This is a genomic window from Oceanidesulfovibrio marinus, assembly GCF_013085545.1.
Lineage (GTDB): Bacteria > Desulfobacterota > Desulfovibrionia > Desulfovibrionales > Desulfovibrionaceae > Oceanidesulfovibrio > Oceanidesulfovibrio marinus.
Genome location: NZ_CP039543.1, coordinates 57672 through 173014, shown reverse-complemented (window position 1 = coordinate 173014; position 115343 = coordinate 57672). Strand labels below are relative to the sequence as shown.

Here is a 115343-nt window from a genome sequence, read left to right as displayed (position 1 = left end):
GGTATCGCCGCGGAAGGCGGTCTGCTGCGCCACCGGCTTGATGTAGCTGGCAAGGAACTTGGAGCCGCCGACGACGATGGACTCTACCGCGCCCGAGGCCACGAGCACCACAGCCGCCGCCAGAAGGCCCGGCGCCAGGCTGTAGACCTTGGCGCGAATATTCTTCGGCAGCGCACCGGCCAGCAGGGCCGCAACCACGGCGCCCAGGGTGCCGTACAGGCCCCAGAACCCGGCAGCGGCAAATGCCGCCACGCCCCAGAGCAGCGCGCCGCGGCGGCCGCGTTTTCCAGCGACGAACACCAGGAAAAGCAGCATGAACACAGTAAGTTGCAGGAAGGTGAGCATGTAGCCGTGCCACAGCGCGGCCCAGGAGCCGAACCCGCCCAGCAGCGCCGGCCAGATCAGGAAGAAGCGCCGCGGCTCGTCGGGCTCGTCCGGTGCCGCTGTTTCTTCTTCAGCGCCCTCGTCTTTGGTTGCATCCGCTACGGCCTTACCGTTCTTTTTGGAGAACGCGGACCTGAAGCGGTTGACCCAGCTGTCGCATAATGATCCATCCAGCCAGATCGCCAGCCCGAAGGTGAGCAGCAACGGAAAGAGCAGGGTCACGATGTCGGTGTCGTAGTAGCCCAGACGGCTGCGGTAGTAGTAGCCGGGCGCAAGGGTGGCGATGACGCCGGCCACCAGGCCGGCCTCCAGACCGCCCAGGGCCCAGGCCCACAGGACCGTGGCCGCGCCCACCAGACCGCCGAAGATCGCCGGCAGGAAGAAGCCGAGGTTGCCCACGGAAATACCCGTCATATGGCTGAGCGCGCGCAGAAGCTCCGACGGCGGCGCATCCGCGGCGCTGCCAAAGCCCATGGCCCCTGCCAGCCAGTGGTAGGCGTCGTGCGTGCCCATGATGAACTCGCCCGCAACCCTGTAGGCGGGCTGGTTCCATTCGGGCAGCTCCTGCATGCGTACGGCCATGCCCGCCAGCATGACAATGACGCAGGTGACGATGAGGGCCTTCCAGTCCCGACGGATGCTGTGCTCTCGCGAAAAAATCATGTCGCCGTATGAATCCACGGTTCGATCCTATGTAGTGTTCGCCTTGCGTGTGTTGGGTTGGTAACTTCGCAGGAATAGGTGACTCTCCCCGAAATGACAAGGCTTTGCACCCAACTTGCCTCTTTGTAATAATGCCTAAAGCATCCGTTGCGCCTTCCCATTTTCTTCCGGCTGGGATATCAACTGGACTATTCTCGTCTGCGTCTCCGGCCCTGCGCACGTCTCTTCCGCCATCCTCAACGACTCGGAATCGCACATGCATACTGTCGAGATCCGTCTCCTCGCCCTTGCGTACGCCCTGCTATCTTTCGGCGGCCTTTTGCTGCACCTGCGCATCCACCCTGTGGACGCCGCGCTGCTCAACTGGGTTCCGGCCGTGGTCGGCGCGCTCAACTGCGTGGTGGTGCCATTTCTGTTCCTGCGGCGCGCCCTGGTCGCCTGGGGCTTTTTGCTGGCCGTGTTCACGGTCATCGCCGGTGCCGTGGGCATGGCGTACTTTTCGCTACACACGGGGACAGGCCCTGTCACCCTGTCCGCCATCTTTTTCACCTCCACCTTCCCGGACATCCTGGTGCTGCTGACCAAGCTGCCCCTGGCCCTGGCCATCGTGTATCTGGCGCGCCCCAAAGGCCCGGTGGAATCGCAACGGGGGTGCGCGTCATGAGCATGAAGACCACCATGGCGCCGGCTGTCCGCGCTCCCCTGGCCGTTCTCGTCGTCCTGGTCATTTATATCGCGCCACTGGCCTTTGGCGCCAGCGAACTCATGGAGCATCTGCCCAAGCTCCTGGAGGGCGGCTCGGCAAGGGAGTGGTCCCACTCCATCGGCCTGAGCCTAGCCCTGGCCGCCCTGGCCTATCTGCTAATCCAGGCCGTGCTGGCCCTGCGGCTGTCCGTGCTGGACAGGATCCTCTCGCACAACCTGGTGATGATCCACCACCGCCGGGTGGCCGTACTGGCCGTAATCCTGGCCACGCTCCACCCCCTGTGCATGTTCCTGTTCGAGCGCGTGACCAAGACGGGCATACACCTGGCCGACGAGTGGCCGCTGCTGGTGGGCGCCATGGCGCTGACCACCCTGTGGTTCACCGCCGCCGTGGCATTGTATAGAAAATTTCTGGAGCTGCCCTTCCATACCTGGTGGCTGGGCCACCGTCTGGGCGTGAGCACGCTCATCGTGCTGGTGGGCGTGCACAAAATCTTCGTCACCGGCGAGTACACCGAGGCCGGCGACCTAGCCGGCACCATCGCCATCGTCCTGTTCTTCCTGGGCGTGCTGGCCTACAATGAGATCGTCAAGCCGGCCCGGCTCTCCCGCCGGACGTACACCGTGTCCGAGGTCACATCACCGGGCGCGGAGACCCACGAGATCGTGCTGGACCCGCCGTCCGGAACCAGCCTGGACCACGCGCCCGGCCAGTTCGCCTTCCTGACCTTCCGCTCGGCCAGGCTCCCGCGGGAGGAGCACCCCTTCACCATCGCCTCGTCGCCGCAGGATGACGGACGGCTGCGCTTCACCATCCGCTGCAGCGGCGACTTCACGTCCGGGCTGGGCCAACTCCTGCCGGGCGACAGCTGCCTGGTGGACGGACCCTATGGCCTGTTCACCTCAAAGGCCCACGACCCGGACGGCGCGCGGCCCCTGGTGCTCATCGCCGGCGGCGTGGGCATAACGCCCATGCTCTCCATGCTGCGCGCCATGCACGCAGACGCGGACAAGGCCCAGGACGGCCGCCGCGTGCTCTGCATCTGGTCCAACAGAACCGCGGGCGACGTGGTCCACTGCGAGGAGTTCGCGGCATTCGTGCGCGACATGCCCCACCTGCGGCTGGTCCATGTTCTGACGCGGGCGCAGAAGCCCGACGGCGAGGATTTGCCGGGCGAGGTCCGCTACGGTAGGATTGATACCGAGCTCGTGAGCGAGCTTGCCGGCCCCATGCTGAAAAAGGGGGATGCGTCCGCGCCTCCGCTGGCGTATATCTGCGGACCAGCGCCCATGATGGCGGCCATGCGGCAGGCTTTGAAGGATGCGGGCATGGCCGGACGCAACATCCACACCGAGGAGTTCAGCATCTGACCGGCCTCCCCCGGCAAACCCAACCATACCGCGCCCTGCCCGGGGCGGGGACGACAAGGGATATACCATGACCCACCTGGAATGTCTGGAGAAGCTGGAGCAGTACATCGACTCGGGCGACCTCGCCTTTGACTTCGAAAACGGCGAGGAGGACCGGCGCTACGAAATTCTCGACGTGCTCGAAAAGATCATGGACATCGCCGAGAAGGCCGACCCGCTGGCCACCAAGCTGATCTTCAAGAACAGCGCCCTGGGCGCGCTCATGGGCATGAAGGACGACGAAGACGACGAGGAAGACGACGAGTCCCCTAGCTCCCGGCCGTTGTCGTAAAGGACCAGAACCAGCGGTCACCGGCGGCGGTCTCGTACTGGCGGGACGCCCCGGCTGCCAGGACCCCCGGCACTCTGGGATCGTCCGGCTCGGGCGGCGCTTCCGAGGCCAGCACCACGACCATGCCGCCCGGCTCCAGGGCCGCGCACTGTCCGGGCTCGTCCCCGCTCACCAAGTGCAACAGCTCCGGCCACGGCAGAAAGGCCCGCGCCATGACCAGGTTTGCGCGCTGTTCGGCAATGAGCTCTTCGGCCGGGCCGTGCACCACGCGCATGTTCGGCAACCCGAGATCGGCAATGGCGTAGCGCAGGAAGATCACACGCTTCTCGCGCACCTCGGCCATCACATGCTCGCCGCTGTCATGGAAAAAACGCAACGGAATGCCGGGCAGACCGGCCCCGGCGCCGAGATCGTAGGTCAGCGCGGCCTCCGGATGATGCGCGCGCAGGAACGCAGCCAGGTGCAGGCTGTCCGCCACCAGCTCCTCCATCAACCGACGCGGCTGCTTCACGCCCACCAGGTTCATGGACGCGCCCCAGCCCAGCAGCAGCTCGGCGTAGCGCGCCAGACCAGGGACCGCGGACTCCAGCTCGTGTTCGGCGATACCGGCCGCCTGCGCCGCCGGAGCCAGCCACGTTGCAACCTGCTCCGCACGGACTTTCTGCTTGGCCATAAGCATCCTCTATTATCTGTTATGGGCCGGACGGCGCAGCCGCTCCAAGCCCTTGCGCCAGGCGCATCCGTCAAGGCGGTTGCCAACCCCGGCCGCATGTTTTAGTACCCATTCCCCGCCGCCGGAGTGGTATTCCCTCCGACGCGGTGCAATCCATTCCTCGAAAAGGAGTTCTCGATGAACCCCACGACCACGACCGCCCTGCTCTTTCCCGGCCAGGGCTCCCAGGAACCCGGCATGGGCCGCAGCCTGGCCGAGGCGTCCAGCGATGTGATGGACCTCTGGAAAAAAGCGGAGTCCGCCGCCGGCGCTGCCTTGCGCGAAATATACTGGGATGGCGACGCCGAGGCCATGGCCGAGACACGCTACTTGCAGCCGGCCCTGACCGTTGTCAACATCAGCGTGTTCATGGCGCTGGAGCCTGCGCTGGAGAAAAACGGCGTGAAGGCGATGATGACCGGCCACAGCCTGGGCGAGTTCAGCGCACTGGCCGCGGCCAGGGTGCTTTCCCTGGAGGACGTCGTCAACACCGTGGCCCTGCGCGGCCGGCTGATGGCAGAGGCCGATCCCGAGGGACGCGGCGCCATGGCCGCCGTGCTCAAGCTGGACCAGGGCGCGGTGGAAGAGCTGGTGCGCGAGGTGGGCGACTCCACCGGCAAGCTGCTGGTGCTGGCCAACCGCAACTCCCCCTCCCAGTACGTGGTGAGCGGCGAGGCCGAGGCCGTGGACGCCATGGCCCAGCCCGTGAAGGAGCGCAAGGGCCGGCTGGTGAAGCTGCCCGTATCCGGCGCTTTCCACAGCCCGCTGATGCAGGAGGCCGCCAACGAGCTGGCCGGCTTCATGAAAAAGCTGTCCTGGGGCGCGCCGCGCTATCCCGTGTACTTCAACGTCACGGCTGGTCCGGAGTCCGACCCGGCCGCGGTCATGGACATCATGTGCCGGCAGATGATCTCGCCGGTGCGCTACATCGAGATCGTGGACGGCCTGTGGCAGGCCGGCGCCAGACAGTTCCTGGAGCTGGGCCCCAAGACCGTCCTGGCCAAGCTCACGGCCGCGTGCCTGGGCAAGGACAAGGAGTTTGAAACGCAGAGCGTGATCGAGCCGGACGCCGTGCGGGACGTATTCCCCGCCTGATTCCTGCTGCTCTGCACACTGGCTGCGGCCTTGCCGATTCCCTCCACCTGCGTCGCGCTTTTCGTCCCTGCCGGACGCAAAGCCACGCATGCCGCCTGGAACATTACGTTTTCCAGCGGATGTGTATTGCAAGCCTTACCAAGGCATGGTAGAGAGGATCGGAGAATCTAGAAATTTTTTAGAGAGATTCGAATTTCTCACTTCGAGCAACCGACATATGCGCGCACTCACCCTGTTCACCCAGCTCCTCTCGGACCACGTCCGCCAGGCCGGCCTGCAATGGCCGGACAAGGCCAGTCTCGAACCGCCTAAGGACAAGAAGTTCGGCGACCTGGCCTCCAACCTCGCCATGGTCCTGGCCGGCCAGGCCAAGGCCAAGCCTCGCGACATCGCCCAGCGTATGGCCGACGACCTGGCCACCCACCCGGAAATCGACAGCGTGGAGATTGCCGGGCCCGGCTTCGTCAACGTCACCTTCTCCCCTGCCTTCTGGCAGCAGTCCGTGCCGGAGATACTGCGCGCCGGCGACGAGTACGGCCACGTGGATGTGGGCGCGGGCAAAAAGGTCCAGGTGGAGTACGTCTCCGCCAACCCCACCGGCCCCCTGCACATCGGCCACGGCCGCGGCGCCGCCCTGGGCGACAGCATTGCGCGCATCCTGCGCTTCACCGGCCACGACGTGGAGACCGAGTACTACCTCAACGACGCCGGCCGGCAGATGAACCTTCTGGGCATGTCCGTGTGGGTGCGGCTGAAGCAAAGCCTGGGCATGGATGTGGTCCTGCCTGAGGACTGCTACAAGGGCGACTACATCGAAGACATCGCCGCCGACGTGCTCAAGGACCATCCCGAGCTGGCAGACGCGGCCAAAAGCGACGACGCAGACGTCATAGCCAGCGCCCTGGACATCTGCCGCGTGGCCGCCATGACTGAAATCCTGAACGGCATCAAGAAGGATCTCGCGGACTTCGGCGTGGAGCACCAAGTGTGGTTCTCGGAGCTAAGCCTAGTGGAAACCGGCGTCGTGGAAAAGACCCTGGCCGCGCTCAAGGAGCAGGGCCGGGCCTACGAGGAAGACGGCGCGTTCTGGTTCAAGTCCACGCTGTTCGGCGACGACAAGGATCGCGTGCTGCGCAAGTCCGACGGCAGCCTGACCTACTTCGCCTCGGACATCGCCTACCACGCCAACAAGTACGCCCGCGGCTTCGATCTCGTGGTGGACGTCTGGGGCGCGGACCATCACGGCTACATCCCGCGCATGAAGGCCGCCGTCGAGGCCCTGGGCAAGAGCCGCGACGCCCTGGAGGTCGTGCTGGTGCAGCTCGTGAACCTCCTTCGCGGGGGCGAGCAGATCGCCATGTCCACCCGCGCCGGCGAGTTCGAGACTTTGGCCGACGTAGTGCACGAGGTGGGCTCGGACGCCGCGCGTTTCATCTTTCTCTCGCGCAAGAGCGACTCCAAGCTGGACTTCGACCTCGAGCTGGTCAAGGCAAAGACCATGGACAACCCGGTCTTCTACGTGCAGTACGCGCATGCGCGCATCCACTCGCTGATGCGCAAGGCCGTGGAGGAAGGACGGACCATTCCCGACGCGTCCGACGCGACGCCGGAGACCCTGGCCGCCCTGAACACGCCCGAGGACATCGCCCTGCTGCGCCTTCTCGATCAGTTCCCGGATGCAGTCTCCGCGGCTGCCAGGACGTTGAGCCCGCACCACGTGAGCGGCTACCTCCTGGAGCTCGCCGGATCGCTGCACCGCTATTATACCGCGCATCCCGTTCTCGCCGCCGGCGATGAACGCACCGTTGTCGCCCGGTTGCTCCTGCTCGCCACTGTCGCCCAGGTCGTTCGCACCGGCCTGGGGCTGCTCGGCGTCTCGGCTCCGGACCGGATGTAGGCACAGACGCAAGGAAGGAGACTGGCAATGCAATTCGAGCTCAACAAAAAACAGAAGTCCGAAGGTTCCGGCGGCAAGCGCTACAAGCTGGAGCTGAGCACTATCGGCTGGGTGGCCAGCATCGCGGTGCTGCTCATCGGTGTCACCTGGGTCTTCATCTTCGGCGTGCTCGTGGGACGCGGCTACCGTCCCGAGCAGACAGTGCCGGAGCTCGCGCGCATAATGCCGTCCGAAAACCGCACCAACGCCACCTCCGCGAACAACGAGGTGCTCAAGGCCGAGGAGCTGCAGTTCTACGACTCGCTCAAGGAAGGCGCTCCCAAGCAGGCGGCCAATGATCTGAAGCCGGCCGCGGAAGCCAAGGAGCAGACCGCCGCCCAGGCCAAGCCGCAGCAGCAGGCCCAGGCTGCTCCCAAGCAGGCGCAGGCCACCAAGGCCGCCACGACCACTCCGGCGCAGACGGCGGCCAAGCAACAGACCGCGGCCGCAGCGCCCAAGAAAAATGATCTGCTGACCCCTCCGGAGCCCGCGCCCACCAACGAACCGGCGCACGCCGCAGCCCAGGCCAAGAAACCCCAGGCTACGGCGGCAAAGGCGAACACCATGGAAGGGGCCGGCCAGGAAGGCGACCAGCAGGTTTACGACTACGTCTACCAGATCGCCGCGTTCGCAGACTCCAAGGCCGCGGAGTCCTTCCGCACCAAGGTTGCCGGCCTGGGGTTCAAGTCGTACGTGATGCCGAGCAAGGGCGAGAACAAGACCTGGCACCGCGTGCTGGTGCAGTTCCGGGGCCGCCCGGAAGATACACGCGAGCTCAAGGCCAAGCTGGCCGGGATCGGCGTGGATCGCACCATCCTGCGCCAGAAGAAACCCATCTAGCAGATCACTGCAACGCTATACGACGCGGGCTTCGGCCCGCGTTTTTTTTGATTCATACCAGGAAAGTGCGCATGCTTTCTTGATGCCCATACGTGTTCCGCTCGCGCTGTCCAAGGTCCATCCCTCCTATTCTCCTGCTCCAGTAAAGGTGCGGCGCTCATGTCGTCCCAGGCAACTGTACGATTGCATGAGCTGCAACGCTCTCAACATGAGACACAAAATTGCTTAATCTCATGTATTGTTCCCGGCCTGTTTTATCCATTGCATAAGGATACGATTAGCGGCTATGTAAACAGCCGCCTATCATATTGCTTTGAATATTAATCTCGTGCAGGGGGGACACGTAGATGACTCTCAAATCCAAATTTCTTATTCCTGCAGTTCTTCTCATCTGCATCGGCATGTCGATAACCGCCTGGGTATCATACCAGCGCAGTACGCACTCGCTGAAGATTGTGGCTGCAGAAAAGTCCGTCATAGCCGTTCATAGTCTCAACACCTCCATCGGTCTGTGGACAACCGGAATCAAGAACGAGCTCGTAACCCTTTCAAAAACTGAAGATGTGATCAATGCCATCACTCTCGGCCCATATGACCCCAGAGTGTACGATGCCGCACTGGACTTGTTGTCCGACAGCGTGGCTCGTCACTCCACATTCGATAGCATTCTCGTTGTAGATGCCAACGGTTCGGTGTTGACGAGCACCAACAAGAAAATGGTCGGCGTCGATCTTGCGAAGCGGGGCTATTTCAAGTCGGTCATGTCCGGAAAAACCGCTGTCTCCCCTCCTGTTTTTTCAAAAGAACTCAACGAGCACGTCTTTGTTGTGGCCACTCCTATCCACAGGAACGGAGACGTCATCGGCATGCTCTCCGCCGGAGTGCGGATCAAAACCTTTTCTGAAAAATTTGTCGCACCTATAGCAACATCGACCAGCTACCCGTTCATTCTCGCGCCCGATGGCGTTGTCATCGCCCACCCGGACGATAACGTGGTGGGCAAGCTGAACGTCTACACCGAGACGAGCTACGGCCCGGAAATAGCCAAGAGCCAAAACGGAACCCTCGATGACGTCTCCTTGGGGGCTCAAAAGCTCATTACGTTCGAGAAGGAGCCGACCACGGGCTGGGTCACGGGCATGGCGGTTATCAAGGAGGCCGCCTTTGCCGATGCGCGGGAGACGGGCCTGCTCATCCTGGGCATGTCCGCAGCCATGGCGCTCCTCCTGGCTGTCGGCATCTGGGTCATCCTGTCCCTCAACGTGCTCCGGCCGATAGGCGCCCTGGTCCATTCGGCGACGCGCATATCGGAAGGTAATCTGACGACCTCGGTAAAGAGCAGCCGCAAGGATGAGATCGGCATCCTGCAACGGGCCATGGGAGCGATGCTGGACAATCTCAAAGGCAAGATCGACGAAGCGGAAGCCAAGGAACAGATCGCAGCGGAGCAAACCACCAAGGCGAACGCAGCCATGGCCGACGCCGAGGAGGCAAGGCGTAGCGCCGAGAACGCCCGTATGGAAGGCATGCTGTACGCCGCCGCGCAGCTGAAGAGTGTTGTCGCAGCCATAACGGACGCCGTTGACGCCATATCCCGGCAAATAGAGCAATCGACACAGGGCGCCACGAGTCAGTCCGAACGGATGGGCGAGACGGCGACAGCCATGGAAGAGATGACCGCAACGGTTCTCGAGGTTGCCCGAAGCGCGGCAACGGCGGCCGACACCTCGGACAGCGCCCGCAAGAATGCCCAGGAGGGCTCGGACATCGTGGCCACGGTCATCGCGTCCATAGGCGAAACCCAGTCCATGGCCCTCAACCTCAAGCACGACATGACGCAGCTCGGCGAGCAGGTCCAGGGCATCGGCCAGATCATGGACGTCATCTCAGACATCGCCGACCAGACAAATCTCCTGGCCCTCAACGCAGCCATCGAAGCCGCGCGGGCCGGTGAAGCCGGGCGCGGATTCGCCGTGGTTGCCGACGAAGTCCGGAAGCTGGCCGAAAAGACCATGTCCGCCACCAAAGAGGTCGGCGACGCCATTACCGGCATCCAGCAGGGAACGATCAAGAACGTGAATAACGTGGATCAATCCGTGCGCCACATCGATGAAGCCACCGAGATGGCCGGCCGCTCCGGCCAGTCCCTCGCGACCATCGTGGAGTTGGTGAACCAGGCGTCGGATCAGGTGCGCTCCATCGCGACAGCTTCCGAGCAGCAATCCAGCGCCACCGATGAGATCAACCATAATGTCATGGACGTATCACGCATCGCGGAAGAGGTTGCCACGGCCCTGTCCCAGACCGAGGAGTCCCTGTCCGGGCTGGAGGAGCAAACACGGGTGCTGAACCAGCTCATTGAGAAGATGCAGAACCAGAGCTAGCGTCTCCACGATCGGCAGTATGCCATGCCCCGGAAGCACGGTCCTGATGCGCCCGGGGCAGGCGAATATTCTGGGCGGCCGAGGAGGACGTTCGCCAGCCCGAAACGGATTGTTCGAGAGGGGTGCCGAACGTATGGCATGCCTACTGAAAAAGCACCGAATACCAACCTCTTGCATTGTAGAGGTGGCGGGGTTTCAGCCAGCGGTATTTCATGCTAAAAAAAGTATTGAACCCTGTGCTTTTCTCGTTTACGAGCGGTTCGTTCCCTGCTACTTTCCCGCTCCTTGATAAACCTACAATCCACGGGAGGAGCGACACGCATGCATCCATCCTTCGTACCGACTCGCGCCTTCTTCACCAAAGGCATCGGCGTCCATAAGAACAAGCTGCAATCGTTCGAGCTGGCCCTGCGCGAAGCAGGCATCGAGAAGCAGAACCTGGTGTATGTCTCGTCCATATACCCCCCCAACTGCAAGCTCGTGGACCTGAACGAGGGCGTGCAGCAGCTCAAGGCCGGACAGATCACCTTCTGCGTCATGGCGCGCAATGCCACCAACGAAAAGGGCCGCCTTGTCGGTTCCTGCGTGGGTATGGCCTTTCCGGCCAACCACGAGCATTACGGATATATCTCTGAGCACACAGCCTTCGGCCAGGAGGAAAAAGAAATCGGCGACTTTGCCGAGGACCTGGCCTCCACCATGCTCGCCACCACCCAGGGCATCGAGTTCGATCCCGAAACCGCGTACGACGAGCGCCGGGAGATCTACCTCATGAGCGGCAAGATCATCGACTCCCGCTCCCTGCCCTGCGTGACCAAGGGTGTGGGCAACATGTGGACCACGACCATCTCCGCCGTGGTCTTCTTGCCGTAAGCCCGTCACACAACTGGGTCCGTCTTGACTTTGTGGCCCGGGGAAGGCATGAGCAACCAATGCTCCAGAAGCGAGCGGTCGCGTAGCGCGCCGCCTGTCTGATGCGGAAATTGGAGAAATTACTCATTCCTTTTCCGGGCCTTTTGCGTTACAAGCGAACGCTCGTACACTTTCTCCAACCGGTTCCCCCCATGCCAACAAGCTCGCCATCCGCCATTCCATCCTTTTTCGCAGCCCTCGGGCGCCCGGCCATACGCGCCCTGGGCGAGATGGGCGCCGTGGTGCTCTTCTTCCTCCATGGCGTCACCAGCGGCTGGACCGCACGAGGCCAGCTTGGCAAGATCATCCGCCAGGTATTCTTCATCGGCGTCAAGTCCGTCTTCGTCATCTCGCTCATCGGCCTGTTCACCGGCATGGTGCTGGGCATCCAGGGCTACTACACCCTGGTCAAGTTCGGCTCGGAAGGGCTTCTGGGCGCTGCCGTGGCGCTCTCGCTGATCCGCGAGCTGGGCCCGGTGCTCACGGCCATCATGCTTACAGGACGCGCCGGCTCCTCCATGACGGCGGAGATCGGCGTAATGCGCATCTCCGACCAGATCGACGCCCTGGAGGTCATGGACATTCCGGCCATGGGCTACCTGGTCAACCCGAGGATCATCGCCTGCCTCATCAGCTTTCCCCTGCTCACGGCCATGTTCGACGTCATCGGCATCATCGGCGGCTACCTCACGGGCGTGGTGCTCCTGGATATCAACCGAGGCGCATACTTCCAGCGCATCAACTCCGCGGTGGAGATGTACGACGTCATGGGCGGGTTCTACAAATCCATCGCCTTTGCGGTCATCGTGTCCACCATCTGCTGCTTCATGGGCTACTTCACGCACCTCAGGCGCGACGGCTCCGGCCCGGAAGGCGTGAGCAACGCCACGACATCCGGCGTGGTCGTCTCCTGCGTGTTCATCCTCGTCTCCGACTACGTGCTCACTTCTTTCCTCCTGTAATTGCTAAGGATTTTTCGCTGTGGACATCGACTCCTGGGATATAACGCTCAACGACCTGACTCTCGGATACGGCGAGACCGTGGTGCTGGAGAGCGTGTCCGACGTGCTGCCGGCCGGCAAGACCTCGGTCATCCTGGGCGGCTCCGGCTGTGGCAAGTCCACCCTGCTCAAGCATATTCTGGGGCTGATGAAGCCCATGAAGGGACGCATCCTCATCGGCGGGAACGACCTGTTCTCCCTGCCGCATTCGGACTTCCGCTCCATCCGGCGCAGGATGGGCGTGCTCTTCCAGGACGGGGCCCTGCTCGGCTCCCTGACCCTGGCGGAGAACGTGGCCCTGCCGCTCAAGGAGCACACCAGGATGAAGGACAAGGAAATTGCGGAGAAGGTCCACAGCAAGCTGGAACTGGTGGGACTGGACGAGTTCGGCGGCTACTACCCCAGCGAGCTTTCCGGCGGCATGAAGAAGCGCGGCGGATTGGCGCGCTCCATTGTCAACGATCCGCCCCTATTGCTGTGCGACGAACCCACGTCCGGCCTTGATCCGGTAAACGCCGCCACCATGGACCGCATGCTCAAGCGCATGCAGCAGCGCCTCGGCTCCACCATGGTAGTTGTCAGCCACGATCTGGCCAGTCTGCACGAGATCGCCGACCACGTGCTGGTGCTCAATGAAGGCCGCGTGGCCTACGCCGGAGACCTCGCCGGTATGGAGTCGTCCAACGATCCATACCTGCGCCGCTTCCTGGCTCGGGAGCCGGAGCCCGAAAACACCCTTGACTGACCGCTTTCGCATTGTTGCCATGTGCGGTGAATACTAATATACCATAGACATATTATTGGATTGGATCTCGGTATCCTCCCGGAACTCGCAATGAAGAAATACACCAAGGAATCCTGGGTCGGCGTTTTCGTGCTTATCGGCCTGCTCTGCGTGGGCTACCTCACCATCAAGCTCGGCAAGATGGAGGTAATCGGAGGCAACGATTATGTCGTCAAGGCCAAGTTCACCTCGGTGGCCGGGCTCAAGGCCGGCGCCCAGGTGGAGGTGGCGGGCGTGCCCGTGGGCAAGGTCTCGGAAATCGAGCTCGACCCCAAGACATTCGCCGCCTTGGTCTCCATGCGCATCGGCAAGGACGTGGAGCTTTCGGAGGACACCATCGCTTCGATCAAGACGAGCGGCCTGATCGGCGACAAGTACGTCAAGCTGACGCCCGGCGGGGCCCAGGAGATGCTGGGCAACAACGGCATGATCGTCGATACGGAATCGGCCGTGGACATTGAAGAGCTCATCAGCAAATACGTCTTCGGGAATGTTTCCTGAAGCAGGGAGTACTATCCGTCATGAGAATGCTTTGCACCGCCGTCGTTCTTTTTCTCTGCCTGTGCCTGACGCCGTGCGCCTTTGCTGCCCAGACAGACGATGCGGAATCGGCCTTACGCAACTCCATCGATCAGATTCTCTCCATCCTCGGCGACTCCTCCTACAAGGGCGGAGCCAATCGCCAGGAGCGCGACTCCAAGCTGCGCACCCACATCAACGAAATTTTCGATTTCAAGGCGCTCACGGCCCGGGCCCTGGGCGTTCACTGGAAGCAGTTTTCCCCGCAGCAGCAGAATGAGGCGTCCCAAGCCATGTCCGAGCTGCTGGAAGCCACCTACCGCGATTCCCTGGACAAGTACGACAACCAGCGCGTGGAGTACACCGACGCCACGCAGCTGCGCGATAACCAGGTGGAGATCCGCACCCTGGTGGTCAGCAATGCCCAGAAGCTCCCCATCAACTACCGCATGGAGTTGACGAACGGCGCGTGGCGCATCTACGACGTGGTCATCGAGGGCGTGAGCCTGGTGCAGAACTATCGCAGCCAGTTCCAGGACTTCATGCTCAACAAGACTCCGGAAGAGCTCATCACGCTGCTCAAGGACAAAGCCGCCAAGCAACGCTCCAACTCATGAGCCGACAAACCGGAGCCTCCATGAACCGCCCCCTCCTGTTTCTTCTGCTGTGTGCGATCCTCTGCATCGGTTCGGCCTGCTCGCCTCGCCAGCCGGTCAGCCCGGAAACGGCCATGCTCGTTCCGGCCCACACCGATACCGAAGATCCCGCCGCCGAGGATCTCTCCGCCGCCACCTTTGTGACCGGCTCCGCTGCTTCCGATGAACACGACGGCTCTGCTGGCCGCCCCATGACCATGGGCAGCTCCGCTCAGGCCGTGGACATCGCCTCCCGCGTGCTGATCTCCTCCGGCCTTGCCGCGGACGAGTACGACGTCGCCACGGTCCCGGACCCGCTGGAAGGCTGGAACCGCTTCTGGTTCAGCTTCAACGACGGCCTCTACACGGCCGTGCTCCAGCCCCTGGGCCACGGCTACAACTACGTCGTGCCCGAGGTGGTGCGCGTGGGCGTGCGCAACTTCTACGAAAACCTCAAGGCGCCCAAGTACATCATCAACTCCCTGCTCCAGGGCAAGTTCAAGGGCGCGGGCGTGCACATGGCGCGCTTCATCGGCAACACCGCCTTCGGCTTCCTTGGATTCGCCGGCACCTTCAACGACAAGAAGGGCATCGTGGAGACGGACAGGGAAGACTTCGGCCAGACCCTGGCCGTCTGGGGCTTCGGCGACGGCTTCTACCTCGTGCTCCCCATCCTGGGACCAACCACCCTGCGCGACGGCGTCGGCATTGGGGTGGACAACTTCCTCGACCCCATCACCTACATCTCGCCGTGGCCGTTCTGGGAAAGCGAGCCCTGGCAGTGGTGGGTGGAGTACGGCACCTGGGCCTATCTGAAGTTCAACGAGGTCTCCTTCAGTCTGGACTACTACGACGACTTCAAGGCCACGGCCATCTCGCCTTACTCGGCCATGCGCAACGCCTACATCCAGATGCGCCGCGACAAGATCAGCCGGTAGCATCTACGCGATACACACGCTGTCAAAGCGCGGAGGGTTCACGCCTTCCGCGCTTTTTTTGTCCGCAGCGCACATGACTGATTTTTTCCGCCTGGCCTTAAGTTCCGCAGCCTGCATGCCGATCTGTATGATACGCGTTTTACCCGTACTCATGGAGACCAGGCTTGGACCACATCTTCCAGACCGTTCTCGGCCTCTCCCCGGCGCCGCGTCCGCGCGCCATGGGGCCTGAACCCATAGACGCCGTGCAGGGCGCGAGCCGCTCGCGCGGCTCCGGGCCAGACGCGGCCTCCAGCTCGGGACATACAGAAGATACAGCCTCGGCGAACACCGCCACCCACGCCCCTACAGCAGCCCAGCGCACCCACCGCAGCAGCGTTGCCGCCGTGGGCATTGAAGCCTCCATGGGCAAACGCGACTTGAACGAGCTTTCCACAGAGGAACTGGCCAAGGTATCCGAGCTGCAGCAACGCGACACCGAAGTGCGCAACCACGAGCAGGCGCACGTCGCGGCCGGTGGCGGGCACGTTGTGGGCGGCGCGCGGTACGACACCACCGAAGGGCCGGACGGCGAGCAGTACGCCACCTCCGGCGAGGTCTCCATCGACACCTCGCCCGTGCCGGGCAATCCCGAGGCCACCATGGAAAAGGCGCGCACCGTACGCCGCGCCGCCCTGGCTCCGGCGCAGCCCTCGGGCCAGGACCGCGCCGTGGCGGCCAAAGCCTCGGCCATGGAGGCCCAGGCCCGCATGGAAGCCGTCCAGGAGCGCAAGACGCAGCCCTCCACCTATGGCTTCGCCGGGGAGACTGCGGGCAACCCGTTCGTATCCATCCGGATTTGATCCTTGCCCTTGTGCGAGCTCGCCGCTTACAGTAGGATTGGTTGATTCATCAGCCGACTCCACAGCGGAGCCCCCTTCGTGAGCGATACCCAAAAAGCCACAGCTGCCGTCAACGGCTCTACACTCACCCTGTCCGGCAGGCTCGACGCCACCGGCGTGGCCGCCGTGTGGGACAAGGCCCTGGGCGCAGTGAAAACCTCCACCCCCTCCATGCTGGACCTTTCCGGCGTGGAGTATCTGGACGGCGCCGGCGCAGCATTGGTCATTGAACTCCAGATTCAGAGCATCAGGCAGGGCCGGCCCCTGGAGCGTAGCGGTCTGAAGCAGGACCTGGTCTCGCAGCTCGAATCGTTCCAGCCGGAAAAGCTCGCGGAGGAAGGCCCCAAACAGCCGGAGAAACGGCCGCTGCCCGAGGATGTGGGCCGGGCGGCCTACGCCTTCTGGAAGGACTTCCGCGAGCTCATCACCTTTGTGGGGGCCGCGGCGCAGGCCTTTGTGGCCGCGGTGCTCCAGCCGCACCGCATCCGCTGGAAGGACACCATCCACATCATGGAGACAGCCGGGGCCAACGCCCTGCCCATCGTTGCGCTCATCGGCGCACTCATGGGCCTGATCATGGCGTTCCAGTCTGCCATCCCGCTCAAGCGCTTTGGCGCGGACATCTACATCGCCGACATGCTGGGCATCGCCATGGTGCGCGAGCTCGGCGCCCTGGTCACTGCCATCCTGCTGGCCGGACGCTCCGGCTCGGCCTTTGCCGCCGAGATAGGCACCATGAAGGTCAACGAGGAGATCAACGCGCTGACCACCATGGGCCTGAATCCTTTGAGCTTTCTGGCCATCCCGCGGGTGCTGGCGGCCATGGCCGTCACGCCGCTGCTCACCATGTTCTTCAACCTCTTCGCCCTGGCCGGCGGCTCTGTTGTGGTCATGAGCTTCGGCTACTCCTTCACTACATACTCCCAGCGCGTGTTCAGCTCCGTCACCCTCAGTGATTTGGTCGGCGGGCTGTTCAAGGCCCTGATCTTCAGCATTCTGGTGGCGGGCATCGGCTGCCACCGCGGCCTGTCCACAGGCTCGGGCGCTCGCGCCGTGGGCGACTCCACCACCTCCTCCGTTGTTTCCGGCCTCGTGCTCATCGCCGTGGCCGACGGCATCTTGGCGGTCACCTTCTACGTGCTGGGCATCTGATGGCAGACGATACGATCATCCGCGTGGAGCACTTCACGGCCGCATACGGCAAGACCGTTATCATCGATGACATCGATTTCGAGGTGAATCGCGGGGAAGTCTTCGTTATTCTGGGCGGCTCCGGCTGCGGCAAGTCCACCCTGCTCAAGCACATGATCGGCCTGTACAAGCCGGCCACGGGACGCATCTTTATCCAGGACCAGGACATTGCCACGGCCACCGGCAGCGAGCGGCAACAGCTGCTCTCGCGCATCGGAGTCATGTACCAGTCCGGCGCGCTCTTCGGCTCCATGACGCTTCTGGAGAACGTGCGCCTGCCCCTGGAGGAGTTCACCAGCCTGCCGGGCGAGGCCATGGACCTGATCTGCCGCATGAAGCTCTCGCTGGTGGGGCTGGCCGGGTTCGAGGACCACATGCCGGCCGAGCTCTCCGGCGGCATGCAGAAGCGCGCGGCCATTGCCCGGGCCATGGCCCTGGACCCGCCCATCCTATTTCTGGACGAACCCTCGGCCGGCCTGGACCCCGTGACCTCGGCCGAGATCGACAAGCTCATCCTCGACCTGCGGTCCTCCCTGGGCATGACCTTTGTCATCGTCACCCACGAGCTCGCCTCCATCTACACCATCGCGGACAGGGTCATCATGCTGGACAAAACCACGAAAAAGATACTAGCCGAAGGAGATCCCCGTATGCTGCGTGATACGTCCGACAACGAACGCGTACGTCAGTTCTTCCTCAGGCAAGCCGAGACGGCACGTTGATATGAGCGATACCACGAATCACTTCAAGCTCGGCCTGTTCATCATAATAGGCTCGCTGCTCTTCATCGCAACGGCCACCATCCTGGGCGCCGGAGCCTTCTGGCGCGAGGACACCCTACCTGCCGAGACGTACTTCAACGAGTCCGTGCAGGGGCTGGACGTGGGCGCGCCGGTCAAGTTCCGCGGCGTCCAGATCGGCCGAGTCAAGAGCATCGGCTTCATCAATCAGCGCTACAAAGACCCTACAGGCACCACAGGCCGCTACGTGCTCGTGACCATGGAGCTTTCCGAAAGGACCATGGAGGACTTCCTCAACGAGCGGGACGTCGACACCACCATTCCCAAGCTCGTGGACCAAGGCCTGCGCGTGCGTATGACCACACAGGGCCTTACCGGCGTAGGCTACCTGGAGGTCAACTTCTTCGACCCCAAGAACAACCCGGAGCTGCCGCTGAGCTGGGTGCCTGAAACGATCTATTTCCCCTCGGCTCCTTCAACTCTGAGCCGGATCGAGAGCGCGTTCGACTCCATCGCTCAGCTCTTCAAGAAGCTTGAGGGCACGAACTTCCAGTCCCTGGTCAACACCATCAACAGCTTCATGAAGAACCTGGACAAGGCGCTGCAGGAAGCGAACGTGAAGACCCTGGGCGAGCTTGTGGGGCAGAACCTCTCGGAGCTGCGCGCTATCCTGACGCGCGTGCACGATCTTCTGAACGCACCGCAGGCCGAAACGCTGATCCCGGACGCCTCGGCCAGCGCAGCCGCCGCACGCCGCATTCTGGAGGAAAACGAGCCCGGCCTGCGCAAGGTCGTGGCCAACGCCCGGGACGCCGCGGCCAAGTTCGACCGCGCCGCCACCAGCCTGGACAAGTTCCTGTCCAACCCGAACCTGCAGAAAGGTGCGGACAAGCTGCCGGATACACTCAAGAACGTGGAAGAGACTTCCCGCGAGATCCACAGGGCCGCCGTGCAGCTCAAGCGGCTGCTGCGCTCCCTGGACGACCTGGTGGCCGACGAGCGGGGCGATGTCTCCGAAATCGTGCAGGACCTCAAGAGCGTGCTCCGCAACCTGGACGAGCTCACCGGCGATGTGAAGCAGAACCCCTCGCGGCTCATCTTCGGCACCCCGCCGCCGGCCGTGCCCCAGGAGGATAAATAATGACCAGCGCCGCCACCCGTCCGGGACTGCGCCTGCTCCTCGCACTGCTGGCCGTGTCGCTTCTGGCCGCCGGATGCATGCAGGGGCTCTCGCAGCCCAGCCCCAAGAAACGCTACTACACGCTGAACCCGCAACGCGATGCTGCGCCGCTTCTGGCACAGCCCGCCGCCGGGCGGCTCAAGGTCCGACGGCTTGCGGTCGCCGCCAGCTTCGACACGCAGGAGCTCGTGTACAAGCTCAAGGGCGGCGGATTCGTCACGGACTACTACCACCTCTTCCTGGCGGCCCCCGGGGACCAGGCGGCCCAGGCCCTGACGCGCTGGATTCGGGACGCCGGCATCTTCGAGACGGTGCTCTCCCCGACCAGCAGCACGAACAGCCCGTATATCCTGGAGACGAGCATCGACGAGCTCTATGCGGACTACGACGCCAGCCCGTCCAAGGCTGTGGTGCGGCTCCACGCAATCCTCCTTCATGATACCGGCTTGAAGTACGACGTGGTCATGGACCGTACCTACGACAGCGCCACGGAGCTTCGCGGCTCGGATGCGGCCGACGCCGTGGCCGGCATGGAAGCCGGGCTTGCCTCCATGTTCGGAGCGTTGGAGCAGGATCTCGCCACAGCCCTTGCCACGCAGGAGCAGAACTAGCGCGCTTTACCTTTCGGAATAACAGATAGGAAACGGCCGCGGACCATTGCAGTCTGCGGCCGTTTTTTGTTTTAGCAATGCGCCCTCAGGCGCTTCGTCTGAAGATATCGGCGGGACGGGCAGGAGGTGTTGTCCTACTCGGCCATGCACACCCTGTCGCGGCCTTCCAGCTTGGCGCGGTACAACGCCTTGTCCGAGCTGGAGAGGAGATCGGCGGGCGAGGACATCTCCGAGGGCCTGCCCGTGGCCGCGCCCAGACTCACGCTGACGATGCCCGTGGCCGAATCCTGGTGCTCGATGCCCAGCTCGCGCACCCGCTCCCGGATGTTCTCGGCAATGCGCATGGCTCCTGCCGCGTCGGTTTCCGGCAGCACCAGCACGAACTCTTCGCCGCCATAGCGCGCCACCAGGTCGCGGGGGCGCTTGACCTCCCGCTTGAGGCATTGCGCCACCCGGGTCAGGCAGGAGTCGCCCTTGAGGTGGCCGTAGCGGTCGTTGTACGCCTTGAAGATGTCGATATCGAGCATGAGCACGGACATGACGGCGCCGTCGCGTTTTGCGCTGCGCCACTCCTTGTCGTAGACGTCGTCGAACCGCCGGCGGTTGGCCACGCCGGTCAGGCCGTCCAGGTTGGAAAGCTCCTGGAACGTGCGCGTGAGGTTTTCCAGTTCCTGCTCGCGCGCCTTGCGTATGTCCATCTCCTGCTTGAGCCGGAGCACGGAGCCCACCCGCGCGATGAGCTCGATCTGCCGCACGGGCTTGTTGATGTAGTCGGTCGCGCCCACCTCGAAGGCCTTCTCCAGATTGGCCTCGTCCTCGCTGGCCGTAACCATGATCACCGGGATGTCCTTGAGAAGGGGATCGTCCTTGATGCGCCGCGTGGCCTCGATGCCGTCGACGCCCGGCATGGTGATGTCCATGAGGATGCAATCGAAGTCCGGGTCACTTTGCGTCGAACCACCCAGGTCGAGCGCCTGGAACGCCTCTTTGGCCACACGCGCCATCACCAGATTGGTGTACCCGGCCTGACGCAAAATGGTTTCCAGCAACATCCGCGCCGTATCGGAATCGTCCACAATAAGAATTCGCTTGGATTCTCTGGTTTGAAAGTTTGTCATGAGTTCGTATGCTGCATGCTGCTCCGGTAACACGTTATGCGAATATCCGATCAGACGGGAAGCGCCGTGCGCTTTTCCGCCCGGAATTTGATGCGGGTTGCTTTACCGCCGATTCAACCTTAACAATTTTTCAGGCGTGTGTGTCAAGAAAATGGATGGTTGTGATTGCGTTTTCCCACTTGGCCCAGCCCGCCCCATGCGCTAGGGTGTCCCCTTCCGCCTATTTCTATTGGAGCTCTCATGGCCAAAGCAAGAAACTACCTCATGTGGAACATGACGCGGAAATGCAACTTCCGTTGTCATTACTGCTACTACCCGCACAATCCCGGCCCTGTGACCGAAAACCTGCCCCTGGACAAGCTCACCGCCTTCCTGGACGGCACCGGTCGCGAGTGGGTTGTGGGCATGACCGGAGGCGAGCCCTTCCTGTATCCCGATTTCGTAGGGCTGTGCCGCACCCTGACCGAGAACCACAAGATCTCTGTGGACACCAACCTGAGCCTCTCCCGCGAGGTGGAACGCTTTGCCCGCGAGCTAGACCCCCAGCGCGTGCACGACCTCTACGTCTCCCTGCATGTGGAGGAACGCGAGCGCCGCGGCGGCATGGACGCCTTTGTGCGCAACGTGAACGAGCTCACGGACCGGGGCTTCTACGTGGTCGTCAACTACGTGCTCCACCCGGACCTGATGGACCGCTACGCCGAGGACCGCGACCGTCTGGCCGAGCAGGGCGTTGTCATCACGCCCCGGCCCTTCAAGGGCGAGCACGAGGGCCGCGAGTACCCGGCCGCCTACTCTCCGGAGGCCAAGGCTTACTTCAGCGACCACCCGGACGCTGGCAAGAAGACCGTGTTCGACTTCTGCGGCGTGCTCTGCAACGGCGGCCGCAGCTTTGTCCGCATGGAACCGGACGGCACGGTATACCGCTGCGCTGGCGAAAAGACCGTGATGGGCAACCTGCTGACCGGCATCGAGCTCTACGACGAGCCCATGCCCTGCAGGGCGCGGCGCTGCCCCTGCCTGGGCCCGAACCACGTGGTGCTCTCGGCCGGGGAGAGCTGTCAGTTCGAAGGCATCAAGAAGGCCAACGTGGGCGATGTGGAGACGGCGCGAAACCTGTACGAGCAGGCTCTTGCGGCCGACCCGGCCATGTCCACGGCGCGCATCAACCAGGCCATGATCCTGTGGGAGACTGGCGCCGAGAACGCAGCTGCCGAGGCCGAGGATGCCTTCCGCCAGGCCTTTGCCGACGATCCCCTGGACCCGTACGCCGCCGGCAACCTGGCCGCGGCCCTGGCCCTGCGCGGCGAGAAGGAGCCGGCCCGCGCCGTGGTCGCGGAGTTCATGGCATCGGACGCGCACAAGCTGGACAAACGCTTTCTGGAAACGCTGCAGAAGTCGCTGGAAAACGGCGCGGGCTCGATCGCAGCCGGCTGGCCACGCTCCACCACGGCCATCCTGCCCAGAGTGCAGCGCACCGTGACGCCTGTGCTCAAGAAGTCGTCGTGATTGTGGTGGAGGGAAGCCCGCCTGCCGGGTTCCACCGACCCCCATGAGAATGCAAAAGAGCCCCGTCTTCGCGGGGCTTTTTCATGAGGAACACCCGGTGCTCACCGGCTTCAACAGATCGTACGCAGCTAAATCAAAGCCTCAACGCCTTTCCTATCCACGACATCCAGGAGACGGGAAGCCATTCCCCCAGGCTTTTTTGTGCCTTGTTCCCATTTCTGCACTGTCGTTGTGCTGGTATTCAACACAACAGCAAACACAGCCTGGCTCATCTTAGATTTATTCCGAATGCGCTTGATGTCCTCAGCGCTGAACGTTGGTACTTTTGGAAGGCATAGAGCATCTATCTGGCGCATGGTAATATCATCCATGGCGCCGACATTATGAAGGCTACGGGCCATATCGTGCGCATTATCAAGTATCTTGCTCATCTAAGACGACCTCCTTAAAGCCCTCACTTTGAAGAAGCTGTATGACTTGTTCATCTGTGGTTGTAAAAAACGATTGCGCAGCAATCTGCAAGGCTACTGCTTCCTTGCTGCTAATATTTCTTTTTTCATTTTTTGCAAATCCATGCAGAAAAATTATCCGATTTGTATTTTTTCCACAATAGCCTATAAGAGTTCTATATCCCCCACGCTTTCCCTGTCCCGCACGTGCAATTCTTTTCTTGAACAGACCGCCGCCGAGATCAGCCTCGACCTGGCCGGTGACAACCTCCTTGGCAGCCTGGGTTAAAATCTCGTCGGTCATCTTTTCTTTGCGCGCCCACCGAGCGAACCATTTATTCATGAATACGCGCATGGACTGTCTATAGTACTCAGTACCATAGACGTCAACCCGCATCCCCTTCAACCAGCTACCAGAGCGAAGACAGCGCCCTACAAATCGTTCCGCCGCGCCTTCTCCACCAGCAGACGCCGGATCACGGTCCGGGCTGCCTCCTCTATTGGGTACTTTTGCGCGGTTGCGCGGCCCTGGGCGGCCATGGCGGCGCGCTCCTCGGGGTGGTTCAGCCACCACGCAGCCTTGTCCACCAGCTGGTTGGCGAAGAAGGCGGCGTAGTCCCGGCCCTCCACGAACGGGTGAGGGTCGGCGGCCGTTTCCGAGAGGGTGAAGCGGCCGTTGGTCAGGTACTCGAAGAGCCGCGGGGACTCGAAGGTCGCGCCGTGGTCGAAGTGGATGTTCAAGGCAATTCGTGCGCTGGCCAGGGCCTTGCCCTTCTTGGCCTTCCACACGCCCTGGCTCTCCGGATACACGGACCAGCGCTTGGCAATGGCCTCCAGCAGCGCGTCCCGTCGGCCATCCACGCCCTCCAGCGCGCCGATGAACACGAAGTCGTACTCCGGCTCGGCCTGCGCGTCCGGCTCGCACTCCGGGTAGCGCATCTCGTCAAAGCTGCCGTACGGCAGCCAGACAATGTGCTGATAGCGTTTCGCCAAAAACCGCGCCGTGTTGCGGTGCCACTCGAAGATCACGTCGTACTCGGGCGCGAACTCCTGGAAAATCTCGTAGCGCTCCTGGCCAAAGGTGTACGCCCCGGCCTCTGGCGTGGGGAACTGCTCGGTCTGCACGGCGGCGAAGATGTAGCGGTCGTGGTTCTTCAGTCTGCCGCGGTACTTGTGCGGGCCGATGACCAGAAAGGCGTCGAGGTCGCCGTGATCCGCGTAGTCGATGTTCGTGAGCGCGCGGGCCTCGAACCCCTCGGCCTGGATGGCGCGGGTCATGGCATCCCGGTACGGGACGAAGTACTTGCGCTCCGCCACGACGCCCACGGAGAGCGCGGCCTGGGGGACCAGCATCATGCCAGCTCCGCCGCCCGGGCCAGCCCGGCCACGTCGCCGCTCATCAGCAGGTGGACATTGGCGCGGACCGTGTCCAAAGGCCAGTCCCACCAGCGGATGGAGAGCAGCGTCTCGATGTCCGCGTCGGAGAAGCGCTTCTTGACCACGCGGGCCGGGTTGCCGGCGACAACGGCGTATGGCGGCACATCCTTGCTGACCACCGCGCCTGCGCCGACCACGGCGCCGTCGCCGATGGTGACGCCGCCCAGCAGCAGGGAGTCCTGCCCGATCCAGACGTCGTTGCCGATGACCAGGTCGCCCTTGTGCACGGGGTGGCCGGTCAGCTCCTGCGCCTCGGGCCAGTCGTGGAAAAGCAGATTGAAGGGGTAGGTGGAGACGTGCTCCAGGTTGTGGCCCACGATCACGGCGCGGACGTTCTCGGCAATGGAGCAGAACCGGCCTACGATGACGCGCGCACCCGAGCCGCTGATCTCGATCTCGCCGTAGCTGTGCTCGCCGGCGGTCAGGCGGGTGTCGTGCTCGGCTATGTCGCTCAGGTACGGAACCTTGACCATGAGCCGGCCCCCCTTTCGCGGAATCAGCCGTCTTTGCGGACGATGTGGAAAATCTGCTTGCGGATGGAGTACGCCATATTCTCATCGTCGGGCAGCGGGTTGACCTTCCAGCCAGGGCCCAGACGATCGTGCGCCCACTCCAGAAAGTAGAAATGGTCGCCGCGGCAGTACTCCCCGCCGTATGTTTCCCGGAGCTCTTCCCAGATCTGCTCCAGCGGCGGCGCACCCTTGAGCCCGGCCAGATGCCGCTCCGGCACGAAGACCGGCCGCACGGAGATGATCAGCTCCTTGCCAACAGCGCGCACCGCAGCGTCGAATTGGTCCACGGCGCGCCCCTCGCGCACGGAGTTGTTGCCGATGATGTCGATGAAAAAGACCATCTCGTGCTGTGCGCCGTTTCGGGTAAAGAAGCTGCCCTCGCGAAACTCTGCGCCCGGGCAGTTGTGCTTCTCGCCCAGTATCCGCGCTATTTCCAACGATTCCGGTATGATGTCCTCTCCGACTACGTGCTTTGCACCGCGTTTGAGAGCAAGGTATGTGTAGTAGCCGACGTTGCAGCCCAGATCGAGGATTTCCTTGCCGCTCACGTCCACCAGCAGGAAGTCCTTGGTGTTGGGGTCGCCCGTGCCTTCAATGGAGCCGGTGGTGAGCACCTGCTCCACCTCCTCCACCGGACGCCAGAGGTCGGGGTGGGAGATGCTGGAAATAAGTGCTTCGAGTCGTTGTTGCTGGTCTGCCGCGTTCATGGTCGCCATCGGTGTTCAGGTTGAGGGGATTATCGGCCAATCTCGATGGCTATGAGAAAGGGCCAGTTAAGTCAAGCAGACCTCTGATTGAAGGAATTGTCTCCAGACGGTAGACATCCGGCCGGCATTCCTTATAGAGTCCCCCCGTTCCACCGGAACGAGCCCCCCCGAGAGCGGCGGCTCCGGAACGGACACCCAAATACAACTGCGCGATACCCAATGCCCCCGTCCACCTACAACATCCTCATGTACTCCCATGACACCTACGGTCTGGGACACATCCGGCGCACCATGGCCATCGCGTCCCACCTGCTGGGGCCGGGGGTCAACATCCTCATCCTCACGGGCTCGCCTATCGTGGGCCGCTTCACCTTTCCGGAGGGCGTGGACTTTGTCCGCATCCCGGGCATGATCAAGAAGTCGAACTCCGTCTACGTGCCCCACTCCATCAAGGTGAACGCCAAGCACGCCCTGCACATCCGGCGCAACATCATCACGGCCACGGCGCGAGCTTTCGATCCCAAGCTGTTCATCGTGGACAAGGTGCCGCTGGGCCTCAAGGGCGAGGTGGAGCCCACCCTGCGCTGGTTCAAGAAGACCCGGCCCAACACCAAGGTGATCCTCGGCCTGCGCGACATCCTGGACGACGCCGAGTCCACCATCCAGGAGTGGGTGCAGCGGGAGTACTACCGCGCTCTGGAAGAACTCTACTCCGAAATATGGGTCTACGGCACGCAGCAGGTCTACGACCCCATCACCGAGTACGAGATTCCCGAGGCTATCAGCCGCAAGATGATCTTTACCGGATACATCCCCCGCGCCGTTCCGCCCAAGCACTTTGGCAAGCGGCTGGAGCGGAACGACGACCGCTGCAAGGTGGTGGTCACCACGGGCGGCGGCGGCGACGGCTACCCGGTGCTGGACGCCTACCTGCGCATGCTGGAGAACCACCCGGACGCCCCGCTTCGCTCCACCATGATCTCCGGGCCGTTCCTGCCACCGGACATGCGCGACGAGATCGCCGTGCGAGCCCGCGCCCTGGGCGTGCTCTTCACCGGCTTCTCCCGCAAGATAGAGAAGGAGATGGCCAAGGCGGACGTCATCGTCTCCATGGGCGGCTACAACACGGTCTGCGAGACGCTCTCCCTGCGCAAGCCATCGCTGATCATCCCCAGGGAATCTCCACGCATGGAGCAGCGCATCCGCGCCCAGGTGCTCTCCGACCGCGGGCTGACGCGCTACCTGCCCTGGAGCGAGCTGGACCCCGAATCCCTGTACGCGTCGGTCATGGACACCATTGAGGCGCAGGAGCCCATGCGCCGCGCCATCCAGGACTTCCCCATGACCGGGCTCGAGGTCATGCGCTCCCGGCTCTCCACCTTCCGCAGGGAAGAGGCATGAGCACGCGCTCCGGGAAGCAGGAAAAACAGGGACGGCAGCTGGGCCTCGTGCTCAAAGGCTACCCCAGAATCTCCGAGACGTTCATCGCCAACGAGATCCGCCTTCTCGAAGAGCTCGGTTTCGACATCCACATCATCTCCATGCGCAAGCCGCGGGAGAGCTTCACCCACGATTGCGTCAAGCGCATCCGCGCCAAGGTGAGCTATTTGCCGGAGCATCTGTACCGCAATCTGCCCAGATTTCTGTACCATAATATTCTGCAGTACCTGCGTGACCCCAAGCGCTACCGCGCCGGCCTGAAGCTGATGCGCGAGCGCCTGCGCGACACCAGCAGCCCCAAGGCCACGGTCAGGCATCTGCTCCAGGCCGGCTACCTGGTGCACAAGTTCCTGCCGCGCACGGACATCGGCCACCTGCACGCGCACTTCGCCCACTCGCCCACGTCCGTTGCGCAGTTCGCCTCGCTCTTGTCCGGGCTGAACTTCAGCTTCACGGCCCACGCCAAGGACATCTACACGCAGCTCCCGGAGCGCGTGGCCCAGAAGATGGCCCGCGCCGCCTTCGTGGTCACCTGCACGCAGTACAACCGCCGCTGCCTGGAAACCATCGCCGCCGACCACGGCTTTGCGGACAAGACTGTGGCCTGCGTCTACCACGGCATCGACCTCACGCTCTTCTCGGCCAACGGTCGCCAGCCCGGAACCGAGCCGCCCTACTCCCTGCTCACGGTGGCGCGGTTCGTACCCAAGAAGGGCCTGACCACTATTATCGACGCCCTGGAAGCCTTGGCCGCCGACGGCGTGGCCTTCACCTGGACCCTGGTCGGCGACGGCGAGATGAAGGGCGCGCTGCAAAAGCGCCTGGAGGCTTCGCCCATCAAGGACCGCGTGGTCCTGGCCGGAACCCTGGCCCACCACGATGTGCTGGAGCTGTACGAAAAGGCGGACTGCTTTGTGCTGGGCTGCCGCATCGCCACCAACGGCGACCGCGACGGCATCCCCAACGTGGTTGCCGAGGCCATGGCCATGGGCGTTCCTGTGGCCGCCACCACGGTCTCCGGCATCCCGGAGCTTGTGGAGCACGAGTCCACCGGCCTGCTCTGCAATCCCGAGGACCCCGGCGCCCTGGCCGCCAACCTGCGCCGGCTGCTCACGGACGCGGAGCTGCGCGCGCGGATCATCCCCGCGGCCCGCGCCAAGGTCGAGGAAGTCTTCGACAATACCAAGGAAATCCGAGAGCTTGCGCGCATCTACCGCACCTATGCCCACGTGGGGGAAGGGCTGGACTTCAATATTCCCCTGAGCCCGCATCCCGAGGACCCGTGCGAGCTGGACGAAAGCACCGGCGCGGCGTCCGAGGCCACGGGCGACGGTGCGCACGAGCGGCCGTCCGCGTAGGAGGGCCGTGCCATGCGCCTCGCCTTCTACACTCCCTTTGTCCCGCTGAACCACCCCAAGCCGTCCGGGGACACGGCCATTGCCCGGTCCATCGTGGACTTTTTGCGCCGCCGTGGTCATACGGTGAGCGAGACCTCGCATTTTTCCTCCACCTGGCTGTGGCTGCGGCCGTGGAAGCTGCCCGGATTGCTCAAGGCCCGGCGCGAGTTCCGGCAGGCGTTGCAGGAAAACAATCCGGACGCCGTGCTCGTCTACCACAGCTACTACCGCGCGCCCGATCTTCTGAGCCCGCTTGCTGCGGCGCAGGGGCTGCCGGTCTTCCACTTCGGCTCGGCCTACGCCTCCCGCCGGCGCAAGAGCCTGCGCACACGGCCCGGCTATGAGCTGAACCTCAAGAGCCTGCGGCTGGCCGCCCACTGCTTCACCCTCAAGCGGCCGGAGTACGAGAACCTGCTGCGCATCATGGAGCCGGAGCGCGTCACCTACATCCGCCCGGGCATCGAGACCCAGCGCTTCACTCCGGACGACGACGCCAGGCTGCTCCTGCGCGTGCGTTGGAACGTGCCGGCGGAGACGCCCCTCATCCTCACCGTGGCCATGCTGCGGCCCGGCACCAAGAGCGAAGGCGTGGTGCAGGCGCTGCGCGCCCTGGCCCGGCTGCACACGGACGGCGTGGACTTCCGCTACGTGGTCGTGGGCGACGGCCCGGAGCAAAGCGCCCTGCGCCACATGGCGGACGAGCTCATCCCCGGCAAGGCGCGCTTCATCGGCCGCATCGCCTCGGTGGAGCTGCCCGCGGTCTACTCCGCCTCCGACTGCTACGCCTTTCCCGGCATCAACGAGGGCCTGGGCATGGCCTACCTGGAGGCGCAGTGCGCCGGCCTGCCCGCCGTGGGCTGGGACCGCTGGGGCGCGGCCGAGTGCATCGTCCACGGCGAGACCGGCTTCGTCACCCCGGCGTGGGACACAAACGCCTTTGCCGACGCCATCCAGACCCTGGCCACCGATCCGGCCACACGTTTGAAGATGGGACGCGCTGCGCGAAAGCACGTGCTGGCCGGGCACGACCGCGACCGCAACTACGTGCGCATGGAGCGCGTCATGGAATCGCACCTGGGAGGCGGCCGCACCGAGGGCCACGCCGCAGTCACCCAATCCGCCGCCCCGGAGATCACCCAATGAGCGCCGCCCGCACCCTGTTCGGCCTCATGCGCCACGCCCAGACCGAGTGGAACCGCGACAAGATCATTCAGGGCCAGAGCGAGTCCATCCTTACGCCGGAGGGCCGGGAGGCCGCCAAGGGATGGGGCCGCGCACTGGCCGGCCGCGGCTACCAGCGCATCATCGCCAGCGACCTGCTCCGCACGCGGAACACCGCCGCCCTGGTCAACGAGACGTTGCAGCTGCCTGTAGAGTACGATTCCCGCCTGCGCGAGCAGGACTGGGGGCGCTGGGTGGGCAGCACCGTGCGCGAACTGCGCGAGAAAGACCCGGCCGCGGTGGCGTATCAGGAAGCCATGGGCTGGGAGTTCCGGCCGCCCGGCGGCGAGAACCGGTTGGAGCTGCTGGAGCGCTCCATGAATGCCCTGCTGGACGCGGCGGAACGATACCTCGGCGAACGCATCCTGGTGGTCTGCCACGGCGGCGTGCTCAAGGCCGTCACCCACCACCTGCTGGCCATGGAGTTTCTGCCCGAGGAGGGCAACCCGCTGATGCCGTACCACCTGCACCGCGTGGCTGCGGCGGGCGGAGTGCTCACCCTGGAAAAGCTCAACGAGCCGCTTACATGAGGATCTGCTCACATGAGAGTCCTTCACTATAGTCAGCACGTGCTCGGCGTGGGCCACTTCTTCCGCAGCTTGGCCCTGGCCCAGGCGCTGGAAGGCCACGAGGTGGTCATGGTCTCGGGCGGCTCGCCCGTGGACGTGGCCCTGCCCGGCCATGTGACGCACAGGCTGCTGCCGCCCTTGATGATGGATGCGGACTTCCAGGGTTTCATACCGGAAGAAAACGACCCCGAGGCCGAGAAGGCCCGGCTGGCGCGCATCGAGGACCAACGCCGCGCCGCGCTGCTCGATATTCTGGAGGAGACCCGGCCGGACGTCTTTGTGGTGGAGCTCTTCCCATTCGGCCGCAAGCGCTTTGCCTTTGAGCTGGTCCCGGCCCTGGAGCGGTTCCGGGCCATGGGTCGTGGCCCAGCCGTGTGCAGCGTGCGCGACATCCTGGTGGAGAAATCGAACCAGGCCAAGTTCGAGAAACGGGTGCTGGGCTGGATGAACGGCCTTTTCGACGGCCTGATGATCCACAGCGACCCGGAGCTGGTGCGCTTCGAGGAGACCTTCCCGCGGCTGGCGGAGATCGACGCCGAGGTGGGCTACACCGGCTATGTGGTGTCGGAGCCCGTGCCCGGCGCGGGCGCGGCCCTGCGCGCAGAGCTTTCCATTGCGCCGAAGGAGCCCTTTGTGGTGGCCAGCGCCGGCGGCGGCGCCGTGGGTGGCGATCTCGTGGCCTCTGCCGTGGCCGCCTCGGTCCGCCTCAGCGCCACGCTGCCCCACCGGCTGGACGCCTTTACCGGCCCGTTTGCCGAGGACACCGCCCTGGAGGCGCTCTGCTCCCTGAGCATTCCGGCCGGGGAAAGCGAGCCGGCCGGGCACATCCATTGCGCGCGCTTCACCGACCGCTTCCCGGCGTATCTGGACGCGGCCGATCTCTCCGTATCCATGGCCGGGTACAACACCACCATGGCGCTGCTGGCCGCGCGCACCTTCGGCCTGGTGCTGCCCTTTGACCAGAACCGCGAGCAGCGCATGCGCGCCGAGCGGCTGCAGGAACGCGGCGCACTGGCTGTTCTGGAAACAGCGGACCTGGAGCCGGACCGCCTGGCCGGGCTGATGGACGAGGCTCTGCGCCGCAGCCACGAGCGCGGCCCTGTGGATCACGGCATTCGGCTGGACGGCGCGGCCCAAAGCGCGCATTTTCTGGAGAGGCTGACCAACTCCTTCAAGGGGCGATCATGATCGTCAAATACGAGGTCTCCGCGCTGTGGCGCACGCCGCGTGACAGGACACGACTCGTTGAACGCATCGAGGACGCGGTGCGCCGCGGCCTGGCCATGCGGTCCGAAGAGTCAGACACCGCGGTTTTTTTCCGCGCCGACGACGTGGCCGTGCCGGGCGAGCGTTGCGCGCGGATGTTCGCCGTATTCCACAAGCACGCAGCCCCCCTGGACGCGGCTGTGACGCCGGCGTGGGCCACGGCCTTGCGCGCCGCAGGCCTGCTGGACATGGCGGGCGGCCCGGCGCGGGTGGACTTCCACACCCACGGCTGGCGGCATGTAAACCACGAGCCGCTGGAAATGCCTGGTCCAGACGGCAAGCGCCGCAAGAAGTGTGAATTCGGACCGGCGCGCGACCCGGAGCGGAAACGGCGCGACCTGGAACGCGGCATGGACCGGCTCCAGACTTTGTTCGCGGACTCGTTCATCCCGGTGTTCACGCCGCCGTGGAACCGCTGTGACGCCGAGGCGCTGGGCGACATCAAGGAGCTGGGCTACGCGGCCATCTCCCGCGATGATGGCGCTTCTCCAGCGGCTCCGGCCGGGCTCGATGATTTTCCCGTGCTGGTGGATCTGCACACCCGCCGCGAGGAGAACCCGGACGCCGGAATGGAAGCGCTGCTGGAGGAGCTGGCCCAGGGGCTGTCCCGGCCGGTGTGCGGTATCATGCTCCACCACCAGCGTATGAACGGAGTTGCGGCGGATTTCGTGGACGCCCTGCTCCATGTTCTCGCCGATTGCGAGGGGGTGCAAATAAGGGGATTGCGGGCTATTCTCAGCCGTTGATTTCCCTGCAGAGGCTTGATTTGGGTGTATAAGTCTGCGATAAACTAGAAGGCGTTTCCTCATATGTTCGAGCATGGTCCGCCGAGACCGTGCGCGAGATCACGCAAGCTGATCCGGTTCTCCGGAGTCGTCATAGCCGAAGGCCGAACCCGCATGCGGCAATGCTGGAGAAAGCATGAGTCCGACTGAACCCCACGCCGGCCATCCGGCCCCAAAAGGCGACGATTCCATCTCGCGCCAGATCGTTCTGCCGTGGGCCAAGTCGTTCGAGATCAGCTACAAGAACCTCAAGGTCCGCTTCTTCCGCTCCATGATCACGGTGCTCAGCCTGGTGCTGGCCGTGGCCTTTCTCAACTTTATCCTCACCACCACCGACCTTGCCCAGGGCTTTCTGAACACCGGCGGCGAGGAAGCGGTCAAGCAGCTCTCCGAAGCCGGTTTCGACGTGCACGAGACCGCCATGACCGTGGGCACCGGCGCCAAGGAGCGCTGGATCGTGATCCTCTCGCTGCTGGTCTGCACCGTGGGCATCGTCAATGCGCAGCTCATGTCCGTGACGGAACGCTTCCGCGAGATCGGCATCATGAAATGCCTGGGCGCGCTGGACTCTATCGTGCTGCGGCTCTTTCTTCTGGAGGCGGGAATGCAGGGGCTCGCCGGCTCCTTTGCCGGCGCGCTGCTCGGCTTTTTCTTTTCAGCGCTCAACGGGCTCGTACGCTTCGGCTGGGGCTCCGTGTCCGGGCTGAACCCGGCGGACGTGCTCGCATCCATGGGCATGTCCATCGGCGCGGGCCTGCTGCTCAGCCTGATCGGCGTCTTTTACCCGGCGGTGGTGGCGGCGCGCATGCAACCCGTGGTCGCCATGAGCGCGGAACATTAGGACGATACGGATACGATATGACTCGAAAAACGGGACACACCATAGTCCGCGTCCTGGGCGTGACCAAGAGCTTCCGCATGGGCAAGGTCGAGGTTCGCGCGCTCAAGGGCGTCGACCTCGAAATATTCGCCGGCGAGTACATCTCCATCATGGGCCCTTCCGGCTCGGGCAAGTCCACCCTCTTCAACATGATCGGCGGGCTGGACAAACCCTCGGACGGCAAGGTCTTCATCGACGAGGTGGATATCTCCCAGCTGGACGCCTACGAGCTGGCCTGGCTGCGCAACCGCAAGATCGGCTACATCTTCCAGACCTTCAATCTCATCCCGGTGATGACCGCGCTGGAAAACGTGACCCTGCCCATGACCTTTGCCGGCATGAACTCCGAGGTGGCGGCGGACAAGGGCATCGAGCTGCTCAAGCTCGTGGGCCTGGGCGAACGGTTCCAGCACAAACCGCTGGAGCTCTCCGGCGGCCAGCAGCAACGCGTGGCCGTCGCGCGATCCCTGGCCAACGATCCGGCCATCATCCTGGCCGACGAACCCACCGGCAACCTCGACCTCAAGACCGGCGAGGAGATCATCGACCTGCTCAAGACCCTGAGCCATGACCGCGGCGTCACCGTCATCTCGGCCACGCACGACTACAAGATGCTCAACGTCTCGGACCGCGTGGTCTGGATACGCGACGGCCGGGTGGACAAGGTGGAGCACCGCGCCGAGCTGGACATCACCGTGGGCGGCATCGGCATGGAAAGCCAGGAGGCTCGGCCCGTGGGGGACCAGACCGCCGGGTCGCAATCCACCGGGCCCAACACCACCGGGGAGGAAGGGGCCGGCGCATGATCGCAACGCGCTGTAGCCGCCTTGGCGCGGCAGTCTTCCTTGTGCTCGCCTGTCTACTCCAGGCCGCTCCGGCAGCGGCCCTGGACACGCGTCAGGTCATCGAGGAGCTTTCCTCCTACGGCGACCGCAGCGTGGGCAGCGTGGGCAGCGAAAAGGCCGCGGAGTACGTGGCCGACGCCTTTGAGCGGCTGGTGCCGGAGGCGACCTTCAAGGGCCTGGGCGAGGAAGGCGAAGGCCGCCTAGTGGACAGCCAGCCCTTCCGCATGCCTGTGCGCAAGCACGGCAGCAGCGAGATCGTGCTCCAGGGCTCGGGCAAGCGCGCAGACCTGCATCCGCTGGTGATGAACGCCATCGCCCCGGGCACCCTGCCAGCCGGAGAGCCGCCGCGCCACATCGTGTATGTGGGGCCCGGCGAGCTTGAGGACTTTGACGGCGCTGCGATCAAGGACGCCGTGGTGCTGATGGATCTGGACTCCGGCAAGAACTGGATGAACGCGGCGCTCCTGGGTGCGCGGGCGCTCATCTACCTGGACGATCCGAACATCACGGAGTCTGCCCCACGCTGGTTTTTCGAGGACAAGCTCGAGCTCACGCCCATTGATTTTCCGCGTTTCTGGATGCCCAAGCAGGACGCCATGGCGCTCTTCGGCCCCCTGGAGAAGAAAGGCGACCTGGGCATAACGGCCACGCTGACCAACGACATAGCCTGGACCGACGCCACGGCAGAGAACGTCTACTGCTTCATCCCGGGCAGCGACAAGAAGCTTGCCGAGCAGCTCGTCATCTTCGAGGCGTTCTACGACTCCACAGCCTATGTGCCCAGCGCATCGCCCGGCGCGGACGAGGCTGTCTCCATCGCCAGACTGCTGGACCTGGCCGAGCACTTCGGCAAGAACCCGCCCAAGCGCAACGTGCTGCTCCTGGCCACGGCCGGCCACAGCCAGGCCCAGGCCGGCATGCGCGAGTTCATCATGGCCCTGGAGCTACGCGGCCGCTACGCCCGCACCTACCAGCAGGACCTGCGCGAACGGGCCTCCAAAGCCTCGGCCGCGGTGAAGGCGCTGAAGCGGGGCGACCCCCTGGCCGCCGACGACGACGAGGCCGAACAGGCCGCGCGGGAGGCCATCAACCAGATCATCAAGACCCGCGTGGACAGAATTTCCACCCGACTCATGCAGCTCCGGCTGCAGGAGAAGGAATCGCTTGACCCCAAGCTGGTGGACTCGCTGGCCAAGCAACGTTCCAACCTGCGACAGCTTGGCTGGCTGGGCACATACAAGAACATCGACCCCGAAAGCCGTGAGCGGCTCCTGGAGATTCTGCCCGAGGCCCTGGCCGAGCAGCAGGCCGTCAGCCGCGACGCCAACCGCCAGATCCGCATGCAGCGCGCCTCCAGCAAGGTGCGCAGCCGGTTCGGCGGCATGGAGGTGGTGGCTTCCGTCTCCCTGCATCTTTCCAGCCACGGCGACGGCGTGGGTTCCTTTGACCAGGGCTGGCTCTACGACCTGCGCTCGGACGTGAACAACTCGCGGTCGTACTCCGACATCGACGACTACCTCATGGCGGCCAACGAGGAGTTGCTGGAAGACGGCGGCCCGGACCTGTACCGCGACACCCTGCGCCCCAGCCGGCTTCGCACCTGGCAGAGCTACCTGCCCGACCAGCCCGACCTGGCAGGCGAGGTGGCCACCATGGCCGGCATGCTGGGCCTGACCGTGGCCACGCTGCACGACGCCCGGCCCGACTGGGGCACGCCGTACGACACCATCGACCACGTGGACTTCGACTACCTGGGCAAGCAGGGTGTCGTGATCCGCCACATGGCCACGGCCCTGGCCGACGGCGACGTGCCCACCGGAGCGCCCCTGCCGCGCAAGGGCATCGCCATGCTCACGGGCCGCGCCAACCTGCTGCGCCAGGGCGAGCTCTTTCCGGACCTGCCGGCACGGGGCACCGTGGTGCTCTGCTACCAGGGCAGCTCCCGCTACTACGCCATGGTGGACACCATGGGCTACTTCGTCATCCCCGGCCTGGCGGACCGCAAGCACACCAACCACAAGGCCATCCTGGAGCCGTACCGATTCAACGACGACGGCCGGGTGCAGTGGGCCGTGGACAAGGCCCAGACCGGCCTGGACGCCTACCGCGTGAAGATGGTGCGCTCCTTCATGGAAACGGACCTGGTGCTCTTCACCTGCGCGCAGACCAACCTTTTCAACACGCTGGAGCCGCGCACCTTCAAGTTCATGACGCGCATCGACCTGTACGACGCGCGCACCGAGGCCGAGCCGCTGCGCTACTGGTACAGCCGGCTGGATACGTGGTCGTCCACCATCAACGCCATCTTCGTGGACCCGGGCGTGCCGTTCAAGGCCACTCTTTCCGACACGGTGCTCGGCCGCAAGATGATCCTGCTGAACTCCACGCCGGAAGATCCCAACGGCAAGGGCTTCCTCCCCGGCGAATGGCCCATCATTCCCTACACCGCCTACCAGGCGGCCAAGGACATGTGGAACCTGGTGACGCCGCGGCTGGAGAACCTGGAGGACAAGGGCATCGTGAACAACAGGCTGCGCGCGCTGATGGACGAGGGCCGCGCGGACCTGGAAAGGGCGGACAAGGCGCTCGCGGACAAGAAGTGGGACGTGTTCATGGAGAAGGCGCGCTCCTCCTGGGCCATGGCCACGCGCGTGTACAACGACGTGGACAAGACGCAGAAGGACGTGCTCGTGGGCGTGCTGTTCTACGTGGCGCTGTTCGCGCCGTTTGCCTACTGCATGGAGCGCCTGCTCTTCGGCTACGCCAACATCCACAAACGCATCGTGGCTTTCCTGGGCATCCTGGTGGCCATCATCGGCATCATCTACGCCATCCACCCGGCGTTCCAGCTCACCTACAGCCCCCTCGTGGTGATCATCGCCTTCTTCATCGTAGGGCTCTCGTTCCTTGTGTCGTGCATCATATTCTTCCGCTTCGAGCGGGAGATGACCGAGCTGCAGCGACGATCACGCCATCTGAAGACCTCGGAGATATCCAAGTTCGGGGCGTTCATGGCCGCCTTCGTCCTGGGCGTGTCCAACCTCAGGCGACGGCCCATCCGCACCGCGCTGACCACGGCCACGCTCATCATCCTCACCTTCACCATCATGAACTTCACGGCCGTGAAGTCCGTGCGGCAGCATTCGCGCACCATGTTCAGCAACACGGCGGCGTACGAAGGGTTGCTGATGAAGCGCGTGGGCTGGAAGGACCTGGCCCAGGAATCGCTCAACGCTGCGCGGGACATGTTCCACACCAAGGGGCTTGTGGCGCCGCGGGTGTGGTATGTGACGCCGCAGGACATCTCCCGGCCGCACCAGGTACCGGTGCACAAGGACAACAAGAGCTTCTCGGCGCGCGGGCTGGTGGGGCTGTCCGCGGTGGAGCCGCAGGTGAGCGGTCTGGACGCGACCCTGACGCGCGGCCGCTGGCTGAAGGAGGACGAGCGCAACGCCGTGGTCATTCCGGAGCGCATGGCGCAGATTCTGGGCGTGGACCTTGCCACGCCGGAAGGCCGTCGCGTGCAGATCTGGGGCATGGACTACGAGGTTGTCGGCTGCTTCGACTCCGCCGAGTACGAGAAGCACGTGGACCTGGACGGCGAACCCATCACCCCGGTGGTCTATCCCTCGGAGACGTTCCAGGACGTGGCCCAGGTGGAGGCGGACTCCTTCGAGTCCGGCGAGGACCTCGTCAGCTTCCAGGGCCGCTACGAGCATATTCCGGCCGAGCAGGTGGTCATCATGTACCACACCGCCCTGCTGGCCATCACCAAGGGCGGCGGCGGACTGGGCGGCGGCGGGCGTCTCAAGGCCATTGCTCTCAAGCCTTACAACGACAACAACCTGACCTCGCTGGGCCAGTGGCTCTCGGACCGCTTCGGCCTGATGCTCTTTGTGGGCGACAAAAACGGCACGGCCCTCTACTTTGCCGCGGACCAGATCTCCTACTCCGGCGTGCCCAACATCATCATCCCGCTGATCATCTCGGTGCTCATCGTGCTCAACACCATGATCGGCTCGGTGTACGAGCGCAAAGGCGAAATCGCGGTCTACACCTCGGTGGGGCTGGCGCCGTCGCACGTCTCGTTCCTGTTCGTGGCGGAGTCATTGGCCTTTGCCGTGATCAGCGTGGTGCTGGGCTATCTGGTGGCGCAGACCGCGGCCGAGTTCCTGGCCGGCACGCCCATCTGGGCGGGCATGACCGCCAACTACTCCTCCATGGCCGGCGTGGCCGCCATGATTCTGGTGATGGCTGTGGTGCTCATCTCGGTCATCTACCCCTCCAAGGTGGCGGCGAACATCGCCATTCCGGACGTGAACCGTTCCTGGACCATGCCCGATCCCAAGGGCAACGAGCTGACCGTGACCCTGCCTTTCCTGGTGAAGACCAGCGAGCTGGGCACGGCCGGCGGCTTCCTTTTGAACTACTACGAGGCGCACAAGGACATTTCGCACGGACTGTTCTCCTCGGCGGACATGAATTATCAGTTCACCTCCTCCGAGGACCTGCCCGCGTTTGCACGGGCCATGGCCAAGGACGATGACGTCTGCTTCACCCTGACCATGCGCACGTGGCTGGCGCCCTTCGACTTCGGCGTGCGCCAGCGTGTGACCCTGGTCTTCTGCCCGGCCGACGAGTACCCGGGCTTCCGGCAGATCAAGGTGCGCCTCTTCCGCGAGGCGGGCGAGCATTCCGTGTGGCGGAACCTCAGCAAGTCCTTCCTCAACGCCTTGCGCAAACAGCTTCTGGTCTGGCGCTCTCTGGAGGAAACGGCGCGCATGAGCTACGAGGAAGAGCTGCGGCACAAGCTGGAAGAAACACACGGCTGGCAACCCGAGCGCGGCTTCAGCGGTGAGGACTCATGACCCGGCCCATTCGACTGCGATCCTACCTGCTCGGCGCGGGCTTCGGCCTGGCCATTACGGCGGTCACCCCGTACTCCAACGCGTACCTGGGGGGCACGCCCCTGGGCGGCGGCCACTTCCCGCTCGCGCCGTTCTTCATCATCTCCTGGATGTTCCTGTTCTGCGCGGTGATTGCCCGGCTGTTCAAGGGCTACAAGCTGCTGACCGGCATGGAGATGCTCGTCACCTGGATACTCATGGTGGTGGTCTCCGGCATTTCCTACACCGGCTTGGCGCGCACGTTCTTCTTCAACATCACGGCGCCGTACTACTTTGCCAACGCGGCCAACCGCTGGCAGGAGGTGCTGCAGCCGCTGCTGCCTCATGGCTGGTACCCCTCGGACCCGGCCGCCATCGAGACTTTGTACAACGGCCTGCAGAACGGCAGGGACATGGGCGTCTTCGAGGTGCTTTCCCAGGTGCCGTGGGCCGTGTGGCTGCCGCCGCTCTTTACCTGGGGAGTGTTCATCCTCATCTGCTACGGCGTAATGCTCTGCCTGGTGAACCTTTTCGGCAACCAGTGGGTGGTCAACGAGCGGGTGAACTTCCCGCTGCTGCGACTGCCGCAGATGATGGCCGAGAGCTTTGACGAGGGAGCGTTCGGCAAGTTCCTGGGCAACAAGTACCTGCTGCTCGGGTTCATCCTGGTGGTGTTCCTGCACACGGTGAACGGGCTGAACTTCTACTACCCCACCATACCGCCGCTACCCACGCTGTTCATCGCCGGCTCCTACTTCCCCAAGTTCGGGCTCTTCTCCGGCTTCCATAAGCTGAAGATCTACATCTACCCGGCGTTCATCGGCTTCGCCTTCCTGACCACGCGACAGATATCCTTCAGCTTCTGGTTCTTCTTCCTGCTGGGTGGGCTGTCCTACGGCCTGTTCTCGGCCATGGGCATCCAGGTGCCGGCCGCAGCGCTGGGCACCACCTTCGGCCCCAGCCTGGCGCGGCCGGAAGAAGCGCAGGTCATCGGCGCCACGGTGGTCTTTTTCTTCTTCCTGGTCTGGCTGGGCAGGCAGCACTTCTACCACGTGATGCTGCGCGGCCTGGGCCTGCGGCGCAAGGCGGAGCGCGCCGAGGAAGGCACGCTGGACGAGCGCGGGCTGGACCAGCACTCGGCGGAGTGGTTCCCCTCGCCCATCGCCTTCTGGGGCGCGGTCGTGGGGTTGGCCGGGCTTTCGGTGTGGTGCTGGGTGTTCGGCATGCCGCCGCTGCCCGCCATTGTCACGCCCATCATCCTGTTCGCCTTCAGCATCGTGGCCAGCCGCGTGGTCTGCCAGGGCGGCATACCCTACTTCACGCTCACGGCCGCGCCGCTGGACGGGGCCCTGTCCATGTTCGGCTCCAAGTTCTTCGGCGGCGTGGGCCTGGTGGTGGCCATGGCCATGCAGAAGATGCTCTTCCTGGACCTGCGCGAATCGCTCATGCCGTCCCTGTTCCACGCCTCCAAGGTGAGCGAGGAAGTCAAGGCGCGGCGGCTGTTCTTCCTGGGGCTGGTGGCGGTGCTCGCGGCGGCCGTGGCGGTGAGCTTCCTTTCCATGCTCTTTCTGGCGCACAAGTACGGCATCCGCGACCTGCGGTTGGACTGGGCCTCGCGCACCACAGCCACGGTGTACGAAAACGTGCAGCGGCTCATCGAGGTGCCCACCGAGGGCTCGCGCTGGGTGATGAACTTCTCCATCATGGGAGCCGGGGTCATGCTCTTCCTGGTGCTCATGTACTACCGCTTCGTGTGGTGGCCCATCCACCCGCTGGGCTATCTCATGGCCTACAGCTCGGCCATGGACATCCTCTGGTTCAGCTTCTTCGTGGGCTGGCTGTGCAACCATCTCTGCCTGCACTACGGCGGCACCGAGCTGTTCCGCAAAGTGCGCAACGTGTTCCTGGGCTTCATCCTGGCCGACTTCCTTATGGGCGGCCTTTTTGCGATCATCGGCCTGATAACCGGCATGAGCTACCAGGTCTTCCCGGTGTAAGTCATGTACGACGATAAAGAACTACAAGAATATAGAGACTTACTGAAGCCGCCGGACCACTTCGAGGAGGGCTTCGACTGGAAGACCATCATCGGGGCCGTGTTCATCGGCTTCCTGATGATGCCGGGCTCCATGTACCTCCAGCTCGTCATCGGCCAGGGCATCGGTCCGGCCGCGCGCTGGGTCACCATCATCCTCTTCGCCGAGATCGCCAAGCGATCCTACACCGAGCTGAAGCAGCAGGAGATATTCCTGCTCTACTACATGGCGGGCGCGGCCCTGGCCTCGCCGTTCTCGGGCCTGCTATGGAACCAGTACCTTGTACAGTCCGACGCGGCCAAAATGCTGGGGCTCACGGAGTTCATTCCCACGTGGGTAGCGCCGCCGCCCGGCTCGGACTCGCTGCTGGACCGGACCTTCTTCCACCGCGACTGGCTCATACCCATACTTCTGCTCGTGGGCTCGCAGCTCATCCAGCGTGTGGACCACTTCGGCCTGGGCTACGCGCTGTATCGCATCACCTCGGACGTGGAGAAGCTGCCCTTCCCCATGGCCCCTGTGGGCGCGCTGGGCACCATGGCCCTGGCCGAGTCCACCGAGGACAAGAAGACCGGCTGGAAGTGGCGCATCTTCTCCATCGGCGGGGTTATCGGGCTGTTGTTCGGCGCGGTGTACGTGCTCTTGCCGGCGCTATCCGGCCTGCTCTTTACCGAGCCCATACGGCTGATCCCCATACCATGGATCGAGCTGACCCGGTACACCGAGGACAGCCTGCCGGCCGTGGCCACCGGTCTGCAGCTGGACCTGGGCCTGGTCTTCATCGGCATGGTGCTGCCGTTCTGGGCGGTCATCGGCGGTCTGGTGGGTCTGGTCATCACCATCATCGCCAACCCCATTCTGCACAGCTACGGCGTCCTGCACCGCTGGCACCAGGGCATGGCCACGGTGGAGACGGTCTTTGCCAACAACTTCGACTTCTACATGAGCTTCGGCATCGGCCTGGGCCTGGCCATCGGCGTCATCGGCGTCTATCACGTGGTCAAGTCGTTCCGCAGCTCGTCCGGCAAGCTGGACTTCTCCATACTCTTCAACCCGCCCAAGGACCGCGGGGACATCAACTTCTGGGTCTCCATCGCCATCTACGTGGTCTCCACCCTGGCCTACGTGGGGCTGTGCCTCTTCCTGGTGCCCGACTTCCCGTGGTACTTCTTCATTATCTACGGCTTCCTGTACACGCCCATCATCTCGTACATCACGGCGCGCATGGAGGGTATCGCCGGCCAGTTCGTCAGCCTGCCGCTGGTGCGGGAGGCCAGCTTCATCGCCGGGGCCAAGTACTTCGGCTACCAGGGCATCGAGATCTGGTACGCGCCCATCCCCATCCACAACTACGGCGAGGCCACGGTGCACTTCCGCGAGATCGAGCTCACCGGCACCAGCCTGCGCGGCATCATCAAGGCCGAGATCGTGGTCTTCCCCGTGGTCATGATCGCCTCGCTGCTGTTCTCGCAGTTCCTGTGGAGACTGGCGCCCATCCCCTCGGGCAGCTACCCCTACGCCCAGGAGCTGTGGCACCTCCAGGCGCTCAACGGCCTCTTGCTGCAGACATCCACACTGGAAGGCAACTCCCTGTTCTTCCAGGCTCTTTCCGTCAAGACGCTGAGCGCCGGCCTGGGCTTCGGGCTGATCACCTACTTCCTGCTCAACCTCTTTGGCCTGCCTGTGCTGCTGATCTACGGCGTTGTCCGCGGCCTGGGCCAGTCCACGCCCCACGGCATCATCCTGGAGGTTCTGGGCGCGCTGCTCGGACGCTTTTACTTCCTCAAGAAATATGGGAAAAACTGGAGACACTACGCGCCGGTGCTGCTGGCCGGGTTCTCCTGCGGCATGGGTCTGGCCGGTATGTTCGCCATGGGCTGCACGCTGATCCTCAAATCACTGGGAAGGCTGGCGTACTGACCGTTGCAACACACAACACGCCGACAAGGCGGAAGTGCGGATCATGAGCTCCAGGCACAAGAAAAAACTGCTCTTCTATGTCAAGGAGCAGAAGTGCGACTTTTCGAGCTACACTGAGCAACTCAAGCAGTTCGCCGAAGAGCACGGGCTCTCCAAAAAATTTTCGTACCAGACCGCCCTGATCATCGACGAGGTGGTCACCAACACGGCGGCCTATGGCTACGGGGATTGCCATAAGCATTGCATCAGTGTGGACCTGCATCTGGAAGGCGATGTTCTCATCATCATCATTATGGACAAGGCGCAGCCCTTCGATATAACCACTGCCCCGCTGCCGGAGCTGCACATCCCGGTGGAAAAGCGGGCCAAGCCCGTGGGCGGCATGGGCATACATCTCGTAAAAAGTCTCGTGGACTCGGTGGAATACCGCCGGGAGGACGGCAAAAACATTCTGGAACTGCGTAAGACTATCACCCCGGACGATAAGATACGTCGCCCCTGATCCGGAAAAGGCAAGGAGCACTCGCATATGTCCGTAACCAACAGCCAGGAAGGCGCCGTCACCATCATCACAGTGAGCGGCCGCCTGGATTCCAATGAAAGCCAGGGCCTTGAGGAAAAGGTCGTCGAAGTCCTGGAGCTGGGAGGGTCCAAGCTGCTCTTCGACTTCAACGATCTGGAGTACATCAACAGCTCCGGTCTGCGAATCCTCGTCATGGCCTACCAGCGCCTGAAGAAAAAAACCGACGGCACCGTGGCCATCTGCGGCTTGCGGGACTACATCCAGGAGATCTTCGAGATCTCCGGCTACGACAGGCTCTTCCTTATCTTCCGCAACAAAGAGGACGCCCTGACCAAAATCTAGGTTCCGTCCGCATCCCAGGAAAAGCGAAAGCCCACCGCCTTTGTCCAGGCAGCGGGCTTTTTTTCATGGCGTTCGATGCCGGTCGGAGTTGCCGCATCGTTGCAGAAGAGGACGAGTGCTAGAACTTCATGATGCCGAAGTTCATGTCGAAGTTCTTCTTGCTCTGCTTGCGATAGTCGCTGGCGCTCGTGGGGTCCACGGGCTTTTCCTGGCCGCCCATCATCTCGGTGATGCCGTCGTCGGTCTTTCCGCCCTCGGTCTCTACATACCAGTAGTACTTGGGCTTGTCCTTGAAGTAGACCATATACAGACGCTTGTTGCCATCATCCTTGAGAAAGGTCTTACGCTTGCACATGGTTATGGAGTTGTCCTTCATCACGCCCATGTCCAACTCCTCGGCCAGGGTCCAGTCGGAAATGTCCGGGAAGGGATGGAGCTCGTCAACGATGTGGCGATCCTCGGGGATTTCCAGAATCTCGAAGGCGCTGGCGCGCATGGCCGTAAGGGCCAGGACCAGCGCGGTAACGGCAACCAGGACGGCGAGGAGCCACGGCAGGCGGTTCTTCATGGCCTGGGGGTAGCGTTTCGCGTCAGTCCTTTCAAAGCGTAAGGATTTCTTTCGAATAGATTTCATTACAACCGCTCTCTTTGGATTGGATCGAATTGCGGGCGGGTCCACTGGTGCTCCGGCGTGGTCCTGTTTTCCGCGCGTGCAATCCATTCATAGACATTTCCAAGCTGCTGGCAAGTCTCGATCGCGATATCCCAGCCCAAAACCGCAGCATCTTCCTGACATCTACCCGCACTATTACCTGTCCAGGCCGCGGATGCAGATCATGGTCACGTCGTCGGCCGGTTGGTTGGAGCCGCGGAACCCGGCCACGTCCCGGACCACAGCGTCGAGCATCTGGCGCGGCCCATGCTGCGCTTTTGCCGCGATGCACTGCCTGAACCGCTGCTTGCCGTACATCTCGCCGGCCGGGTTCTGCGTTTCCCAGACGCCGTCCGTGGCCAGGACCACGACCTCGCCCGCTTCCAGAGCCGGCCGCTCGCGCTCCTCATATCGCGTATCTTCGACCACGCCGAGCGGCACGCCCTTGCCGCCGAGCTCGGAGAACGATCCGCTCCGCGTGTCATAGACAAGGGCCGCGTCGTGCCCGGCCGTCACCCAGCGCAGGCGGCCGCTCTGTTTGTGGATCATCAGCCCGAACAGGGTCATGAAGTTGCCCGTCTCTCCGGCGTCGATCTCCACCAGGCGGTTCACGTCGTGCAGACTGGCGGCCAGCCCGTCCGCCATGCTCAGGCGCATGCGGATGAACGCCCGGATGGTCGCCATGAGCAGGGCCGCGCCAACCCCGTGGCCGGTCACGTCGCCCACGATGACGCAGAGGCTGCCGCCGTCCGGGTCGGCGCTCTCTATGAAATCGTAATAGTCGCCGCCTGTCTCGTCGCTGTAGATGCACGCGGCGGCGAGCTCGATCCCCGGCATCTCAGGCACGCCCGAGGGCAAGAGCTTCTGCTGGATCTGCTGCGCCACGACCATGGCCTGCTGCAATCGCAACCGGTCCCGCAGCTTGTCGATCATCGAGTTCGTATGGTCCGCGATGAACCCGAACTCGTCGTTGGTGGTCACCGGCACGAACACGTCGAGATCGCCCAGGCTGACCTTTTCCAGCGCGCTCGTCTGGCTGTTGAAGAACAGGTTGAGGTTGCGCGAGTAGGAGTAGATCAGGTTGACCACCAGGAGCATGAGCACGCCCATGACAAAGGCTATCTCGATGAGCACGCTGCGCTGGAACATGGCCAGGGTCTCGGCCGAGAAGCCGGCCTGGCCGAGCCACAGGAGGTCGCCGAGAATGACCAGAGTCACGATGGCCGCGAAAAGGAGCATGACCACCGTGGCCAGCAGGAAGAACTTGCGCGTGAGCGGCGAGAACTCCCGGCTCGCCAGACTGCGCAGCCCATTTTGCAGGGCAAAGCGCACAAGCGCGCGCTCGCGCTCCAGGGACAGGTCGATGGAGGCGAACAGCCCCACGGTGAACACTCCGAGCACCAGCTTGCCGCCGCTGCCTGCAAAGGGAAAGCCCATGGTCAGCCAGTTGTAGGCAGCCATGCCCAGGGCCGCGGCCACGTAGAGCGCCATGTCGAGGAAGAACTGGCGCCCGGGCTGCTTCATGGGCGGTTGCGCGTCCACGACAAGCTTCATGAGCGGCCAGCGCAGGATCTGGACAATGCCCAGGAACACCGCCACGATCAGCGCCAGCTCTCCAACAGAGAGGGTTACCAGAAAGGGGCAGACCTGCCCGCCGTAAACCGAAATGACGCCCACGGTGAACAGGTAGTAGGCCGCAGCCCGATATGATCCGACGTGTCGCATGGTGCCTCCGCGGAGGTAGTGAACCAAACTCCCATGATATACGACATGGCAGGAGAGGCAACAAGCCGTATGGACAACACCCATTGTTCAGGGTATTTTTCGACCACCATGAAAACCAAGATCATGCCTTTCTTCACGGTCCTGCTCGTTGCGTTGCTCGTCCCGGCAATCGCCTATGCCGAGCTGCCTCGCTCCATCCTTGGCCTGACCCTGGGCGAGAACGTCAAAAAATACGAGAACCTGCTCTGGATGAACGGCGCGACCAAACTTTCGGACACGCCCTTCCTTACGGAAGTGAACATCCGCGACACCGCCTTCCCCGGCATTCGCGGCGGCAGCGTCACCTATGGCAACTGCGCCCATCCTGGCATGCTCATCGGGCTCAAGCTCAAGTTCGACGACAAGGACCCCAGCCTCTTCGACCAGCTCTACGACCTCTACGAGAAGAAGTTCGGCAAGCCGGACGAGTGGCAGGGCGACGCCTTCCACACCGTGCGTTCCTGGAAATGGATGGTCACCGAAGGCGACCAGCGCATCAACATCGTGCTCACCTACAGCAAGGACCCCACCATGCGGCCCGGCGTTTCCATCAAGATGGTGATGCACACCACATGGATGGAGGAGTACGATTGCTACAACGCCAAGATCGGCGAGAAGCATCCTCCGGCAAAGCCCATGCCCGCATCCAAGCTCAATCTGCAGGATTACGTGCCCCACGCGCCGTAGCGTCTCCGGGCGCCTGGCGGCGTTCCTCGCATGACCGCGCTCGCACAAACCTCCGCCCCTCGCTTTGCCTGGGCCGGGTTCTCCCTGCACATCCCTGCCGGCTGGAACCCCGTGGCCCTGGAAAAGGACTTTGTCCGCTTCGAGGACGGCGGCGGCCCCCGGCTGGAGTGCCGCTGGCAACCCACCGAAGGGGCGTACCGGCTGGAGCGCCATCTTTCCAAGGCGGCCTCGCAGATGAAACGCGCCGCGGCGTTCCGGACAGACGGCGTCGAACTACCCGCCCTGTTTCTGGACGCCCTGCAACGCCTGGAGGAACACGGCTTCACAGCCAAGCCCTTTGCCTGGACCGATGCAGCTGGCGAGGCGGCCAACCCCGGCGCTCTGCTCCACCATGCCGAATCGGGCATCGCCGTGATTATCCGCGCATTCCCCAGGGCAGAGGCGGATGAGGACACGGAGCTTGCCGACGCCCTGGCCACGGCGCGTTGCCATCCGCGCAATGCGGACAGGCTCTGGTCCGTGTTCGGCGTGCGCGTGTGGTTGCCCGGCACGCTCTATCTCAAGACCTTTTCCTTCAAGCCCGGCCACTTCCGCATGGAGTTCCTGAACAGCCGCCGCGTCCACCTTGTGCTGGAGCGTCTGGGGCCAGCGCAGTTCGCCCTCAAGGGAAGCAGTCTGGAAGAGTGGGCCGCGGGGTTCTTCAAGTCCATCAACCTGCGGTCGGCCAGGCATGGCCAGGGACCGGACGGCTGGAGCGTGCTGGAAAAACCATGGCCGCGCGGCTTCTTCGGCGCGGTCTCCCGGCGGCTGCCCGGCATCCTGCGCGCGCAGCGCTACCGCCTGGGGCTGCGCCTGGCCGACCAGGAGACCAAAATACTGACCGTGCGCATGGAAGGCCCGGCCCCCCTGCCGGACGGCGCCTTCGAAAAAATCTGTGAATCATATGAAGTGGTTTAGAAAGAAAAAACGGCCCGGCCCACCCGTCATCAGCCGGGCCGAGGCGTTGCAGGCTCGGCCCGTGCACAGCGACCGCGTCTCCGAGGAACGCACCGACGAGGGCTACGCCCGGCTGGTCTACGAGATCCACTACAAGCCGTGGTTCGCCAAGGCGGCGCAACGCATGGGCAAGTGGGACGACAGGCCCATGATCAAACGGCTGGAGCTGGACGAGATGGGCACCCGCGCCTGGGAGCTCATGGACGGCGAGCGCACCGTGCAGGACATCGTGGACATCTTTGCCGAAACGTACCGGCTGGAGCCGCGGGAGTCCGAGATATCCGTGACGGCCTTCATCAAGGACCTGGGCCAGCGCGGCCTTATCGCCCTGCTGGACCGGGTGTGCCCCCCTCAAGACGGACGAAAGTCCTCATAAGAGCGGAACCGCTCCCACACCGAGAGAGCACGCGCCCTAGAGCAGGCGCATGCCGCCTTGGGTGATGCCTGGCGGATCAGCCGGCAGACGCCGGCTCGGGTCTGAGAAACGGCGAAAAGGGGCCTCGCACGGCAGGCCGTTCAGAAATCACGCAGGCAAGACGCAAGAGAAGTGCAAGGCTGACGCGTACAACGATGCGCGAAGGTTCGAACTTCCCGCAGCCACAGCCAGCAGAAAACTTTCAGCAGCCTGCTACGCTTCCGGGTAGAGCGCCGGAGCGTCCACACCCTGGGCGATGAGGCCTGCTGCGAAAAGTCTCCAGGAGGCGTCGGCCTGGCCCTGCATGTCGAACTCGCCGCGGTGCAGGTAGTTCATCAGCGCGCCGGGTTGGAACAGCCCGAGGAACATGATGCCCAGCTTGGATGCGGAGATGTCCGTGCGGATGAGGCCCTGCTCCTGTCCCTGGGCCATGATGCGAGCCACGGCGTCGGTGAACTCCTCCATGATCTCGCGCAGCCGGATCTGCTTTTCCGGGTGGCGCATGGAAAGATCGTCGGAGAAGAAGAAACGCGGCGCGCCGAACCCCCGGACCCCGATGACGTGCACCTGCATGCGCAGCAACGCGGCGAGCTTGTCCAGGGAGTCGCCCTCCGCGCTCAGGGCGCGTTGGACATTGCCATGCAGGGCGTCGGCCACGAGCTCCAGAATGGCGTCCAGGATGGCGGCCTTGTCCGGGAAGTGCCGGTACAGGCCGGATGGCGTGAGGCCCACCTTGGCGGCAAGGCGTTTGACGGTCAGCGCGCGATAACCGCGCGTGGAAACCAGATCCAGCGCAGCCTGTGCAATCTGCTCGCGGCGGGTCTTGTTATCCAGCCGTGGCGCGCGTTCCCGCCGGGTTTTTTGTACGATTTCAGAATGCGGCATATTGACGTTCTCCTCGTGAACAGTAATTCACTTTAGAGAATACACGACCTAATGTCAAGAACTGTAAAGGTCCTGCAACAATTTGTCCACAGTTCGTGATATAAATCACCCGGCGCGTTCTACGGCTCGATCTTGGACAGGCTGTTTTCCTCGCCTATGGTCACCAGCAGATCACCCTCAAAGAGCATCTTGTCCGCGTTGGGAACAAAGCTGTAGTCCGTCTCGTCGTGGCGCTTCACGGCCACGACCTGCAGCCCATACTTGTTGGTCAGGTCCAGGTCCCGCAGGGACTGGCCGCTCCAGTTCTTGACCGCGAGCTCCTGCAGGGTGATGCCGCTGCCCAGGGGCAGGTACTGCACAAGGCCTGGCACGCCGATGCGGTGGGCAAGCTGCCGCGCCACGAAGCGCTCCGGAAAGACCACGAAGTCCGCCCCCAGCTTGCGCAGAATCTTCTCGTGGTCCTCGCTTATGGCCTTGACCCAGACATGGTTCACCCCGAGCTCCTTGAGGTTCAGGGTGATGAGGATGGATGCCTCCATGGAGTGGCCGCTGGAAACCACCACGTAGGGCAGCTGGTCGAATCCGAGCTGCTGCAGCGCCACGCGGTCCATGGCGTCGGCCTGGTACACCTGGGAGACGATGCCGCGCGCTGCGCTGACCTTGGTCTCTGATTTGTCGATGCCGATGATGCTGTGGCCAAGCTCCACGAGCGCTTCGGCAATGCCCATGCCGAACTTGCCCAGCCCGACGATTCCGACTTCCAACTTGCTTGCCATTGTCGTCTCCTGAACCGCGCTAGCCGATCATCAGCCCTTCCTCGGGCCAGGAGTAGCGCGGTTTGGTCTGCCACTCCTGCAGAGCGGTCAGAAAAAGGATGGGGCCCAGCCGGCCCACAAACATGAGCATAATGATGATCGCACGGCCCGTGTCCGACAGCTTTGCGGTGATTCCCGTGGACAGGCCCACGGTGCCGAAAGCCGAGACCACCTCGAACAGCAGCTCCAGGAACGAGCCGCGGTGCAGCCCTTCCGCGCCCAGGTGCGCCTCGGTGATGGAGAGCACCAGGGTGGCGAAGGCCACGGTCAGGCTCGCCATGATGGTCAGCGTGATGGCCTTGTTCATGGTCTCGCGGTCCAGAGCGCGCGAGCCAACCACGGTCTGCGACCGGCCCTTGATCTGCGAAACCACGAAGCCGACCACGGCGCGGGCCGTGGTGGTCTTGATGCCGCCTGCGGTGGAGCCTGGCGAGCCGCCCACGTACATGAGCATCATCATGAACACCAGGGCGATGTTGCTCATGGCGCCGATGTCCAGGGTGTTGAACCCGGCTGTACGGCACGTCACGGACTGGAACAGGGCGTGGAGTATGCGGTTCCATAGTGGAATGTGTGTTTCCGCCGGGCCGAAGAGCTCGCCCAGGAAGATGGTGCCCGTCCCGACAACCACCAGGACGGCGCTGGTGCTGAGCACGGTGCGGGTGTGGAACGACAGGCGCGCCACCTTGTGTCCGCGCGCCCTGTGCACGCCCTTGTGCATGAGCTCGTTGACCACGGTGAAGCCGAGACCGCCGATGGTGATGAGCACCATGATCACCACGTTGACGCCGATGTTGGTGTCGTAGCCCATCAGGCTGTCCGGATAGAGCGAGAAGCCGGCGTTGCAGAAGGCGGAGATGGAGTGGAACGCGGCGGAGAAAAGCGGAAAACCCTCGGGCTCCAGCAGCCACAACGCAAGGCAGCCCAACGCTTCCAGCACCAGCGCGCCGGTGACCACGCGGAAGAGGAAGCGGCCCAGGTCAAAGGCCGGGTCGTGCAACAGGCTCTGCCCCACGGCCAGACGGTCCGTCAGGGAGATGCGCCGGCGCAGCAGAATGAGCGCAAGGCTGGTGTACGTCATGATGCCCAGGCCGCCGAGCTGGATGAGCAGCAAAATGACGGTCTGGCCCAGGGGCGAGAAGAACTGCCCCGTATCCACAACGATCAGACCTGTGACGCACACGGCCGATGTGGACGTGAACAGCGCGTCGATGGGCCGGATGGACTCGCCGTTGAGGCACGCCGGATGGCTCAACGCCAATGCGCCCAGAGCGATGGCAAGCCCGAAGGCATAAATGGGCAGGGAGAAAGGCGTAATGAGCCTTTTTTGAGGGGGCATCGGATATCTTGATTCGTTTAGGGCCGGCCTGAAACGGCCGGGTTACGCCGGGCCGGCGCGCCTGTATGCGTTGGCGCGGGCCACACGCCTGCGGTTTTCAATTCTTGACGCTGGAATACACCCACTGTACTAGCTTGGTTTCCGTGTTGAGTCAGCGAGGCGTAGCCGAACATTTCGAGCTATCTCCGCCGTTCGCGAGCCAACACCCTTCCTACCATGTCTCGCCGCTGCGCGAAAGGAGGACGGCCGACTGTTGCACGGCCCGACCCGCATGTGGGCACCGCGTAAGGCTACCGCGTCGCCCGCTCTCATAGACCTTGCCTTGCATCAGGGCAAGCCCCCCGGAGCGTTTATCACATGACAAACGCAACCAAGCCGTAACTACTTGTTCATCCAGAACATACAAGGACTGTACCCTCATGCGCCCTTCTCCCTTTGCCCTGGAACGATTTTTCGCCGAGCACGAGTTCACCGCGCCCCATCTCCTGTGCTGCTCGGACTGCGAGTCGGTGCGTGTGGAGGACCTGACCAGCGCCAGCCCTGACGGTCTGCAGGGGCTGCTGGACCTCTCGCTGCGATATGGCGACTCCCATGGCGAGCCTGGCCTGCGCGAGGCCATAGCCAGGCTGTATACGACCATCGAAGCGCGGAACGTGCTCGTCTTCACCGGCGCGGAGGAGGCCATCTACGCCTTTGTCCACGGCGTGCTCAATCCCGGCGACCACGTCATCGCCACCACGCCGTGCTATCAGTCCTTTACGGAGCTGCCCACCGCGGCCGGTTGCCGGCTCACGCCCTGGCCCATGCTGCCGGAAAACTGCTTCGCTCCGGACCCGGATCTGCCGGCCCGGGAGTTCACGGACGCCACCCGCGCCGTTCTTGTGAACTTCCCGCACAACCCCACGGGCTACCTGCCGCCGGTTGAGTTTTTCACGGACCTCGCGGCGTCCTGCGCCGATCGCGGGGCCATCCTTTTCTCGGACGAGGTCTACCGCTTCCTGGAGTACAACACAGCCAACAGGCTTCCGGCAGCGTGCGACATCTCGAAATCGGCCGTGTCCCTGGGCGTGCTCTCCAAGTCCTTCGGTCTGCCCGGCCTGCGTGTAGGCTGGGTGGCCACGCACAACGAGAAGGTTCTGAAGCAGATGGCCGCAATGAAGGACTACCTCTCCATTTGCGGCAGCCGCCCTTCCGAGTATCTGGCTCAGCTCGCCCTGGCCAGCCAGGAGCGCCTCATCGCGCGCAACAGGCGAATCATCGTGGAGAACCTCGCGTTGCTCACCAGCCTCTTCAAACGCCGCGATGATCTCTTCGCCTGGACCCTGCCGGCGGCCGGACCACTGGTGTTCCCGTCCATAATCTCCTCCCGCTTCGGCGGCGGCACTCCGCCCGACTCCGAGGTTTTCGCCGACCGCCTGCTCAAGGAAGCCGGCGTGCTGGTGGCTCCGGGCTCGCTGTTCGGCATGCCCGGTCCGCACTTCCGCGTAGGCGTCGGCCGGCTGGACATGCGGCCCGCCCTGGCCCGGATGGAAGCCTGGGTGGACACTGCGGTCCCGCCGGAATAGTCTGCCGCCCGGCGCCGGGCAGAACGCGCGAGACGCCGCGGCAGGGCCTTCCGGCGAGAACCATGCCTGCGGCTTCCACAGCTTCGCCGCGCTTGCCGGGGTTGTCTTCCGGCGTATGAGTGCCTAATTTTATTTGTTGAACCAACAAACGCACATCAATCAGACCAAGGACCCACCGTTGAGTATCACCGTCAAGGCCGTTGCCTATACCGATCCGGAGATGAAGGACTTTTTGCGGATGCCCTACCAGGTGCAGGGCGACAATCCGCTGTACGTGCCGCCGCTGATGATCCAGCAGAAGGACGTGCTCGATCCGAAAAAGGGGCCGTTCCACAAGTACGGCACGGCGCAGTACTTCGTTGCCTACGACAACGGCCGACCCGTGGGCCGGCTCTCCGCCCACCTGAACCCCCGGCACGAGAAGCTGCACTCCCCGGACGATGGGTTCTTCGGCTTCTTCGAGTGCGAGAACAACCCGGAGGCGTCCAGAGCGCTGTTCGACGCCGCCGCCGGGTGGCTCGCCAAGCACGGCAAAAAGGTCATCCTCGGCCCCATGGGCTTTGGCATATACGAGGATGTCGGCATCCTCATCGACGGATTCGACACCATGCCCGCCCTGCTGCAGACCCATAACCCGCCCTACTACCAGGATCTTGTGAAGAGCTACGGCTTCACCAAGGCGCAGGACTGGGTGGCGTTCGGCGGCCTGCCCAAACCGGACCTGCCCATCCGCGGCAACTTTGAAGAGAAGATTCCCAAGATTCTGGAGCAGACCGGCTACACCATGCGCCAGCCCACGGCCGACGAGATCATCTCCCGCTCGGACGAGGCGCTCAAGCTCTTCAACGACGCCTGGGGCCCCAACTGGGGCCACGTGCCTTTTACCAGTGAGGAGTTCAAGCACATCCTCAAGGAGCTCAAGCCGGTGCTGCGGCCCAACCTGATGCGCGCGGCGTTCGACGAGAACGACGAGATGATCGCCTACCTCATCAACGCGCCGGACATTAACCCGGCCATCCGCGCCATGCACGGCCGGCTCACGCCGTGGGGCATCGCCCGGCTGTACTGGGAGGCGAGGTACCGCACGCCGCACCGCATCCGCAGCCTGATCATGGGCGTGCGCAAGGAGCACCAGGGCCGGCGCATCCATCTGGCGCTGATGATGTCCATCTACCTGGAGTTTCTGAAGTTCCCGCTGGAGAACTGGGACTGCTCGCTCATTGCGGAATCCAACCGCGCCACCCTGCGCGCCTACAGGGTCTTCGAGGCCGAGATCTACAAGACGTGGCGGATCTACAGCTACACCATGCAGAGCTGATCCAGCCGGATCCCGCACGCTCCTCACTTATGGGACGCGCAGGGGCTTCCGGATGCGGCTGTAGACCAGTCCCCGGCCCATGGCTGTACAGCCCACCGCGCACCGCCCCTCCTGATGCGCATCCGGAAGAATGATTCCCAGCGCCGCGGCTTTATTGCCCGCGGCGCTTTTTCGCTGTAGGTTCACAGGGATGCGTGCCGGACAGCCGGCGCATTGCCCGAATATCCTGCGACAGCGGAGCGCCCATGGACATCCTCTTTCTCGGCAAACGCGGCGACAGCCAGTGCGAGGCAGCCGCGGAGTTCCTGGCCACGACCTGCGAGAACACCGCCATCGTATACGCCGCCCTGGGCGAGCCCCTGCCCGAGGAGCTTGGCTCCTGGCAGGGCGACTATATCCTCTCCTACCTCTGCCCGTGGGTGCTGCCCGCGAACATCCTGGAGCGCGCCAGCCGCGCCAGCCTGAACTTCCACCCCGGACCGCCCGAGTATCCCGGCGCCGGCTGCACCAACATGGCGCTCTACCACGAGGTGGCCGAGTACGGCGTGACCTGCCACCACATGATCCCCCGCGTGGACGCCGGCCCCGTCGTGCAGGTGCGGCGCTTCCCCGTCTTTCCGGCCGACACGGTGCTGACCCTCACCCGGCGCTGCCACGCGCACATCGCGGCCATGTTCTACGACATCGTCTCGATAATCCTGCTGGGCGAGGCCCTGCCCGCCAGCGAGGAGAGCTGGACCCGCGCCGCATACACACGCAAGGACCTGGACGCGCTGAAGGTGGTGACGCCGGAGATGGACGAGGCCGAGGTGGCCCGGCGCATCCGCGCCACCACGTATCCCGGCTGGGACGGCGCGCGCGTGGAGCTGCACGGACGCCGTTTCTATCTGGAGGGGTCCGCCCCGAAAACCAAGGACAACAAGTCATGAGCGAGTACTTGATCAGCGAGGAGCTGCCCCGGCGGTTCCGTAGCGAGTTCCCGGCCCTGGAGGAGTACGCCTACCTGAACCACGCGTCCGTTTCCCCCCTGCCGATGCGTAGCGCCGAGGCCACCAAGCGCTACCTGGACGACCGCATGCGATACGGCAGCCTGCACTTCGAAGACTGGCTGGCCGCACGCAACGACGCCCGCACCCGCGCCGCGCAGCTCATCAATGCGGACCCCGAAGAAATCGCCTTTACCGGCAACACCTCCCACGGCCTGTCCATCGTGGCCCAGGCGTTGGAGTGGAAACCCGGCGACACGGTGGCGGTCTCGTACCCGGACTTTCCCACGGTGGTATTTCCCTGGCAGAACCTCGCCCGCCGCGGCGTGAAGGTGGCCAAGATCATGCGCCATGGCGGCAGCCTGCGCACCGAGGATGTGGAGCGGGTGCTGGACCAGACCGAGGCCCGGCTGCTGATGGTCGCCTCGGTGGACTTCGCCACCGGCGCGGCGTGCGACCTGGATGCCCTGGGCGCACTCTGTCGCGAACGGGGCACGCTCTTCTGCGTGGACGCCATCCAGAGCCTGGGCGCGGCGCCCATGGACGTACACCGATCCTCCATAGACTTCCTGGCCGCCGGCGGCCACAAGTGGCTCCTCGGCCCCATCGGCTTCGGCATCCTTTACGTGCGCCAATCGCGCGAGGAGCTTCTGCACCCATCCACGGTCGGCTGGTGCAGTGTGGAAGACGGCGAAACCATCACCCTGGACTTCAAGCTGCGGAAGGACGCCGGCCGGTTCGAGCCCGGTACGCAGGACATCGCCTCGCTCTACGGCTTTGCCGCGTCGTTGTCTCTGCTGCAGGAGGCCGGCGTGGAGAACATCCACGCGCACACGCTGGGCCTGGGGCAGTACATCCGGGATTGCTGCGCAGAGCGCGGCCTCGCCCTGGCCTCGCCAGACGGACCGGGGGAACGCTCGGCCATCGTCTCCATCGAGCATCCGGACGCCGATCGCGCCGTGAAGGCGCTTTCTGCGGAAAAGGTGGTGGTGACCCTGCGCGACGGCCGCATCCGCGTAGCGCCGCACCTGGCCAGCACCACCGGGGACATCGACCGCCTCTTCCAGGTGCTGGACGCCGTGTAGCAGACCGCCGGCTACGCCTTGACCACGACCTTGTTGCGGCCGGTTTCCTTGGCCTCGTAGAGGGCGTCGTCCGCGCGTTTGATCAGCTCCTGGAGCGTATCCTCGCTGCCGCCCATCTCTGCAACGCCCAGGCTGGCCGTGACGCACACACGCGCGCCCTCCTCCAGGATAAAGCAGATGTTCTCCAGGGAAGCGCGCACCCGCTCCGCCGCTTCCGCCGCCCCCTGCAGATCCGTCTCCGGCAGCAGCACGGCGAACTCCTCGCCGCCGATGCGGCCGCACAGATCCACGTCGCGCAGGGTCAGGAGCATATGGGCGGCGACCTCCTTCAACACGCGGTCGCCGGTGTCGTGTCCCCAGGTGTCATTGATTTTCTTGAATAAATCCACGTCGAGCATCAGCAGGGACACGGCGACGCCATAGCGCTTGTGGCGCTCGATCTCCTTGCGGCAGCCATCAAAGAAGTGCCTGCGGTTGGCCAGGCCGGTGAGGCTGTCCGTGGTCGCCAGCCGTTGCAGCTCCTTCTCCGCCTCTTTCTGCTCGGTCTTGTCGCGCACGCTGCCCACGGCGTACCAGGCGCCGTGCATCCGGAACGCGGCCACGGCGTGCTCCACAGGGAACACCGTGCCGTCCTTGCGCCGCGCCTGGAACTCGCCGATGCTGCCCACGATGGGGCCTTCCCCGGTTTTGGCGAAATGCGCCGTCCCCGCATCGGCCCTTTTGCGGTCCTCCTCTTCGACCACCAGCACATGCACGTCCATGCCCAGCGCCTCGGCCTCCAAGTAGCCAAACATATTCTCGGCCGCGTGGTTCCAGAACTGAACCGAGCCGTTGCCGTCGATGACGATCATGGCGTCGTGCGAGGCTTCGAGCATGGCCCGGGCCTTGCGCTCGCTCTCGCGCAGCTCCTCCTGGGCCTTCTTGCGCCGGGTGACGTCCACGGTGGATCCGCGATACCCGATTAGCCGGCCGGATTCATCCTCGACCGGCACGGCGCTCAACGCCTGATGGATACGGCGGCCGTCCTTTGTCAGGCCGTCCACCTCCCGGTGGCGGAACGACAGCTTGCGCGCAACGGCGTGGAGGAAGAACTCCGAGTACTCCGACACCTTGTCCGCAGGCATGAGCATCGTGAGCGTCTGGCCAATCAGCTCCTCCGGCGCATAGCCCAGCACCTCGCGCACCATATCCGAGATATACGTAATAACGCCCTTGTCGTCCGTTTCCCAGATGAACACGCCGGCCGCTTCAACAATGGTGCGCATCCGCTCTTCGCTCATGCGCAGCGCCTTTTCGGCCTGATGACGACGCACCATGGTGCGCGCCCACGTCCACATGCCGGCGGCGACAAGCAACAGCGCCGCACCACCTACCCACGGCGCGTAGTCGAGCCATGCCGGAACGATGGCAGCCCACGGAACGTGGTTCACGATGACCCAGCATTCATCCAGCACGGGCAGCACCCTGGACACAACGTTCTTATCCGCCGTGGAGCACACCGTTTCATAGGCGAACAGCCCGTTTTTGGTGACGCGCGTGCCGGATTTGCTGCGGGAGATGTCACTCCAGAGCTCGGGGAACGTTTCCGACAGATCGCCGGAAGACTCCTTGCCAAGCGTCGGACCGCGCAGCTTGGGCCCTTTACTCCGGAACAGGTAATGCCAGCCGGTCGAGGCGAGCTCGTGCTGCGCGATCATCTGCAGGATCATGGAGCCGTCGTAGCCGATCACCACAACGCCGAGCGTGCGCCCATCCTCATCGAGAATCGCCCGGGAAGCGTGCAGCATCGGCGTTCCGGGGCTGAGGCCATTGGCGCCGTCACTGAACTTGATGGATGATATCCAGACGCGCGGGCTGTACTCCAAGGCGCTTACATACCACGGGCTGGCAGCCTGCGAACGCAAGCCGCTCGCCGACATGCCCACGTTTCTGCCGTTGACGTTTTCGACGTGCAGGAGCTCCTGGCCCGAGACGTCCAGCAGGATCATCTGAAAATAAGTGGGATGCTCTTTGGCAAAGAGCATGAAGGCCTTGCGGAGCTCGCGCGGACAGACCGCCAGCTCCTTCATCTCAAGGCATCCGGTGGCGTAGTCAGAAAGAAAGCGGACATCCGCCGCCAAGGCGGCGATCTCGTCCTCGAAGAACTGGCGCTCCAACAGAACAGTGGTGCGCTCGTTGGCTGCAGTCAGCCGCTCCGCCTCGTCGAACTGCGATGTGAGAAACCAGTGAGCCAGGAGAACGAGCACGGCGGCTGTGGGGATGAAGTACGCAAGAAACCGCCGCCAGACCAAGGGCGTAATCTTCTCGTCCAGGATGTCGTAAGCGGCTTTGCGCGCTTCCATTTAACCTCCTTTCAAATCACGGAACGGGGCATCACCCCCCGCCCAAGAGCTGCAGGATCAGCCCGAGAGCTATGAGCCCCAGCGCCACGGCGCGCGGCCCCAGATGTTTCAGGGAGCCGCCCCTGGCCTTGCCTACGGCGGCGAGCACCAACCACACGGCGCCCAGCGCGCCGGCCACTATCCACGGGCAGACCACCAACACGACCAGCGCCACTATGAGGAGGGCGAGCCCCACGGCGAGCACAAGGGGGTTGAGTACCAGCGAGGCGACGAACGCGGCGGACAGCACGCGTGACAAGGGTCGCCCGGCCCGGACAAAACGCATGAGCAGCCCCAGCACCAGGATGAGCACCGAGAAGATGAGCGAGGCGTAGAACACGCTGGTGCGGTTGGCGATGAAGAAGTTCTGCTCGAAAAGCCAGGCGATGATGAGCGAAAGGGAGAAGAGTGTTCCGGCAAAGATGACGGCGAGGAAGAAGAGCGAGCGTCCGCTGCCCGAGTAGGGGTTGAGCAGCAGCAGGTAGTCGCGGAACCCGACCTTTTCTCCAGACTCCAGGGCGGGTTCGTCCTCGGTGGAGCTTCTGGCCTGGCGAGCGTCCTTGGCCAACATGGAGCCCAGCACGCGCAGCACCGCCGCAGGCGACCTGAGCACCTGGATACGCCGGCCCAGCCAGCCGCGAAACGCGCCGCGCCGTTCGTCGGACACCATGTCGGCGAGCACAATGGTCGCTCCACCCGCCACGAGAAGCCATCCCCAAAAGACTAATGACATCGAAACTATCCCGTATGGTTTGGTTTATCGTCTACGTTCTGAAGCTGCGGCGAAACACGGCCCAAGCTGAGCCGCCGGCACCGGTTACGGGGCGCATGGGGCCGCGGGCGCCCAGCCATGCGCAATGAACCCGGACATGCGATCCTCCAGGACTTTCCGGCCAACCGGACAACCGGACAGCGCGTCGCTACATCGGGTTCTTCCAGGCGGCGCGGCGGCGCGTGCGTTTCCGACCGGCCGCGGTCTGTACTGTTTTCCGATGTTTGCAACACAAAGCTACAGCGCCCCTACAGTGCCCGGCCGCATTGGTCAACTCCTCCTTGTTATCGGGGTGTACGCCCTGCGGCGCGAATATCAATCTATCGTGAATTATACTGAGATGTTGTGATAAAAAACCGGCTATCGGTCCGATCGGCGCTAATCCGTGCCGCCGCTGCGCTCCAGCAACTCCTGAAAAAAGGCCAGCATGTCGCGCCAGGCGCGTTTGGCTGCAATGGGATTGTAGCGCGCCCCTTCCGTATCCGCGGTCTCGTCGGTAAAGGCGTGCACGGCGTTGCCGTAGGTCGTGAACACCCAATCCACGCCGGCGTCCGTGAGCTCTTTCTGGAATGCGCGCACATCCTCGGGCGGGACCACGGGATCGTCCGCGCCATGCAATGCGAGCACGGAGCCGTGGAAGTTGCTCATCATGGCGGGATGCGGCGTGCTCAGGCTGCCGTGGATGCTGACCACGCCGAGGAGGTTTGCGCCGGCGCGTGCGCCTTCCAGGACCACGGCTCCGCCGAAGCAGTAGCCGATGGCGAAGAGCCGCCCCGGGTCGGTCAGGCTGCTCTCCCGCAAGGTCTCCACCGCGGCCAGGGCCCGGGCCTGCATCAGCTCGCGGTCCGCATAAAAGGATTTGGCCAGCTTGGCGGCCTCCTCACTGTTCGCGGCGCGCACGCCCTTGCCGTACACGTCGGCCACCAGCGCGGTGTAGCCCAGCTCCGCCAGACGCCGGGCCGTGTTCATCTCGTGCTCCCGCGGACCGTACCAGGCGTGGAAAATGACCACGCCGGGCCGCGGCCCGGAAATGGCGTCGTCGTAGGCCAGCACCCCTTCGAGCGTCTGGCCGCCCTGCTCGTAGTCCACTGTTTCCATGACCACCTCGGCGCGCGCCGGGGGCACGCTTTGAGAGAGGACCACGCCCAAAGCCAACGCCGTAACAACCATCGCTTTTGCGGAATATGCCATGAGACTTGCCTCCTGCGGCTGCGGGTGAGCAATCTGGTTTTGGATATGCCCAATATACACACAAATCCGCTTGAAAGTACATTGCGGTGCGGAAAACACAGCACACGAGCCCACGGTTCGTTGCCGTATCCTCCTGTTTTGCATAGAGTCGCACGCGAAAACTATCAGCATTCCGGAGCGCTCATGCTTTTTCGCATTGTTCGTTGCTGTATCATCCTTGCCGTGCTGCTTGTCCTGTTTGCCGGCAGGGAGAGCCGCGCGGCCGGTTTTGATCAGGCGCCGTCCCTGGCGGCCCTGGTTCGTAGCGGCGACCTGCCCCCGGCGCACGAACGGCTGCCCACCACGCCGCTGCTCGTTCGCGCCATACAACGCCCCGGCCGGTACGGCGGCGTCTGGCGCATGGGCATGCGCGGCAACCGCGACCACGCCCTGATCATCCGTACCATGGGCTACGAAAATCTCGTGCGCTGGGATCCGCTCTGGGCGCGCGTCATTCCGAACATTGCAGCGTCAGTCACCCCCAACGAGGAGTACACACGCTACCGCTTCCGGCTGCGTCCAGGCATGCGCTGGTCCGACGGCGAGCCCTTCACCGCGCGCGACATCCTGTTCTGGTATGAGGATGTGCTCATGAATCCTGATCTGACAAAGTCTCCACCGGAGTGGCTGACCGCAGGCGGCAGGCCCGTCAGTGTGGAGGTGGTGGACGAGTTCTGCTTGGATTTCGTGTTCGACAAGCCGTACGGCCTGTTCCTCCGGCGGCTGGCCCATCCCCTGGGCGCAGAGCCCACAAGCTACCCCATGCACTACCTTTCGCAGTTCATGCCGCGCTACAACCCGGACGTGGAGGCGCTGTGCAAGAAGGAAGGCGTGGCAGACTGGACGGCGCTCTTTGCCAAAAAATTCGGCGCCGTGGGCAACTACGACGATCCGAGCCGGTTCCGGAACCCTGATCTGCCCACTCTGCATCCCTGGGTGCAGGACACGGGGTACACCGAAAAGAGCACGGAGCTGACCGCGCACCGCAATCCGTATTACTGGAAGGTGGACGCCCTGGGCCGGCAGCTGCCGTACATCGACGAGCTGCACTTCGCCATCACCGATCAGACAGGTCTGGAACGCATGGCTGCCGCCGGCGAGATAGACATGCAGAACCGGCACATCGCCGAGGAGGGCAACCGACGGTTGCTGGAGAAGCATATGGCCGACGGCGGCTACCACTTCTTCCGGACCCTGCCCAGCCGCTCCAGCACCTACACCGTGTGCCTGAACATGACCCACCGCGACCCTGTTCTGCGCAAGATATTCGATGAGCTGGACTTCCGGCGCGCCCTCTCCCACGGCATCGACCGCGCCGCGCTCATCGCCATGCAGCAGCAGCCTGAAATCCTCCAGCCGTACCAGGTTGCACCGCGGCCGGAGTCGCCGTTCTACAGGGAGCGCATGGCCACCCAGTACCTGGAGTACGATCCGGCGCTTGCCGGCTCGCTGCTGGACGGCCTGGGACTGGCCCGGAACCCGGAAACCTCCATCCGCATGCTGCCGGACGGCAGCCCGCTGGCCTTCGAGGTGCTGTGCCAGACGCCGTACCTGCCCCTGCTGAAGCCGATCGTACAGGGCTGGCGTGAGCTGGGCCTGGACGTGACCGTCCGCGTGGTGAGCCGTTCCGAGGAGTATGCTCTCAAGGACACCAACCGCCACGACGCCCTCTTTGTTGGCGCCGAGGGGGGACTGGACGTTTTACTGGAGAACCAGTTCTATCTCCCCAGCAACATCGAGGCGGTCTACGGTGTGGCCTGGGTGCTGTGGCAGACGGACCACGATAATCCGATGGCCATGCGTCCGCCGCCCCGGGTCATGGAGCAGCTCAATCTGTACGACGACCTCAAGTCCACGGGCAGCCCGGCCGAACAGACCAGAATCATGAACGCCATTCTGGATATCGCGGAGGAGCAGTTCTACGCCATCGGCCTGTTCCTGCGGGAGCACGGCTACGGCCTGGTGCGGAACAACTTCCACAACGTGCCGGAGCTGATGCCCTATGGCTGGTCGTACCCCACGCCGGCCCCTACCAATCCCTCGCAGTACTACACGATTCCACCTGTGCAGAACTGACGGCCCATGGTCTCTCCTCCACGCCCCTTCTCCCGCCGCAGTCTGGCCTTCCGGGTCAGCCTTATCGTGGTATGCGTGGAGGTGGTGATCTTTTTCCTGGTAGGTCTCTTGTATCTGCAAATCCACGACCGGCAGATGGAAAAAGAGCTGGGGCAGCGCATCCGCGCCGTCACCAGGCTGGTCTCCAGCGGGGCCCTGGCCTACGACGCCCTGGGCGACAAGGATCTTGTGGGGCGTCTGGTGGGCAAGGGTTTCGAGGAAGCCATGGTCGTCGGATTCACGGGGATCATCTTCAACGCCACGGACCCCTCTCTGGTGGGCCGTGATATCCGGTCCGTCCCGAGCCTCGACCCGGAATGGTTCACCCAGGCGCGCAACGGCGGGTTTACGCACACCATCAAACACGACGGACGCCACGAAATCATCGCGGTCTTCCCGGTGCTCAACGCGGCCGACGGCGCCGCCTTTGTCTACACGTTTCTGCGGGTGGACAAGAGCCGCGTCTCGCAGCAAAGCCACGAGTTCTTTCTGGTGCTTCTCCTGGGCTCCGCCCTGGGCGGCATCGTCACCTCGCTGGCGCTCCTCGTCAGCTTCCGCCGGCTCGTCTTTTCCCGGCTCAGGCAGAATATGGCCGTGATGGAGCGCCTGACCGGCGGCGATCTGAGCGCCCGCATTCCGCTGCTGTCGCCGATACGCAGGGACGAGCTCGGCTGGATGGCCCATGGCTTCAACGAGATGGCCGAGTCCATGGAAAGCAACGTCACGCGCCTGAAGCAGGAGGTGGAAAACCGCACCCAGGCCGAGGCGGCGCTTTCCAGAGCCAAGGCCGAACTCGAAGAGCGCGTGGAGCGCCGGACCATGGACCTGGACCGCTCCAACCGGGAGCTGAAGCGGGAGATCGAGGAGCGCAAGGCGGCCGAGGCGGCAATGCGTGAGAGTCACAAACGGCTCCAGGGAATTCTGGACCACTCGCCGTCCGCCATCAGCCTTGTGAACTCGGATGGCCGGTTCATCATGGCCAACCTGCACTTCATGCTGCTCTTTGCGGCCGGCCGGACGGATATCGCCGGGCTCTCGCGCGCAGAGGTGTACGGGCAGGAGAACGCGCAGGTTCTGAGCGTGCTGGAGGATCAGGCGCTGGCTGAACGCAAGCCGATGGCCGACGAGGAGTCCTTTACCGTGGAGGGCGAGGTGCGCACCTACATGACCACGGCCTTTCCCCTGTTCAACGAGTACGGGGCGGCCTTTGCGGCATGCGCCATTCGCACCGACGTGAGCGACAGGAAGCGTTTGGAGGCGGAGTCCCTCCGCGCCGGGCAGCTTGCCTCGCTGGGCGAGCTGGCGGCCGGGGTGGCGCACGAGATCAACAACCCGCTCAACGGCATCGTCAACTACGCCGAGATCATCCACGACGAGCTGGCCGACGGCCCCTGCCATGATCTCGCGGCCAAGATCATCCACGAAGGGGAGCGTGTCAGCCGCATCGTGGCCAAGCTGCTGGCGTTCTCACGGTCGCGGTCCGAGCAGTTCGAGCCCGTGCAGGTGCGCGAGGTGGTGGACGACGCATTGCAGCTTCTCGAAGGCGGCGTCAATCGCGGCCGGGTCGCCGTGGATATCCAGGTGGACGACACTCTGCCCCGCATCCGGGCCCGCGCCCACGAGATCCGCCAGGTGCTGCTGAACATACTGAACAACGCGCTGCACGCGGTGACGCATGGCCAGACGCCGAGGCCGGACCCGCTCATCCGCATCGAGGCGCGGACCGCGTTGCACAACAGCGAAGCGTTCGTGGATATTTCGATCACGGACAATGGGTACGGCATCCCCGAATCGGCCATGAACCGCATCCTTTCGCCCTTCTTCAGCCTGAAGCCGCACAACGAGGGCACGGGCCTCGGCCTGTCCATCACCCATGCCATCGTCAAGGGGCACGGCGGCCGGCTCGACATCGCCAGCAAGGAGCACGAATACACCCGCGTTACCGTATCCATACCTATATACGGTGACACGTCTTTCTCTTGACATTCGTCCGTGCTTCCATGCTATTACACCAAATTATAATACAGAGGCACAGAGTATAGCTCTGGCGGCGCTGCTAGTTACGGGGCGCGTCGATTTTTCTGGAAAGGTTTCGTTTTCGAGCTCGTGCAACCTAATTAGCGATTGGCAAGGAGAATGCGGCATGAAAAAATCCCTTCTGGTCTGCCTGACGGCGGCCGCCCTGGTACTGGCATTTGCCCTCCCGTCCATCTACGCCGAGGACGCCCCGGCAGATGGTCTCGTGCTTGACCACACCGATGATGCAAAGGGCTACAAGGTCACCTTCAACCATACCTCGCACGCCTCCGTGGACTGCACCACCTGCCACCACCAGGAAGGCGACAAGCAGTATGCCAGCTGCGTGACCGAAGGCTGCCACAGCGCCACCGACAAAGCCGCCGATCTCTCCTGGTACAAGGTTGTCCACAACCGCAAGGCCGGCGTCAAGGAAACCTGCATGTCCTGTCACGTCGAGACCGCCGGCAGCGACAAGGAACTCAAGAAGAAGCTGACGGGCTGCATGGGCTCCGCCTGCCACCCCAAATAAGCCCAGGCGCACATAACTCGTTGATATGATGAGCCGGTCTCCCCTATTGGGAGGCCGGCTTTTTCTATGGGGGGCAGTGGTCCCGGGCGCCATGGCCATGCGTCTCTGTCTGAAGCGCGTGGTGATCTCAGGCGCGCCCGGATATCATGCACATCCGGAGCCAGGGGCCGTATTGATATGTCCCCGAATCGGGCATGGTGCTTCAACGGCTTGCCATGCTCCATGCATTGCAAAAAGATCGAAAACAACGCACTGGAACAGGGCTTACATAACTTTTACATCCCAAGATGCGCCATCTGCTGTTATAGGACAGTTCCAGAGCGCACAAATCCGGCGGGATACGCCGATTGCACCGGACATTCTGACAGTTTATTCAGAGAGACGCTTAAATCGTTGTCAGCCTCGATGAAATCACGTATTCATCCCGGCCGATCAAGACCCCGAAGGAGGTCCTCATGGCTGATGATTTTCGCTCACTACTCGAGACTATCTACCCCGAAGAGCCTACGCAGACCTGTTACGACGACCTGGCCATAGGGTCGTGGTTCACGGCATCCATCCAGGCGCGCAGGCCATACGACGACTCTCCCATGACCCTCAAAGATCCCCACAGCTACGACACGTTCCATATGAGCCTCATGACCCGCGGCGGCGTGATCACATACGGCGAGTGGGACGCCTGGACCGAGCTTTCCAACAAGCCCTGGGCTGAAAAGTTCCGTGAAGACTACCCGTTCCTGCTCGTTGCCGAAGACCTGACCGTGGAAGAGACGCAGCGCATCTACGACGACCTCGTGCGGTTTGCGGCGTCGAGGAAAGCTCCCAACGAATACAAATGACGCGTTTTTCATCTTTCCGAGCCATCTGAATCAGTATATATTGCATCATTCTCGACAACTGCGTCGAAAATCCGTCCGGTCGGTCGGCATGTGCTTTGAGCGAAACAGAACGCTTCGTCCGAACCACATGCCGGCCGCCTGACGGCGCGTGAAGCATCTGTTCTGGACTGGCGCCGCCCTGACTCCGGGGCTGCGCACCTGTCCGGCGACTGCGCCGGGCCCCTGGTCGTTTAACTCAGCATTGTATTGAGATTGAATATGAAGCAGCACAGCCGACTGTCCATCGGGCCTGCCCTCATTGGCGCGAGCACCCTGCTCGCGGCCCTGATCCTGGCGATTCCCGGGACCAGCCTGCTCGGTTCCGGCATTGCCTCCGCGAACCAGGAATTTTCGTACAACTCGGTCATCGACCTGGCACAGGAACTGAGCAAGAACCCATACGTGGAGGCCGCGCCCCTGCCGGAACCGTTCAGCCCCCTGGACTACGATGCCTGGCGGGATATCCGTTTCGATCCGGAGAAGTCCCTGTGGCGGAAGCAGAAGCTGCCCTTTGAAGTGCAGCTCTTCCACCCCGGCTTCCTCTATCAGAACACTGTCTCCATCAACATCGTGGACAACGGCAAGGCAGAGGAGCTGCCGGTGGAGAAGTCCATGTTCACCTATGGCCGCAACCGCACCCTGGGCGAGCAGCTTCCCGAGGTGATCGGCGCCGCCGGCTTCCGCATCCACGCCCCCATCAACACGCGCAAGTACTTCGACGAGTTCCTGGTCTTCCTGGGCGCCAGCTACTTCCGCGCCGTGGGCAAGGGCCAGAACTACGGCATCTCGGCCCGCGGCCTGGCCGTGGATACGGCGCTGCCCAAGGGCGAGGAGTTTCCCTGGTTCCGCAAGTTCTGGATCGTCAAGCCGAATCGCAAGGACAAGGACCTCGTCATCTACGCCCTGCTGGACAGCCAGAGCCTGACCGGGGCGTACGCCTTCCGCGTCTGGCCGGGCACCACCACGCAGGTCGACGTGGCGGCGCGCATCTTCCTGCGCAATCCTGTGGAAAAGCTTGGCTTTGCGCCGCTGACGAGCATGTTCTTCTATGGCGAGAACAGCCTGCCCAGCCCGCGCATGGGCTGGCGGCCCGAGGTGCACGACTCCGACGGCCTGCTGGTCAACCTGGCCAACGGCGAGTGGCTCTGGCGGCCGCTGCAGAACCTGCGCACCCTGCAGCTCTCCAGCTTCGAGGCCAATGACGTGCAAGGCTTCGGCGTGCTGCAGCGCGACCGCAACTTCCACGACTACGAGGATCTGGAAGCGCACTACGAGCAACGGCCCAGCGTGTGGATCGAGCCCATCGGCGCCTGGGGCAACGGCCACATGGAGCTGGTGCAGATTCCTTCGGACCAGGAGATTCACGACAACATCGTGGCTTACTGGACCCCGGACACCCTGCCCACCGATGACCAGCCCCTGGCCTTCGAGTACCGCATGCGCTGGATGGGCGACCCGGCCGAGCTCTCGCCCGGCGGCTACGTCACCTCCACCCGCGTTGGCCGTGTGCACAAGCAGGAGGACGCGAAGGAGGAGCAGGACGGTGAGGTCTACATCTTTGTTGTGGACTTTGGCGGCGAGACCCTGGCCAAGATCGATCCGGACGAAGAAGAGCTCTCCGCCAATGTGGATGTAGGCCAAGGCGCCGAGCTCCTGGAGCAGCAGGTCTTCCCCAACCCGGAGACCAAGGGCTGGCGTCTCTCCTTCAAGGTCCGCTTTGCCAGCAAGTCCACCCTGGAGCGCATGCTGCCCGACAAGGAGGGCCCCATCGAGCTACGCGCCTTCCTGCGCCACAAGGATGACGTGCTGAGCGAGACCTGGAGCTACACTTTCAAACCCGAGCTTCAGGAGTAGTCCGCACCATGCCCCCCTCTGTCGCACCCAACCAGCCGCATACGCCGCCGACCCCTGCCGCTGCAGGCAACGGCTCCCGGGAAAAGGAAGCCGCCGGCGCGCGTCTGATGTCGTATCTACGGCGCCTGCCCCTGGCCGAGAGCGAACGGCTGGAGCGCGCCCTGCGTGTTGTCCGCGCCATGCACCCGGACGAGGACGAGCCCGGACCGGCGGCCATGCAGGAGCTCTTCGAGGAAGGCGTGGGCCCGGCCACGGAGTCGTGGCCCTGCGCCCAACCGCCCATCTCGCGCCTCTCCATGGCGCCAGAGCGCTGCAACAACCGCCCCTGGCTGGCGCGCATGCCGCGCAAGCGCATGAAGCAACGGTGGGTCAAGGCGTCCAGACACCGCCGCGTGGCCCTCACCCTGCTCATCACAGGGCTCACGGCCGTGGCCGCCTGGCGCATGGCCACCGTGCTGCCGCACCAGGGCAGCACCTATCTGGAGATGGTGCTCATCGGCGTCTTCGCCATACTTTTCGCCTGGATATCCCTGGGCTTCTGGACCGCCATCGCCGGGCTCGGCGTTCTGATACGCGGCACGGACCGCTTCGCCATCACCAGGCCACGGCCCACGGACAACCCCGTGCGCGACGATGTGCGCACCGCCCTGGTCTTCCCGGTCTACAACGAGGACATGAACCTTGTCTGCGCCGGAATCGAGGCGGTCTATAACTCCATAGAGCGCACGGGGCGCCTGGCCAGCTACGACATCTACCTGCTGAGCGACACACAGAACCCCGACGCCTGGGTGGAGGAGGAAGCGGCCTGGGCTAGGTTGGTGCGCCAGCTGGACGCCGAGGACCGTATCTTCTACCGCCGCCGCCGCACCAACATCAAAAAGAAGAGCGGCAACGTTGCGGACTTCTGCCGCCGCTGGGGCAAGAACTACACGTACATGACGGTGATGGACGCCGACAGCGTGATGAGCGGCGAGACCCTGAACCGCATGGTCGAGCTCATGGAGCGCAAGCGCAACGTGGGCATTCTGCAGAGCCTGCCCGCCGGCGTAAACCAGCACACCTTCCTCGGCCGGGTGCAGCAGTTCGCGGCCCGGCTGTACGGCCCGGTGTTCACGGCCGGCCTGCACTACTGGCTGCTGGGCGATGCGCCGTACTGGGGCCACAACGCCTTTATCCGGGTGCGGCCCTTTATCCGCCACTGCGGCCTGGGCCGTCTGTCCGGACGGCCGCCCATGGGCGGCGACATCATCAGCCACGACTTCGTGGAGTCCGCGCTGATGCGCCGGGCCGGCTACGAGGTCTGGCTGGCGTACGATCTGCCCGGCAGCTACGAGAAGGGGCCGCCCAACCTGCTTTCCGAGATGACGCGCGACCGCCGCTGGTGCAAGGGCAACCTCCAGCACCTGCGCCTGGTCTTCACCCGCGGCATCTTCTCGGCCCACCGCGCCCTGTTCCTCAACGGCATCATGGCCTACGGCTCGGCCCTCCTGTGGTTCCTCTTCCTGGCCGTATCCTCGGCCGAGGCCATTGTGGAGGCGTTCACCGAGCCCAGCTACTTCAGCAACGCCAAAAGCCTCTTTCCCCAGTGGCCAAGCTGGGAGCCATGGTGGGCGCTCAGCCTGCTGGCCACCACGGGCGTGCTGCTCTTCATGCCCAAGATCCTGGTCTTCATGCTCGTGGTCATCAAGGGCCGCAGCAAGGGGTTCGGCGGCTTCTTCCGCCTGCCCATCAGCATCTTCATCGAGGTCCTGACCTCCACCCTGCTCGCCCCCACGCGCATGCTCTTCCACAGCAAGTTCGTGTTCGCCACCCTGCTCGGCTTCGAGACCCATTGGCTGAGCCAACAACGCGAGGACGCGCCCACCACGTGGGGCGAGGCCGTGCGTTCCCATCTGGGCGGCACCATCCTGGCTGCGCTGTGGGGCTTTGCCCTGTTCCTGCTCAACCGGGAATTCTTCTGGTGGGTCTCGCCCATCTTCATGCCCATCGTGCTCTCCATCCCCATCTCGGTGTGGACGAGCAAGCCCAGCCTGGGCAGGGCCATGTACCGCATGGGCTTTCTGAGAACGCCTGAGGAGGTGGACCCGCCGCGCGAGCTGGTGGAGACCGCCGAGGCGTACGAGCGCAACGTTGCCGCCAGGCGGCCGCTGTCCATACCCAATGGCCGCGGCTTTGCCCTGGCCGTGGTGGACCCGGCCACATGCGGCCTCCATCTGCGTCAGCTCAACGGCTCCAAGCAGCTGAATCCCTCAGTCTGCGCAGAGCGGGACGAGTTCGTGGCCAAGGCGCTGGAGAACGGTCCGGAATCCCTGACGCCGTTCCAGAAGAAAGCGCTGTTGTATGACCCGCGCGCGCTGTCCGACCTGCACCGGCAGGTCTGGACCCTGCCGAGGGACCTGCTGGCCAAACGCTGGGGCATTGTAACCGAGTAGCGGCAGGGCGAATCGCCTTTTCCGCAACGCGGCCTACTTCCACACAACCACTAGGCGTCGCTCCCGGATGACAGATATCCGAGGGCGACGCTTTTCTTCGGAGACAACGCCGGTGCCCGGTGCAGTCTCCGGATCGAAAAGACACCGGAAAACTGCCCTGCCCCCTTGCCCTCGCTCCCTGTTCCGTTAGGATGATACGACTCGTATTCCGATGGCAACGCCTCTGCGGCGGAGCGCCGGGCCATGCGCGCCGGCTTCCGCTCCGCATACGTATCCTAACCTTCCGGGGGGAAGCGCCATGGCTGGCACCATTCCATTCGCATCAACACACGTATCCAATACGCGGCCGCGTTCCTGCCGCGGCATTCTTTCCTGCTCGATCCTGCTGCCGGTCCGATGGCTGGCGCTGCTCCTGCTGACGGCCGCCCTGGCCGGATGCGGCTCTCCAGGTCCGGAGGCAACAGCCAAGCTCTTCGTCCACCACTACGTCAACAACCACCCCATGGCGCTGCAGTACTTCGACCTCCGGCCGGACGGCGTGGAGCACATCACCCCGGAAGAGCGCGATTTCAACGCCCGGCCCCTGCTCATGAAAATGTTCCGCGACAGCGTGCTGGAGGAGGACGCCGGGCTGATGCGCGTGAACACAGCCCGCGTCACCGCCAGGCTCGTCTCGCAACACGGCCCGGACGCCGTGGTCTATCTGGGCGGGCAGATCGAGTACGTGTATCGCGACTCGCCGACGCGCATCGTGACGTTGGACAACCTGGTGACGCTGCACAAGGAGGATGGCCGCTGGAAAGTGCACGGCGCCGTGCTCGGACAGGGCGGGTAGCGAATCGCCACACTCCAGCCGGGCAGGCGCCGTGTTTGCCTGGGAAAAACAACGGCACCATTGTACGGGCACCGCCGCGAGAGCTGTCAGACCGGCGGTGCGAAGATGGCGTCGAGCCGCTCGGCGCTCCACCCGGCGCTTTCCAGCGCGGTGCGGGCCTGTGCGGCAGTGGCATCGGTCACGTCCACGCCGTTGGACGCGGTGAGCACGGATATGGCCAGCGGAATCAGCTCCGGCGTGGTCATGAGCTGGGCTTTCTCGGTATCGGTAAACCGCGCCTGGAACTCTGCCGTGCCCAGGAGCCGCGCCTCTTTCAGTCTGTCGACAAGCTGACCGTCCACCACCATCTGTGTGTTTGCATCGGCCGGGGCATTGACGATGAGCACGCCGCCGCCCGGATACTTGGCAAGCACGCACGCACAATGCGCCTCGGCTTGGCCGTCCCCCGTGTCGCCGATCTGGCTGCGGATTACGCCGTCTGCGTCATATATGATGTGGTATTGCATCACATTCCCTCCGGTAAGAACCATCCAGTGTTATACACCCAGGCCAGATTGCCATCGTTCGTGTTGTGCACAATTTCACCCTGCAGATCGGCGTTAACAGGAACGCGTACCACTTCCATTCCGTATCCGTTTCCTGTTGAGAATGATATACGCACTCCGCTTCCTGTTTCTCCTGCCGTTCTATAAAAAAGTGTAGCAGAATTGTTTCCGTAGCCCCCATTCTGAAATGTACCGAATACTGTCCGGCAAAATGCAGGTGCTGTCCATTGGACCACCACATATGTCATATCCAGGTCTGTTCCGGATATATTCGTGGCAAACTCGTTTTGATAGGTGACCAAGCCGTTGGCATACACAAAGGCATAGATGGCTCCATCCCCTACAGTGTACACGGCAAATATACACCGATTGCCGCTCGCGTCGTACCACCCCTGCCTGCTCGCATCCCATACGGGCGCAGTGGCGGAGTTCACGAAATCGGCAGAAGTGAGCGTGCCAGCCGCTCCGCTCTTGATGTAGAGATACTGCCATTCGGCAGTCGAGGAGGACAGGCCGGTCATGGTGTAGACGATGTCCGCTGATGTGAACGCGATGACGCCGCCGATCTCGTAGGCGCAGCCGCCTGCCAGGGTGATCTCCGTGGGGCCGGTGCGCTTGAACTGCGGACGCCGCGCCAGACCGTTAATGTAGCCCGCGCCCCCAGCCGCAGGCGCTTGCCAGCCCGCGGCGCCGTCGCTCTGGCGCACGAGCATGTCACCCACGCTGCCGCCGGAAGGAACGCGGCTGTTGTAGGCCAGCGCGGCAATTCCGGCCACCTCGTCCATGGCGGCCTGGACGTTTGTCCCCCCGGCGCCGGAAGAGCCGTTGTCGTAGCCGATGCTCGCCGCCGTATGGGCGTTCGGCTCTGTCTTGTGCAACGCCACAGCAGAGGAGGCCTCCCCTGCCGGGTCATAACTCCCGTCGTGATCATGGTCGGACCGCGCTGCCGTCTCCGCGGCTCCGGGCCCGGCAAGGTCTGTTGTCCGCAGGATAGTGGCGTCGATCCGCTCATAGCGTGCATCCCCGCGGGCATCGGTGTGGTACTGGGGATGGTCGTCATCTTCCAGACCGGACAACGCGCCATGGTCGGTGGCTCCGCCGCCGGTCCCGATCAGCGTGTGGTCATACGCCGCTTCGTGCGCAGCCCTCTGAGTCGTCGCTTCGCCTGCCGGGTCCGCCCCGGCCAGGGCAGCGGTCACGGCATGCGGGTTGTCAGTGTCCGCCAAATGGGCGTCGTAAGCGTCATGATCGTAGGCGGTTTCATGCGCCGCGCGTTGCGACGCAGCCTCCCCGGCCGGATCCGCACCAACCTGCGCCGCCGTCACGGCATGGGGGTTGTTCTCCCGAGACTCGTGTGCGGCTACGGCTGCCGTGGCCGAGCCCAGGGCGTCATAGTCGCCGTCGTGACTGTGCGCGGCTGGAGGAAAGGCCGAAGGCGTATCCGTCACGCCGTTCCAGGGAACGGAAGCCGCCGCATCCACAATGCCGTCGCCATCAACGTCGTAGACCGAGGCGAGCATGTCGCCCCCGCCGGCGAACTGCCCAGCATCGCCCCACTCCAGCCCGGCGGCGGAACGCCGGAGCACCTGCCCGGTCTGTGCAGCATCGTGGCCGGGAATGGCGTCCAGGGTCGCGCGGTTGGCGTGGGCGTGAAGCTGCGCGTGCGTATGCCCTGCATTGGCCTTGCCACTCAGGGCGATGTCCACCGCTTCCTTCCGGTAGTAGCGCACGTCCCCACGGCTGTCCGTGTGGTAGTGCGGATGGTCGTCGTCCCCCAGGCCCAGCAGCAGGCCGTGGTCCGCCACGCCGCCCTCCCCGCTCTGGTACACGCTCACGCGCACCAGCTTGTCAAAGCGCACGTGGAAGGCCCGCCGCACCACCGTGGCATGAATCTGCGCGCTCATCGCTCCGCCCTCCTGGTCACCGGCTCCTTCACCAGAACCGCGCCGCGCCACAGCACATGCGGTCCGGGCAGCAACCGCACGTCGGCCAGGTACTCGCCCGGCTCCACGCCGATGGTCTTCTCCGACTCGAAACGCAGTGCGCTGACCCCGCCCGAGGCGTTGGTATGGGCAGACACTTCGACCGTGAGCATGGCGTCTTCGTCCGCATCGTCCAGCCGGCGCTTGATGGTGGCCAGCAGCGTGGCGCTGGTCAGGTCCACTGGCGTTTCCTCGCGCGTGTCCTCGTCATACGCGCTCACAACGATCTCCCATTCCCAGAGATCGCCGCGGTACTCCTCAATCATGTCCTGCATTGGTATGCTCCTTCGCGTCTGGAAGTTGCCCGTGCCCGCCAGCGGCGCACGCCGCTGCCGCGAAAGTGGTGGACCACATACTCGCCGGGGAACTCCGGCAGCGGCTCGTCGGGGTGCAGCGCGCCCAGGTTGAGCGCAACGGACAGCCACGTCCCCTGCTCCACACCGCCGGCCAGGGCCTGCAGGCACGACTGCCAGAAGGCTGACATGGCCGGGCTCTGGATACCGGAGTAGAACGCCGCGAGCGGACCGCGGTCAAAGAGATGGGGCCGGCCCTCGCGCATGTCGAAACGCGGCCTGGCGCGCAGCCGGGCGTCCGTATCCAGCCAGACCATTCGTGATTTGTGCAGCGCCAGGTAGACGCGGCAGAGGTCCATGCACGCGCCGAGCGGCGCGTTGTTGCGTCCGTGCCAGCGCACGTCCAGGCCGAGGTGCTCGCAGAGGTTCAGCCACAGCGGCCAGGGGTCGATGCGCCGCGCGCCCAGGTCGTACGCCAGGGCGGCGTCCTCCGTGATCAGCAGGTATTCGTCCGCCTCGTCCAGCATGGCTCGGTTGGCGAGCATGATCTCCCGCCGCCACTCCGGCAGCGGCACGGCCGGACCACCGAGAAAGGGGAAGCGGTCCACCCAGGCCTGGACAAACGTGAGCGGCGCGTCCACGAACCGGCGGCGTCGGTACGGCGTTGCGTGCGTAGTCATTGTCGCCTCAGGATCGTGCCAGTCGCCGCGGCGTTCTGGACGCGGAGGTCTCGCCGGTTTCTACCACACCGGACGCGTCCCAGTCGTAGGAAAGGCCGGCCGTGGCGATGCTGTTCAGCTCCTCGCCGTAACGACGGTGGTAGCGGTCGGCGCTGCGCTCAAAGCCATCGGCCTCGCGCGAACCCGGCTTGGCCAGGTAGCCGTAGACCACCTCCAGGCTCTTGAGCACGGCCAGGGGCCTGATCTCCGCGGAAGTAAGCCGGGACGGATCGAGCGGCACAGCGGCCGGGTCGATGCCGCGGGCCCTGGCCGCCGGGCCGTACCACACGCGGGAAAGGTCGCGCAGCACGGCCTCCTCGCCCAGGGCGCGTTGCACGGACCAGTCGTCCAGCTCCGCCGGCACCAGGTGGCGCACGTCGGCGGCCACGGCCGTCAGGTCGCTGTCGGTACAGAAAGTCATGGAATCAGCCCTCCTTGTTCTTCAGATGCGCGGCAATGCCGGCCCGTAGATCGCTCTTGGCGCGCCAGCCGCCGCGGCCGGGAATGCGCAGCGCGCGGGCCATGTCCCGAAGCTCGGCCAGACGCATCGTGCCGAGGGACGGTGCCTCCACCTCCATGTCCGGCGCATCGTCCTGCCAGAGGACATGGGCGGCGGGGTTGAAGTCCACGGCGGGAATAACGGCCCGGCGGCCCTTTGGCGTGCGGATGGCTACAGTCTTCGGTGACTTGTGCATGGGCTCCCTTCAGTACAATGGGGGACGGCGGGTAGCCGCCCCCGTGAGTTGCAGCCTGCCGTTGAAACACACATCTTCCGTCAGGCTATTCAAAAACCGCGCTGGCAAGGCGCACGAAAAGATCAAGACCGTGGCGTACATGCGGTACGTAAGGGTTTGAGCTTTCCGAGCAACGCAGCCAGCGCGGGAGTTTGGGCAACCTGCCAGCCGACAGGCAACGCCCTCCTTTCCTGCAGGCTGCTCAAAAACCGCGCTGGCAAGGCGCACGAAACGATCAAGACCGTGGCGTACATGAGGTACGTAAGGGTTTGAGCTTTTCGAGCAACGCAGCCAGCGCGGGAGTTTGGGCAGCCTGCTAGCCGGCCACGCGGCAGGCCAGCTCCGGTCGGACAAGAGCCGCGCCAAAGAGGATGTCGAAGGAGTAGCGCGTGCGCTTGTACTCCCGCGAGATCTCCAGACGCAGTGACAGGCCGGACACGGCGTCCGTGGCGGTCTGCACCAGATTGCCCAGGCCCTCGGTGTTGTCGGCCAGGGGCCGGTTGGCAAAGGCGATGGCGTCGCGGTGGAAGGCCAGGTTCACCACGTGGTCGCCGGCTGCGGACACGGCCTCGTCACCGGCCAGGGGCTTTTTGAGACCGCCGAGGATGGACACCACGCCGCTTTCGTCGGCCGCGATGGTCACGTCCTGGGCCACGGCGTACGGGCTGGAGTCTCCGGCGATGGTCAGCACGTCCCCCCTCTTCAGGCTGAGGCCGTTGTCCGCGCCCACGGTAACGCTCAGGCTGGTCTCGCCCACGGCGTGGGCCATGCCGCTGCCGATGGTGGTGGGGCTGGCCTCGGTGCCGCCCACGGTGCCGGCCATGTGGGTGGGCACGTTCTGGTCCAGGAACCAGTCAAAGCCGAGCTTGCGGTTGATCTGGCCCTCGTTGATGGCCGAGGCGTCGCCGGAGAAGGAGGCGTCCTGGAAGGCGCGCAGCCCCAGGGCGCTGGCCTCGGCGTCGGAGTCGATGACCATGCGGCGGTCCTGCAGGGGCGCGAGGTTGTTGTTGAGCATCTTGCGCGCCGCCGTGGCCTCGGCCACGCTGGTTCCGAAGGGCGTGAGGCCCGGCTCGCCCACCAGATAGGGGCAGCCGGTGTACAGGCCCAGCAGGTAGGCGTCCACGTAGTTGGCCAGTGCCTTGATGGCCTCGGAGGCCTGCATGGGGATCACGCCGTCGAAGACATTGGCGAGGTCCTTGTCCGAGAGGGTGAAGGGAGCTTCGCGCCACTGGTCCATGGTGATGGCCACGGAGCTGGGGGTGAGGTTCGCCGGGTCCGGCGCGGTGTTGGCCGGGTTCACCGGGGTGCTGGCGATGGCCGAGGGCACAGGCACATCGATGACCGCGCCGCGCGAGGCGGCGGTGTGGCCGTAGTCGGAGTTCACCAGCCGCGGCATGACGCACGTCTCGCGCAGGGCGAGCAGGCCCTGGGCGAGCAGCTTGGGAGTGACGGCGGAAAGGTCGTTGGGCATCTGTCAGATCCTCCTGATAGTATGGAAATGGTGTGATTCCGATGGGGGTTGCCAGGCGGCTAGACCACGCTCACCGTGCCGGCTGCGATGGCTTCGAGGTTCTTGCTGAAGGCGCGGCTGTCGCCGCGGGCAATGGAGCCCGGCGAGGCGGAGCGGCGCTCCTGGTTGCCGCCGGCGCCGGAGCCGCCGGCCCCGCCCCTGAGGATGGAGTCGCGCTCCGGGAAGTGGTTGAGGATGTAGATCTCCAGCGCTTCCTCGGTGCCGGCCGGCTTGCCCGGCTCGATGCGCGACATGATGGGCTCGCCGGTGGGCAGATGCGCCACGGGCACGAGCTTTCCGTCCATCTCCTCCACGGTGAAGATGCGGGAAAAGACGTCCAGGGCCACGCCGGGCGGCAGCAGGGTTTTTTCCCGAATGAACTTGCTGGAGGCCACGGCGTTGCGCACCAGCAGCGTGCGAATCTGCTCCTCGCGCTTGGCCAGCCTCTCTGCCAGGCGCATGGCCGCAGCGGTGTTCTTTGTCGAGCCGGCCTCGGGCGTGTCGGCTTTCCCGGAAGTCTGGGCGACCTGTTCCACCTGGGCCGCGAGCTGCTTGTTGCGTACCCGCAGCTCCTCGTTGGCGGCGACGAGGCTGTTCACCTTCTCACGCAGCGCGGCGGCTTCGTTCTCCTTGTCCTGCAGCCTGGCATCATCGCCGTCGGGCTCGCCGCTTTTTCCCTGTTCCTTGTTGGTGGGTGGCCCGGCCAGAATGGCCAAGGCGTCCTTTTTCGAGTCGTCCATGTGCACCTCGCTCGTGTTTGGGGCGCCATTTCCATGCGGCGCCGTTGGCATTGCGAACCAGGTGCGAGTATGCGTCGGCCGTAGCGCCTCCCACCACGCGGAAACGCTTCCTCCGGCATGCGGCGGGCCCTATTGGGATTGCACTTCCGGCCTGCATGGCTTAGATAGAATCTCTAATTTCAGACCGTCACGAGCCAGGAAAGCGATTCCATGCATCCATTTCCCTCTGCATCCGGTACGAAGCGCGGCTCCTCCGTGCGTCGCCTGGTGCTCCGTCCGCTCATCGGACTCACTCTCGCTGCGGCGATCACCACGCCCGCCATGGAGCTTTCCGCCAAGTCCTCTGTGATTCCCGAATCCGAAAAAGTCCTGTTTGAAGAGCGCGTGTTGATGCCTTCGCCAGGCGAGATCTTCGCCGCCCTGGACAGGATGGGCGTGCGCGACTGGAGCGGCGCCGCGAGCTTCGACACGCGTTACGACTACCCGGACAACGTGTTGCGTGCCCTGAACCTGGGGGTGCGCGCCGCCGACGGGTTCCTCGCCATCCAGGCGCGCGACAAGGCCAAGCTGGGCGAGATGATCTCAGTGATCATGCCCCTGGCCGAGGAGCTGATGGTGGGCGAGACGCTGCTGGCCGAGGGCCGGCGCATCGAAGAGATGGCCAGCCGCGAGGAGTGGGACGCGCTGCGCATGGAGCTGGACAGCCTGCGCCGCAAGATCATCGCCGAGATGGAGCGCCTGGGCGACCAGGACCTTGCCCTGCTGGTCAGCGCCGGCGGCTGGCTGGAGGGTCTGCGCGCCACCACGGCCACGCTGGAGATGTCCTACGATCCGCGGGCCTCGTCGCTGCTCCACCAGCCTGCGTTGGTCAAGCATTTCATCACGCGCATCCAGGCGCTCAGGCCCGAAATGCGCAACCACCCGGCGGTGCAGCGGCTCTCTATTGAGCTCGAAAGCATCCGCAATCTGATCGACGTGGACTTCGGAGAACCTGTCCCGCAGAAGAACGTCACAACGCTGCACAAGCTGTCCGAGACGCTTGTCGAGGAAATCGAAGCGGGATGAGAACGCCGAGACGGCACACCATCGGGGGCATCTGGCTCCTCATGGCGGCGGTACTCATCGCCGCGCAGCCCCTGTACGGCCAGAGGATCAACGATCAGCGGCGGCGCGAGCTGGTGCAGCACTCCTCCGCGGCCATGGCCGACTACGCCGAGGACGGCTACGCCATCCGCGAGCTGCAGATGGGCGCGCTGTACACCGGCGAGTCCTACTACTTCACCACCCAGCTTTCCGCCGGGGTGGACTACGTGTTCTACGCCGCCGGGGACAAGGACCTGAGCGGCATCGAAATCCGCGTGTTCGACGAGAACTGGCAGCTCGTCACCTCGGACAACAGGCAGCTCCGCCAGGCCGAAGCGTTATTCCAGGTGTTCTGGAGCGGTTCGTACCATGTCCAGGTCACCATAACCGGCGCCGGCCCCAACGGCGCGGGCTGGTTCCTGATAACGGGCTACAAGTAAGCCATCCTTCAACGGCGCAGCCGTCCCATGCATTTTTCCGGCGTCATCGAACTCGACCCCGACATCCGCAGCGCCTTGTCCCAGAGTCTGGCCATGCGGACGCTGGAGCTGCTGGCGGTCATCGCGCAGGTGGGCGAGTCGGAGTCGGACGAGATCGCCACACGAGCCCGCGCCTTTGTCTGGACCTTTTACGAATCCCTTTATCCGCAAGACATCACCGCTTTTTTTCTGGAGACATACGAGGAGCTCGTCACCCGTCCGGTTGACCTGGAGCAATTCACCGCCTCCTTGCGGGAGCGGCTGAACTACCCCGAGCGCATTGCCGGCCTGCTCACGGCCTACGAGTTCGTGGCCGCCGCCGGCATGGGCGACCTCGCCCTGCGCACGGCGCGCACCGTGGCCTCCTTCGTCAGCATCACGCCGGAAGACGTGGCCTTTCTGGAGCACTCCGCCGGCGTAAGCGAAACGCCGGGCTGGATTCTCGAAAAATCGAGCCTGCTGGACCTGGTCATCTCCGGCGATCCGGAGCGGGCCGACATCCTGCTGCCCTACCCCGGCCTGGATATCGTGGCCTACAAGACGCACAACCTGCTGCTCATCGCTGCGCGTCATACGGAGCCTGCCGGCATCCGGGTGCTAGTGGACGGCCACGCCCTGACCCGGGCCTTCACCACGCGCCTTTCGCTCCACTCCACCATCCAGATCGGCGATACCGTGCTGCGCTCCAGCGATCTGTCCGCGTACTTCAGCGTCAAGGCGCACACGCCCGAGACCTCCCTGGCCATCCGCCGGCAGGGCTTCACCCTGGCGCTTTCGCGCCAGCTCAAGGACGAGGACATCGTCCGCTTCCGCCTGGACGACACGCGGCTGACCATCACCCAGCTCGACATCAAGGCGCTGGTCATGGTCAACGGCGCGCAGCTCCGGTCCCGCCCGAACCTGATGAAGGACCACGAGATCGGCCTGGACGACACCATCTTCGTCAATGGCTTCAAGATCGATCCGCGCGAGATGTTCCACCTGCTGGCCGCCCGCCGGGCCGGCCCCCTAGGCTCCGGCCGCGTGGCCCTGACCATGGCCAACGACGCCAAAAGCGCCGTGCACATTGCGGACAATCTGCCCCGGCGCTGGAGCGCCCACCTGATGCGCCGCCACGGCGGGCTGTCCTTCGAGCCCGGCGACTGCCCGTACCAGGCCTACCTCAACGGCCGCAGCATCGCTGCAGGCGACCGCGTGGAGCATGGCGACGTGCTCTACCTGCGCGATACGTTCATCGAGATCGATCTCGAAAACATGCGCTACGAGGCCGAGCGCTTCAGCTTCCGCAAGCTCACGGCGGAGCGCGTCAGCCACGGCCAGCACGGCGGGTTCCTTTCCTCCGGCGGCGGCGCTCTGGACGAGGTCTCCCTGGAGGCCGAGTACGGCGAGATGGTCTGCATCATGGGGCCGTCCGGCAGCGGCAAGTCCACGCTGCTCAAGGTCCTTGCCGGCATCCTGCAGCCGGACTCCGGCACCATCACGCTGGACGGCATCGACGTACACATGCAGTTCGACCGGCTGCGCGACCTCATCGGCTTTGTGCCGCAGGAAGATCTGCTCTTCCCTAACCTCACGGTGTACGAGAACCTGGCCTACCACGCGCGGCTGCGCTTTCCGGAGATCGACCAGGAGGAGGTGCGCCAGAGGGTGGAGTCCGTGCTCACCTCCATCCGCATGGGGGACAAGACGCACACGCGGGTGGGGCCGCCGGAGGACTCGGTGCTCAGCGGCGGCGAGCGCAAGCGGGTGAACATCGGCCTGGAGCTGCTGGGCAACCCGGCCATCTTCTTTCTGGACGAGCCCACGTCCGGCCTGTCCTCCAAGGACTCCGAGCACATCCTGGAAATCCTCACCGACATCGCCCTGACCGGGCGCATCGTGATTTCCGTGCTCCACCAGCCTGGATCGCGGCTGTTCAAGGCCTTCGACAAGGTCGCGCTCATCGACAAAGGCGGCCGCCTGGCGTTCTACGGCTCCACCTTCGAGGCGTTGGAGTACTTCAGCAGCCACGGCGCGCGCAACGAGGAGTCCGGCGAGGGGCATGTGGTGGAGTGCCCGTCCTGCAAGACCGTGATGCCGGAGCTCTTGCTGGACAGGCTGGAGGAAACCCTGCGGGACATCGACGGCTCGCAGCTTGGCGAGCGCAAGCACTCCCCGGGGTACTGGAAGGCGCGCTACCGCCAGAAGGTCGTGTCCGCGTGGATTACGTCCGTGCGCATGCCGGCCGAGGAAAAGTTGCCGCCGCAGCGCCGGGCCACGACCATGGAGCGCTTCTCCCAAATTGCGGCGCTGGCCTCGCGCAACGGCCTGAACAAGGTGCGCGACAAGTCCAGCCTGCTCGTCACCTTCCTGGAGGCGCCGCTGCTGGGCGCCGGCCTGGGGTTCGTGCTGCGCTACAGTCCGGCCGGCGAGTACTCCCTGTATACCAACGACCTCTTCCGCACCTTCCTGTTCATCGCCGTCATTGCGGTCATGTTTCTGGCGCTCTCCGGCTCCGTGCACGAGATCGTCTCCGATGCGCCGGTGTTTCTGCGCGAGCGCATGGTGGACGTGCCCAACCGCGTGTACCTGACCGGCAAGCTCCTGGTGCTCATGGCTTTTGCCCTGCTGCAGAACGCCCTCTTCCTCGTGCCCGCGTTTCTGCTACTCGGCGTGCGCGAGCTCTATCTGCAGCACTTCCTGTTCCTGGGCCTCGTCTCATTCGCCGGGGTCTCCCTGGGGCTGGCCATCTCCTCGCTGCCGCGGCTGTCCCTGCGCGCCGCGCTCAACGCCGTGCCGCTGCTGCTCATCCCGCAGATCGTGCTCGGCGGCGCGCTGATCGAGTACGAGGAGATGAACAAGCAGCTCCGGCTGTTCACCGAAAACCCCATTCCCGAAGTCTGCCAGGCCATGCCGTCGCGCTGGGCGTTCGAGGGGCTCATCGTGATGCAGGAGAGCATGAACAGCTACGACACCGCGCACACCGCCCTGCTGGACGAGCTGCGCCGCCGCAAGGCCTTGCGGGAGCGTTCATCCGGCGACGACGCGGCGCTGTCCCTGGAGATCGAAACGCTCGAAGGCCAGCTGAAACAGCTCAGAAAGGACCGCAAACACGCCTTCGGCAACAAGAACGTACACGACGCCGTGCTGCTGGCGGAACGCCGCCGCAAGCAGCTTGTGGCCGAAGGGCACATCGACCCCGACGACAGCCTGGAGATGCCGCTCTTCGTGCGCGAAAAGCCTGCCCCGTACTACCATTTCGGCATTCCCACGCCCTACTTCAACGCCGCCGTCCTGGTGCTGATGGGGCTTTTACTCAACGCCTTCACCCTGGTGAACCTGCGCAGCAAACCCACCACGGCCGGAGGACGCATCATGGCCCGGCGGCGGCTCAAACGGGCGGCCCGGCAGGTGCTCCATCTGGACAGCCAGGGAATGGAGTGATAGGTGAAGCAAATGAACTTTCACAACACACAATGGCTTCGTTCCGCCCTTCGCAGCGCGCTTTCCGCCGGCGTTTTGTCCGGCCTGCTGCTCTGTTGCGCACCGCCTGCCGCGGCGATTTCGGGCCAGTCCATCATTGAAGACCAGATCGCGACGCAGCAGCAGGTCGTACAGAACGTCCTCCAGGGCCTTTCCGGCCAGACCCAGAGCGGCACCTCATCGGCAGCTCTGGACCAGCTCCTGCAAAGCAGCTCCACGTCGACATATTCGGGCGGCGCTTCCATTCCTGCCACCCCGCAGGCCGAGGCCATCGGCAAGACTGTTCGCGTCGAAGTGCGCACCAGGCTGCGCTCCAGATGTTCCCAACGCTGCAGCAACGTTCTGCAGAGCACGTTGAATTCGTGCGGTCTTTCGCCCTCGCCCCAGGAATGCTCCAACCGCGCGCAGGCCAGCTATCAACTGTGCAACGTGCAGTGCAACTGACGTTTCCAGCCATTCGCCGAGGATAGGACAGCCATGCCCCGCTACAAGGTGACGTTTGTCACGACGCTCGTCGACGAGAAGACCGCCACTTCGGAGAACCTGCGCGACACCATGGAGACGGAAGCCATCGGTGAACGGGTGGCCGCGCTGAAGGTCGCCAACCTGGTGCACGGCACGCCGGAGAAGCTGCAGTTCTACCCGCAGTTCCGGGCGCTGTCCGTCGAGCAGATCGACGAGCCCGAAACCGCCTGATCGCGGCGTCTTTGTCGACGCTACTTGAGCGCCTTCTCCAGAATGGAGAGGTCCAGCGATTTCGCGATATCGAACAGCCCCTGCAGCTCCACGCCTTTGTAGCTCATCAGCACCACCCGCACCTTGGGTCCCAGGTCCGTAGCCACGGTGGGCCGGTCCGAATCATCGCCATACCAGACGTGGCTGTCGAACACGCGGCGTTCGATCATGCCGCGCGCCCCTACCGAGACCATCTCCAATGCAGTGCGAAACATCCCGTACGTGGGGTGCTTTCGCTCCTCGTCCATGTATGTGATGAAGAGCATGTCGTCGGAGTGCGCGCCCTTGCCGGCGTAGCGAGCCACCAGGCTGCCGTCTATGGGCTGGAACTCGTGGAACAGCGCTACCCGGCGGTAGCCCTGCAGATGTATTGCATCGAACCACTGGCGGACGACCGGCTCGCCTATGGTGGGCCGTATCACACGCTTTGACTCGGCTCGTGCGGGCGATGCGCCGCCGGCCAGCATGCCGAAAAGGCAGAGGCACAGCAGAACGGCCTGGAGAAGGCCGATGCAACGCCGCGTTATACTCCCAGACCCGATACCGGCCGAATCACCTTTTGGAACAGGTTCGTGCCACCGCGTCCCTCGCATCGCACCTGAAGAAAAATATAACGAAATTTTAACAGTATGCATATTGCACTCCTAGTAAGTGTCCATCCAGGGCAACAACATCCATGCGATGCGGCGACCACTCTCGGTTTTGCGGAACACGGCAGCGCCATATTCCATTGTTCGATGCATCAGGATATCACGAAGCGATTCGCAGTGCATGCTGCAAAGAATTGCACTATTGCGCGTAAAGGAGTATCCCCCTGCCTTCGGCAAGATTGACGTGGCTGCCGTGGCAGTACTTCCGGCGCAGAAACCAACTACCCGAATGTCGTTGCAGCTTGGTGACTGAATTTACCAAGGAATGCACGCCAACACCGGGACAATTACGGTTACAAAGCGCATCCGGCTTGACAATGAGCCCGCATGCGGTACAGGACTGAGGATACTGATCCACGACTGCAAGAAATCAATAGTTACATTGGGAGTCAACACATGGAAAACTTTGTCAAAGAAGCCCTTGAGATCGTAAAGGCGCAAGCCTCTGTGCGAGTTATGACCGAAGACGAAATCATGGACATGGTTCGCAACCTGACCCGTGATTTCCGCATCCTCTCCGAGTCCGGCCCGGATGCAAGCACTGACGCACCAGCGCAGGAACCCCCTGTTGAGCCGTCCAAGGCCATCAAGGAAAATGCGATCATTTGCCTCGAATCCGGCAAGTCGTATAAGATACTCACCCGCAAGCACCTTGCGAAGTTCGGCCTGACGCCTGAAGAGTACCGCGAGAAGTGGGGCTACTCCAAGAACCAGCCGCTTGCATGTAAGTCGCTCCAACGCAAACGCCGCGAGCGCATCAAGCAGATCAAGCCCTGGGAGCTCCGCGGCCAGAAATAACTGGGGATTATACGCGCACGATACATCCCCATTTTTTACTGCACGAGTTCTCCACGCCGCCGGCTACATTCGTCCGGCGGCGTTTTTTTTTTGCTCAACACAGGCATTGTTTTTCCGGGCCTGGCAGCCACACCGAAGCTGCTCCGGGCAGATGATTCCGCCGTGTTGACTCTTAATTATCCTAATTTTCTTTTCACCTTAAATTTTCTTTAGAGTATTTTTCGAAGAAATGTACAAATAGTAAGCTGCAAACAGAACGTATGATGTATGTAATTCTATCTTAGTTGTGATATGTTTTTCTGCAACATGGCTTGACTTTTCTCATGCATTAGTCAATAAGAGTCCACGTGCATCGTTCCCCATAGAGATAAATGGAGGCACTTCATGGAGAGCTACATCAAGGAAGCCCTTGAAATCGTCAAGGCGCAAGCCAGTGTCCGCAACATGACCGAAGAGGAAATTACCTCCATGGTCAAGAAGCTTGCTGAAGGAATCAAAGGCATCGATGAAGGCGAGTCCGCCACTGAAAAACCGGAGCCGCCCATCGATCCCAAAAAGGCCATCAAGGAAAAGTCCATTACTTGCCTTGAAAACGGCAAGCAGTACAAAATCATTACCAAGAAGACCCTGGCGCAGTTTGGCCTCACCCCCGATGAATATCGCCAAAAGTGGGGCTACAAGAAAAACCAGCCGCTGGTGTGCAAGGCGCTCCAACGAGAACGCCGCAAAAAGATGAAGGACATGAAGCTCTGGGAAAAGCGGATCAAAAAGTAACACCGCGTTCCACGCGTCCGCTGGATTCCTTTGCACAACAGACGCTGCCGGGAGTGACTTCTCCCTGCACTTGTGCAGCTGCATTCCCTTCTTTGCTGCTACGCTCCTCATGGCTGCACCGTTCAGCCGTGATACCGCGTTGCCGGCTGTCGTCCGCCAGGTACAACGCGGATACGACGACAAAAAAGGCCGTCCCGTTTCGGGGCGGCCTTCTTGTTTGCTATAGTGCGTACAGCCCGACTCAGCAGTTCACCATGCTCGCGGCAAGCCCGCCCAGAGCCGTCTCCTTGTACTTCCGATTCATGTCGTGGCCTGTCTCGGCCATGGCGATCACAGCCTGGTCGAACCCCACCATATGGTGTTGCTCCACCTCGGAGGACGCGATCACAAAGGCATTGAACGCCTTCACCGCGCCCATGGCGTTGCGCTCGATGCAGGGAATCTGCACATACCCGGCCACGGGATCGCAGGTCAGCCCCAGATGGTGCTCCAGCGCGGACTCCGCCGCGTTCTCCACCACGTGCATCGTGTACCCTCGGCCCATGGCCAGCATGGCCGCGGCCATGGACGCCGCCACACCAACCTCACCCTGGCAGCCCACCTCCGCGCCGGCAACGCTCGCATTGTGCCGCACCAGCAGCCCCACGGCGGCGGCGGCGCACAACCCGCGCCGCAACGCATCCTGCGGCAGCTTCATCTGATACTTCATCACATGTGCAATGGACGGCAGCACCCCTGCCGAGCCGCACGTGGGCGCCGTCACCACGGTATGGCCGGCGGCGTTCTCCTCCGCTGCAGCCAGGGCGTACGCATCCAGCGCCAGCATCAGCTGAGCTGAGGCCAGCGGCGTTTTCCTGAAGCGTTTGAACATGGCCTTGGCCTTGCGATACAACCCCAGCGGCCCGGGCAGCTCGCCTTCCGCGGCCAGGCCGCGGTGCACAGCATCCTCCATGGCCGCCAGCACCGTCTCCAGCCCGGCCAGCACACCATCCTCGCTGGCCCCGGTCAGCGCGCACTCATTTTGTATGATTATCTGATCAAGCGTTAACCCGTTGCCCGCCTGCAGCAACGCACGGAGCTGCCGCATGGTCCCGTAATCATGCGGCACGTCCGCAACGTGCGGCGCAGGCGCATCCGGCCGACGGATGGAGCCGCCGCCGATGGACTGATACTCCGCCTCGTGCAGCACCTTCCCGTCCGCATCGATAAGTTGGAATACCAGCGTGTTGGGATGTTCGAGATCGAGCACCCGCAGCGTGTCCGACGTAATGTCCTGGCGAGACGTCTTCGTCACAGCGCCGCCCAGCGGAATCTCGTACTCCGGGTTCTCCTCGGGCAGCGAGTCCAGCACATCCGTCGGACAGTTTTCCGGACGCATGCCGCCAAGCCCGGCCAGCACGGCCCATTGCGTGCCGTGGCCTTCTCCGGTTGCGGCAAGTGAGCCGTACAGCACCGTTCGGACGCGCGCAGGAACGCCGTCCATATCTGAAGTGTTCAGGGATGCGAGCTCCGTGCGGAAGTCATACCCCGCACGCATGGGACCAATGGTATGCGAGCTCGAAGGGCCAGGGCCGATGGTAAACAGCTCGAAGAGTGATGTAGTGATGGGCGACATGGCACGTAATTAGCGTCATGCCGCCCCATTGCGCAAGCATTCGATGGAGATTCAATGACCGTTGTCCGTTCATTCGGCCGGTGGTTGCAACTCCGTGCGTATCCGCTCCAGCACCGCGCCGCCCTTGGGCAACAGCCGCTTGGCCATCAGCATTTTGATTTCGCTTTGGAACGTGGGGCTCTCGGCAATGAGCTCCGCGCCGCGCGCCGCGTTCTCCAGATCGGCGGCCAGATCCTCCACTGAGAAGTTCCTCGGCCGTTCCACGCTGATGCGGCCTACCTCGCCACCGCGTCCCTGCCAGGCCAGCCACAGCCCGATGATCGCGCGCTCCGCCTCCTCCAGGTTGTTGGCCTTGGCCGCCAACACCGTATTCAGAAGCTGGAACTCCTGCCGCAGGGCCACACCGCTCTTGGCCTCGCCGGAGACCTGCGTGGCGTTCAGGCCGCCGGCGTTGGCCATGCGGTAAATCTCCTCGGCCTTCTTGGAGGTCCACAGCAGGATCGCCTCGATGGGCTCCCTGGCCGCAGCTTCCAGCCAGTCCTGCTTGGCCCCGTTCTCGTACTCCGGGTCCCACTCCAGAACCGCGCGCGGCCCCACCTCCACCTCGCGCTCCCCGCTGGCGTCCGGCGGCTGCTTGGGCGTGCGGAACATGGGGAACGCGCTGTTCTTGATGACCTCCGAGCCCAGCGACAGATCGCGCAGGATGGAGGCGTCCAGCAGGGCGATGTCCGCGATGTCCGAAACCCCGATGTTGCGCCGGCGGCCGCGGATGTTCATCAGCCAGACAAACGGCACCTGCCCCAGCGGATGCTCCCCGCCGGACACCAGCTCCGCATCGGCAGCCACGGCGCCGGCTCTGGTCTCGGCCGGACGCCAGCGTTCCCAGCGCTCCCGGCCGTAGACGAGCACCGTGCCGTCCTCTTCCAGCAGCTTGACCCACGCCAGCCGCGGCCTGCCGCCCTCCTCGCGCTCGTACGCCCAGTCCAGGATGGCCTCCGGGTGATACGCGGCCACATAGGGGTAGACCCCGTGCTCGCGCTCCTCCTTGCGCGTCATCGCGCCGCGGCCGGGCGTATCCACAAGCACGCCCACGTGCCCGTACACCGAGGCGTACTTCTGCTGCTCCACCAGGAATGCGGCGAAGTCCGAGCCGAACAGGTCGCAGTCGGCCTCGAACGCCTGCCACAGCGAGTCCTCGGCAAGCCCGCCCAGATCGCGCATCGGCGGCTTCTCGAACAGGTAATTCCCGAAAAGATGGACGATGGACCGGCTGTAGTTGAAGCCCACAGCCTCGTTGCAGCGGTCGCGGTAGCTCTGCGCATCCTCTCTGGGATGCCGCGTCAGCGCTCCGGCAGCCACCAGGGCGCTCGCTCCCTCGTACGCCGCCATCCAGAACCGCCAGCGCTCAAGCATCGCGCCGTACTCCGCATGCGTCTTCAAGAGCTCGTCATTCTTCATGGTTCATGCTCCTCGTTGCTGATGGGTTGTCCAAAAACATGGACGCTGCGTCAGACCCCGAACTCTCGGCAGCAGAGGTAGCCCAGCGCGGTGGTCACGTGCTGCTCGCGCAGGGAGTCGTCCTCCAGATAGCCGGAGCCGGAAACGAACCGCGCGGTCTCCAGCCCCTTGGCCAGCACGCTGCAGCGCGGATGGATGTCCAGACGCACACGGCCGGCGGCGTCGCGCAGCAGTGCATTCACCGTGTTGTGCCGCTGCCGGATGGGCGGGTTGCTCCGGGGCACCTTCTGCCGCGAGAACCCGGCCTGGGAAAGGATGAGGTAGTCCGTCTTCTTGGACCGCGTGTCCCGCGCGCGTCCGGATGCGTCGCCATATACGATGACTCCGGCGCGACTCTCTTTGAGCCATGGCCTGGCCATAAACTCGCGCACCGCATCGTTGGTGTCGGCCGTGTCCAGCACGATCTCGTCGAACACGGCCAGCCGCGGCCCGTCCGGCCCCTTGCGCAGATGCGCCAGCACCGAGGACATGGGCTTGCCCTGGCCAATGTTGAAGTCGTGCGACCAGAGGATGGGCAGGGCCGGGTCGAACGTGGCCGCCTCGGTCAGATGGATCTGGCGGTCGAAGTTGTAGTAGATGGCTCCGCCGGCAAGGCTCACCCACCTGGCCTCCACCATCCGCGCGAAAAGCTTCTCGTCGTACAGGGCGCGCAGCCCGTCCACGTACTCTGGCGGCAGGTGGTGGTTGTCGTGCGTTCGCGCGTAGAACACGTCCATCAGCGCGGGTTCGCAGCGCTCCACGAACATCTCGTGCAGCCAACTTCCCGGCTCGTCCAGGGTCGTGGTCAGCAGCATCTGGTTGGTCATGCGGCCGTCGCGAAGCCGCGCCATGAGCACGTCCATGGCCTCGCGCCGCGCCAGGAAGCACTCGTCCACCCAGGCCCAGCCAAACTCGATGCCCGCGAGCATGGCGTAGTTCTCCAGCGACCGGCAGAGGATCTCCACCGTGTGCGAGCCCACGTTGATCGCGATGTTGAATGGCCCGCGCGTCTTGGGCAGCTCCTCCGGCGTGAAGGCCACGCCCCACTTCTTGAGGTTGCGGTAGAAGTTGCGCACCGTGGAGTCGAGCAGCTGGCTGTAGGAGTTCGCCGCGATCAGGCCCAGCACGCCGCGCGGGGTTCGGCTCACCTTGGTCAGCGTCCACAGCGAACCGGCGTCCGTCTTGCCGCAGCCCACGCCCCCGCCCAGGAAGATATAGCGTTTGTCCGAGCGCAGACACCGGAGCTGGTGTGGCAGAGCGTGGTAGCGCACCCGGCGCCCCGGACCGCCGCTCAGCAGCCCCTCTACCCCGGGGATGTCCTCCGGCCCGTCGAACGACGCCCCGCTAGCCGTCATGCCCGCCGCCTTTATCGTGCGCAGGACTCTTTTCCATGGGCCGGTCCTCGTCCTTGCCATCGCGAACCGGCGGCGCGTCCTCCACAATCTCCACGGTCAGCGATCCCCCGCCCGATCCGCCGCGATCCTTGCCGCCGTATTTGTCGGGGTAGAGCCGCTCCAGCCGCCAGGCCGCGGCCTTCCACTGCGCCGGAGCCTGCTTGGTGGTCGTGGTCTCCTTGACCACGGCCCCGTCCTTGTCCACCACGCGTACGGTCTCGGTAATGCGCGCGCCGCCGCGTCCGGCCTCCTCGATCACCCGCAGGTTTTCTGCCTCTGCCCGAGCCAGGGCCAGGCGCATCCGGCCGAACAGCTCGGCGTACAGCGCCTCGTGCGACAGGGCCTCCTTGTCCGCGCTATTGGCCGGATCAATGGGGCATAACTCCTCCAGAGCCCGTGCCCCACGCCGCAGCCAGTTGCTCAGCGTGGAACGGCTGATGCCCGCCGCGGCGGAAGCACCCTCCAGCGAGTCCCCCCGCTCCAGGCTGGTTGCCAGAATCTCGATGACCTCGGCCGTCAGCTTGCTTGGCCGCCCTCGCGATGCACGCGATTTCGTCCGGTGGGAATGCTCCACCGAACGCCCCCGCGCCCCGGTTGTGGACCCCATGTGCTCAACCTCCCAGCCTGAACGGAATGATCTTGGTGAATACGTAGGTCAGCGCCCCGGTTGCGCCGGAGAACCACCAGACGCGGGCCTTGAGCGAATCCACGGCGCGTTCCAGATCGGTCATGCGGACCCCGCGCGACTCGCACCGCTCGCTGAGAATGGTGCGGATCTCCGCAAGCAGCGCATTGGTCACACTCTGCTGCTCGCGCAGGCTCTCCACTGCGTCCCAGAGGTCGCGAAGCTCGCGTTCGCTCATGACCGGCAGCTCTGCCGGGCGGCGTGGCCCGTGCCCTCGGCGCTTTGGCCGTTTGTTCGTGTACAGTCATTCATCATTGGTTCGTCCTCCGTGCCCAGGCACCACGTGCGTCTAAAATTTTAGATATGATCCTTGCCCTCCTGCATACCGGCAAGCGCCAGTGCGGCAGCCATGGCCTCGTGCCCGTAGCGATACCGGCCATTGCGGCGTGTCCAGAACAGCCGCGTTTTCCCGGCTCGCAGGTCCACGTGCCAGCCGTGCCGCGGCGTCCACTCCGGGTAGAGCCCGATGCCCCTGAACCCGAACGCCGTGAGCAGCGCAAACTCGGCCACAGGCGTCATGCCCGGAGCGAAGTGGAAGTCCACGGCCTTGCCCTGGCCGTGCAGGGAGCCGGCCACGTGGCCGGACGGCGACCACGCCGTGTGGACGTGGATGGCCACGCCGGCCTCACAACGAACGCGATCCAGCATCCGCACCAGCTGCGGGTCCACGCGGCTCGGGTCCTCCGGCCATTCCGACGGCGTGAAGTGGACGATATCATTCCAGAAATCCATACCGCCCCCTATGCCGAGCAGATCTGCCGCACCCGACGGCATGTCAGGTTGAACTCCCGCGCCAATGACGCGATGCTGCGCCCGGTCTGCCGCAGGGAAAGGATGCGGCGCCTCCGGAACTGCCGCTCGATGGCGTCCACCTTGGGCACGTGCAGCTTGTCCCCGCCATAGGCCAGGGAAAGCCTTTGCACCTTCTCGTGTCCAATAAGTTGGACAAGCGGATGACTCTCGCGAATGCGGCAGGGCACGTAGAGCTGACCGCCGCCGTACTCTTCGGCGAGTATGAGCGCCGCGCCCGGACCGATGAGGTCCTTGATCTCGCGCAATCCTCGGGGCAGCGCATCCCAATCCAGCGCCGACCACTCTTGCATTTCTTCCGAACCGCCGGGGTCCAAACCGGCTCCATGCCTGGCTTCCTGTTGTATGGCGTCCATTGCATCACTCCTTGTTGTGCGTCCGGACACCAGTGTATCGGCGCAGCAGGAGCCAGCACGCACTTACCCGCCGCTGCCCTCCAGAACCCCGGCTCTGCCCTCTTGACGCGATTGAACGCAGTGAAGCGATGGCCGCATCCTGGCCGCTGTGGGGTGTGGATGCTTCAGTCTAATTGTATGGACGCATTCGGATGCGAAGAACAAAAAAAGCCCGCCGGATGGCGGGCTTGAAGGGATCAATCAAATACGTAGGCGCGATCAGCCGATCAGGTCGTCCATGGCGCTGACCTTGGCCGGCCTGTCGCTCTGGCGTTTCTGCTTACGCTCTTTCACGCGGCGCTCCAAGGTTTTCACCACCTGGGAGACGCGTTCGCTGTTCCAGGTGCCGCGACCGGAGAACGTGGGCACGCGCTCCAGGGCGAGGTAGTCGGCAATCTGGGTGAGCTCGCAGCCGCGCTTGTGCATGTACCAGATGACACGGCGCGTTTCCCGTGGCGTCACAGGCGGTTGCGTGGGCTCGTTGTACTCGTTGAAGATGATCTGGCGCTCCGGAGCCTCGTCGGTCGTCTCCTCGCTCTCCTCGCCTTCCTCGCCCTCCTCGCCGACCTCCAGCACGATGTCGGCTTCCTCATCTTCCTTCTTGCGCGCCTCTTCTTCCTTTTTGCGCGCTTCGGCGGTCTGCTTTTTGCGCTCCGCCTTCTCCGGCTCCTTCTTCTGCGGGGCCGGCTCAGCCTCTGCCTCCGGCTCCAGGATGATCTCCGCCTCGGCTTCCAAAGCTTCGTCAGGAGCAGGCGTCGGCGCCTTCTTCTCGGCGACTTCCACGGCTTCGGCCGGTTTCTCTACCGCCGGCTCCTTTGCGGAGGCCGTCTTTTCGGCAGCTGGCGCAGGCTTCGCGGGTTCCGCAGCAGGCTTGGACGCCTCCGGCGGCTTTGCGGCGGCCGGCTCGGTCGAAATCTTCTCGGGCTCGGATACAGGCGCGGCCTTCTCGGGCTCGGGCTTGTCAGCCTTGGCCTCAGGCGCGGCCGGCTCCTTGCCGGTGTCTGCCTGAGCAACCTTGCCCGTTTCAGGCTTCTCGGGCTTGCTCTTTTTCTCGTCAGGCTTCTTCGCTTCCGCCGCCTTCTTGCCCTCGGCCGGCATGGGCTCGGCCTTGGCGGCAGGCGCTTTCTCGTCCTTGGGTTCAACAGTCTTGTCCGCGATCGTATCCGTGATTGTGTCAGAGTCAGCGGCCTTTTCAACCTTGGGTTCAGCACCCTTGGCGGCGGGTGTTTCCGCCTTGTCCTTGGCCTGCTCTTTGCCACCCGCAGCCGCTTTGGGTTCGGCCTTTTCAGCGGGCTTTGCCTCGGTTGCCGGCTTGATTTCCCCGGCAGCCGTGGCCACCTTGTCCTTGGCCGGCTTCTCGGCTTCGGGCTTCGGCTCCACCTTGTCCAGAGCAGTTTTGGCCTCCGGCGCTTTTGCCGGAGCGGCTTCGGCCTTGGCTTCTTCCTTCTGCGCCTTTGCGTCAGCCGGCGCGACCTTTGCGGGTTCGATGGTCTCCTTGCCGGGGACGGCAGGCCCTGCCGGTTCGGTAACCTTTTCAGGAGCGCCCATTGCAACGGCTTCAGGCTTCGGCGTCTCCTTCTTGCCCACCATGGTCGCGGCGTCGAGATCCAGGACATCTGGCTCCTCGGCCTTCCCGGAATCGCCCAGCAGCTCGTCCGAAAGCTCCGCCGACACGGGCTTTTGCGTCTCCTCAAGGAAAATATCTTCGGCCCCGGGGGCTTCAGCCTCGTCCGGCGCACCCGAATCCTTTGCCGGAGTATCGAACTCCCAGGTGTCCTCGGCGTCTTCCTCGGAAAAATCAGGCAGGGTCTTGTCGGTTTCCGCCAACGCGTTAACCTCGAACTCCCATTCCGGGGAAACATCCCGCCCTTCGAGATCGTTGAGCAGATCAGCCGTGGCGCTCTCTATGTCAAACTCCGGGCCGCCGAAATCGAAGTTGGTGGTCTCTGCAGCCGTCTTTGCAGGCCCTTCCTCGACGACCACCTCCTCCAGCTCGATGGTGGGGACCTCCTCATCGAAAAAGTCTTCGTCCAGATCGATGCTGTCGATGCCGGTATCCAGATCCAACCCGGCTCCAGCGGCAGGCGCGGCCTTTGGCTCTTCCTTTGCGACCTCGGGCTTGGCCTCGGCTTTCTTGTCGTCGGCCTTCTTGGCCTCGACCTTTGGCTCCGACTTCTTAGCCTCAACCTTTTTCTCGTCAGGCTTGACCTCTGACTTGGGCTCGTCTTTTTTCCCTTCCGGCTTGGCCTCGGGCTCCTTCTCCGCCGCCTTGGCCTCAGGCTTGGGCTCGTCTTTTTTCCCTTCCGGCTTGGCCTCGGGCTCCTTCTCCGCCGCCTTGGCCTCAGGCTTGGCCTCGGTCTTCAGTGCCCCCTTTTCAGGTGCGGCCTTGGGTTCCGGCTTCTTCTCGTCCGCTTTGGTCTCGGCCTTTTTGTCCTCGACCTTCTTAACCTCAGACTTCTTGTCCTCGGCCTTCTCTTTGGTCTTCTTCTCTTCGGCCTTCTCTTCGACCTTGGCCTCGGCTTTCTTTTCCTCGGCCTTGATTGCGCTCTTGGGCTCTTCTTTGGCCGGCTCAGCCTTGGCCTCAACCTTAGCCTCAGGCGCTTTCTTCGTCTCTTCGGCTTCGGGCTTGGGTTCGAGCTTCTTATCCTCAGCAGCCTTGGGCTCAGATTTCTTCGCCTCGGCCTTCTTCTCCGGCTCGGGCTCCGCCTTGGCTTCGGGCTTCTTGGCCCGCGCCTTGGCTGCAGCCGCAAAGGCATCCGTGGGTTCGGCCTGCGCCTCTTCGGGGCCGGCTGCCTTTTCTTCAGCCTTCGGCTCAGACGGTTTCGAAGCGGTCGTCCCCGCCACCGGCTCGGCCTTGGCTTTATCCGCAGGCTTGGCCAGCTTTGTCTCGGCCTTATCCGCGGGCGTAGCCGGCTCCGCCTTGGCCTTGTCCCCAGGTTTGGCCTTATCCTCGGGTTTTTCCGGCTCAGCAGGCTTGCCCGGCTCGGCCTTATCCGCCGGTTTGGTCGGCGCCATCTTTGCCTTGTCCGCCTTGTCCGCCTTGTCCGCGGGCATGGCGACCTCTTCGGCCACCGCCTTCTGCAGCTCGGCTATGGCATCAGCCTTCTTGGCCTGGCTCTCGGGCTCTTTCTGCCCGGCGGGCTCGGAAACCATGGGCGTTTCCTGGGTGAACCCGCCGCCCATATCCGCGGCCACCTCCGGAGCGAACGTGTCGGCAACGGCTTTCTTCGCCGGCTCGGCAGGCTCTTTTGCAGATTCCTCTGCCGGGACCTTCTTCTCCGACTCGACAGATTCCTTTACAGGCGCTTTGTCGATGGGAGGAGCGGCCGGCGCGCTGCTCTTGAAGAGCGACGCCTGCTCCGGCTCCGGCTCTTCCACCGTGTCTTCAAACGGCGTCAGCGCTTCCCTGGATTCCTGCACGGCTATCGGAATGGAGCTGATCGCCAGGGCATTGGTGCTCGCCGCCGAGTCCGCGGCCGGACCAGCCTCGGGACTCAGGCCCAGGGCTGCGTCGAGCCGTGCCTCCAGGGCCGCAAGGCGGTCGTTGGCCGCCTGCAACTCGTTCACCAGAGTCTTGATGCCGCCCGCCACGCCTTCGGTAACCGCCTGCCGGAGCATGTCCGCCAGGTCGGTATCCTTGCCGGAGAATGAATGGTTCGAAGCCATCTCGAGTGTTTCCTGGAGAGACGTTGTTATTTCCTGTCTGGAGAACCCGGCTCCGGTCAGGTCGTGAACACGCGACAGCAATTCGATGGCACTGGCATCGTAAAGCGTTCGCCCAGAGCTCGTAGCAGGAATGAAAACGCCGGGGTGATCGGAAACGTACCGTCGCACGGTATTTTCCTGTAACCCGGTAGCCGTAGCCATGTCTGCAATACTGACGAGCTCGTTATCCATCGTAGTAACGTTGTTATGCGCCTGCTGAAGAGGCTGTTGCCCAATTAATAAGCACGGACACACTTATGGTGCTGACTTGTACCACATCCAGACAAGAGTTAACAACCCCTAAAGCATGCGATTATCGGTGGTTATGGTGCGCCTGGGCATTAAAGCCGCCATTGACGGGGCCCAAAGCCCGCCAGACCTGCTCCACGCATGTTAATCCCAGGCAATTGCTCATGATAAGCGGACGTGCTAGGGTCCATTTGCGGTGGATTTCCTGAGGCCCGCCCAATCCCTTAAAGACACGTTGAACACAGCGGAGACATGGACACATGAGCGCCAAGTATCGCAGTGGCTTTGAATACTTCACCGAAGTATTCAGCAAAGAATACAAGGTCGACAAAAGCATCCTTGCCGGTGCTGCACGCGAGGTCTGGGAAAACGAGCTCACCGATGAGGACCGCGCCTCATGGGAAGAGATGGCCCGTTTCTCCGAGCAGGAAGAGTCCGCCAAGGCCGCGGAGAAGAAAGCCGAGCCCAAGGCCGAGGAAAAAAAGCCGGAGCCCAAAGCTACTGAGAAAAAGCCGGAACCCAAGGCTGAGCCCAAGAAGGAAGAGCCAAAGCCGGCCGAGAAAAAGGTCGAGGACAAGAAGCCCGAGCCGAAAGTCGAGGCCAAAAAGGCTGACGACAAGAAAGCCGAGGCCAAGTCGGACGAGAAAAAGGAAGCCCCCAAGGCCGAAGCCAAGAAGGACGACAAGAAGGACGTAGCCAAGGCGGAAGAGGACAAGGCTGCAGAGAAGAAATCCGAGTCCAAAGCCGAAGAAAAGAAGCCGGAGTCCAAGGCTGAGCCCAAGAAGGAAGAGCCAAAGGCAGAAGCCAAACCGGACGCCAAAAAAGACGAGCCCAAGCCAGAGACTAAGCCGGACGAGAAAAAGGCAGAGGACAAGAAACCTGAGCCAAAGGCCGAGGCCAAGAAATCAGACGAAAAGAAAGCCGAAGCCAAGCCAGAGGTCATAGTCGACGCCAAGCCTGAGGCCATAGTCGAGGCCAAGCCGGACGCGAAAAAAGAAGAGCCCAAGGCCGAGGCCAAGAAGGACGAAGCCAAGGCGGACGAGGACAAGTCCGCCGCCAAATCCAAGGCCGAGGAAAAGAAGGAAGAGCCCAAGGCCGCGGAGAAAAAGCCTGCGGCAGAAGCGGCCAAGGAAGCGCCATCCAGCCCAGGCTTGCCCGCATTTGTCAAGGCCGAGCAGCCCGATTTCGAGGCCGCCAGAACGCCCTTCTCCACTCCGGCCGCTTCCGAGAAGCCCGGCGCGGCCGAATCTTCCGACGCATCCAAACAGCCGCCCATGGTGGTTCCACCTGCCAAGGATCCGATCGGGACGGCTTTTGAGTCGCTTCTCGAACAGAAACAGGCCGATCCGGCTCCCACTCCGCCGTCCACACCGCCTTCCGCGCCGCCCAACATGGATCTCGACAAGCTTAAGCAGGCCATCGGCAAGCGCGTCTCCTCCAAGGAGGAAGAGCTCGCGGCCCAGTTCGCGCCGCAGCAGACAGAGCCGGAGCCGCAGCCGGGCGGCTACCGCGACACCCTTTCCAGCTCCGGATTCTTCACCTCGTCCGGGCCCATCAAATCGGGACTCACCATTTCCGCCGACAAGCCGCGTCGTACAGCAGCCAAGGAGGCTTCCGTGGAGCATGTGACGAGCGAAGGGCACACTGCCGCCGAGAGCATCCCAGAAATCCAGGACCCCAGCGCCGTCACCCTGGACGCGCCTTCCGCCGCCGTCATGCGCCGCAAGCTCATGGAAAAGGCCGACGAGCTCGCCGACGCCGTGGTCTCCAAGGCGCTGGACGGCGATGTCCAGGCCCTGGCCCTGTGCATCGAGCGCGTTCTGGCCCCGGTGGACGAGGCGCGGCTGCACATCGATCTGCCGCCGCTGGACACCCACGAGAACATTCTGCAGGCGAGCGAGTCCGTGGTCCGCGCCGTGTCCCTGGGCGAGCTGGACCCGAACCAGGCCAAGACCCTGCATGCGCTCATCGAGGCGCACTGGCGCATCCTCGAAGGCAGCGAGCTGGCCAACCGCCTCTCCGTGCTGGAGCAGCGCGGCGGCGTGGGCAAACGCCAGAAGATAACCCTTGGCGCCTTTGACAAGCCTTTCTAGCGCGTGGTGCTCCGGACTGCGCGCCTAGCCGTGCTTTTCGCCGCAGTCGGCTTAGCCCTGGTGCTGGCCGGCTGTGGCGCACGCTGGGAACGCAGCCTGTCGGATGCGCGGCGTTTCGCCGCAGACCGCGGTTTTACACAGGTCCGGTTCGACGCCGGCGACTACCTGATCACCGGATTCCACAGCCAGGGCCGCGGGGACGACCTCGTGGTCTACATCCAGGGCGACGGCCGCCCCTACCTCTCCCGCTCCACGGTTTCACCCAACCCCACGCCGGACTTTCCCGTAGCCCTTGCCCTGGCCGTGCAGGACCCGGCTCCCAACGTCCTCTACCTCGGCCGGCCGTGCCAGTTCACCGGGCCGGAGCAGCCGGACTCGTGGCGCGAATGCGCGCCCGTGGACTGGACCCTGGGCCGCTACGGCCCGCAGATGATCTCCGCCATGAGCAGAGCTCTGGACCAGGCGCTCCGGCGATTCGGCGCCCGCCGGCTGCATCTGGTGGGGCATTCCGGCGGCGGCGCCATGGCCGCCCTGCTGGCGGCTTCGCAGAACGACGTCGCCTCGCTCATCACCGTGGCCGCCGACCTGGACCACCAGGCCTGGACGCGCCACCACGGTGTTACGCCGCTGGCAGACTCCCTGAATCCCGTGGACGCGGCCCCTGCGTTGCGCGCCATCCCCCAGATCCACTTCTGCGGCGAACAGGATGCGATTGTACCGCCCGCCACCACGGTGGCGTTCTTTCACGCGCTCGGAAATGCGCCGTGTCTGCAGATAGTGAATGTGTCGGGCATGGGCCACGGCCGCGACTGGATCGGCCCCTGGCGGACCCTGCTGGGCCATCGCAGCGCCCTGGCCTGCTTTCCGGACCCCGCAAGAATCCGCATTTTTCCTGAATGATCTTGTATTAACTCCCATGGTAGTCTAGTATATATGGACTTTCTCATCTTTATCCGACGCACAACATGACCGACGATCTACGCAAGCAAGCCATCGAAGTATTATCGAAGCAGAATCCGGACGGCGACTCGGCGGACACGGACAAATCTCTGTACGAGATGCGCGTCCACCAGATCGAGCTCGAGCTGCAGAACCAGGAGCTCGCCTCGCGCCAGGAAGAGCTGATCGTGCTGAAAGAAGAGTACGAGAATCTCTTCGAGGCAGCGCCCGGCGGCTATCTGGTGCTGGACGAATGCGGCGTCATCCTCAAGGCCAACCAGACCTCATCTGAGATGTTGCGCATGCCGCGCGGCAAGCTCATGCACAAGCCGTTCGTCGTCTACCTTGCCCCGCAGGACCACGTGAGCTTCTTCGGCGCGATCAAAGAGGCCGTGCTCGGCTCCCGCGACACGGTGCGCCGCCTGCGCATTCCCCGCAAGGACGGCGAGATAGCCTACATCCGGATGCAGCTCCGGCTGCTCAAGCGCGAGCCAAGGGTCGAGCTCATCGCCAGCATGACGGACGTGACCGACCTGGCCGTGGCGCAGCTCCGGCTGGAGGAAGCCGAGAAGCGCCAGCGCTCGATCATCCAGAACGCCGGACTGGGCATCGTGGTCATCGACAACCGCGGCTACCACATAGACGTGAACGAAACATTCTGCACCCTGACCGGCTTCACCCGCGAGGAGCTGCTGGACCAGGGCCCGCCGTTCCCCTACTGGCCGCGGAACATCCTCGATTCCCTGCGCATGGACCTCAGCCAGCTCCTCGCCCAGGGCAGCGCCCAGCTTGAGACCACGTTCCAGACCAAGGACGGCAGGGAGTTCCCGGCCTCCGTGACAGCCAGCTCCATCCTCAACCCGGGCGGTGCGCCCCGGGCGTTCATCTGCATCGTGCAGGACATCACCGAGCTGAAGGACGCAAACGAGAAGCTCGTGGCCGCCAAGGAGGCCGCAGAAAGCGCCGACCGCGCCAAGAGCCGGTTTCTGGCCAACATGAGCCATGAGATACGCACGCCTATCTCCGGCATCATGGGCATGCTCCAGCTCACCCTGAGCACCCGGCTGGACGACGAGCAGGCGAACTATCTGCATACGGCCATGGACTCGGCCAAGGGCCTGCTCACAGTCATCAACGACATTCTGGATTTCTCCAAGATCGAGGCCGGCAGGATGGAGATGCGCCGCGAGCCGGTGCATCTGAAGCAGCTGGTGCGCTCCGTGACGGACGCCTTTGCCAACCAGGCCGCCATGGGCCGCGTAGGGTTGAGCTACACCCTGGGCAACACGCTTCCCGATTGCATCGAAGGCGACGACGGCCGGCTGCGCCAGATCCTCAACAACCTCATCTCCAACGCCGTCAAGTTCTCGGAAAAAGGGGACGTGCGCGTGGGGCTGTGGGACCTGGGCTATGGCTCGGGCTCCGGAACCCGGCTGCTGCTCACGGTGGAGGACTCGGGCTGCGGCATCCCGGACGACGCCCTCACCCGAATATTCGATTCGTTCACCCAGGCGGACAACTCCTTCTCGCGCAAGCACCAGGGCTCCGGCCTCGGCCTGAACATCGTCCGCGGGCTGGTGCGCATGATGGACGGCAGCCTGTGCCTGGAAAGCGAGAGCGGCAAGGGCACGTCGATCTATGTTTCTCTGCCCGTACAGATCGTGCAGGAAAAGGAGAGCTGCACCGAGGAAAGCAAGCCTGCTGCGCCTGCGCAGCCCGTGGCCAACGGCCGCATCAGAATTCTCCTGGCCGAGGACAATCTGGTGAACCGCACCTTCGCCTCGCGGCTGCTGGGCAAGCTCGGCCACGACGTGACGGCCGTGGCCAACGGGTATGACGCGCTCCAGGCCCTGCGCGAGCAGCAGTTCGACTGTGTTTTCATGGACGTGCAGATGCCTGGGCTCGACGGCGTGGAAGCCACCCGCATGATCCGCGACGGCGAAGAGGGGCTGCCCAAAGACATCGCCATTGTCGCTATGACGGCCTACGCCATGAAAGGGGACAAGGAATGCTTCATCGACAGGGGCATGGACTTCTATCTGTCCAAGCCTCTGGACATGGACGAATTGCACTCCGTGCTGGCCAAGGTTCGCCAGGGCATGGAGAGCACCGGCTCCTGATCTGTTCCGGCGGCCTATCCGCCATGCATGTGGAGATCCCGATACGGCGAATTATTTGTGCGTCAGCCTCTCGAACTTGAACACGGCGCCGTCGAATTCGCCCTTGGGCCCCAGAATGGGCTTGCCCGAGACATCGACCTCCACGATTGATCCGTCCGGATGCAGGGCCACGGTGTCCTGCAAGAGGGGCTGCCCGTTCTTGCGGATGATGGCGAAGGGGTTCTCCTCGTCCGGCAGAGGCTTTCCTTCGACGTCCGTCATCCTGAGCCCGGCGTCGAAGAAGCTCATGCCGGTCAGCTCCGAGTGTTCCAGGCCGATCATCTGCTCGGCTTCGCTGTTCACGAAGCGGATGTCGCCTTCCGCAGTCACCATGATGGTCGCGGCCGGCGATGTCTCCAAGAGCTTGGTCAGCTCTTCATTGTGGTTGATAATCTGCCCTTTGGCCTCGTGCTGCTCCGTGATGTCGATCAGGGTGACGACGACGCCAGTGACCACCTTGCCGCCGGTGCGGTAAGGCAGAATTCGCACCAGATACCACAGACCGTCCCTGACCGTCGCTTCCACCTCCTTGGCCTTGGATCTGCGCAGCACTTCCTCCACATCCTTCTGGAACGAATCGTAGTTGGCGAACTCGTTGGAGATGTGGGCTATGGGCCGGCCCAGATCGGACTTGATGAGGTGGAACACCTTGGCCGAGGGCTGGGTGAACTTGCGCACGCACAGATCCACGTCGATAAACAGCGTGCCGATGTCCGTGGACGCCATGAGGTTGTCCATGTCGTCGTTGAGCTCCGTGAGCTCCCCAATTTTCTTCTGATACTCGGCGTTGACGGTAAGAAGCTCCTCGTTGACCGATTGCAGCTCCTCGTTGGTGGACTGCAGCTCCTCATTGGCGGCCAGGAGCTCCTCGTTGGTCGCCTGCAGCTCTTCGTTGGAGGTTTCCACCTCCTCCACCGTGGCCTGCAGGTTCTCTTTCGTCGTCTGCAGCTCCTGCTCCAGGTCCTCGATGCGTTTCTGCACATGCTCCTGCACGTTGTAGTCCACGACCTCGCCGTCATCCACGGCCTCTTCCGGTCCGCGCGTCCTGAATATCACGATGAACCGCGGATGCTCGCCACCCTCTCCCACCGGGCGGATGGACAGGTCCAGGCTGCTCTCCTCCTTCCCGTCCTTGTCGCGGATGACGACGTTCCGGTACTCCACCTTCGCGAAGTTCTTCATGGCGCGCTGGAGCCCGGTGGCCAGAGGGATGGACAGATCCTTCACGGCCATCTGGGTGATGTCCGTGTTCATCCGTCCCCGGGGCAGGTGCAGCACGTGGCTGACGTCGCCGAAGATGTGCAGGACGCTCCGCTCCTCGTCCACCAGAGCTGCCGGCGGCATGCAGGCCGAGATGACATCCTCGAGCACGGACTCCCCGAGCTTGCTCGCCCTGGGCTCCGGCATGCCGAGGGATGGGCGCTGCAGCTCCATCCGCCGCAGGGCATCGCTCGCTGTGGCTATCGTCTCCACAGTGTCCAGGCGCTCCCGGCTGCCCTGGTATTGCAGCAGCCGCCACTTCACGTCCACAGAGCTGAAGGCGCTGGACGCATCGCCCACGGTCTCGCTGGAGCCGAGGAACAGAAAGCCGTGCGACTTGAGCGAGAACTTGAAGTTGCTGAGCACCCGCTTCTGCATCGGCGTCTGCAGATAGATCAGAAGGTTGCGGCAGCTTATGAGGTCAGTGCGCGCAAACGGCGGATCTTTCAGAATATTGTGAAAGGCGAAGATAACCTTCTCGCGGATCTGCGGTTTTACCTGATAGCTCTCGCCCTTTTTGTGAAAGTACCTGGCAAGGCGCTCCATGGATATGTCGGCGACAATGGATTCCGGATAGATGCCGTAGGAAGCGAAGTCCAACGCATTCTTGTCGATATCCGTCGCGAATATCTTGATATCGCAGTGCACGCCATTTTCTTCGCAGTACTCTTCCAGGATGATGGCCAGACTGTACGCCTCCTCCCCTGTGGAGCAGCCGGCCGCCCACACGCGGACCGGATCGCCCCGCTTCCTGTCCTGAAAAATCACCGGCAGGATCTTCTGCTTGAGCACTTCGAACGCGTCTGGCTCGCGGAAGAATTTGGTCACGCCGATGAGAATCTCCCGGAACAAGGTCTGCACCTCGTTGGGCGATTCCTCCAGGAACCGGATATACTCCTCGGCCGTCTCGATCTGGTTGATGCCCATGCGGCGCTCGATGCGGCGGAGGATGGTGTTTGGCTTGTAGAAAGAGAAGTCGATGCTCGTCGTTGTCCGGATCATGCCCAGGATCTTGGCCACGGCGTCGTCGGAGTCCAGGACCTGCTGCTTGTCGCGAAACGCCAGAGTGTAGCGCCCGTGGGTGTAGTTCTGCAGCTCCAGGGGCATGCGCTCCGGAGAAAGCACATAGTCCACAATGCCGGTGCCCACTGCGGACCGCGGCATGCCGTCGAACTGCGCGCTCTCCTCGTCCTGGACCATGACCATGCCGCCGGCTTCCTTGATGGCCCGGATGCCGCGGGTTCCGTCCGTACCCGTGCCGGAGAGAATGACGCCCACGGCCTTCTCGCCTTGGTCCTCGGCCAACGATCGCAAGAAGATATCAATGGGCAGGTTCAGTCCCTCTTCCTGAGGAGCAAAGAAGAGCGTTCCATTGAAGATGATGAGGTTTTTCTTGGGCATATTCAGATAGATATGCCCGGGCTTCACCTGCATGCCGTCCTCGGCCTGCAGGATTTTGAACTCCGTATGCCGGTGCAACAGCTCCGGCATGAGGCTTTTATAGTCCGGCGAAAGGTGCTGCACGACCACGAACGCATAGTCCGTGCTCAGGGGCATGTTGTCGAAGAAGCTCTCCAGAGCCTCAAGCCCGCCCGCCGATGCGCCTATGCCGACAATATAGAACGAGGAGCCGGTCTTGCTCTCTTTCCCGGCCTGCTGGCCATCCTGCTGAATGTCCTCGCTGCTGCCTGGATCGTTTGATCCCATGGTGAACCTCAAATTTATGTTAATACAGCCAGATTCGCGGCTCGGGTAGATAGCAGGGAATTCCCTGCATATACCTCAGTACGTCGTTCCGTGATTGAATACAAGAACAGCCTGCGCCGGCTCGCAAATGGACGCATTCGTGTTGCCCGCGTTGCGACTTTGGCCTACCATTCCGCGATGATGACGCGATCGGCAATCCTTCTGGCCGCCTTCGGCTCCAGCGAACCCCAGGCCCACCGCATTCTTGCGCGGTTCGAGGCCAAGGTGCGCGAGGCGTTCCCCGGCCGCACTGTCCGCTGGGCGTTCACCTCGGGCCGCATCCGCGAGCGGCTGGCAGGTGAAGGAAAAAAGACCGACTCCGTGAGCAAAGCCCTGGCGCGCGTGGGCTTCGAACGCTTCGAGACCGTGGCCGTGCAGTCGCTGCACGTGATCCCGGGCAAGGAGTTCGAGGACCTGAAACGCGCCGTACGCGACGCCGAGGAAAACGGTCCCATCGCCCGGACCACCCTGGGCGCCCCCCTGCTCGCCGGGCCGGACGACGTGGAGGCCGCCGCCGCGGCGATTCTCCGCAACCTGCCGCCGGAACGCTCCCCGCACGAGGCCGTGCTGCTCATGGGCCACGGCACCTGGCACCAGGGAGACGCCGTGTACGACAGCCTGGCCGCCAGACTGGCCGAACAGGACCCCCTGGTGAAGCTCGGCACCCTGGAGGGCATCGATTCCCTGGAGCCCCTGCTGGACGCCCTGCGCCGCGACACGGTCAACACGGTCTGGCTCATTCCCCTGCTGGCCGTGGTGGGAGCCCACGTGCAACGCGACATGGCCGGCGACGGCCCGAACTCCTGGAAATCGCGCATCGAAGCCGCCGGCTTTGCCTGCAAACCCGTCATGCGCGGCGCCGTGGAAAACGAAGATCTCTCCGATATCTGGATCAGCCACCTGACCACGGCTGTGTCCGAGCTGGATTCGGATCAAGCCTCCGGCGGCCAGGGGAACACGGTTCCCCTGGACCCCTGATCTGGGTCCAGGGAGCAATGCTCCCTGGCAGGGTGACCGAGGGACAGCGTCCCTCGAACAACTCTTTCGTGCTCGCACTCAGCGCGAGTATGTGCCCATGAGCTGCGCCTTGCCCAGCACCGAGTCCTCGATGTCGTCGAGAACGGCCTGTTTGCCGGGCGGTTCGGCATAATCCAGCGTGCCGTCCACGGCGTAGAGCGTGAAGTAATAGCGGTGTGTGCCCGAAGGGGGGCACGGTCCGCCGTATCCCACCTTGCGGAAGTCGTTGCGGCCCTGGTTGCCGCCGCCCTCCAGAGCCGTGCCAAGGGCGATGCCTTCGCCCAGGCCGTCGATGTCCGGCGGCAGGTTGTAGACGATCCAGTGGTCGAACGTGCCGCCCGGCGCGTCCGGATCGTCGCAGATCAGCACCAGGCTCGTGGCTTTGTCCGGCACGCCGGACCACTCCAGAGCGGGCGAAATATCCTCGCCGTCGCACGTATGTCGAATGGGGATGGGCTTTCCGTTCTCGAACGCCGGGCTCGTCAGCTCAAACGCCATGGATCTATCCTCCACGTGGTTTCACGATCGTTCGTCTCGCAAGGCTCCTGATCAAGCGTACATCCCAGGATAGCACAGCGGCTCACCCGGACGGAAGGGGCGGCGGCCGAAACCAGGACGAATCGACAAACGCGATGCCAGCGGCGTTCTTATGGGAACGGGCTCGATAGCTGATGGGGACGGAAGGGAAGCGGTAAAACGGAAAGGATGGAGCGGCGCGAAAGGACGGCGTGAAAAAACCCGAGTACACCGTGCGATGGCGAGTGGAGATATTGGGGAGCAGGAGCTCTGTACGTTTATTCTCTTCCTCTGTCCGCCGTCACGCGTGCCCCAGGCTTTGGGGATTACAAACCATGATTGTTAATTTTTGTCAAGATTTTTTCTAAACTAATTCTAGCAAAAGCCCGATGTTGTGCACACACCCTGGTGCGAGAACAAGAAATCATTTTATATCACCGTATGATATCTACGCTTCTACGGCCTGGGCGTGCCTGAAAAAAATCTTCATCCACAGAGAATGCGCGGCAATGACAACAGACGAATCAGCCATGGTCGGCTTTGCTCTGTTTGAGCACGCTCTCGAGAACAGCCTTCAGTACCGAGAGATCCACCGGCTTGGAGATGTACTCATCCATGCCTGCGGCAAGGATCAAGTCTCTGTCGCCGTTCATCGCATACGCCGTCATGGCGATAATCGGGATGCCGGCCTTGTCGGCTCCGGCCTCCCCGCGCCGGATGGCCCGCGTTGCTTCCAGTCCGTCCATCAGCGGCATCCGCACATCCATCAAAATAACGTCCGGGATCTCCTCCCGCAGGACTTCCAGCAGTCGTTGGCCGTTTTCCACCACACACACCTCGTAGCCCATATGCTCCAGTTGCTTGCGGGCAGCGGTGCGGCTGATGGCGTCGTCCTCGGCGACGAGCACCTTGATCTTTTCCGGGCCGGGCTCCTCTTCCGCCAAACGATCATCCCTGACGGCCCCTGTCCTCTGGTCCAGCTCAAAGGGGATGGTGCAATAGATGGTCGTGCCCACACCGAGCTCGCTGTCCACGCAGATGGAGCCGCCCATAAGCTCGACCAGCCGCTTGCAGATCGAAAGCCCGAGACCGGCGCCTTCATGGTTGCGCTGGTGACCCTGGCTGCCTTGCGTAAACGGGTTGAATAGTATCTCAAGAGAGTTGTCCGAAATGCCGATGCCGGTATCCGCCACTGTGAACAGCAGACGCACGTGGCCTGGCGGGTGTACCGGCTGGGAAGATATGGACACGGCAACGCTCCCTGAAGCCGTAAACTTGAATGCGTTGCCTATGAAGTTGGCCAGCACCTGCTGTACTCTTGTCGCATCGCCCAGAACCCTGGTCCGTACATCCGGGTCAATGGAAGCGCTGAAAACTATACCTTTCTGACTGAATGCCGGCTTGAACAGCTCGACAGTCTGCTTCAGCACCCCAGAGATATCCAACGGCGATTTATTGACCTTCAGGTACCCTGCTTCTATTACGGATATATCCAGGATGTCTGAGAGCAGCAGCGTCAATCGCTCTGATGCCTGGAGAGCCATATCGACGGAGTTGCTTTGCTCCGGATTCAATTTAGAACTCCGAAGGAGCTGAAGCATGCCCACAACGCCGTTCATCGGTGTGCGTATCTCGTGGCTCATGTTTGCCAGAAATTCGGACTTTGCCCGGTTGGACGCCTCGGCCTGCTCTTTGGCCTGCAACAGGTTCGCTTCATATGTTTTCAGCTTTGTCACGTCAGCAACCTGTGACAGCAACGAAATCATCGCCCCATCTTCATCCATGAGTGACGAGTTGTACCACTGGCAATATATAATTGATTTATCTTTCCTATAGTTTCTATTTTCAACTGTATTGAATGTCGATCTCCCTTCGAAAAGATTGAGAAGCTCATTGGTTACATCTTCAATATCATCTTCATAAATAAACTCAAAATCATTCCAATTCTTGCCAATCACTTCCTCTTCAGTCCAACCGAACATCTCTTCCGCCTGCTTGGACCATTTCTTGATGTGCCTGCCATCTTCCCATTCAATAAGAGCCAATGGAGAGTTCGTTACATGGAATGACAGCCTCTTATGTGCTTCAGACAGCATGACTTTGGTTTTTCTCAGCTTATTGGCATACAGTGAAAGTATGACAAAGAAAACAGCGAGCAGCATGAACACAATCAACGCTGCGACCACTTCGATCCTATGCGTGCTCCAGATGCCCGGTGGCTTGTTCAGTATCTGGCTGTCTGGCGGCACCAAGGCATCGCTGATATGGTACTTGTTCAGTACGAGCTGATCGAAAGCGAACCGGTTCGCCTGGTCCCCTTCGATGATGGGTATGGAGCGCGGCGGCTCGCCGTTGATAAGCCGCAACGCCATGTGGCCGGCGATCCTGCCCTGCTCGAACTGCGAGATGATCTTGCCGCCGATGATGCCCTGGCCCAATCCGTGCGACCAAAGATGGAACAGGGGCGCCTTGGCGTGATCCAGTATCCACGCCAGCCCTTCCTCGAACGTCTTGGAAGCGCCGTTCTTGTCCCGGTACGCGGAGAGAAGCAGCAAGCCGCTCGACTCGGGGATGGACTCCAGCTCCTGCCCCAGCTCGTCCCAGGTCATGTCGGTCAGGTTGAGCACGGCAAGATTCCTGCCCGGATAGTGTGACTGCAAGCTGCGATATGTAGCGAGATCGCCCTGCCCGCTGGGCGTTTCATCGACGATCGCATACATCGTCTTGGCGTCCGGACGCAGCTTCCATATCAAGTCGATTGTTTCCTGCATGGAAACAGACTCGATGACCCCCGTGACCATCGGGTCCGTGACCATGGAGTGCGCCAGCGACTCGTTGTTGACGCCGCAAAATACGATCGGAGTGTCAGGAAAGAGCGTGTCTCGATGCTTCAGCGCAAAAGACAGCGCATTGTCGTCTGATGTGACAATGACGTCATATGGCGGCAGCTTGCCCAGCTTGAACTTCAAGAGCTCATAAAACAGCGTCAGATTCTCTGGTATGTTGAATCGCTTGCTGTCCATGAACTCGACATCAAGTTTCACACCAGCCGGTTTCAATACGGAGTTGAGCCCTTCAACTTGCCTGAAAAACGTCGGAAATCCTGGATGGTACGAGCTGATAAGCAGGACATTTCTGGCGGGAGCGGCTGCACAACATGGCGGTACCGCATGAGCTGCAATCTGCAGAAGCAGGAACAGCAACGCGCAGAGAGCTACACGAAGAGAAGTCGTTCGTTTGCCTGGAACCATCGTGATCGCTCCTTGAGCACTGTGGCAACGCAGGCACGCGACCGGATGTCACATGCATCTATGGCATAATCATACATCAATTACGCCGGAAAGCACCACCGTTGCCTGACACAAGTTTTCTTGCATAAGCACCCGGATTGCACTCGGTGTAATTTTATTTTCTGTATGCGATCACCGCATTCCTTGTCCAGAACGAAGCTGTGCCCGGCCAGTAGCTACGAGCCGGCTACAAGCTCCTGTATCCATTCCTGTCACTCTTTATTCCTGCATTATCAGCGTATTGCCAGCACATGAACAAATCTTCAGGTGCATACGGGTTGCCTATGAGCGCAAACAGTCTAGTTTGAGAAGATGCCGGAATCGCCCGCATCCGGCTTGAGGAGACGTACCATATGAGATCGACTGCTCTTTGCACCCGGCGTTTCACCCTTGGCTGCGTGTTCTGCCTGGCTCTGGCCTTCTTCGCCATCACTGCCGGCGTAAACGCCAGCCCGGCGCGCGCCGCCTGCCTTGACGATTTCTCCATCACCACCCACGCCCACACCCACGGCACCCTGGTGCAGGTGAATTACGACCATCCCATCTGGGGCTGGGTGGAGGCAGGCACCGTCGATTTCCTCGACAACGGCCGCATCCTGCTGACTCTCCGCGGCGAGGAAACCCGCGAGATTACGGACCTGCGCGAGGCCCTCAGCGCCCTTGCGGTCCAACGCGTCGGCAACCCGGCCCTGGGGCAACAGCTTGCCGCCCGCATCCAGCGGTACGCCGGCAGCTGACCCCCGCCGCTCCCATTCCATTTTTTCTGCATGGGCACGCTCGTTTTCCCCGGGCGCGCCCATGCCTGTTTCTATTGCATCGTTGCCGCTACGTGGCTCTCCCGTTTCCCATTGCGCACTCGCGCAGCTTCGTGCATCCGGCATGCACCGCGCCCGTCTCCAGCCCTCCCATCTTGCAAAACTTTGAATATTTTCGTGTGCGTATCCCCTTTTTCTTGGGGCTCGCCTATGCTATGATCCCTTCATGCAGACCGATCCTGCCAACCCCCTCCTGAGCCAGGACTCACCGGCAGAGCCTCGCTCGACGCGCCCCGCCGCCCCTCCGCCGGGCCGCAAACGCCTGGGCGAAATGCTCATGGAGGAAGGCCTGCTCACCACAGAGCAGCTCCAGAAGTCGCTGGAAGGCCAGAAGGTCCTCGGCATCAAGCTCGGCCAGTACCTCATCCAGAAGAACGTGGTGGACGAGAGCCACATCGTCCGCCTGCTGGCCAGGCAGCTCCGCGTGGGCCGTTACGACAAGGAGCGCTTCCCGCCTTCCACGGATATGGCCGAGGTCGTGCCGGAATCTCTGGCCCACCGCCATCTGCTCGTCCCGCTGGAACGCCACGGCTCCCTGCTCTGGCTGGCCATGATGGACCCCACGGACCTTGAGGCCATCGACATCGTGATGAAGACCTCCGGCTTTGACGTCGAGCCCGTCATTTGCACGGAGCAGGAGTACGTCAGCCACTTCTATGGCGTGTACGGCCGCATGCTCGAAGGCATCGCCGACGTGGAGGTGGAGCAGGAGCAGAGCATCACGGTGGAGGACTCCACCGTCACCATCAGTTCGCTGCAGTACATGGCCGAGGACGCGCCCGTGGTGAAGCTGGTGAACTCCGTGCTCGTCCAGGCCCTGGACCGCGGCGCCAGCGACATCCACATCCAGCCCAAGCACAAGGACGTGCTCCTGCGCTTCCGCGTGGACGGCAAGCTGGAAGAGGCCCCGGCCCCGCCCAAGGCCTTCTACCTGCCCTTTATCAGCCGCATCAAGCTGCTCTCTAATATGGACATCTCGGTCTCGCGCATCCCCCAGGACGGCCGCTTCACCTACCGCACCCGCGACACCGAGATCAGCGTGCGTACTTCCACCACGCCCACCATCTACGGCGAAAAGGTGGTCATGCGCCTGCTCAACCAGTCCAACGACGTCATGGACTTCACCGAGCTGGGCATGAGCGAACGCGAGGCCAAGATACTCAAAACCGCCACCCGCCGGCCCTACGGCATGATCCTCGCCACAGGCCCCACAGGCAGCGGTAAAACCACCCTGCTCTACTCCATCCTGAACCGCCTCAACACCATCGACGTGAACATCGTCACCCTGGAGGACCCGGTGGAGTACCGGGTGGACAACATCTGCCAGATCCAGCTCAACCGCAAAGCCGGCATGACCTTCGCCTCCGGCCTGCGCTCCGTGCTCCGCCAGGACCCGGACATCATCATGGTGGGCGAGATTCGCGACCTCGAAACCGCGGACATCGCCATCAAGTCCGCCCTCACCGGCCACAAGGTCCTTTCCACCCTGCATACCAACAACGCCGCGGACACCATCACCCGCATGGTGGAAATGGGCATCGAACCCTTCCTCGTGGCCTCCACCCTGCTCGTCTCCGTGGCCCAGCGCCTGGTGCGCCGCCTCTGCGACGACTGCGCCGAAGAAATCCCGGCCACGTCCAAGCACCTCAAGATCCTCGGCGTCAAACCGTCCGAGGGCCTGACCATCCGCAAGGCCGTGGGCTGCCCAAAGTGCGGCCGCTCCGGCTACAAAGGCCGCGTCGGCGTGTTCGAAATTCTGGAAGTGGACGAGAACGTCCAGGACATGATCATCAAGCGCGCCTCGGCCCACCAGATCCGCTCAGCCGCCGTGAAGGCCGGGACCCTGGTCACCCTCAAGCAGAACGCCGCCATCAAGGTCCTCGAAGGACGAACGTCCATCGAAGAGTACATGACCATCGCTTTTGAAATTTAAAAACGATCCGGAACCTGGGGTCTAGGAAAACAGGATCCTCTGAACGCTGGGGGCCACCCCGGCAGTGCAGTTCGTAAGTGTCCCTGCACCAACTCGGTTGATTACCCTGCCCATTAGATTTCCCTGAACAGAAAAATCCTGGGCCAAAATTGGGGGTCCAGGGGATTAAGTTCCCCTGGCCGCCGGAGGCGTCGTTCTCCCGCAGGGGGCGTGGGGGACAGAGTCCCCCATCACCCGAAAGCCTGACAAAACGCAGCCGTACTGCTAGCTCGCGCCTTTGGATTTGAGGTAGTTCCCCATCTCCTGATCGACCCTGCTGATGTGGTTGAGCCACCAGTCGGTCAGGTAGTCGAGCATCTCGGTGGAGAGCTCTTCTTCTTTGCCGTTGAGGTAGTCGAAGAGATATTCCACGGACTTGACGATAAAGTCGTCGTGCAGGGCTTTGTGCCCCTCGAAGGTGGGGTACTCGTACTGCTCCATGAGCTTCTGCTCTTCGGAGAAGTGGTACTGGGCGTAGTCGCTGATGGCGTTGACTATGGGCTGGAGGGCTTCGCGGTCCTTCCCGTCGGTGTGCGCCGCATACAGCTTGTTGATAAGGCCGGTGAGGTACTCATGCTGCTCGTCAATCGTGGCGATGCCGATGTGCAGTCTGGGGCTCCATTCGACTAGAGGCATATTCCGCTCCGGAAGCGGCCCGCGGGTCAACGGCCGCCGGAAGCCGCGCCCGGGCCATTGGGCGGTCCGGCATTGGTTGGCGGGTACAGAGTACCCTATTCGACGCTTCGGGAAAAGCCCGGATATCGGCCGCGTCCTACGCCAGCCGGCGGGCGCGGCGCTTGAACACCTGCGAGAGCGCATCCACCAGAAAAACCAGGGCCATGCCCCGTTCCGGCGGCTCCTGGCCCATGCGTTGCGCCATGGAGGCGGAGAGCCGCAGGGCGAGCGCTTCCTGCTGCTCCGCGCTCAGATCGTCGTAGCGGTCCAGGTACTGCTCGGCGGCCTGCAGCACCTTCTCGTCCAGCCGGGCGAGCTGCGCGCCGTCCAGGGGAAAACGGATGGCGTGCTGCGGTCTGGCCAGCAGCTCTTCGCGCACGCGGGAGAGCTTGCGCGGCTTGTCGCGCACCACCAGGGTGCCGGCCACCATGTCGCCCAGGCGTTGCGACTTGGGCGAGACCACCGGCACGATCCACAGCAGGGTGATCTGATCGATGATGCGGAAGATGTTGCGCAGAAAGATGCTGCCGGCGTCCAGGGTGAAGCCGCGGTCCTTGACCACGCGGATGTGGAGCCACTTCTTGCCGGGGGTGCGGCCGTCCATCATGTACTCGAACAGCCCGAAGTAGAGAAACGAGCTGAAGCCCATGAGTACGGAGTAGACAGCCCAGAAGACCATCTGCATGACCGGTCCGCTCTCCCAGGCCTCGCCCTGGCCCAGCATGTCCAGAAGCTTATCGAACACCGGGCCCAGGTACTCTCTCAGGAAGTCGGCCACCTCGCTCGTCATTATCCCCGCCGCAATAACGGCAACGAAAATGACAAACATAAGAATGGATAGTAGGAGAGAGTCGACGAACCACGCGATGAAGCGCGTGCCGAGACCGGCAGGCTCGTAGCTGACCTGCACGTTTTCCGGAGTTTCAAAGGTAACTGTCGGTCCGGCCATGATGGTTCGCCCGGCTAGGTTCGGATTGGTGTGGAACGCGCAGGGGCCCGGCGCCCGGCCGTCTCCAGCCAGAAAGTGACGAGGAGATGCACGTGGACGCGACAGAAAGCGGGATCGAGGCCCAGGATGTTCCGGAGCGGTTCGATCCCGCCGCTGATTCCCTACTCCGAAACAGGGCTTCGTGGCAAGAGCTTGAAACTTTGGTGAAAAAGGCCCGCAAGAAGGGCCCGGCGCGCATGACCGCGGACGAGCTTTCCCGGCTGGATGTGCTTTACCGCCGCACCACCACCCTGCTTGCCAGAGCCGCCACCCGCACCGAGGACCCGGCCCTCGTGGCCTACCTCAACGACCTTGCAGCGGCCGCCCACGGCGTCATCTACGCACCGCCCCAGCGCAAGCCCATCGCCGGCATCCTCTTCTTCCTGGCCACGGGCTTTCCCCGCGCCGTGGCGCGCACCTGGATCTTCCACCTCGTCTCCGCCGTCATCTTCATCGGCGGCGGCCTGTTCGGCTACTACGCCTCCAACGCCGACCCCATGGCCGCCTACGCCATCCTGCCGGCCCAGGAGACCAGGCTGCCCGGCACTCCGCGCGAGGAGTTGATCGAGTCCCTGCGCTCCGGCCGCGACCTGAGCAGCGAACACAAGGTCTTCTTCGCCTCGTTCCTCTTCCGCCACAACTTCACCATCGGCATCCTCTCATTCGCCGTGGGCATCCTGGCCGCAGTGCCCACCCTGCTGCTCATCATCTACAACGGCATGATGATCGGCGCGTTCAGCTATGTACACCTCAGCCAGGGCATACACGCGGAGTACTGGGCCTGGATACTGCCGCACGGCGTGCCCGAGCTCACGGCCATCATGCTCTGCGGCGGGGCCGGCCTTGCCCTGGGCGCAGCCGTGATCAACCCGGGCGGGGAGTCGCGCATCACAAAGCTCACCGCGGCCGGCAAGGAAGCGGCCAAAATCCTGCTGGGCGTGGGCATGCTGCTCTTCTTTGCCGCGATCATCGAGAGCTTTCTGCGCCAGAGCCACATGGAAACGTGGGAGCGCCTGGCCTTTGCCGGCTCCGTGGCCGTGGCCATGGCCGGCTACTTCGCCATGGGGTTCGTGTATGAGTGGCGGGAGAAGAAGGCCCGCCGGATGCAGGGCGTGTTGATGCCGGCAGCGGCTACAGCCGTCCCGACTCTCTGAGCTGCACGTAGCGGTTCACCAGGCTCACCGTGAGCTGCGAGGGCTCCACGTCCAGCACGTGCACGCCCAACCGGCGCAGCATGTGCAGCCCGCGCTCCCGTTCCTGCAGCAGCCTGCTGGCCACGGCCTGACGCGCCAGCCCGCGGTAGGAGTCCGTTGTCCGACGAAACGCCGTTTCGATGAGCGGCGTACGCAGCGCCGCAAAGACCACGAGGTGCCGCTTGGCCAGACGGTGCAATGCTTCCCGTAAGGAGCGGCTGCCGGCCTCGTCCACGATGTCCGAGAGCACGATGACCAGCGCGCGCTTGCGCTGCCTGGCCTGGAACTGCGCAAAGATGGAGGCGAAGTCGCTCTCCCGGAACAGGCACTCGGTGTCGTAGACGTTCTCCACAATGGCCCGGAACCCGGCCGGCCCCACCTGAGGCGGCAGGAACCCGCGCACCTGGCTGTCATAGATGGCCACACCGCACTTGTCGCCATGGTCGATGGCCGAACGGCAGAGCACCAGCCCGGCGTCCACGGCGCGATCCAGCTTGGTGCCCTCCCCTGTGTCGGAGCCCATCAACCGGCCGGCGTCCAGCACCACAAAGACCTCGCGGTTGAGCTCCAGCTGATAGCGGCGGACCATGATCCGTCCCGTGCGCGCCGTAGCGCGCCA

General features: G+C 63.5%; 99 protein-coding genes and 1 pseudogene (2 of these 100 cut by a window edge). 60 read left to right on the top strand and 40 right to left on the bottom strand.

Going from position 1 to position 115343, the window contains the following annotated elements:
- Positions 1-1047, bottom strand: partial view of an STT3 domain-containing protein gene (locus E8L03_RS00755; protein ID WP_171266284.1) — the beginning only. Its footprint begins 1296 nt before the window's first position; only the first 1047 of its 2343 coding nucleotides appear in the window; its start codon is at positions 1045-1047; the stop codon falls past the left edge of the window.
- Positions 1048-1303: 256 nt separating this feature from the next.
- Between E8L03_RS00755 and E8L03_RS00750 the strand changes: the two genes are divergently transcribed.
- The 3 genes from E8L03_RS00750 to E8L03_RS00740 all read left to right on the top strand — a co-directional run bounded on the left by E8L03_RS00750 (position 1304) and on the right by E8L03_RS00740 (position 3454).
- On the top strand, positions 1304-1711 hold the full coding sequence (locus E8L03_RS00750) for a hypothetical protein (protein ID WP_171266283.1): 408 nt from the start codon (positions 1304-1306) through the stop codon (positions 1709-1711).
- Positions 1708-3123, top strand: coding sequence for a ferredoxin reductase family protein (locus tag E8L03_RS00745; protein ID WP_171266282.1), 1416 nt, complete (start codon positions 1708-1710; stop codon positions 3121-3123). Before E8L03_RS00750 ends, E8L03_RS00745 begins: the two co-directional genes overlap by 4 nt.
- A 67-nt stretch (positions 3124-3190) precedes the next feature.
- Entirely contained in the window at positions 3191-3454 is a 264-nt protein-coding gene (locus E8L03_RS00740) for a hypothetical protein (protein ID WP_144304876.1), read from the top strand.
- Here the strand turns inward: E8L03_RS00740 and E8L03_RS00735 are convergent.
- Complete coding sequence (locus E8L03_RS00735) at positions 3432-4127, bottom strand: 16S rRNA (guanine(527)-N(7))-methyltransferase RsmG (RefSeq protein ID WP_171266281.1); 696 nt, start codon at positions 4125-4127, stop codon at positions 3432-3434. The genes E8L03_RS00740 and E8L03_RS00735 overlap by 23 nt on opposite strands.
- 177 nt (positions 4128-4304) lie before the next feature.
- Between E8L03_RS00735 and E8L03_RS00730 the strand changes: the two genes are divergently transcribed.
- The 15 genes from E8L03_RS00730 to E8L03_RS00660 all read left to right on the top strand — a co-directional run bounded on the left by E8L03_RS00730 (position 4305) and on the right by E8L03_RS00660 (position 19813).
- Positions 4305-5261 carry an ACP S-malonyltransferase gene (locus E8L03_RS00730; RefSeq protein WP_171266280.1) on the top strand — a complete coding sequence of 319 codons (957 nt, stop codon included), beginning with the start codon at positions 4305-4307 and terminating at the stop codon, positions 5259-5261.
- A gap of 217 nt (positions 5262-5478) precedes the next feature.
- Positions 5479-7158: an arginine--tRNA ligase gene (gene argS / locus E8L03_RS00725; protein ID WP_171266279.1), complete on the top strand. Its 1680-nt coding sequence runs from the start codon at positions 5479-5481 to the stop codon at positions 7156-7158.
- Positions 7159-7185: 27 nt separating this feature from the next.
- The gene (locus E8L03_RS00720; protein ID WP_144304880.1) at positions 7186-8037 is read left to right on the top strand and encodes an SPOR domain-containing protein; all 852 of its coding nucleotides are present in this window, start codon (positions 7186-7188) and stop codon (positions 8035-8037) included.
- A gap of 347 nt (positions 8038-8384) precedes the next feature.
- A complete protein-coding gene (locus E8L03_RS00715; protein WP_171266278.1) occupies positions 8385-10421 on the top strand; it encodes a methyl-accepting chemotaxis protein in 2037 nt (678 codons plus the stop codon).
- Positions 10422-10742: 321 nt separating this feature from the next.
- Positions 10743-11294: a pyruvoyl-dependent arginine decarboxylase gene (locus E8L03_RS00710; RefSeq protein ID WP_144304882.1), complete on the top strand. Its 552-nt coding sequence runs from the start codon at positions 10743-10745 to the stop codon at positions 11292-11294.
- Positions 11295-11485: 191 nt separating this feature from the next.
- Entirely contained in the window at positions 11486-12295 is an 810-nt protein-coding gene (locus tag E8L03_RS00705; protein ID WP_144304883.1) for an MlaE family ABC transporter permease, read from the top strand.
- A 25-nt stretch (positions 12296-12320) separates the two neighbouring features.
- Positions 12321-13079, top strand: a complete 759-nt coding sequence (locus tag E8L03_RS00700; RefSeq protein WP_144305027.1) for an ABC transporter ATP-binding protein — start codon at positions 12321-12323, stop codon at positions 13077-13079.
- Positions 13080-13169: 90 nt separating this feature from the next.
- A complete protein-coding gene (gene mlaD, locus E8L03_RS00695; RefSeq protein WP_144304884.1) occupies positions 13170-13619 on the top strand; it encodes an outer membrane lipid asymmetry maintenance protein MlaD in 450 nt (149 codons plus the stop codon).
- A gap of 20 nt (positions 13620-13639) precedes the next feature.
- Positions 13640-14254 carry an MlaC/ttg2D family ABC transporter substrate-binding protein gene (locus tag E8L03_RS00690; RefSeq protein ID WP_171266277.1) on the top strand — a complete coding sequence of 205 codons (615 nt, stop codon included), beginning with the start codon at positions 13640-13642 and terminating at the stop codon, positions 14252-14254.
- Between the two features lie 20 nt (positions 14255-14274).
- A complete protein-coding gene (locus tag E8L03_RS00685; RefSeq protein ID WP_167512405.1) occupies positions 14275-15210 on the top strand; it encodes an MlaA family lipoprotein in 936 nt (311 codons plus the stop codon).
- 164 nt (positions 15211-15374) lie between these two features.
- On the top strand, positions 15375-16052 hold the full coding sequence (locus E8L03_RS00680; protein WP_244963617.1) for a putative metalloprotease CJM1_0395 family protein: 678 nt from the start codon (positions 15375-15377) through the stop codon (positions 16050-16052).
- Between the two features lie 78 nt (positions 16053-16130).
- A complete protein-coding gene (locus E8L03_RS00675; RefSeq protein ID WP_144304887.1) occupies positions 16131-17243 on the top strand; it encodes an ABC transporter permease in 1113 nt (370 codons plus the stop codon).
- Positions 17243-18004, top strand: a complete 762-nt coding sequence (locus E8L03_RS00670) for an ABC transporter ATP-binding protein (RefSeq protein ID WP_144304888.1) — start codon at positions 17243-17245, stop codon at positions 18002-18004. Before E8L03_RS00675 ends, E8L03_RS00670 begins: the two co-directional genes overlap by 1 nt.
- 1 nt (position 18005) lies before the next feature.
- The gene (locus E8L03_RS00665) at positions 18006-19163 is read left to right on the top strand and encodes an MlaD family protein (protein WP_144304889.1); all 1158 of its coding nucleotides are present in this window, start codon (positions 18006-18008) and stop codon (positions 19161-19163) included.
- Positions 19163-19813 (top strand): ABC-type transport auxiliary lipoprotein family protein, encoded by a 651-nt coding sequence (locus E8L03_RS00660; protein ID WP_171266276.1) that lies wholly within the window; start codon positions 19163-19165, stop codon positions 19811-19813. The genes E8L03_RS00665 and E8L03_RS00660 overlap by 1 nt, the downstream gene beginning before the upstream one ends.
- Before the next feature lie 134 nt (positions 19814-19947).
- On the opposite strand, the gene E8L03_RS00655 is transcribed toward E8L03_RS00660, so the two are convergent.
- Positions 19948-20931, bottom strand: coding sequence for a GGDEF domain-containing response regulator (locus tag E8L03_RS00655; RefSeq protein ID WP_144304891.1), 984 nt, complete (start codon positions 20929-20931; stop codon positions 19948-19950).
- A gap of 240 nt (positions 20932-21171) precedes the next feature.
- Here E8L03_RS00655 and E8L03_RS00650 point away from each other — a divergent pair, with 240 nt between their 5' ends.
- On the top strand, positions 21172-22440 hold the full coding sequence (locus E8L03_RS00650) for a radical SAM protein (protein ID WP_171266275.1): 1269 nt from the start codon (positions 21172-21174) through the stop codon (positions 22438-22440).
- Positions 22441-22568: 128 nt separating this feature from the next.
- On the opposite strand, the gene E8L03_RS00645 is transcribed toward E8L03_RS00650, so the two are convergent.
- The 5 genes from E8L03_RS00645 to E8L03_RS00625 all read right to left on the bottom strand — a co-directional run bounded on the left by E8L03_RS00645 (position 22569) and on the right by E8L03_RS00625 (position 25545).
- Positions 22569-22871, bottom strand: a complete 303-nt coding sequence (locus E8L03_RS00645; protein ID WP_171266274.1) for a helix-turn-helix domain-containing protein — start codon at positions 22869-22871, stop codon at positions 22569-22571.
- Positions 22855-23232 carry a type II toxin-antitoxin system RelE/ParE family toxin gene (locus E8L03_RS00640; RefSeq protein ID WP_216367923.1) on the bottom strand — a complete coding sequence of 126 codons (378 nt, stop codon included), beginning with the start codon at positions 23230-23232 and terminating at the stop codon, positions 22855-22857. Before E8L03_RS00640 ends, E8L03_RS00645 begins: the two co-directional genes overlap by 17 nt.
- Before the next feature lie 89 nt (positions 23233-23321).
- Entirely contained in the window at positions 23322-24245 is a 924-nt protein-coding gene (locus E8L03_RS00635; protein ID WP_171266272.1) for a glycosyltransferase family protein, read from the bottom strand.
- A complete protein-coding gene (locus tag E8L03_RS21070; RefSeq protein WP_144304896.1) occupies positions 24242-24799 on the bottom strand; it encodes a CatB-related O-acetyltransferase in 558 nt (185 codons plus the stop codon). Before E8L03_RS21070 ends, E8L03_RS00635 begins: the two co-directional genes overlap by 4 nt.
- 23 nt (positions 24800-24822) lie before the next feature.
- The gene (locus E8L03_RS00625) at positions 24823-25545 is read right to left on the bottom strand and encodes a methyltransferase domain-containing protein (protein ID WP_171266271.1); all 723 of its coding nucleotides are present in this window, start codon (positions 25543-25545) and stop codon (positions 24823-24825) included.
- Positions 25546-25764: 219 nt separating this feature from the next.
- Between E8L03_RS00625 and E8L03_RS00620 the strand changes: the two genes are divergently transcribed.
- From E8L03_RS00620 to E8L03_RS00560, 13 genes are all read left to right on the top strand, one after another.
- On the top strand, positions 25765-26946 hold the full coding sequence (locus tag E8L03_RS00620; protein WP_144304898.1) for a glycosyltransferase family protein: 1182 nt from the start codon (positions 25765-25767) through the stop codon (positions 26944-26946).
- On the top strand, positions 26943-28343 hold the full coding sequence (locus E8L03_RS00615) for a glycosyltransferase family 4 protein (RefSeq protein WP_171266270.1): 1401 nt from the start codon (positions 26943-26945) through the stop codon (positions 28341-28343). Before E8L03_RS00620 ends, E8L03_RS00615 begins: the two co-directional genes overlap by 4 nt.
- 12 nt (positions 28344-28355) lie before the next feature.
- Complete coding sequence (locus tag E8L03_RS00610) at positions 28356-29525, top strand: glycosyltransferase family 4 protein (RefSeq protein WP_171266269.1); 1170 nt, start codon at positions 28356-28358, stop codon at positions 29523-29525.
- Complete coding sequence (locus E8L03_RS00605) at positions 29522-30133, top strand: histidine phosphatase family protein (protein ID WP_244963616.1); 612 nt, start codon at positions 29522-29524, stop codon at positions 30131-30133. The genes E8L03_RS00610 and E8L03_RS00605 overlap by 4 nt, the downstream gene beginning before the upstream one ends.
- 12 nt (positions 30134-30145) lie before the next feature.
- Entirely contained in the window at positions 30146-31360 is a 1215-nt protein-coding gene (locus E8L03_RS00600) for a glycosyltransferase family protein (protein WP_144304901.1), read from the top strand.
- Complete coding sequence (locus E8L03_RS00595) at positions 31357-32184, top strand: polysaccharide deacetylase family protein (RefSeq protein WP_171266268.1); 828 nt, start codon at positions 31357-31359, stop codon at positions 32182-32184. The genes E8L03_RS00600 and E8L03_RS00595 overlap by 4 nt, the downstream gene beginning before the upstream one ends.
- 175 nt (positions 32185-32359) lie before the next feature.
- Complete coding sequence (locus E8L03_RS00590; protein WP_171266267.1) at positions 32360-33064, top strand: ABC transporter permease; 705 nt, start codon at positions 32360-32362, stop codon at positions 33062-33064.
- Between the two features lie 17 nt (positions 33065-33081).
- The gene (locus E8L03_RS00585; RefSeq protein ID WP_144304904.1) at positions 33082-33909 is read left to right on the top strand and encodes an ABC transporter ATP-binding protein; all 828 of its coding nucleotides are present in this window, start codon (positions 33082-33084) and stop codon (positions 33907-33909) included.
- Complete coding sequence (locus E8L03_RS00580) at positions 33906-38816, top strand: FtsX-like permease family protein (protein ID WP_171266266.1); 4911 nt, start codon at positions 33906-33908, stop codon at positions 38814-38816. The genes E8L03_RS00585 and E8L03_RS00580 overlap by 4 nt, the downstream gene beginning before the upstream one ends.
- Entirely contained in the window at positions 38813-40831 is a 2019-nt protein-coding gene (locus E8L03_RS00575; protein WP_144304906.1) for a DUF6785 family protein, read from the top strand. Before E8L03_RS00580 ends, E8L03_RS00575 begins: the two co-directional genes overlap by 4 nt.
- Before the next feature lie 3 nt (positions 40832-40834).
- The gene (locus E8L03_RS00570; protein ID WP_144304907.1) at positions 40835-42790 is read left to right on the top strand and encodes an OPT family oligopeptide transporter; all 1956 of its coding nucleotides are present in this window, start codon (positions 40835-40837) and stop codon (positions 42788-42790) included.
- Between the two features lie 43 nt (positions 42791-42833).
- Positions 42834-43292: an ATP-binding protein gene (locus tag E8L03_RS00565; RefSeq protein ID WP_144304908.1), complete on the top strand. Its 459-nt coding sequence runs from the start codon at positions 42834-42836 to the stop codon at positions 43290-43292.
- Positions 43293-43319: 27 nt separating this feature from the next.
- Complete coding sequence (locus E8L03_RS00560) at positions 43320-43655, top strand: STAS domain-containing protein (protein ID WP_144304909.1); 336 nt, start codon at positions 43320-43322, stop codon at positions 43653-43655.
- A 118-nt stretch (positions 43656-43773) separates the two neighbouring features.
- On the opposite strand, the gene E8L03_RS00555 is transcribed toward E8L03_RS00560, so the two are convergent.
- Entirely contained in the window at positions 43774-44289 is a 516-nt protein-coding gene (locus E8L03_RS00555; protein ID WP_171266265.1) for a hypothetical protein, read from the bottom strand.
- A gap of 174 nt (positions 44290-44463) precedes the next feature.
- Positions 44464-46032 (bottom strand): PP2C family protein-serine/threonine phosphatase, encoded by a 1569-nt coding sequence (locus E8L03_RS00550; protein ID WP_171266264.1) that lies wholly within the window; start codon positions 46030-46032, stop codon positions 44464-44466.
- 69 nt (positions 46033-46101) lie between these two features.
- Between E8L03_RS00550 and E8L03_RS00545 the strand changes: the two genes are divergently transcribed.
- Genes E8L03_RS00545 through E8L03_RS00535 form a run of 3 tightly spaced genes read left to right on the top strand, consistent with a single transcriptional unit; the run spans position 46102 to position 48130 of the window.
- On the top strand, positions 46102-46758 hold the full coding sequence (locus tag E8L03_RS00545) for a hypothetical protein (protein WP_167512408.1): 657 nt from the start codon (positions 46102-46104) through the stop codon (positions 46756-46758).
- Positions 46759-46788: 30 nt separating this feature from the next.
- Positions 46789-47715 carry a hypothetical protein gene (locus E8L03_RS00540; protein ID WP_171266263.1) on the top strand — a complete coding sequence of 309 codons (927 nt, stop codon included), beginning with the start codon at positions 46789-46791 and terminating at the stop codon, positions 47713-47715.
- Complete coding sequence (locus E8L03_RS00535) at positions 47702-48130, top strand: PqqD family protein (protein ID WP_144304914.1); 429 nt, start codon at positions 47702-47704, stop codon at positions 48128-48130. Before E8L03_RS00540 ends, E8L03_RS00535 begins: the two co-directional genes overlap by 14 nt.
- A gap of 252 nt (positions 48131-48382) precedes the next feature.
- On the opposite strand, the gene E8L03_RS00530 is transcribed toward E8L03_RS00535, so the two are convergent.
- The 3 genes from E8L03_RS00530 to E8L03_RS00520 all read right to left on the bottom strand — a co-directional run bounded on the left by E8L03_RS00530 (position 48383) and on the right by E8L03_RS00520 (position 51208).
- Positions 48383-49054, bottom strand: coding sequence for a TetR/AcrR family transcriptional regulator (locus E8L03_RS00530; protein ID WP_144304915.1), 672 nt, complete (start codon positions 49052-49054; stop codon positions 48383-48385).
- Positions 49055-49173: 119 nt separating this feature from the next.
- Positions 49174-49830 carry a potassium channel family protein gene (locus E8L03_RS00525; RefSeq protein WP_144304916.1) on the bottom strand — a complete coding sequence of 219 codons (657 nt, stop codon included), beginning with the start codon at positions 49828-49830 and terminating at the stop codon, positions 49174-49176.
- A gap of 19 nt (positions 49831-49849) precedes the next feature.
- Positions 49850-51208 (bottom strand): TrkH family potassium uptake protein, encoded by a 1359-nt coding sequence (locus E8L03_RS00520; protein ID WP_144304917.1) that lies wholly within the window; start codon positions 51206-51208, stop codon positions 49850-49852.
- 419 nt (positions 51209-51627) lie between these two features.
- Here E8L03_RS00520 and E8L03_RS00515 point away from each other — a divergent pair, with 419 nt between their 5' ends.
- The 4 genes from E8L03_RS00515 (at position 51628) to E8L03_RS00500 (ending at position 56162) form a co-directional block, all read left to right on the top strand.
- Entirely contained in the window at positions 51628-52773 is a 1146-nt protein-coding gene (locus E8L03_RS00515) for a pyridoxal phosphate-dependent aminotransferase (protein WP_144304918.1), read from the top strand.
- Positions 52774-52951: 178 nt separating this feature from the next.
- Positions 52952-54091 carry a hypothetical protein gene (locus E8L03_RS00510; protein ID WP_171266262.1) on the top strand — a complete coding sequence of 380 codons (1140 nt, stop codon included), beginning with the start codon at positions 52952-52954 and terminating at the stop codon, positions 54089-54091.
- 245 nt (positions 54092-54336) lie between these two features.
- Positions 54337-55020, top strand: coding sequence for a formyltransferase family protein (locus E8L03_RS00505; protein WP_171266261.1), 684 nt, complete (start codon positions 54337-54339; stop codon positions 55018-55020).
- Positions 55017-56162 (top strand): aminotransferase class V-fold PLP-dependent enzyme, encoded by a 1146-nt coding sequence (locus E8L03_RS00500; protein ID WP_144304921.1) that lies wholly within the window; start codon positions 55017-55019, stop codon positions 56160-56162. Before E8L03_RS00505 ends, E8L03_RS00500 begins: the two co-directional genes overlap by 4 nt.
- Before the next feature lie 11 nt (positions 56163-56173).
- Here the strand turns inward: E8L03_RS00500 and E8L03_RS00495 are convergent, their stop codons facing one another.
- From E8L03_RS00495 to E8L03_RS00485, 3 genes are all read right to left on the bottom strand, one after another.
- On the bottom strand, positions 56174-58504 hold the full coding sequence (locus E8L03_RS00495) for a sensor domain-containing diguanylate cyclase (RefSeq protein ID WP_171266260.1): 2331 nt from the start codon (positions 58502-58504) through the stop codon (positions 56174-56176).
- Between the two features lie 31 nt (positions 58505-58535).
- Positions 58536-59276, bottom strand: a complete 741-nt coding sequence (locus tag E8L03_RS00490; RefSeq protein WP_144304923.1) for a hypothetical protein — start codon at positions 59274-59276, stop codon at positions 58536-58538.
- A 417-nt stretch (positions 59277-59693) separates the two neighbouring features.
- Positions 59694-60506: a dienelactone hydrolase family protein gene (locus tag E8L03_RS00485; RefSeq protein ID WP_216367922.1), complete on the bottom strand. Its 813-nt coding sequence runs from the start codon at positions 60504-60506 to the stop codon at positions 59694-59696.
- 183 nt (positions 60507-60689) lie between these two features.
- Between E8L03_RS00485 and E8L03_RS00480 the strand changes: the two genes are divergently transcribed.
- The 7 genes from E8L03_RS00480 (at position 60690) to E8L03_RS00450 (ending at position 71207) form a co-directional block, all read left to right on the top strand.
- Positions 60690-62621: an ABC transporter substrate-binding protein gene (locus E8L03_RS00480; RefSeq protein ID WP_171266259.1), complete on the top strand. Its 1932-nt coding sequence runs from the start codon at positions 60690-60692 to the stop codon at positions 62619-62621.
- 6 nt (positions 62622-62627) lie between these two features.
- A complete protein-coding gene (locus E8L03_RS00475) occupies positions 62628-64643 on the top strand; it encodes an ATP-binding protein (RefSeq protein WP_171266258.1) in 2016 nt (671 codons plus the stop codon).
- A gap of 160 nt (positions 64644-64803) precedes the next feature.
- Entirely contained in the window at positions 64804-65208 is a 405-nt protein-coding gene (locus E8L03_RS00470; RefSeq protein WP_144304926.1) for a cytochrome c3 family protein, read from the top strand.
- A 455-nt stretch (positions 65209-65663) separates the two neighbouring features.
- Positions 65664-66047 (top strand): hypothetical protein, encoded by a 384-nt coding sequence (locus tag E8L03_RS00465; RefSeq protein WP_144304927.1) that lies wholly within the window; start codon positions 65664-65666, stop codon positions 66045-66047.
- A 258-nt stretch (positions 66048-66305) separates the two neighbouring features.
- Complete coding sequence (locus tag E8L03_RS00460) at positions 66306-67940, top strand: glucan biosynthesis protein G (RefSeq protein ID WP_144304928.1); 1635 nt, start codon at positions 66306-66308, stop codon at positions 67938-67940.
- A gap of 8 nt (positions 67941-67948) precedes the next feature.
- On the top strand, positions 67949-70372 hold the full coding sequence (gene mdoH / locus E8L03_RS00455) for a glucans biosynthesis glucosyltransferase MdoH (RefSeq protein ID WP_244963615.1): 2424 nt from the start codon (positions 67949-67951) through the stop codon (positions 70370-70372).
- Between the two features lie 298 nt (positions 70373-70670).
- A complete protein-coding gene (locus E8L03_RS00450; RefSeq protein WP_144304929.1) occupies positions 70671-71207 on the top strand; it encodes a nuclear transport factor 2 family protein in 537 nt (178 codons plus the stop codon).
- An 86-nt stretch (positions 71208-71293) separates the two neighbouring features.
- Here E8L03_RS00450 and E8L03_RS00445 read toward each other — a convergent pair whose 3' ends face one another.
- The 8 genes from E8L03_RS00445 to E8L03_RS00410 all read right to left on the bottom strand — a co-directional run bounded on the left by E8L03_RS00445 (position 71294) and on the right by E8L03_RS00410 (position 77730).
- Complete coding sequence (locus tag E8L03_RS00445) at positions 71294-71713, bottom strand: hypothetical protein (protein ID WP_171266257.1); 420 nt, start codon at positions 71711-71713, stop codon at positions 71294-71296.
- Positions 71713-73656 carry a hypothetical protein gene (locus E8L03_RS00440; protein WP_171266256.1) on the bottom strand — a complete coding sequence of 648 codons (1944 nt, stop codon included), beginning with the start codon at positions 73654-73656 and terminating at the stop codon, positions 71713-71715. Before E8L03_RS00440 ends, E8L03_RS00445 begins: the two co-directional genes overlap by 1 nt.
- Entirely contained in the window at positions 73653-74009 is a 357-nt protein-coding gene (locus E8L03_RS00435; protein ID WP_144304932.1) for a hypothetical protein, read from the bottom strand. Before E8L03_RS00435 ends, E8L03_RS00440 begins: the two co-directional genes overlap by 4 nt.
- The gene (locus E8L03_RS00430) at positions 73997-74707 is read right to left on the bottom strand and encodes a hypothetical protein (protein ID WP_171266255.1); all 711 of its coding nucleotides are present in this window, start codon (positions 74705-74707) and stop codon (positions 73997-73999) included. The genes E8L03_RS00435 and E8L03_RS00430 overlap by 13 nt, the downstream gene beginning before the upstream one ends.
- 7 nt (positions 74708-74714) lie before the next feature.
- On the bottom strand, positions 74715-75167 hold the full coding sequence (locus E8L03_RS00425) for a hypothetical protein (RefSeq protein ID WP_171266254.1): 453 nt from the start codon (positions 75165-75167) through the stop codon (positions 74715-74717).
- 4 nt (positions 75168-75171) lie between these two features.
- Positions 75172-75441 (bottom strand): hypothetical protein, encoded by a 270-nt coding sequence (locus E8L03_RS00420; protein WP_171266253.1) that lies wholly within the window; start codon positions 75439-75441, stop codon positions 75172-75174.
- 355 nt (positions 75442-75796) lie between these two features.
- Positions 75797-76951 (bottom strand): major capsid protein, encoded by a 1155-nt coding sequence (locus E8L03_RS00415; protein ID WP_171266252.1) that lies wholly within the window; start codon positions 76949-76951, stop codon positions 75797-75799.
- Positions 76952-77010: 59 nt separating this feature from the next.
- Positions 77011-77730 carry a DUF6651 domain-containing protein gene (locus tag E8L03_RS00410; protein WP_171266251.1) on the bottom strand — a complete coding sequence of 240 codons (720 nt, stop codon included), beginning with the start codon at positions 77728-77730 and terminating at the stop codon, positions 77011-77013.
- Between the two features lie 210 nt (positions 77731-77940).
- On the opposite strand from E8L03_RS00410, the gene E8L03_RS00405 reads away from it, so the two are divergent.
- The 5 genes from E8L03_RS00405 to E8L03_RS00385 are packed head-to-tail and all read left to right on the top strand — an operon-like array spanning position 77941 to position 83450.
- Positions 77941-78795 (top strand): hypothetical protein, encoded by an 855-nt coding sequence (locus tag E8L03_RS00405; protein WP_144304938.1) that lies wholly within the window; start codon positions 77941-77943, stop codon positions 78793-78795.
- Positions 78792-79253: a hypothetical protein gene (locus tag E8L03_RS00400; RefSeq protein ID WP_144304939.1), complete on the top strand. Its 462-nt coding sequence runs from the start codon at positions 78792-78794 to the stop codon at positions 79251-79253. Before E8L03_RS00405 ends, E8L03_RS00400 begins: the two co-directional genes overlap by 4 nt.
- A gap of 27 nt (positions 79254-79280) precedes the next feature.
- Positions 79281-82715: an ATP-binding cassette domain-containing protein gene (locus E8L03_RS00395; RefSeq protein WP_144304940.1), complete on the top strand. Its 3435-nt coding sequence runs from the start codon at positions 79281-79283 to the stop codon at positions 82713-82715.
- Positions 82716-82727: 12 nt separating this feature from the next.
- Positions 82728-83198 (top strand): hypothetical protein, encoded by a 471-nt coding sequence (locus E8L03_RS00390; protein ID WP_144304941.1) that lies wholly within the window; start codon positions 82728-82730, stop codon positions 83196-83198.
- A gap of 33 nt (positions 83199-83231) precedes the next feature.
- Positions 83232-83450, top strand: coding sequence for a hypothetical protein (locus E8L03_RS00385; protein WP_144304942.1), 219 nt, complete (start codon positions 83232-83234; stop codon positions 83448-83450).
- A 20-nt stretch (positions 83451-83470) separates the two neighbouring features.
- Here E8L03_RS00385 and E8L03_RS00380 read toward each other — a convergent pair whose 3' ends face one another.
- Positions 83471-83911: a hypothetical protein gene (locus E8L03_RS00380; RefSeq protein ID WP_144304943.1), complete on the bottom strand. Its 441-nt coding sequence runs from the start codon at positions 83909-83911 to the stop codon at positions 83471-83473.
- A 624-nt stretch (positions 83912-84535) separates the two neighbouring features.
- Here E8L03_RS00380 and E8L03_RS00375 point away from each other — a divergent pair.
- Positions 84536-84937, top strand: a complete 402-nt coding sequence (locus tag E8L03_RS00375) for a Ros/MucR family transcriptional regulator (protein WP_144304944.1) — start codon at positions 84536-84538, stop codon at positions 84935-84937.
- Positions 84938-85321: 384 nt separating this feature from the next.
- The gene (locus E8L03_RS00370; RefSeq protein ID WP_144304945.1) at positions 85322-85711 is read left to right on the top strand and encodes a Ros/MucR family transcriptional regulator; all 390 of its coding nucleotides are present in this window, start codon (positions 85322-85324) and stop codon (positions 85709-85711) included.
- A gap of 241 nt (positions 85712-85952) precedes the next feature.
- Here the strand turns inward: E8L03_RS00370 and E8L03_RS00365 are convergent, their stop codons facing one another.
- From E8L03_RS00365 to E8L03_RS21165, 9 genes and pseudogenes are all read right to left on the bottom strand, one after another.
- Positions 85953-87326 (bottom strand): L-serine ammonia-lyase, encoded by a 1374-nt coding sequence (locus E8L03_RS00365; protein ID WP_171266250.1) that lies wholly within the window; start codon positions 87324-87326, stop codon positions 85953-85955.
- A 69-nt stretch (positions 87327-87395) separates the two neighbouring features.
- On the bottom strand, positions 87396-88784 hold the full coding sequence (locus tag E8L03_RS00360) for a hypothetical protein (RefSeq protein ID WP_171266249.1): 1389 nt from the start codon (positions 88782-88784) through the stop codon (positions 87396-87398).
- 50 nt (positions 88785-88834) lie between these two features.
- Positions 88835-90178, bottom strand: a complete 1344-nt coding sequence (locus tag E8L03_RS00355; RefSeq protein WP_171266248.1) for a phage terminase large subunit — start codon at positions 90176-90178, stop codon at positions 88835-88837.
- On the bottom strand, positions 90168-90824 hold the full coding sequence (locus E8L03_RS00350; RefSeq protein ID WP_171266247.1) for a helix-turn-helix domain-containing protein: 657 nt from the start codon (positions 90822-90824) through the stop codon (positions 90168-90170). Before E8L03_RS00350 ends, E8L03_RS00355 begins: the two co-directional genes overlap by 11 nt.
- Positions 90825-90828: 4 nt before the next feature.
- Positions 90829-91080 (bottom strand): hypothetical protein, encoded by a 252-nt coding sequence (locus tag E8L03_RS00345; protein WP_144304950.1) that lies wholly within the window; start codon positions 91078-91080, stop codon positions 90829-90831.
- A 119-nt stretch (positions 91081-91199) separates the two neighbouring features.
- Positions 91200-91634 (bottom strand): hypothetical protein, encoded by a 435-nt coding sequence (locus E8L03_RS00340; protein ID WP_171266246.1) that lies wholly within the window; start codon positions 91632-91634, stop codon positions 91200-91202.
- Positions 91635-91642: 8 nt separating this feature from the next.
- Positions 91643-92068 carry a Mor transcription activator family protein gene (locus tag E8L03_RS00335; RefSeq protein ID WP_171266245.1) on the bottom strand — a complete coding sequence of 142 codons (426 nt, stop codon included), beginning with the start codon at positions 92066-92068 and terminating at the stop codon, positions 91643-91645.
- A 258-nt stretch (positions 92069-92326) separates the two neighbouring features.
- Entirely contained in the window at positions 92327-95773 is a 3447-nt protein-coding gene (locus E8L03_RS00330; RefSeq protein WP_244963613.1) for a hypothetical protein, read from the bottom strand.
- A gap of 21 nt (positions 95774-95794) precedes the next feature.
- Positions 95795-95974, bottom strand: a pseudogene (locus tag E8L03_RS21165) (MerR family transcriptional regulator); the annotation flags it as partial.
- Positions 95975-96321: 347 nt separating this feature from the next.
- Between E8L03_RS21165 and E8L03_RS00325 the strand changes: the two are divergent.
- The 3 genes from E8L03_RS00325 (at position 96322) to E8L03_RS00315 (ending at position 101213) form a co-directional block, all read left to right on the top strand.
- Positions 96322-98154 (top strand): cell envelope integrity protein TolA, encoded by a 1833-nt coding sequence (locus E8L03_RS00325; RefSeq protein WP_171266243.1) that lies wholly within the window; start codon positions 96322-96324, stop codon positions 98152-98154.
- Between the two features lie 30 nt (positions 98155-98184).
- Entirely contained in the window at positions 98185-99054 is an 870-nt protein-coding gene (locus E8L03_RS00320; protein WP_171266242.1) for an alpha/beta fold hydrolase, read from the top strand.
- Positions 99055-99119: 65 nt separating this feature from the next.
- On the top strand, positions 99120-101213 hold the full coding sequence (locus tag E8L03_RS00315; RefSeq protein ID WP_171266241.1) for a PAS domain S-box protein: 2094 nt from the start codon (positions 99120-99122) through the stop codon (positions 101211-101213).
- Positions 101214-101264: 51 nt separating this feature from the next.
- Here the strand turns inward: E8L03_RS00315 and E8L03_RS00310 are convergent, their stop codons facing one another.
- Positions 101265-104219: a chemotaxis protein CheB gene (locus E8L03_RS00310; RefSeq protein ID WP_171266240.1), complete on the bottom strand. Its 2955-nt coding sequence runs from the start codon at positions 104217-104219 to the stop codon at positions 101265-101267.
- 180 nt (positions 104220-104399) lie between these two features.
- Here E8L03_RS00310 and E8L03_RS00305 point away from each other — a divergent pair, with 180 nt between their 5' ends.
- The gene (locus tag E8L03_RS00305) at positions 104400-105236 is read left to right on the top strand and encodes a sirohydrochlorin cobaltochelatase (protein WP_244963611.1); all 837 of its coding nucleotides are present in this window, start codon (positions 104400-104402) and stop codon (positions 105234-105236) included.
- 78 nt (positions 105237-105314) lie between these two features.
- On the opposite strand, the gene E8L03_RS00300 is transcribed toward E8L03_RS00305, so the two are convergent.
- Together E8L03_RS00300 and E8L03_RS00295 are read right to left on the bottom strand one after the other, a co-directional pair.
- Positions 105315-105773, bottom strand: coding sequence for a YbhB/YbcL family Raf kinase inhibitor-like protein (locus tag E8L03_RS00300; RefSeq protein WP_171266238.1), 459 nt, complete (start codon positions 105771-105773; stop codon positions 105315-105317).
- 542 nt (positions 105774-106315) lie between these two features.
- Complete coding sequence (locus E8L03_RS00295; protein ID WP_171266237.1) at positions 106316-109042, bottom strand: ABC transporter substrate binding protein; 2727 nt, start codon at positions 109040-109042, stop codon at positions 106316-106318.
- Between the two features lie 392 nt (positions 109043-109434).
- On the opposite strand from E8L03_RS00295, the gene E8L03_RS00290 reads away from it, so the two are divergent.
- Positions 109435-109818, top strand: coding sequence for a hypothetical protein (locus tag E8L03_RS00290; RefSeq protein WP_144304961.1), 384 nt, complete (start codon positions 109435-109437; stop codon positions 109816-109818).
- A gap of 244 nt (positions 109819-110062) precedes the next feature.
- A complete protein-coding gene (locus tag E8L03_RS00285; protein WP_144304962.1) occupies positions 110063-111829 on the top strand; it encodes a GspE/PulE family protein in 1767 nt (588 codons plus the stop codon).
- A gap of 264 nt (positions 111830-112093) precedes the next feature.
- Here E8L03_RS00285 and E8L03_RS00280 read toward each other — a convergent pair whose 3' ends face one another.
- Both E8L03_RS00280 and E8L03_RS00275 read right to left on the bottom strand, forming a co-directional pair.
- Positions 112094-112504 carry a bacteriohemerythrin gene (locus tag E8L03_RS00280; protein WP_144304963.1) on the bottom strand — a complete coding sequence of 137 codons (411 nt, stop codon included), beginning with the start codon at positions 112502-112504 and terminating at the stop codon, positions 112094-112096.
- Positions 112505-112640: 136 nt separating this feature from the next.
- Complete coding sequence (locus E8L03_RS00275) at positions 112641-113492, bottom strand: RDD family protein (protein ID WP_144304964.1); 852 nt, start codon at positions 113490-113492, stop codon at positions 112641-112643.
- A 92-nt stretch (positions 113493-113584) separates the two neighbouring features.
- Here E8L03_RS00275 and E8L03_RS00270 point away from each other — a divergent pair, with 92 nt between their 5' ends.
- Positions 113585-114685, top strand: coding sequence for a stage II sporulation protein M (locus E8L03_RS00270; protein ID WP_171266236.1), 1101 nt, complete (start codon positions 113585-113587; stop codon positions 114683-114685).
- On the opposite strand, the gene E8L03_RS00265 is transcribed toward E8L03_RS00270, so the two are convergent.
- On the bottom strand, positions 114663-115343 hold the 3' portion of the coding sequence (locus tag E8L03_RS00265; protein ID WP_171266235.1) for a DUF58 domain-containing protein. It continues 639 nt past the right edge of the window; 681 of the gene's 1320 nt are visible here — the last part of the coding sequence; its start codon lies off the right edge, out of view — the gene reads right to left on this strand; the stop codon is at positions 114663-114665. The two genes, E8L03_RS00270 and E8L03_RS00265, sit on opposite strands and share 23 nt — an antisense overlap.

What these genes read in the sequence shown, in the direction of transcription:
- E8L03_RS00750 (WP_171266283.1), top strand. Translation starts at nt 1,304, where the DNA reads ATGCATACTGTCGAGATCCGTCTCCTCGCCCTTGCGTACGCCCTGCTA.
- E8L03_RS00745 (WP_171266282.1), top strand. Translation starts at nt 1,708, where the DNA reads ATGAGCATGAAGACCACCATGGCGCCGGCTGTCCGCGCTCCCCTGGCC.
- E8L03_RS00740 (WP_144304876.1), top strand. Translation starts at nt 3,191, where the DNA reads ATGACCCACCTGGAATGTCTGGAGAAGCTGGAGCAGTACATCGACTCG.
- E8L03_RS00735 (WP_171266281.1), bottom strand. Translation starts at nt 4,127, where the DNA reads ATGGCCAAGCAGAAAGTCCGTGCGGAGCAGGTTGCAACGTGGCTGGCT.
- E8L03_RS00730 (WP_171266280.1), top strand. Translation starts at nt 4,305, where the DNA reads ATGAACCCCACGACCACGACCGCCCTGCTCTTTCCCGGCCAGGGCTCC.
- argS (WP_171266279.1), top strand. Translation starts at nt 5,479, where the DNA reads ATGCGCGCACTCACCCTGTTCACCCAGCTCCTCTCGGACCACGTCCGC.
- E8L03_RS00720 (WP_144304880.1), top strand. Translation starts at nt 7,186, where the DNA reads ATGCAATTCGAGCTCAACAAAAAACAGAAGTCCGAAGGTTCCGGCGGC.
- E8L03_RS00715 (WP_171266278.1), top strand. Translation starts at nt 8,385, where the DNA reads ATGACTCTCAAATCCAAATTTCTTATTCCTGCAGTTCTTCTCATCTGC.
- E8L03_RS00710 (WP_144304882.1), top strand. Translation starts at nt 10,743, where the DNA reads ATGCATCCATCCTTCGTACCGACTCGCGCCTTCTTCACCAAAGGCATC.
- E8L03_RS00705 (WP_144304883.1), top strand. Translation starts at nt 11,486, where the DNA reads ATGCCAACAAGCTCGCCATCCGCCATTCCATCCTTTTTCGCAGCCCTC.
- mlaD (WP_144304884.1), top strand. Translation starts at nt 13,170, where the DNA reads ATGAAGAAATACACCAAGGAATCCTGGGTCGGCGTTTTCGTGCTTATC.
- E8L03_RS00690 (WP_171266277.1), top strand. Translation starts at nt 13,640, where the DNA reads ATGAGAATGCTTTGCACCGCCGTCGTTCTTTTTCTCTGCCTGTGCCTG.
- E8L03_RS00685 (WP_167512405.1), top strand. Translation starts at nt 14,275, where the DNA reads ATGAACCGCCCCCTCCTGTTTCTTCTGCTGTGTGCGATCCTCTGCATC.
- E8L03_RS00670 (WP_144304888.1), top strand. Translation starts at nt 17,243, where the DNA reads ATGGCAGACGATACGATCATCCGCGTGGAGCACTTCACGGCCGCATAC.
- E8L03_RS00665 (WP_144304889.1), top strand. Translation starts at nt 18,006, where the DNA reads ATGAGCGATACCACGAATCACTTCAAGCTCGGCCTGTTCATCATAATA.
- E8L03_RS00660 (WP_171266276.1), top strand. Translation starts at nt 19,163, where the DNA reads ATGACCAGCGCCGCCACCCGTCCGGGACTGCGCCTGCTCCTCGCACTG.
- E8L03_RS00655 (WP_144304891.1), bottom strand. Translation starts at nt 20,931, where the DNA reads ATGACAAACTTTCAAACCAGAGAATCCAAGCGAATTCTTATTGTGGAC.
- E8L03_RS00650 (WP_171266275.1), top strand. Translation starts at nt 21,172, where the DNA reads ATGGCCAAAGCAAGAAACTACCTCATGTGGAACATGACGCGGAAATGC.
- E8L03_RS00645 (WP_171266274.1), bottom strand. Translation starts at nt 22,871, where the DNA reads ATGAGCAAGATACTTGATAATGCGCACGATATGGCCCGTAGCCTTCAT.
- E8L03_RS00640 (WP_216367923.1), bottom strand. Translation starts at nt 23,232, where the DNA reads ATGAATAAATGGTTCGCTCGGTGGGCGCGCAAAGAAAAGATGACCGAC.
- E8L03_RS00635 (WP_171266272.1), bottom strand. Translation starts at nt 24,245, where the DNA reads ATGATGCTGGTCCCCCAGGCCGCGCTCTCCGTGGGCGTCGTGGCGGAG.
- E8L03_RS21070 (WP_144304896.1), bottom strand. Translation starts at nt 24,799, where the DNA reads ATGGTCAAGGTTCCGTACCTGAGCGACATAGCCGAGCACGACACCCGC.
- E8L03_RS00625 (WP_171266271.1), bottom strand. Translation starts at nt 25,545, where the DNA reads ATGAACGCGGCAGACCAGCAACAACGACTCGAAGCACTTATTTCCAGC.
- E8L03_RS00620 (WP_144304898.1), top strand. Translation starts at nt 25,765, where the DNA reads ATGCCCCCGTCCACCTACAACATCCTCATGTACTCCCATGACACCTAC.
- E8L03_RS00615 (WP_171266270.1), top strand. Translation starts at nt 26,943, where the DNA reads ATGAGCACGCGCTCCGGGAAGCAGGAAAAACAGGGACGGCAGCTGGGC.
- E8L03_RS00610 (WP_171266269.1), top strand. Translation starts at nt 28,356, where the DNA reads ATGCGCCTCGCCTTCTACACTCCCTTTGTCCCGCTGAACCACCCCAAG.
- E8L03_RS00605 (WP_244963616.1), top strand. Translation starts at nt 29,522, where the DNA reads ATGAGCGCCGCCCGCACCCTGTTCGGCCTCATGCGCCACGCCCAGACC.
- E8L03_RS00600 (WP_144304901.1), top strand. Translation starts at nt 30,146, where the DNA reads ATGAGAGTCCTTCACTATAGTCAGCACGTGCTCGGCGTGGGCCACTTC.
- E8L03_RS00595 (WP_171266268.1), top strand. Translation starts at nt 31,357, where the DNA reads ATGATCGTCAAATACGAGGTCTCCGCGCTGTGGCGCACGCCGCGTGAC.
- E8L03_RS00590 (WP_171266267.1), top strand. Translation starts at nt 32,360, where the DNA reads ATGAGTCCGACTGAACCCCACGCCGGCCATCCGGCCCCAAAAGGCGAC.
- E8L03_RS00585 (WP_144304904.1), top strand. Translation starts at nt 33,082, where the DNA reads ATGACTCGAAAAACGGGACACACCATAGTCCGCGTCCTGGGCGTGACC.
- E8L03_RS00580 (WP_171266266.1), top strand. Translation starts at nt 33,906, where the DNA reads ATGATCGCAACGCGCTGTAGCCGCCTTGGCGCGGCAGTCTTCCTTGTG.
- E8L03_RS00575 (WP_144304906.1), top strand. Translation starts at nt 38,813, where the DNA reads ATGACCCGGCCCATTCGACTGCGATCCTACCTGCTCGGCGCGGGCTTC.
- E8L03_RS00570 (WP_144304907.1), top strand. Translation starts at nt 40,835, where the DNA reads ATGTACGACGATAAAGAACTACAAGAATATAGAGACTTACTGAAGCCG.
- E8L03_RS00565 (WP_144304908.1), top strand. Translation starts at nt 42,834, where the DNA reads ATGAGCTCCAGGCACAAGAAAAAACTGCTCTTCTATGTCAAGGAGCAG.
- E8L03_RS00560 (WP_144304909.1), top strand. Translation starts at nt 43,320, where the DNA reads ATGTCCGTAACCAACAGCCAGGAAGGCGCCGTCACCATCATCACAGTG.
- E8L03_RS00555 (WP_171266265.1), bottom strand. Translation starts at nt 44,289, where the DNA reads ATGAAATCTATTCGAAAGAAATCCTTACGCTTTGAAAGGACTGACGCG.
- E8L03_RS00550 (WP_171266264.1), bottom strand. Translation starts at nt 46,032, where the DNA reads ATGCGACACGTCGGATCATATCGGGCTGCGGCCTACTACCTGTTCACC.
- E8L03_RS00545 (WP_167512408.1), top strand. Translation starts at nt 46,102, where the DNA reads ATGGACAACACCCATTGTTCAGGGTATTTTTCGACCACCATGAAAACC.
- E8L03_RS00540 (WP_171266263.1), top strand. Translation starts at nt 46,789, where the DNA reads ATGACCGCGCTCGCACAAACCTCCGCCCCTCGCTTTGCCTGGGCCGGG.
- E8L03_RS00535 (WP_144304914.1), top strand. Translation starts at nt 47,702, where the DNA reads ATGAAGTGGTTTAGAAAGAAAAAACGGCCCGGCCCACCCGTCATCAGC.
- E8L03_RS00530 (WP_144304915.1), bottom strand. Translation starts at nt 49,054, where the DNA reads ATGCCGCATTCTGAAATCGTACAAAAAACCCGGCGGGAACGCGCGCCA.
- E8L03_RS00525 (WP_144304916.1), bottom strand. Translation starts at nt 49,830, where the DNA reads ATGGCAAGCAAGTTGGAAGTCGGAATCGTCGGGCTGGGCAAGTTCGGC.
- E8L03_RS00520 (WP_144304917.1), bottom strand. Translation starts at nt 51,208, where the DNA reads ATGCCCCCTCAAAAAAGGCTCATTACGCCTTTCTCCCTGCCCATTTAT.
- E8L03_RS00515 (WP_144304918.1), top strand. Translation starts at nt 51,628, where the DNA reads ATGCGCCCTTCTCCCTTTGCCCTGGAACGATTTTTCGCCGAGCACGAG.
- E8L03_RS00505 (WP_171266261.1), top strand. Translation starts at nt 54,337, where the DNA reads ATGGACATCCTCTTTCTCGGCAAACGCGGCGACAGCCAGTGCGAGGCA.
- E8L03_RS00500 (WP_144304921.1), top strand. Translation starts at nt 55,017, where the DNA reads ATGAGCGAGTACTTGATCAGCGAGGAGCTGCCCCGGCGGTTCCGTAGC.
- E8L03_RS00495 (WP_171266260.1), bottom strand. Translation starts at nt 58,504, where the DNA reads ATGGAAGCGCGCAAAGCCGCTTACGACATCCTGGACGAGAAGATTACG.
- E8L03_RS00490 (WP_144304923.1), bottom strand. Translation starts at nt 59,276, where the DNA reads ATGTCATTAGTCTTTTGGGGATGGCTTCTCGTGGCGGGTGGAGCGACC.
- E8L03_RS00485 (WP_216367922.1), bottom strand. Translation starts at nt 60,506, where the DNA reads ATGGCATATTCCGCAAAAGCGATGGTTGTTACGGCGTTGGCTTTGGGC.
- E8L03_RS00480 (WP_171266259.1), top strand. Translation starts at nt 60,690, where the DNA reads ATGCTTTTTCGCATTGTTCGTTGCTGTATCATCCTTGCCGTGCTGCTT.
- E8L03_RS00475 (WP_171266258.1), top strand. Translation starts at nt 62,628, where the DNA reads ATGGTCTCTCCTCCACGCCCCTTCTCCCGCCGCAGTCTGGCCTTCCGG.
- E8L03_RS00470 (WP_144304926.1), top strand. Translation starts at nt 64,804, where the DNA reads ATGAAAAAATCCCTTCTGGTCTGCCTGACGGCGGCCGCCCTGGTACTG.
- E8L03_RS00465 (WP_144304927.1), top strand. Translation starts at nt 65,664, where the DNA reads ATGGCTGATGATTTTCGCTCACTACTCGAGACTATCTACCCCGAAGAG.
- E8L03_RS00460 (WP_144304928.1), top strand. Translation starts at nt 66,306, where the DNA reads ATGAAGCAGCACAGCCGACTGTCCATCGGGCCTGCCCTCATTGGCGCG.
- mdoH (WP_244963615.1), top strand. Translation starts at nt 67,949, where the DNA reads ATGCCCCCCTCTGTCGCACCCAACCAGCCGCATACGCCGCCGACCCCT.
- E8L03_RS00450 (WP_144304929.1), top strand. Translation starts at nt 70,671, where the DNA reads ATGGCTGGCACCATTCCATTCGCATCAACACACGTATCCAATACGCGG.
- E8L03_RS00445 (WP_171266257.1), bottom strand. Translation starts at nt 71,713, where the DNA reads ATGCAATACCACATCATATATGACGCAGACGGCGTAATCCGCAGCCAG.
- E8L03_RS00440 (WP_171266256.1), bottom strand. Translation starts at nt 73,656, where the DNA reads ATGAGCGCGCAGATTCATGCCACGGTGGTGCGGCGGGCCTTCCACGTG.
- E8L03_RS00435 (WP_144304932.1), bottom strand. Translation starts at nt 74,009, where the DNA reads ATGCAGGACATGATTGAGGAGTACCGCGGCGATCTCTGGGAATGGGAG.
- E8L03_RS00430 (WP_171266255.1), bottom strand. Translation starts at nt 74,707, where the DNA reads ATGACTACGCACGCAACGCCGTACCGACGCCGCCGGTTCGTGGACGCG.
- E8L03_RS00425 (WP_171266254.1), bottom strand. Translation starts at nt 75,167, where the DNA reads ATGACTTTCTGTACCGACAGCGACCTGACGGCCGTGGCCGCCGACGTG.
- E8L03_RS00420 (WP_171266253.1), bottom strand. Translation starts at nt 75,441, where the DNA reads ATGCACAAGTCACCGAAGACTGTAGCCATCCGCACGCCAAAGGGCCGC.
- E8L03_RS00415 (WP_171266252.1), bottom strand. Translation starts at nt 76,951, where the DNA reads ATGCCCAACGACCTTTCCGCCGTCACTCCCAAGCTGCTCGCCCAGGGC.
- E8L03_RS00410 (WP_171266251.1), bottom strand. Translation starts at nt 77,730, where the DNA reads ATGGACGACTCGAAAAAGGACGCCTTGGCCATTCTGGCCGGGCCACCC.
- E8L03_RS00405 (WP_144304938.1), top strand. Translation starts at nt 77,941, where the DNA reads ATGCATCCATTTCCCTCTGCATCCGGTACGAAGCGCGGCTCCTCCGTG.
- E8L03_RS00400 (WP_144304939.1), top strand. Translation starts at nt 78,792, where the DNA reads ATGAGAACGCCGAGACGGCACACCATCGGGGGCATCTGGCTCCTCATG.
- E8L03_RS00395 (WP_144304940.1), top strand. Translation starts at nt 79,281, where the DNA reads ATGCATTTTTCCGGCGTCATCGAACTCGACCCCGACATCCGCAGCGCC.
- E8L03_RS00390 (WP_144304941.1), top strand. Translation starts at nt 82,728, where the DNA reads ATGAACTTTCACAACACACAATGGCTTCGTTCCGCCCTTCGCAGCGCG.
- E8L03_RS00385 (WP_144304942.1), top strand. Translation starts at nt 83,232, where the DNA reads ATGCCCCGCTACAAGGTGACGTTTGTCACGACGCTCGTCGACGAGAAG.
- E8L03_RS00375 (WP_144304944.1), top strand. Translation starts at nt 84,536, where the DNA reads ATGGAAAACTTTGTCAAAGAAGCCCTTGAGATCGTAAAGGCGCAAGCC.
- E8L03_RS00370 (WP_144304945.1), top strand. Translation starts at nt 85,322, where the DNA reads ATGGAGAGCTACATCAAGGAAGCCCTTGAAATCGTCAAGGCGCAAGCC.
- E8L03_RS00365 (WP_171266250.1), bottom strand. Translation starts at nt 87,326, where the DNA reads ATGTCGCCCATCACTACATCACTCTTCGAGCTGTTTACCATCGGCCCT.
- E8L03_RS00360 (WP_171266249.1), bottom strand. Translation starts at nt 88,784, where the DNA reads ATGAAGAATGACGAGCTCTTGAAGACGCATGCGGAGTACGGCGCGATG.
- E8L03_RS00355 (WP_171266248.1), bottom strand. Translation starts at nt 90,178, where the DNA reads ATGACGGCTAGCGGGGCGTCGTTCGACGGGCCGGAGGACATCCCCGGG.
- E8L03_RS00350 (WP_171266247.1), bottom strand. Translation starts at nt 90,824, where the DNA reads ATGGGGTCCACAACCGGGGCGCGGGGGCGTTCGGTGGAGCATTCCCAC.
- E8L03_RS00345 (WP_144304950.1), bottom strand. Translation starts at nt 91,080, where the DNA reads ATGAGCGAACGCGAGCTTCGCGACCTCTGGGACGCAGTGGAGAGCCTG.
- E8L03_RS00340 (WP_171266246.1), bottom strand. Translation starts at nt 91,634, where the DNA reads ATGGATTTCTGGAATGATATCGTCCACTTCACGCCGTCGGAATGGCCG.
- E8L03_RS00335 (WP_171266245.1), bottom strand. Translation starts at nt 92,068, where the DNA reads ATGGACGCCATACAACAGGAAGCCAGGCATGGAGCCGGTTTGGACCCC.
- E8L03_RS00330 (WP_244963613.1), bottom strand. Translation starts at nt 95,773, where the DNA reads ATGGCTTCGAACCATTCATTCTCCGGCAAGGATACCGACCTGGCGGAC.
- E8L03_RS00325 (WP_171266243.1), top strand. Translation starts at nt 96,322, where the DNA reads ATGAGCGCCAAGTATCGCAGTGGCTTTGAATACTTCACCGAAGTATTC.
- E8L03_RS00315 (WP_171266241.1), top strand. Translation starts at nt 99,120, where the DNA reads ATGACCGACGATCTACGCAAGCAAGCCATCGAAGTATTATCGAAGCAG.
- E8L03_RS00310 (WP_171266240.1), bottom strand. Translation starts at nt 104,219, where the DNA reads ATGGGATCAAACGATCCAGGCAGCAGCGAGGACATTCAGCAGGATGGC.
- E8L03_RS00305 (WP_244963611.1), top strand. Translation starts at nt 104,400, where the DNA reads ATGACGCGATCGGCAATCCTTCTGGCCGCCTTCGGCTCCAGCGAACCC.
- E8L03_RS00300 (WP_171266238.1), bottom strand. Translation starts at nt 105,773, where the DNA reads ATGGCGTTTGAGCTGACGAGCCCGGCGTTCGAGAACGGAAAGCCCATC.
- E8L03_RS00295 (WP_171266237.1), bottom strand. Translation starts at nt 109,042, where the DNA reads ATGGTTCCAGGCAAACGAACGACTTCTCTTCGTGTAGCTCTCTGCGCG.
- E8L03_RS00290 (WP_144304961.1), top strand. Translation starts at nt 109,435, where the DNA reads ATGAGATCGACTGCTCTTTGCACCCGGCGTTTCACCCTTGGCTGCGTG.
- E8L03_RS00285 (WP_144304962.1), top strand. Translation starts at nt 110,063, where the DNA reads ATGCAGACCGATCCTGCCAACCCCCTCCTGAGCCAGGACTCACCGGCA.
- E8L03_RS00280 (WP_144304963.1), bottom strand. Translation starts at nt 112,504, where the DNA reads ATGCCTCTAGTCGAATGGAGCCCCAGACTGCACATCGGCATCGCCACG.
- E8L03_RS00275 (WP_144304964.1), bottom strand. Translation starts at nt 113,492, where the DNA reads ATGGCCGGACCGACAGTTACCTTTGAAACTCCGGAAAACGTGCAGGTC.